Raw genomic sequence first — 111,618 nt, 5'->3', positions numbered from 1 at the left:
CTCGCGATCACGGACGACCTCTTCCCCGACGGCTCGTTCACGGTCGACGAGCTGGCTCCCGGCGACAGCGAGGCGCACGAGTTCGAGATCGTCCTGGAGGAGGGCGGCCCGGACACGGTCGTGAACACGGCGTGCGGTGCCGCGGACGTCCCCGAGGACTCCGAGGTGCCCCCGACGATCAACTGCGACCCGGCAGGGCTGGAGGTGGAGGGCGACCCGACGCACACCAAGGAGCTGGTCTCGGCAACCCCGATCGGTGACGGTCAGTGGGAGGTCGTGTACGGGATCGACGTGAGCAACACCTCGACCATGCCGACGTCCTACACCCTGGACGACGAGCTGCACTTCGCGAAGGCGGCGACCATCGTCTCGGCCGAGGTGACCTCCTCTCCGGACGGGGTGACGCCGGCCGAACCCGCCTGGGACGGTCAGAAGAACCTGACCATCGCCTCCGCGGTGCCGCTGGCCGGCAACGAGGACGACGGCTACGAGCCGCACCGGTACGAGCTGACCGTGATCGCCGATGTCCCGCTGCAGGTGCCCGGTGCGGGCACGGCGGACGACCCGACCACGTGCGGCCCGGACGGTGACGACTCCGACACGGCGTTCAACAACACGTCCGCGATGACCGACCCGGCCGGCCAGGTCGAGGACGATCAGGCGTGTGCGCCGGTCCCGTCGATCGACATCACCAAGTCGGTGGTCGGCGACCCGGTCGCGGGCAAGGGCGGGAGCTGGACGATCACGTACGAGATCAAGGCCACCAACAGCGGTGCCGCCGACGGTAAGTACACGCTCACCGACCGTCTGCGGTTCGGCGCGGGTATCGACGTCACGTCCGCGGAGGTGACGGCCACGCCCCAGGGCGTGACCGCGGCGAAGTCGTGGACCGGTCAGGGTGTCGAGGGTGACGACGCGAACGTGGTCGCCTCCGGCGTGGACCTGCGTGCGGGAGCCACCCACACGTACCGGGTCGAGGTCCGGGCCACCGTTGACGGTGACGCCGCCGACGGGTCCACGTTCACGTGCCCCCGGTCCGGTTCCGGCAAGCCGGGCGGGTTCGCGAACACTGCCGGCATCGGTCACAACGACCTGACCGACAGCGCGGACGCGTGCGCCACTCCGAAGGAGCCCGGCAAGCCCGGTGACCCCGGCACACCGAACGAGCCCGGCACACCTGGCGCACCCGGCACTCCCGGCGCGCCCGGCACACCGAGCGACCCGCCGCCCCTCGCGATGACGGGCGCCGACATCGGGTGGATCGCCGGGGGAGCAGCGCTGCTGATCCTGCTCGGTGCCGCCGCGATGATCGTCTCGCGTCACCGCCGCACCATCGGCTGATGCCGTGACACCGGAAGCCCTGCCTACCGGCAGCCAGCTCGTAGGCAGGGCTTCCACCCATCACAGCGCATGGTTGCCTCCCAGCGTGTCCATTCCGTTACCCTGGGGCTCGCCATGAACCTGACACGTGCCGCCCGTTCGCCGCTCGCCGCTCCTCTGCGCGGGCTCGCGGGTGTCCTGACGGCCATGTTCCTCGCGCTCGTGGTCCTGGGCGTGCAGACCGTCTGCGGCATCCACCTGGACGACGCCGGTCACGGCACGTCCGCGTACAGCGCGGCGGGGCAGGCCACGGCGACCGCCCCGGACCAGGTCATCGGTGCGGCTCCCGGTCACCACGGCGAGGGCCACCACGGCGAGGGCCCGAACCATTGCGCTGAGGATCGCCCGGTGACCGCGCGGTCCGATCGGACCGTGTCGCCCTCGACAGACCTGGCAACGGCTCCGGCCCTCGCCATGCAGTGGCTGGTGCCCGAGATCGCGCACCACTGTCCGAAGGAGCCGGCGGGTCTGGCCGTAGCGGACGCGCCGTCGTTGCACGCCCTCGGGATCTCCCGGACGTAGACCACCACGTCCCGTCGACACCACCCCATCCAGGTGTCGACCGGTTCAGCGCGCCCCGAACCCGGGCCGCGCGTGTGGTTCTACTCCGATCCGAAAGGTCCCAGCTTCCATGGAGCCCAGCTTCACCCTGAACCCGGCCGTGCGCGGCCGTGGTCGTCACCGGGCGGCGCGCCGCCCCGTCCTGGCCGACGTCGCCCGGACCGCCACCGAGCAGGCCGCCGCGTTCGCCGGCCGCACCGCCGTGGCGGCAGCGGCCGGATCCGGCGTCCTGTTGTCCCTGGTGGCCCCGTCCGCCCAGGCGGCACCAGCCACAGAGGTCAGCTCGTCACTGGCCGGCAAGGCCGTCAGCGGCACGCTCAACACGACGGACCTCAACGCCCTGACCACCCAGGCCAAGGAGTCGGTCGCCGCCGCACCTGTCGTGACCGTCGCCACCGACGCCACGCTGAAGATCGAGACGGCCGCCGTCTCCGTGGTCTCCGCCGAGGAGAACGAGGAGTACCAGGCAGAGCTGGCCGCCGAGGCCGAAGCAGAGGCGGAGGCCGAGGCAGCCGCCGCTGCCGAAGCCGCTGCCGCCGTGGAGATCCCGGCGTCCGCCCAGGGATCGGCCATCGTGTCCATCGGGATGCGGTACCTCGGGGTGCCGTACCTGTGGGGTGGCGAGACCCCGGCCGGGATGGACTGCTCCGGGTTCACGTCCTACGTCTTCGCGCAGGTCGGGATCAACCTTCCCCGGACCTCGTCCGAGCAGCGGTACGCGGGGACCGAGGTGCCCTGGTCCCAGGCGCGGCCCGGTGACCTGCTCTGGTCGCCCGGCCACATCGCGATCTACGCCGGTGACGGCATGCAGATCGAGGCACCGGTACCGGGCAAGTCCGTCCGGTACACCCAGGTCTGGCAGTCCAACCCGGTGGTCCTGCGCGTTGGCTGACCTACCCGGCGCGAGGGGCGGACGCCGCGCCGCCCCTCGCGCCGGCACCGGGTGGCGCGGTCCGCGACCGCGGTCTCATCCCCCTCGGCGGTGGGATAGCCTCCGTGCCGTGCGCGTGATCTCGCTTCTTCGTTCGACGGTCGCCGGGCCTCGCCGGCGCCCGGTCGGCGTGCTGGCGATCCTGACGGTGATCGTCGGCGTGGTCATCATGCACTCGATGAGCGGGTCACCGACCAGGCACTCGCACGCCGTGCCCCACGAGGGCCCCGTGGTCGTCGCGGAGCAGGTCACGGCAGCCGCCACCGCCGTCGTCGTCAGACCGGTGGCGGAGGCGCTGGGTGGCCACGGCGAACAGGGCACGGGCGACTGCGAGGGATGTTGCGGCGACGGCATCGCCACCGCGATGTGCCTCATGATCCTCGTCGCGCTCCTGGCCCTGGTCGTGCCCGCACGCCGGCTGCTGTGGCGGGCCCCGCTCGAGCTCGCGATGTCCCTGACACCGGCGCTCGTCGGCGTCCGCGTCCTCACCGCTCCTTCCTTGCACGAGCTCTGCATCTCTCGGACGTAGACCCGGGTGCGGCGCTCACCCGCGCCGATCCGACAGCCCTGCCGTGCCCAGCGCGGCCGGGCCAGTGACTGCTACCCCGAGACGAGCTAGAGGAAGACCCCATGAAGCGCACCGTTATGTCTGTCATCGTCCTGGCCGGAGCACTCGCCCTCGCGGGCTGCTCGGGCGAGGAGCCCACGCAGGACACCGCGACCGTTGCCGGCGAGCACGCGGAGCACAACGACGCGGACGTCATGTTCGCGCAGATGATGATCCCGCACCACGAGCAGGCGATCGAGATGGCCGACGTCGTCCTGGCCAAGCCCGAGGTCGACCCCCAGGTCACCGGCCTCGCCGAGCAGATCAAGGCCGCCCAGGCGCCCGAGATCGAGGAGCTCGGCCAGTGGCTGGACACCTGGGGTGCCGAGCGCACCGCTGAGCACTCGGGCCACGCCGGGATGAGCGGCATGATGTCCGAGGAGGACATGCAGGCGCTCGCCGGCGCCGCAGGTCCCGAGGCGAACCGGCTGTTCCTGGAGCAGATGATCGCGCACCACCAGGGTGCGGTCGAGATGGCGCAGACCGAGATCGAGTCCGGTCAGGACACGGCCGCGGTCGAGATGGCGCAGACGATCGTCGACACGCAGCAGGCCGAGATCGCGACGATGGAGGACCTCCTCGCCTCGATGTGACCCTCCGGTGGTGCGCCGGCACACGCCGGCGCACCACTCCTGCTGTGAAGGAGTCCGCACATGCGCCGAACCTCGCGCTCCGGCGCGGTCGTGATCCGGGCGGCCTTCGGGCTGCTCGCGGCGCTCGTGCTCGCGCTGTGGTGCGCGCCGTCCGCCACCGCACACACCCGGCTCGAGTCCTCCGCACCCGCCGCCGGGTCGACGTCGGACACTCCCGTCACCGAGGTCACGCTGCGGTTCACGCTGCCGGTGAGCCTGCTCGGCGAGGGGATCGTGATCGAGGGACCGGACGGCGCCGTCGTGGCCGACGTCGCCGGGGCAGAGGACGGCGTCGCCCTGGTGGCGACACCGTCCGAGGCGCTGACCGCCGGCGACTACACGGTCACCTGGACGGCGGCGGCCCAGGACGGCCACCCGCTGGAGGGCACCTTCGGCTTCGTCGTCGCGGGCCCGGACCCGAGCCAGCCGGCGGCCGGAGGCGCAGGAACGCCGTCGGCGGGCGCGGGCCCCGGTGCGGATCACGACATGAGCGGCATGGACCATGACATGGACCATGACATGGGCCACGAGCCGTCAGCGATGGACAGCCCAGCGACCGATGTCGCGGGGGCGGCCGCCCGGCTCGGCAGCGCGGTCACGCTCTGGAGCGGGCTGGTCGCAGCCGGTGCTCTGGCATTCACGGCCTTCGTGCTCCGCGGGCGCGACGAGGCGGACGCGCCGGTGGTGCTGCGGCTCGCTCGCTGGGCGGGCGTACTGATCCTCGGCGGACTTGTCGTCCGGGTGCTGGCCGGATCGGTGCTCGTCGCCCACGGCGACCTCGCCGCGGCTGTCTCACCGTCGGCCATCTCTGGCTCGCTCACCGGCACCACCCTCCGGGAGGTCGGCCTCCAGGCTGCCGGAGCCATCGCGCTCGCGGTGGGCGCTCGGCGGACCTTGCGCGGTTCGTGGCTCGCCGTGATCGGTGCCGTGCTGGTGGGTGCCGGGCACGTGCTCGGCGGCCACAGCAACACCGTCGAGCCACGATGGCTCGTCGTGACCGCCGACGTCGCGCACCTCGCGGCCGCGGCCACGTGGGTGGGCGGCGTCGTCTCGATGGGCCTCCTGCTGCGCGCCCGGCACCGGGACGGGCACGACCTCGACGCCGCGCTGATGGCCGCTCGCTTCTCCGTCGTGGCGGCCCTCTCCGTCACGGTGGTCGGCGTGGCCGGTGTGGTGCTGGCGGTCGGCATCATCGATCGCCCGGAGCAGCTCTGGCAGAGCACCTGGGGGCTGCTCCTGCTGGCCAAGGTCGGCGTCGTCCTGGTGGTCGGCGTGATCGGCACGTACAACCACTTCCGCGTCGTGCCGAGACTCACGGCACGACGCCGGGGGGTGGTGCGGCATGCCGGACGCTCCCGCAGGGCGGGCACCATGCTGCTGCGCAGCGCAGGACGCGAGACCACCCTGATGGTCGTGATCGTGCTGCTCACGGCCTGGCTGGTCGCCGCGTCGGTCCAGGACTGAGCCCGTCCGCCGGCGCGGTCCCGTTCCAGGCTAGGGTGACCACCACCAGGTCCCGTGCCCTCAGGAAGGGCATCGGCCGTACGACTCGCCCCGCAGAGGACCTCCGTGAACTCCACACCCGAGCCCGGCCAGCCACCGCTGGACAGCGACATCGAGAAGGCGCTCGCAGGGGGTGCCAGGCCGCCGGTCGGGCGTTACCGGCTCGACCTGGCCACAGGTGAGTGGGCGTGGTCGGACGAGGTGTACGTGATGCACGGCTTCGAGCCGGGCGACATCGTGCCGACGACGCCCCTGATGCTCGCGCACAAGCACCCTGACGACCGCGCTCGGGTCGACGGCATGCTGCGGCGAGCGGCGGAGACAGGGCAGCCGTTCAGCTCGGTGCATCGCATCGTGGACGCCGCAGGAAAGACCCGCACGCTCGCCGTGACCGGCCAGGGGCGGCGTGACCCCGTCACCGGTGAGGTGACCGAGCTGTTCGGGTACTTCATCGACGTCACCAAGGCGCAACGGGAGGCGGCGGCGCGCGAGGCGTCGGCCTCGATCCAGGCGTCGTCGGAGCGGCGGTCGGTCATCGAGCAGGCCAAGGGCGTCCTCATGGTCATCCATGGCATCGAGGAGGAGACCGCGTTCGACCAGCTGCGCGAGGCGTCCAATCAGTCGAACATCCCGCTACGGGACATCGCCTACTCCCTGGTGCAGCTGTTCTCCGGGCCGGACGTCACGGTGTTCCCCACGAGTGAAGCCATCGACCAGTTCTTGGCCGACCCGATCCGCCCGGACGACCTCTGACGCTCCGGCGGTCCGGCAGCGCCACCGAGCGGCGTGGCGACCACTCTGTTCTCGCGTCTCCGGCACGGTGACAAAGCGGACGATGCGACTGGGGAGTCATGGTGCGAGAGTGAGGGTGGGGGCAACGGAGGTGACGCACGAATGGACGTGCCGCAACTTCTGAGCCTGCTCGCGTGCTCTCTCGCGAAGGACACCGTCCGTCCGTGGGCGATGCGGCTGTGCGAGGCATGTGTCGACGCCCTCGGCGCGCAAGGCGGAGCTCTTACTGTCCTGGGCGGGCCGGGCGAGCGAGTCGCCGTCAGCACACCAGGGGCGTTCGAGGACCTCGAACCACTGCAGGAGGTCCTGGGCGAGGGGCCGGTGCCTCAGGCCATGGCCGAGGACCAGCCGGTGGTCACACGCCTCGGCACGGTGGTGGACGAGTATCCCGTCTTCTCCCAGCTGGCCGGTCCGGTCGGCGGCGAGGTGACGCTGTACGCGGTGCCGATGCGGGCGGGCGGTCACGTCGTCGGGGTGCTCAGTCTCTATGTGACGGATGATCCGCAGGCCCGCAGTGCGCAGGACCTGCGGTTCCTCGCCGACATCGTCGGGGCGTCCCTGCTCGGGGACACCGAGCTGCCTGACGGGTCGGAGCGAGCCTGGCTTCATCGGGCAGCCGGAATGGTCATCGCCCAGCTGGGGATAGGCGTCGAGGATGCGTTGGCGGTGATCCGGGCGAATGCCTTCTCGCGATCCACGAGCCTGCGGTCCGTCGCGGAGGACGTGCTCGAACGACGTCTGACGTTCTCTCTCGACGAATAGCAGCTAGCGTGACCGCTAGGACGAGATGGTGCGAGGAAGGGCGGGGGATGGGCAACAACCAGAAGAGTGGTGGTTCGCGAGGTATGGCGGCCATGTTCTGGATACTGATCTCGCTCATCGTGGTGGGCCTTGCCCTCATGATCGTCCTGCCGTTGGCCGGGCGATGAGCATGCGCAGAGCAGTTCGCGACAACGGGCTCAGCCTCGCGTTTCTCGGGATCTTTCTCCTGACGCTCGTCGGGCAGTCGTTCGCCGGGCACGCCTATGACAACGAGCAGCTGACGCAGCACGGCGAGGCGCCGGTCGGCTACCTCGACTACATCAGCTCGTCCAGCTTCCTGGTGGACGTCGCCGAGAACTGGCAGTCCGAGTTCCTGCAGTTCTTCGTGTTCATCCTCGCGACGGTCTGGCTGGTGCAGCGTGGCTCGCCGGAGTCGAAGAAGCCGGGCGACGAGGGCGTCGGCTCGGACGAGGAGCAGTACGTCGGCGAGTACGCACGACCCGACTCCCCGGCCTGGGCGCGTGTGCGCGGTGCTCGGCTCTGGCTCTACTCCAACTCTCTCCTGCTGGTCATGGGCGGGATCTTCCTGCTGTCGTGGCTGGCCCAGTCGCTCGCCGGGCACGTCGTGGCCAACGAGGAGGCCGCAAGCCACGGCGTCCCCGCGCAGACGTGGTTGGAGTACGTGGGATCGCCGGAGTTCTGGAACCGCACGCTGCAGAACTGGCAGTCCGAGTTCCTGGCCGTCGGCGCCATGGTGACGTTCTCGATCTACCTGCGTCAGCGAGGATCGAGCGAGTCCAAACCGGTGGGTACGCCGCACCGCACCACCAGCGTCGAGGCGGAATAGCCGCGTTTGACCGGTCGGCGCGGTGACAAAACAGGCAGTGCGACTGAAAAGTTGTGATGCAAGAGTGGGGGTGGGGGCAGGGGAGGTGTGGACCGATGAACCCACCGGAACTCTTGAGCAGGCTCGTACGGAATCTCGCCGAGACCGACGACGGCCGTCCGTTGCTGACGCGGCTGTGTGAGGCGTGCGTCGATACCTTTCAGGCGCAGGGTGGGGCACTGACTGTCTCGGCAGGCCGGGGAGAACAAGCCGCCGTCAGCACGCCAGGTGTGTTCGAAGACCTCGAGCCGCTCCAGGAGGTGCTGGGCGAGGGTCCGGTGCACCAGGCCATGGCCGATGACCGGGTGGTGGCCGTGCGCATCGGTTCGTTGGTGGACGAGTACCCGGTCTTCTCCCAGCTGACCGGAGCGGTCGGTGGCGAGGCGACGCTCTACGCGGTCCCGATGCGCGGGGAAGGCCGTGTCGTCGGGGCGCTCAGCATGTACGTGACCGCTGACCCGCGGGCACGTAGCTCGGAGGACCTGCAGTTCGTGGCCGACGCCGTCGGGACGATCCTGCTGGGGAACGCCGAGCTGCTCGACTGGTCCGAGAGAAGCCCGTTCCACCTGGCCACCGGGATGGTCGTCGCCCAGCTGGGGATCGGCCCCGACGATGCGTCCGCGATGATCCGTGCGCATGCCTTCTCGAGGTCGACGAGCCTGCTGTCCGCGGCTCAGGACGTGCTCGAACGTCGCGTGACGTTCTCGTACGACGACTAGGCCATGGCACGATCAGCCGGTGAGTGACAGGACGCAGGACGACGCGCATCCCCGGCTGGTGATGATCAGCGGACCGATCGCATCGGGCAAGAGCACCCTGGCCGGAGAGCTGGCCCGGCTGTTGCGCCAGGAGGGCTTCTCGGTCGCGCTCACCGACCTCGACACCGTCGCGGAGATGGCGCTGCCGACGCTGCCGAGCTGGGACTGGGCTCATGGGATCCACGCGCAGCTGGTCGGCGCCTGGCTGAGGACCGGCGTCGACATCGTGGTCGACGAGGGCACCTCGGACCCGGCCGAGGTGCAGCAGGTGCTCGACCAGGTGCCTGAGCGCATCAACGTCTTCCACGTGGTGCTGACCGCCGACTTCGATGCGTCCCTCGCTCGGGCGATGGCCGACTCCGGACGCGGGCTCAGCCAGGACCCCACCTTTCTCCGCGGTGATCACGAGGCCTACGCGCAGCGCCTGCCGCACCTGCCGAGCAGCCTTCGGCTGCACGTCGAGGGGCAGGAGCCCGCGGCGCTGGCACGCGAGGTCCTCGCCCGTCTCCTACGGTGAGGAACGCGTGGTTCCGGGAGGGCCGACCCCTGACCGACGGGGCGCGGCGCACAGGGTTTACCCGTAGCTCGTGACGGCCGAACCTGGGCCCGTGGGTTGACGACCGGCGGACGCCGGATCGCTTGGATGGCAAGCATGAGCACAACCACTGCACTCGCAGCGGCTCCGCGGGCAGAGACGCGGCAGCGCTGGCACTTCATCGACTCGCTGCGCGGGTTCGCGGTTCTCGGGATCCTGCTGGTCAACGCGATCGACATCATCAGCCCCGGGATGGACCGCCTCCTGGCGGGCGGCGCCATCGTCCCGGACCCGGTGCAGGACGCACTCTTCCTCACGGTCCAGACCCGCTTCGTGCCGATCTTCGTCTTCCTGTTCGGCATGAGCCTGTGGATGGTGCTGGACGGCGCCCGCAACCGGTCTCGGCGCCCGGGGCTGGTGCTGGTCCGCCGGCTGCTCGGGCTCGCTGCGATCGGCGGGCTCCTCATGCTGGTCTACCCCGGCAACGTGCTCCTGGAGTACGCGGTCTTCGGTCTGCTGATCCTGCCGGTCGTCTACTTCGCGCCGCGCTGGGTCGCCCTTGGAGCCGGCGTCGCGCTCACGGGCGTGGCATACGCCATGTTCGGCGGAGGACTTGCCGCCACCCCGGGCCTCGTCCTGCTCGGCGCGGGTGCTGCGGCCTTTGGCCTGCCCCGCGTCCTCGAGACGTCGCGCAAGGCGGTCGCCATCGCGTTCGCCCTCGCCGCCGTGCTGACCGTGCCTGCCCTGATCTGGCAGGTGACGACCGCTCCCGGGGACCCGCGGTTCACGAACCCGGGCGGTGTCGCGGGCCTGGTCATGGCCGTCCTGTACGTCACAGGTCTGGCGCTGCTGTGGCACACGCCCGCCCGGCGTGTGATCGCCGCGGTGTTCGAGCCGCTGGGCCGGATGGCGCTGACGAACTACGTCGGAGCGGCGATCGTGATGGCTCTGGCCGCCCAGCTCGTGGACTTCGGCCAGATGACGAGCGTGACGCCCGTCGTCGTGCTCTCGCTCGTGGTGATCGCCGTGCAGTCCGTGCTGAGCCGGCTCTGGCTCAGGTACTTCGTCTACGGTCCGGTCGAGTGGCTGTGGCGCAGCGTCACCTGGCTGCGGCCCGCGGCCCTGCGCCGGTCCTGATCACGCCCGATCACTTCGTGTCGCGGACGGCGTTCGGCCGCCGGCCACGGACGGTACCGCGGCCGGCGGCCTGTGCTCACGACCGGGGCAGCGCCGAGCGGCCCGCGTAGCGCGCCGCGTCGCCCAGCTCCTCCTCGATCCGGATCAGCTGGTTGTACTTCGCCGTGCGGTCCGAGCGTGAGAGCGAGCCGGTCTTGATCTGGCCGCAGCCGGTCGCCACCGCGAGGTCGGCGATGGTCGTGTCCTCGGTCTCGCCCGACCGGTGCGACATGACCACCGTCCAGCCTGCCTGGTGGGCGGTGGCCACCGTGGCCAGTGCCTCGGTGAGGGTCCCGATCTGGTTGACCTTGACCAGCACCGAGTTGCCGACGCCGGTGCGGATTCCCTCGCGCAGCAGCGCCTCGTTGGTGCAGAAGACGTCGTCACCCGTGAGCTGGCAGCGGTCGCCGACGCGGGCGGTCAGCTCGCGCCAGCCGTCCAGGTCGTTCTCCGCCATCGGGTCCTCGATCGAGACGACCGGGTAGGCGTCGATGAGCCCCGCCAGGTAGTCGGCGTGCTCGGAGGGTGTGCGGCGCACTCCTTCGCCCGCGTAGTCGTAGACGCCGTCGCGGAAGAACTCCGACGACGCCGGGTCCATGACCAGGCCGATGTCCGTGCCGGGGCGGTAGCCCGTGCGCTCGATGGCGGCCAGCACGAAGTCCAGCGCCTCCTCGGCGGTCCGCAGCGCGGGTGCGAACCCGCCCTCGTCGCCGACGCCCGTGGAGTGGCCGGCCGCTAGCAGGTCGCTGCGCAGGGTGTGGAAGACCTCGCTGCCCATGCGGACCGCCTCGGCGAAGGTGTCCGCTCCCAGGGGCGCGATGATGAACTCCTGGAAGTCCAGCGGGTTGTCGGCGTGCGCGCCGCCGTTGACGATGTTCATCATCGGCAGCGGCAGGAGGTTCGCGTCGGGGCCGCCGAGGTAGCGGTACAGCGGCTCGTCGGCGGCTGCGGCGGCGGCCTTGGCGGCGGCGAGCGAGACGCCGAGGATCGCGTTGGCGCCCAGCCGGGACTTCGTGGCGGTGCCGTCCAGGGCGACCAGCGCCGCGTCGAGACCCGCCTGGTCCGTCGCGTCCCGGCCGCGCACCGCTGCCGCGATCTCCCCGTTGACGTGGGTCACCGCCCGGTCGACGCCCTTGCCGTGCCAGCGCGCGGGGTCGCCGTCGCGCAGTTCCACCGCCTCCCGGGTGCCGGTGGAGGCACCCGACGGGACTGCCGCGCGCCCCAGTGATCCGTCCGCCAGGACGACGTCGACCTCGACGGTCGGATTGCCCCGGCTGTCGATGATCCGGCGGGCGATGACGCTCTCGATAGCGGTGTTGCTCGTGCCAACTGCTCGTGCGGACATGGGAGTCCTTCCCGTTGTCGTGTGCCGTGCCCCGGCTGCGACAACGCTGGCGCTGAGCCCGACAACGCCGAACCATACAGCAAGACTGTACAGATTAGGTGTGCAGATCTGCTGTGCAGATATGCTGTGCAGTTGTGCTGGGCAGCGGGGTAGAGTGTCCTGTGCCTACCTCGGAAGCCGCCGCCATCGCCGCAGAGCTGCGCACCGCGATGGGCAAGCTCACGCGGCGCGTGAAGCACGAGGACCGCATTCCGCTGGGCCAGGTGGCGGTGCTCGGTGCACTGGACCGCGACGGCGCGATGACGACCAGCGACCTCGCCGCCGACCAGCGTGTGCGCCCTCAGTCGATGGCCCGGGTGGTGGGCCTGCTCATGGACGAGAACCTCATCACGCGCCGGGCGCACCCCACGGACGGCCGGAAGTCGCTGGTCGAGCTGTCGGACGCCGGCCGCGCCGCGCTCGAGGCAGAGCGCGGGCGCAGGGCGGGGTGGCTCGCGCAGGCCATCGAGGCCGAGCTCACCGACGAGGAGCGGGCGCTGCTGGCCCGGAGTGCCGCCCTGCTGGAGCGGCTCGCCTCCCGCTAGCCCGCGCCGGCCCTACAGGCTGCACGCGACACGCCGGCGTCCCCTCGGACCACCCTGTCCCAGGTCACGGAGTCGGGCAGGCCGCTGGCTGCGGGCAACGGCATCCGGGCTCTTCGCTACGACGACCAGGACTCGAGGACCGTCGTCACGGTGGGGTCGGGCACCTACTCGTTCAGGGCGGACGCCGCCGGCGCGTCCTCGGGCCGGAAGTGACCGGCAAGGGCCCGTGCGAGGTCCGCCGGATTCTCCTCGGCGACGTGATGTCCGGAGTCGATGCCGAACCCGTCCACGTCGTCCGCCCACTCGCGCCAGATGACCAGAGGATCGCCGTACAGGTCCTCGATGTCGTCCCGGAGCGACCACAGGACGCGCAATGGTGCGATGACCCGCCGGCCGGCAGCGCGGTCCGCCTCCTCGTGCGCGCGGTCCACCGTGAGGCCGGCGCGGTAGTCCTCCAGCATCGCGCGTACCACCTCGGGGCGGGCTACCGCGTCCATCAGCTCCGCGTGGTTATCGGCTCCCATGGCGGCAGGGTCGACGTTCCTGCCGTACCACGCGACCGGATCGGCGTTGATCACGCGTTCCGGGATCTCCGGCTGCGCGAAGAAGAACCAGTGCCACCACTCCGTGGCGAACCTCGCGTCGGTGCGGCGGAGATGTTCGCTGATGGGCACGCAGTCGATCAGCGCCAGCCGCTCGACCGCCTGCGGGTGGTCGAGGGCCAGCCGCAGCGCCACGTAGCTTCCGCGGTCGTGGCCCGCCAGGCAGAACCGTTCGTGGCCCAGGTGCCGCATGACCGCGAGCATGTCGCCGGCGACCGCCCGCTTCGAGTGGGCGGTGTGCTCCGGGTCGGCCGCGGGGCCTCGCGACCGGCCGTATCCGCGCAGGTCGGGACACACCACGGAGAAGCCGGCGTCGACGAGCCGGGGAGCCACGCGGTGCCAGGTCGCCGACGTCCGCGGATGGCCGTGCAGGAGCAGGACGGGCGGACCTGACCCGGCATGCCGGACGAAGATCGACGCACCGTCTGTCTCTACCTGCTCGGTAGCGAATCCCTCGAACACACGTCGAGATTATCGAAGTGTCACGGGCAGCGGGGGACCGGTGCGCTCCAGGTGGTGTTCGAACGGTTCGAGACGTAGTAGTCGCTGACCCAGCGATCGTCGCGCAGCTTGTTCCACACCCGTGTGCTCCCGACGGTGCTGCCGACCTTCTGGCACATCACGTGGGCCAGGGCGCCGCGAGGCAGCGGGCTACCGGTGGTGGGGTACGACGTCCCCGGCCCGGTGCGGGCGTTGAGGGAGGTGGTGGTCACCTGTCCCGGGTAGATGCACCGCGGCAGCGCCCAGGTGAACCTGGTGTTCGACGGCGTCGAGACGTAGTAGTCGGTGACCCACGCACCGCTGGTCAGCCGGTTCCACACGGCGGTCGTGCCGACCTTCTGCCCGGTCGCCTGGCACACCACGGACAGCGAGGCGCCCGGCGCATAGGAGCGGACGACGGGGTAGGCGGACGACGGGCCGGTGCGGGCGTTCAGCGACGTCGTGCTCGTCACCCGGTAGGCGCGTGCGACGGTGGCGACAGGTGCCTTGATGGAGTCGGAGTCGATGTTGATGGTCACCCCGCCCCAGGTCTCGTTGTGGTCGCCGCGATACTGCTTCGCCCGCTGGTAGTCGGCCCAGTGCGAGTTCGGTGCGGTCGGCCAGCCGGTCAGTGCGGAGTTGCCGTCCCAGCGGGCCATCCATACCGCGTCGGGGCGAGCGTACGTCGTCGAGTTGTACGAGTCGGAGAGGTCGCGCAGGCCTGAGTCCTGGTGGACGTACACGCCGGCCACGTACCCCGCCGCGTGCAGCGTCTTGGTCCATGCCGAGACGTACCGGAGCACCGCGGTGCGGCACGTCGAGACCGTGCGGTCGTAGTGCTCGACGTCCGCGTACAGGCCGCTCCCCGGCAGCAGGCCCAGTGCCTTCGCCTTCGTGACCGCGTCACCGGCGTCCGAGTTGCCCCGGGCCGTGGCGGTGGCAGCGGTGTAGCGGTTCGGCTTGTCGCCGAACATGCAGGCCGGCTGGTAGCCGAAGTAGGTGGGCAGCAGCTTCCAACCCGCCACGACGGCGTCGCGCACCCACGTCGAGGTCAGGTTCGGCTGTGCGCAGCCGCGGTTGTTGCCGCCGAAATAGATGTTCACGGTGCCGTACGGCGACGTTCCTTTCCATGCCTTCAGTGCCGCGAGCGACGGCGCGGTGCAGGCGTCGAACCCGAGCCCGGCGGCACGCGTCACCGTCGAGCCTGACGGATATAGGACGGGGGTCTCGGGCTCGGCGGCCGCGGGGACCGTCAGTCCCGCGAGGAGGATCGCCAGGCTGCTGCCGAGGACGGCCGCAGCGCGGAGGATCGCGTGTCTTGCGGCCATGGCGCACCTCCTGCTGACGGACCAAGTCGTCCTGTTGAAAGTGTGCGCCTCTCAGCGTCCTGGCGGGAGGGACGAAAGCCCCGAGTTCCTGGGCAGTTTTGCCATTCACCCGCTGCGCACCCGCCGTCGGGGCGCCTGTTACCGTCGCCGCCATGGAAGATCCGGCCACGCGGGAGCACGAGGTAGTGCTCGAGACCGATCGCCTCCTCCTCCGGCCCTGGCAGGTGTCCGAGGCCGCGGTGCAGCGCGAGATGTGGACCGAGCGCGACCCGCGGGTCCCTCCGCACCGCCGGATCGATGCCGAGGGCCGCCCCACCCTGGAAGACGTCGAGGACTGGATCCGCGGCCAGCCTCGGTCCGGCTCTCTCGCCCTGCTGGCGGCGGAGCGCAAGGGGTCCGGTGACGTCGTCGGCTACTGCGGGCTGATCGCCAACACCCACGGACAGGACGACGAGCCGGAGCTGGCCTTCGAGCTGCTGCGCCGGGCCTGGGGCCAGGGGTACGCGACGGAGGCCGCGCGGGCGGTCCTCGGCTGGGCGCACGAGTCGGGCTACCGACGTCTCTGGGCGACGGTCCGTGCCTGGAACGCGGCCTCGCTCGGCGTGCTGGCGAAGCTCGGGTTCGTCGAGACCGGCCGCGTGGAACGCGACGAGGTGCACGGGAACTCGCTGTTCCTGGCGAAGCAGCTGTGACCGGTTGAGCGGATCAGCACGCGGACCCCACCGAAGGCCGCCGGGCTACCGACGGCGGCGCGGCCCGAGCCGTTCGGAGACGTCCGCGCGGGTGACGGTAAGCGTCGCGGTGTCGATCACCTTGCGGCGTGCCCAGGAGGCTTCGCGGATGTCGATGAACGCGCGGATGCACTCGGCGCAACCGTCCAGATGGAGCTCCAGGTGCTGCGCGCGGCGAGGCGGAAGGGCCCGGCCGAGGTAGTCGTGCATGGCGGCGCGGGTGGAGCGGCACTCAGGCCCGGTGACGGCGCGGACGTGGGCGACACGAGGTGCCGCGCCCGCCCGGACCTGGTCGGGCAGCGGGAAGTCCGCCATGGAACCGTTGGCCTCACCTTCGGTGTCGAAGACCGCACGCAGGTCATCGATACCCAGGTCAATGGCGATCGTCACGCGTCCAAGCCCCCTGTGCGCACGGCGTCCGGTTTTGACCGGCTGGGTCCTAGTTTTACTGTGGATGTGGATTCATCGAAATTTGGGTGTGATATGCCCTTTGTAGAGGCTGAGTCAGTCCGGTGTGAAGACGTCCTCGATGGCACAGCCGAAGGTCCGGGCGATCAGGAAGGCGAGCGGTAGCGACGGGTCGAACCGCCCCCGCTCGATGGAGATCACGGTCTGGCGCGAGACGCCGAGGGCGCTCGCCAGGTCGGCCTGTGTCCAGCTGCGCTCCAGGCGGCGGGCCGCCACGTCGTTCTTCACCGGAGCGAGCGGTGCCGGATCACGGCGTAGCGCAGGCCGGCGTCGGCCACGCCGAGCCCGATCACGGCGAGCAGAGCGGGTAGGGCGGGCACGTCGAACCTGCCGATCATGAGCACGACGGCGCCCACCACCATCGCCACCAGGACGTCGAGGAAGGCGCCCGCACCGGCCTGCTTCAGCCAGAGCGACTCGGCGCTCTCGGCGCCGTGTGCGTCGCGGGTCACCGTGTGGTCGGAGACGAAGACCCTCGCCCCGAGCGACAGGGCGGGGTAGGCCGTGCACATCGCCCCGATGCCCACCGCGAGCCAGAAGTCGCCGGGGTTGGTCGCGCCCACCAGCAGTGCGACCGCGATGGTCGCGACGGCGGCGAAGGCGCCGGCCAGGACGTAGTGGGAGATCGGTGCGCGCCGCGTACCTGGTGTCGAGCCGGTCGGGTCGACCATCGTTCGCCTCCGCTGCTTGTCAAGCGTGCTTTACTCGTGTCCGAAGTAAAGCACGCTTGACTCGGCACCACCAGTCCGAGCCGGTGAACCACCGGCGGGCCATCTCGGCCGCTGCGCTCAGTTCCGTTCGCCGGTCGTCAGGCGGCCGGTCCGGGCCGCCCGATAGGCGGGGGCCCGCAGCGCGGCGGCCCAGGGGTAGGTGGCGAGCGACCCCGGCACGTGTCGCACGGGGTCGACCCGTGGTGCGTCGCCCGCGACGGCGGACCCGCAACGGAGCGTCCCCAGCCGGCGCCATCGCTCGCCGGGGTGCGCGGACAGCAGCACCAGGTCGGTGCCGACGAGCGCCGTCGTCCCCGTGCTGCGCCGACCGTGCGGGCGTGTGCCGACGGGAGCGGCGGCGAGCAGCACGGGCCGGCCGTCGAGGTCCCGGAACGGCATGAGCGTGCCGAACCCGCCCCCGAGCGGCCGGAACCGGGGCGCCAGGAGAAAGCGGGTGACCCGACCCAGACCGGTTGCCGACAGCAGGAGGTCCTGTGGCCGGCCGTCGATGGTCCAGTGCACCGCCAGACCGAAGACGTCAGGCAGTGGAGCGGGGAGGCCCGCGGCGCGCGATACGCGCACGGTCACCTGGTGGGTCGCGGGCGCGCCGAGCGCGGCAGCGCCCGGCGCACCGCCGACGTCGAGATGCAGCGTCCCGGCGAGCACCGTGCCGGTCGGGTGGAGCGGTCGGGGGCGCCATCTGTGCACGGCCGCAACCACGGCACCGAGTGCGAGCCCGGTGGCGCGCGCGGCCCGGGGCACCTTCACGGCCCTCAGGAGCGGGTCCGCCGGACCACTGCCCGGACGCCCCGGTAGATCACCACGCCGGCCAGCACCCAGGGACCCACGACGATGATGGGGTCGAGGATCTGGTGCCGTACGTCCACCCGCCCGGCGCGGGACCGGATCGGGTGGTGGGACGCCTCGGCGAGCACCCCGGTCTCGGTCACCGGGTTGTCGGGCCGGAGGGTGGCGAAGGACGCCAGGTGACTCTCGACGGCGTCGACCCGGTCGGCAGCAATGAGCAGCAGCCAGTGCGCGGCGCGGCCCTCGCTGAACCGTCGGTAGGCGTACCTGCGGACCACGCCCGACAGTCCCTTGAGCGGCACGGACGTCCCGAAGACCGGTGTCAGGTGTGCGTGCTCGATGGAGCGCTCGCGCGGCTGGTGCTCCTGCTGCTGCTCGGGCAGGTCCCAGTGCGCGCCGGTCTCCAGCCCTCGTACCTCGCGCGGACTGGAGGGGCGATCGGCTGGGTCGAGGTCGGCGCCCCAACCGGGGATGCGTGCCCTGAGCTGCTCCGACGTCTCAGGCAGAGGCGGCTTTCCGGCGGTGTACGGCACGGTCGTCCCTCTCTCAGTCGGTACCCGGCACGACGAGCGGCTTGATGCAGCCGTCGAGCTTGGCGGAGAAGATGTGGTAACCCTCGGCGATGTGCTCCAGCGGTATCCGGTGGGTCACGATGTCGTTCGGCTTGAGGTATCCGCTGCGCATGTGCTCGAACAGCCGCGGCCACTGCCGTTTCACGGGTGCCTGGTTCATGCGCAGGGTAAGGCCCTTGTTCAGCGCGTCGCCGAACTTCACCGCGCTGAAGAGGGGCCCGTACGCGCCCATCACCGAGACCGTGCCGCCCTTGCGCACGGAGTCGATCGCCCAGTTCAGTGCGATCGGCGATCCGCCCTGGAGCTTGAGCTTGGCGCCCGTCACGTGCTGCAGCAGGTTTCCGTCCGCCTCGGCGCCGACGGCGTCGATCACGCGGTCGGCGCCGAGCCACCCCGTCGTGCGCTTCAGCTCCACCACGATGTCCTTGTGCTGCGTGAAGTTGACGGTCTCGGCATAGGCGAACGTGCGGGCCATCTCCAGCCGGTCGTCCAGGTGGTCGACGACGATGACGCGGCCGGCGCCCATCAGCCACGCCGACCGGGCGGCGAACAGTCCCACCGGGCCGGCGCCGAACACGACCACCACGTCGCCCTCGGCGATGTCGGCGAGCTGTGCACCGAAGTAGCCGGTGGCCAGCGCGTCCGTACACAGGACGGCGTCCTCCTCGTCCATCCAGTCGGGCACGATCGTGGGCCCGACGTCCGCGAAGGGCACCCGGACGTACTCGGCCTGCGCGCCGTCGTAGCCACCGGTGGTGTGTGAGTAGCCGTAGATGCCACCCACTGCCGTGGCGTTCGGGTTCACGTTGTGACAGTTGGAGTACAGCCCACGTGCACAGAAGAAGCAGGTTCCGCAGTAGATGTTGAAGGGCACCATCACCCGGTCACCGACGGCGACGTTGCGTACCGAAGGGCCGACCTCGTGCACGATGCCCACGAATTCGTGGCCGAACGTCGACCCCACGCGCGTGTCCGGCATGAGGCCGTGGTAAAGGTGCAGGTCGGACCCGCAGATCGCCGCCGTGGTGACCCGCACTATCGCGTCGTTCGGATGCTCGATACGAGGTACGTCCTTCTCCTCGACGCGGATCTTGTAGGGCCCGCGATACACCATCGCTCGCACTGTGGCCTCCCACCGTCGACAGGTCCGGACATCCAGATTCCCGCCGTCCGCGTCGAGTCGCACCAGGAGGAATTCGCGTCAGGTGCGAGTGAACCGGCTCGTGCCCAGGGTGTTCGTACCGGTAGTCACACGGATTGGAGAAACGCCATGACGCAATCCACGCACGCGACGCGTGTTCGGGCACCACACCAGTGGCTCGCCCTCACGATCGGCGTGGTCTATCTCCTGGTCGGTATCGCGGGATTCTTCGTGACCGGGTTCGACGGTTTCGCGGAGCACGACCACGACCAGACCTTGCTCGGGTTCGCCATCAACCCCCTGCACAACATCGTGCACCTCCTGATCGGGCTTCTCGGCGTCACGATGTGGTCCTCGCCGAGCCGGGCGCGGACGTTCGGCTGGCTGCTGGTGATCGGGTACGGCGCGGCGTTCGTCTACGGCCTGGTCGCGGTGAACGACCCGGACATCAACTTCCTCAACATCAACGCAGCGGACAACTGGCTGCACATCCTGAGCGTTCTCGCGGGCCTGGCCATCGCGCTGTGGCCTCGCCGGGCCGCCGGGACCACCTCACCAGGGCCGCGACAGGTCTGATCGCGTTCTGGGTGCGAGTGGGCGGTGACCGCCCTGGCGTCGCGGGGCGGCGGCGCAGTCTCGACGACTGCGCTGCCGCACCACGACGGTGGCGACTACTCCTTGTGCAGGGCGTCCTGGACAGCGCCCGCCGCCTTCTCCAGGGTCTCCGGCCGTCCGGTGGTGCCGTGCATGCGCACGTCGGGCTTGGTGGGTGGCGGGGCAGGCACGCCCGCCGGCGGCTCGGCCACGTACTCGAACTCGCCCTTGCCGTCCGGCGTGGGACCGCTCGCCCAGCTTCCCTCCGACGCGGCCTGCCCGTCCGAGAAGTTGATGTACTGGTAGGACACCGCACGGTCCTCCTTGCCCACCGGGAACGTGCTCGGCACCGGCAGATCCTCGATGCCCTCCTCGCGCAGCTCCGCTGCCGCCGCGATCCACTGGTTCTGGTGCATCGTGTCGCGCGCCAGCAGGAACGACAGGAGGTCCCGCACGCCCGCGTCGTCGGTCATGTGATAGAGCCGGGCGACCTGGAGCCGGCCCTGCATCTCGGCGTTCGCGTTCGCCGTGAAGTCCGCGAGCATGTTGCCGCTGGCGGTGACGTACCCGGCCGACCACGGGTTCCCGTTCGAGTCGACAGGACGGGCGCCCGCACCGGCCACGATGGCGTGCTGCGGGTCGGTGCCGCCGATGATCGCGGCGACGGTCGGGTCGTCCTGCATCGCTCCCTCGGTGATGCCGAGAGGCGCCTTCTCGAGCAGCTGCGCGATCATGGTCGCCAGCATCTCGACGTGGCCCATCTCCTCGGCGCCGATCCCGTAGAGCAGGTCGCGGTACTTCCCTGGCATGTGCGCGTTCCAGGACTGGAACCCGTACTGCATGGCGACGGTGATCTCGCCGTACTGGCCACCGAGCACCTCCTGCAGCTTGCGGGCGTAGACGGCGTCGGGCTTGTCTGGCTTGACCGTGTGTTGCAGCTCCTGGCGGTGGAAGAACATGGCGTTACTCCCTCAAGGCGGTCCATCAGGTGGAGCCGCCCGCGGTCGCGAGCGGCAGATCCACTGTCTGTGTGCGGTTCGACCACTCGCACACCGGGGCGGCACAGGGCCGCGCGGACGCCCGGGGATTTTTCAGATGCCGGAATCTGCGCGCGAACGGTTCCCCGTACGAGCCGATTCACCTCGGCCTGACGTGACCGATATGGCTGCTCCGTATACGGCGAAGGGCCCCGACCTCATCAGGTCGGGGCCCTTCGCGATGTCCCAGGTCCTCGGGGCTCAGCCGGCGTCGAACCGGTCCTCACCCTCCTTGTCCGGGTTGTCCTCTGGGTGCTGGCCGGTCTCCCCGTCCGAGATCTCGTCGTCCGCCGGGATGGCGCCCGTGATGCTCCGGTCCTCGGGGTCCGGCACGTCCTTCCGGTCGTCGCTCTTGCTCTTGCTCTCGCTCATTCCGGCTCCCTCCGGGGCCCGACGGCGGCCCTTCACGGCATCTCTGGACTGTGCTCCGACGCTACGGCCGCGGCGTGGGGCTCGCATCCAGACGCTGCCCTACGAGCCGCTGCGCAAGCCCCGAAGGGTGTACTCGGAGCGTCGGCTGTAGCCGTCGCGCGGCTGTTCGGCACAGGCCCGGGCGATGATGCCGCGTTCCCAGATGAGGAGCCAGACGTCCTCAGCGGTGAGATCGGCCCGGACCTTGCCGGTGGCCTGCGCGTCGGCAAGGAGCCTCCCGGCGTTCTCGTTGGCGTGCTCGCACAGGGCGTTCACCGCTCCGGAGGTCGGCATCGACCGCAGCAGGACGTCGTTCGCGGCGGGCTCGTCGTACTGGAGCAGCCAGATCTGCCGTAGGTAGTTCTCGAACCGTTCGACCGGGTCGTCGATCGCGCCGACCGCCGTGATGATGCCCTTGATGCGCTCGGCGACGAGCTCTTCCACCACCGCGTCGATGAGGCCCTGCCGGCCACCGAAACGGTGGTAGATGGTGCCCTTGCTGACGCCCGCCGCGCGCGCCACGGCGTCGAGCGGGGTGTTGAGCCCGTGCGCGCGGAACACGTCGAGGGCAGCCAGGCGGATGCCCTCGACGTTGCGCTGCGCGTCGGCGCGCAGACGCGGGGTCTCCGACGTCACCGACCGGCCCTGGCCGAGGCGGCGTCGGCGGGCGCGCCGACCGTCTCGGCCCAGCTCGTGTCCAGGGCCTGCAGGAACGCGTCGACCGGCTGAGCGCCCGAGACGGCGTACTTGCCGCCGAACACGAAGAACGGCACACCCTGTATGCCGTACTGGTGGGCCTGCTGGATGTCGGCCTCGACGGCGTCCGCGAACTCGCCGCTCGCCAGCGCGGCGAGTGCGGCGCCGCGGTCCAGGCCGACCTCGGCGGCCAGGTCTGCCAGGACCTGGTGGTCGGCAACGTTGAGCCCGTCGGTGAAGTACGCCTTGAACAGCTGCTGGACCAGCTCGTGCTGCTTGCCGTGCGCGGCCGCGAAGTGGCTGAGCTGGTGCGCGGTGCGGGTGGCCACCGCCTGGGCCTGGTCCAGTCGGTAGTCCAGGCCGATCTGGCGGGCGCGCTCGGTGACCTGGTCGTTCATCGCCTGTGCCTGCTCGCGCGGGAGACCGTGCTTGGCCGACAGCAGCTCGGTCGGGGTGACCGGGGCGTCGTCGTCGGTCAGGTGGGGCATGAGGAGGAAGCTGTGGTAGCGGATGTCGACGCCGGAGGCGTGCGGGAACTTCTCCAGGGCCTGCGCCAGGAGCGTGTCGCCCATGTAGCAGAACGGGCACATCACGTCGCTCCACACGTCGACCACCAGGCGGTCCGTGGCCTGGCCGAAGGCCTCGCCGGCCATCAGGAGCACACCCCGTCCAGGTCGCAGACGCCGAACGCCTCGCCCGTCGGCAGAAGCTCGAACGGCGACGTGGGCAGGGGCGACGCGGCGGCGTCGACGGCCTCGGTGGTCTTCTCCGCGGGGGAGCCGACCACCGGGGCCGGATCCGCGATCACATTACTTGACGTCATGGTCAAGAACCATAGGTAGAACTTGAACCATGCGTCAAGATCGCTGGCGGGCCGCTCAGTCCAGGACGGCGAAGGCCTCGACCTCGACGAGCACGTCGGGCTCGAACAGGTAGTCGACGCCGATGAGCGAGACGGGCGGCAGCGGCCGCGGGATGCCGAGCTCGTCGGACACGCTCTCGAGACCCGCCATGAAGTCGTCCATCTTCTCGGGGCTCCAGCGCGTGACGAAGAACCGGAGGCGCACGACGTCGGCAAAGGTCGCGCCGGCGCCGGCGAGGCCGCGGGCCGTGTTGCGGAGCGCCTGCGCCACCTGGCCGGTGAGGTCGTCGGGCGCTATGTGGTTCGCCTCGGCGTCGCGCGCGATCTGGCCGGCCACATGCACCTGACGGCTGCCCGTGCCGATCGAGACGTGGTGATAGGGGACTGGCTGGAACATGCCCTCGGGGGTGAGCAGCTGCACGGTCATGGAAGGTCCCTTCGTTGTCGGTCAAGCAGGTATCGCATGTCTACCTGGTGTCCGAAGGGAACTTCAACGAGACTAGGTTTCATGCCGGATACCACTCAGCCCGCCGAGCGCATCCAGATCTCCGCGCACCACCGTGAGCTGCTCGACCAGGTGCTCGACAAGTGGTCGCTGCAGGTGCTGGACGAGCTGTGCGAGCGGCCGCTGCGGTTCAACGAGCTGCGCCGGGCCATCCCGGTCGTCACCCAGAAGTCGCTGACGGCGACGCTGCGGCGCCTCGAGCGCAACGGGATGGTCGACCGGGTCATCGTGAGCTCGCGCCCGATCGCCGTCGAGTACCGCATCGCGGCGCTCGGGCGATCCATCCAGGACCTCATCGACGCGCTGTTCCACTGGAGCACCGAGAACATGTCCGACGTCGAGCGGGCGCGGGCTCGGTTCGACGCCGAGGACTGACGCAGGAGCAAGCGGCGACCGGCGCGGGCGCCGTCGGCTCAGCCGTTCCGCGCCGCGACGGCCAGCAGCTGCTCCAGCAGCGGCAGCGGTGACGCCCCGGGGGACCGGATGGCGCGCAGCTCGCGGACGAAGCGCAGGCCCTTGACGGGGACGCGGACCAGCCGCCCGGCGGTGAGGTCGTCCCGGACGGCCAGGATGCTGAGCACCGCGGGCGCCGCACCCGACGCGACAGCCGTCCGCACCGCCGCGGTGGTCGGGAGCTCGGCCAGCGGGGTGGCGATCTCGTGCCCGGCGTCGATCAGGAGCTGTTCGGCGCTGAGCCGGGTGCCTGAGCCCTTCTCCCGGGTGACGAGCGGCGTGCGGGCGAGCTCGGCGGCGGTCACGCCCCGACGCCGGGCCCAGGGATGCTGCGGCGCGACGACGGCGACGAGCTCGTCCCTCGCGACGGCGGTGGTGACCAGGCCGGGGATCTCCGTCGGCGTCTCCACGAACCCGAGCTGGTGGCTGCCATCGGTGACCAGCTCGATGGCGTGCGCGCTGTTCGTCGCGGTCACCGAGATGGCGTGCTCGGAGTTGTCCTGACCCCGGAGCGTCATGAGCCAGCGGGGGAGCAGGTACTCGGCGACCGTGAGGCTCGCGGCGATCCCAAGGGGTCGTGCGTGACCGGCGGTGCGCAGTGCGGCGACACCGGCGTCGAACCGGTCGGCCGCCTCGACCGTCTCGGCGGCCCACTGCGCCGCCATCGTGCCGTCGAGAGTGAGCGTGCTACCGCGCGGCCCGCGGACCAGCAGCGCCACCCCGAGCACGCGTTCCAGCCGGCGCATCCGGGTCGACGCCGCCTGCTGGGTGATACCCAGCGTCCTGCTCGCGGCGGTGATCGAGCCGACCTCCGCGATCGCCGAGAGAAGCCGGAGCGACGGCAGGTCCACGCCGCTCCCAGCTACAACGTGAGGTTGTGGTTCCACAATGAGATCGAGGATACCGGTCGGGTCCGCCGGTAGGGAGACTGAGGCGTATGGCCCGCTTCAGCATCGCCGCCGTGACACCGAACTGGTTCGCCTCGGTCATGGGCACCGGGATAGTCGCCAACGCCGCGGTGACACTGCCCGTCCAGATCCCAGGTCTGCGCCAGGCCGCGGTCGGCATCTGGCTGCTCGCGTCCGCGATGCTCGTCTTCTTCCTGACCGCCACGGTGCTGCACTGGCTGCGGCACCCCGCGGCCGCGCGTGCGCACCACGCCGACCCGGTGATGGCGCACTTCTACGGCGCCCCGCCGATGGCGCTCCTCACCGTGGGCGCCGGGACGCTCCTGATCGGCCGCGACGTGGTGGGCCTGCAGGCCGCGGTCACCATCGACGCGGTGCTGTGGACCGTAGGGACGGTCGCAGGCCTGGTCAGCGCCGTGGCCGTGCCGTACCTCGCCTTCACGCGGCACCGGAACGCGCCCGACGCGGCCTTCGCCGGTTGGCTCATGCCGGTGGTCCCGCCCATGGTCTCGGCAGCGACCGGCGCGCTCCTCCTGCCGCACATCGCGCCGGGGGAGGCTCGCGAGACGATGCTCCTGGCCTGCTACGCGATGTTCGGGCTGAGTCTCGTCGCGTCGCTCGTGATCCTGCCCCAGCTCTGGAGCCGGCTCATGCACCACCAGGTGGGCGCGGCCAGGATGGTCCCCACCCTGTGGATAGCGCTCGGCCCGCTCGGCCAGTCGGTCACCGCCGCCAGCCTGCTGGCGGCCAACGCGGGTGGCACGTTCGGAGCCACCTTCGAGCGCGGGCTCGTGTACTTCGCCGTCGTCTTCGGGGTCTGCGTGCTGGGCTTCGCCCTGATGTGGGCGGCGATCGCCGCCGCCGTCACAGTGCGCGCCGCCGTCCACGGGCTGCCGTTCTCGCTCACCTGGTGGTCGTTCACGTTCCCGGTCGGCACCTGCGTGACGGCGACCGCCGGGCTCGCCGCGCACACCGGGCTGACGGCGCTCGCGGTGCTCTCCGTGCTGCTCTTCGCCGGGCTGGTGGTGGCGTGGGCGGCCGTCGCCCTCCGGACCGCCTGGGACAGCCTCGGCTGGCGGCTGGTGCCGGTGCCAGTGTCGGTACCGGCTCCGGCACCGGCACCGGCCGAGGTGCTCGGCGAGCACCGCGCCCTGACCACCGTGGGCTGAGCCGACCGGCGTCCGGGATCAGCGGACCGCCGTCACCACCCCGGCCGCGGCCGCCCAGGACAGGGCGCGCAGGCCTCCGGACCGGATGTCGTCGACGTGCGCGGCGAGCTTCGCCGGGTTGTCGTGCTGGAAGCCCTGGCGCAACAGCGTCAGGCCGGGGCCGAGGCGGAGGTGCAGCCCCCAGGTCAGGTGCGCGATGGCGAAGCCGAGGGCTGCGGCATGGCGCAGGTCGGTCCCGGCGAGATCGCTGAGGGCTCGGCCGTAGGTCTCGAGGATCGCCGGCTCGTCCAGCTCGCCGGAGCCACCGAACCCGCGGTAGAGGGAGACGAAGGTGCCGAGGTCGAACCCCACCGGCCCGACGCCCACGTGCTCCCAGTCGATGAGGGCGAGGGTGCCGCGCGGGTCCAGGCCGGCGTTGCGGGGCGTGAGGTCACCGTGGACCAGGGTCTTGGGCAGCTCCGCGGCACGTGCGCCCAGCCCTTCTGCGGCGTCCAGGCAGGTGTGCAGGTCGCGGACCTGATCGGGGGTGAACAGCGTTCGAAGCCGCGGGTCGTCGGCCAGCGCCTCGAGGTTCTCGTGGCCCGACTGGATGTGATGGGTGTACGCGGCATAGCCCTCCAGCTCCAGCCAGGGGGCGTCCAGCAGGCCGGGGCGCAGCACGCCCGGGATGTACAGCAGCGCGGCGCGGCTGGCGGCGATGGTTGCGGTCTCGGGGGTCCAGCTCTGCTGCAGGACGGCGCCGATGTCACGCATCACCACCCAGGTGAAGCCGTGGTGGCTGAACACCGTCGCGGCCGGTGGCGTCGTCAGCCCGTTGGGCAGCAGGTCGGAGATGCCGCTGCCGTAGAAGTGCGCCTCGCGACGGTCCAGCAGGCTGTCGCGCGAGTCGAGCAGGGTATGGCGGCCCCAGCCCAGGATCTTGACCGCCCACAGGGACGGGCAGGTGTTCGGGGCCGCGATGCTCGCCCGCAGGACCGCCGCCTGACCGAGCCCGGTCGACTGGTCCACCACCGAGAGAACTCGCGCGCCCGCGCCCCAGGGGCCGTCGTGAGAGGCCAGCGCGGCCTCGATCGTGTCGGCATCGGGCAGGACACGCTCGGTCATCGGTTTCCTCACGGCAACGGTGCTGTGGAGTCTCGGACGAACCACATCCGACCACGGCCGGGCGAAAAATGCGCATTTCATTCTGGATGTGTCGGGATGCCGTGGCGAGATCTCGTGACCGATGTCGAGGATCCGGCGGCGGCTCCGTCCCAGGGTCAGAAGCGGCCACCGGGCCGCACTGCCACACGGGCCATACAGAGAGCGAGCAGCACCATGATCACGCGGATGGAGAACGTCGGCATCGTCGTCGAGGACCTGCAGGGCACCATCGAGTTCTTCACCCAGCTCGGGCTCGAGCTGGAGGGCCGGGCCACCGTCGACCAGGACTGGGCGGCCCGGGTCTGCGGGTTCGACGAGGTCCGGTGCGACATCGCGATGCTGCGGACCCCGGACGGGAACGGCCACGTCGAGCTGATGAGGTACCACACGCCGACGGCGATCAGCACCGGACCGGTGAACGCACCCGCGAACACGCTGGGCCTGCACCGCGTCCTGTTCGCCGTCGACGACATCGAGCGTGTCGTCGAGGGTCTCCGGTCCCGCGGGGTGGAGCTCCTCGGTGAGCTCACGCGCATCGAGGACAGCTATCTCTTCTGCTACGTCCGCGGGCCCGAGGGAATCATCGTGGCGTTCGCGGAGAAGCTCGGCTGACGGTTCGCCACCGACCGGCCACATCCAGACAACCACCCCGAGCACAACCCCGAGCACAACCCGAGGAGCGATACCGATGGAACAGACCGAGATCACCGAGATCCTGAACCAGCCGTACAGCCAGGAGCTGCTGGCCCGCGACATCACCCGCCTGGCCTACGTCGCCAAGGACGGCACACCCCGCACCATTCCCATCGCGTTCGTCTGGAACGGCTCGACGATCGTCATGTGCACCACGAGGAACGCCCCGAAGCTGGCGAGCCTGCGCGCCAACCCGATGGTCGCCCTGACCATCGACACCGAGTCGCACCCGCCCAAGATCCTGCTGGTCCGCGGGCGGGTGGAGCTGGACGACGTGGACGGCATCCCGGACGAGTACCTGACGATGAACACGAGCTACGAGATGACGGCGGAGCAGCGGGTCGAGTGGGAGAAGGAGGTCCGCTCGCTCTACGACGGGATGGTCCGGATCGTCATGACCCCGACGTGGGCGAAGCTGATCGACTTCGAGACGACCCTGCCGACCGCGGTCGAGGAGCTGGTCCGGGAGCGCGAGGAGCGTCAGCGGGCGTGACGGCCCTGAGCGTCCGGCGGAGCGCGTCAAAGGATCGCGGACGGGTCGCGCGGAGGGGTTGGATGCGCTCATGGCGGTCATCATCAGCAAGCCCGGGACCGACGAGCTGGGCGACGTCGTCGACACGCTGCGTGGGTGGCAGGACGACTCCGCGCCGGTGCAGCTGCACCCGGGGGACGTGGGCTGGTACTGGAGGTTCGGAGCCCAGCAGACCGCCGAGGCCCTGCGGACCTGGAGCCGGGACGGGCGGGTGCTCGCGATCGGGCTCCTCGACGGCGCCAGGATATTGCGGCTGACGACGGCGCCTGACGCGCCGCGCGACGAAGAGCTGGCGCGGCAGCTGGTGACGGACCTGACGCGGCCGGAGCACGGGGTGCTCCCCGAGGGAGCGGTGAACGTCGAGGCGCCGTCCGATGCCCTGGTGTACGACCTGCTGGCGGACGAGGGATGGGGCACCGACGCGCCGTTCACCCCGTTGCTGCGTGACCTCACCGATCCGGTCGAGGACGCCGGCGTGCGGGTCGAGGTGGTCGGGCCGGACCGGGTGAGCGAGCGCACGGCAGCGCAGCGCGCGTCGTTCGACGGCTCGACGTTCACCGACGAGCGATGGCACGCGATGGCGGCCGGACCTCTGTACGCCGATGCGCGATGCCTGCTCGGCTATGACGACGCGGGCGAGGCCGTGGGGGCGATCACGGTGTGGTCGGCCGGCCGGGGAAAGCCCGGGCTGATCGAGCCGTTGGGCGTGCACCCACATCAGCGCGGTCACGGCTACGGCACAGCGCTCACCGTCGCCGGGGCGGCCGCGCTGCGCGAGCTGGGTTCGTCGTGTGCCCTCGTCATCACCGAGAGCACCCGCACCGCCGCCGTCGCCACCTACATGTCGGCGGGTTTCGAACGCCTCCCCGAGCGTCTGGACCGGCGCCGGGCCGAGTGACCGTTCATGCGCTGACGTCCTGGCAAGGCCCGCCGCCACCACGAACGTGGTGACGTCGAGCGGGTCGAGGCCGCCGTCCGTGCAGGCAGCGGCATCCGGCATAGCCTGGAGCCGAACCCGACGGAAGGAAGCACCATGTCCCGCGTTCTGATCATCGGTGGCCACGGCAAGATCGCGCTGCGGCTCGCCCCCCTCCTCGTGGAGCGAGGCGACGTCGTCACGAGCGTGATCCGCAATCCCGACCACCAGGACGAGGTAGCGGCCACCGGAGCGATCCCGCTGATCGCCGACGTCGAGCACCTCGACACCGACGGGCTGACCGCACTCCTCGACGGGCAGGACGCCGTGGTCTGGTCGGCCGGCGCAGGCGGCGGGAGCCCGGAGCGCACCTACGCCGTCGACCGCGATGCCGCCGTCCGCTCGATGGACGCCGCGAAGGCGGCGGGCGTACCGCGCTACGTGATGGTGTCCTATCTCGGCGCCGGGCCTGGTCACGGGGTGCCGGAGGACAGCTCGTTCTTCGCCTACGCCGAGTCGAAGACCGCGGCCGACGAGCACCTGCGTGCCTCCGACCTCGACTACACGATCCTCCAGCCCGGCCCGCTCACGCTCGACGAGCCCACCGGACTCATCGAGGTGGCCGACCCGGGCGACGGCAGGGTCTCCCGCGCCGACGTCGCAGCGGTCGTCGCGGCGGTCCTGGTGGACAGCACCACCATGGGGCGCACCATCGCGTTCGGCAACGGCGGGACGCCGATCGCCGAGGCGGTCAGCGCCTCGGCGTAGGTTGTCAGAGGCTGCGCCTACGATCTGCAGATGCCTCAGCTGATCGTCGTAGCGCTGGTCGTCCTTGTGCTCACGGGCTGCCAGCCCGGTGCCGGTGCTGATCAAGGTGACGGGCAGGACAGCGCGTCCATGAACGTCGCCGACGTGTCCCTCCCGCCGACGGGCGGGCAGTTCGACTACCAGCTCGGAACCGCCTACGAGTTCGACGGCGGGCTCGACGTCGTGGTGCGGGACGCGACGGCCGAGCCCGCGGCGGGCGCCTACGACGTCTGCTACGTCAACGGGTTCCAGACCCAGCCCGGCGAGGCCGACCTCTGGCTCGACGGCAACGAGGACCTGCTGCTGCACGATGCGGCGGGGGAGCTCGTCGTCGACCCGGACTGGCCGGACGAGTATGTCCTGGACCCGTCGACGGAGGCGAAGCGTGACCGCATCGTCGACATCCTCGGTCCGGTGATCACGGGTTGCGCCGACGCGGGCTTCGACGCGGTGGAGATCGACAACCTCGACACCTGGACCCGGTTCACCGAACCGAGCACGGGGTTGATCGAGGAGGACGCCGCCCTCGCGCTCGCCGGCTCGTACATCGGCCTCGCGCACGAGTCGGGCCTCGCCATCGGCCAGAAGAATGCCGCCGAGGCGACGACGGCGGCTCGCGAGCTCGGGTTCGACTTCGCGGTCACCGAGGAGTGCGCGGCCTACGACGAGTGTGGCTCGTACACCGACGTCTACGGGGAGCAGGTGCTCCAGATCGAGTACACCGACAACCTTCCCGACGGGTTCGACGCCGTCTGCGCCGACCCGGACCGCGCCCCGCTGACGATCCTGCGCGACCGTGACCTGGTGGGTCCCGACGCCGCCGCCTACGCCTACGAGCAGTGCTGAACCGCTCGCCCAGCCATCCCCGCCAACAGAAAGTCGCCGCATGAAGATCGTCGACGCCAAGGTCGTCGTCACCTCGCCGGGCCGTAACTTCGTCACGCTCCAGATCACCACCGACGACGGCGTGACAGGGCTTGGCGACGCCACCCTCAACGGGCGGGAGCTGGCGGTCGTCAGCTATCTGCGCGACCACGTCGCGCCGCTGCTGATCGGGCGCGATCCCCACCGGATCGAGGACGCCTGGCAGTACCTCTACCGCGGCGCGTACTGGCGCCGGGGTCCCGTCACCATGGCGGCCATCGCCGCCGTCGACGTCGCCCTGTGGGACATCAAGGCGAAGGTCGCCGGCCTGCCGCTGTACCAGCTGCTCGGCGGCGCCAGCCGGGACCGGATCATGGCCTACGGGCACGCGAGCGGCGCGAGCCTGCCCGAGATCTTCGACTCCGTGCGGGCGATGCAGGAGCGCGGCTACCGCAGCATCCGGGTCCAGAGCGGGGTGCCGGGTCTGCAGTCGGTCTACGGGGTCCACGCGACGACGACGGCCGACGGGTCGGCCCCGGACGTGCTCGCCCGGCCCGTGGTCGAGGACTGGGACACCGCCGCGTACCTGCGGTACATCCCGCGGGTCTTCGAGGCGGTCCGCAACGAGTTCGGCCCGGACCTGCCGCTGCTGCACGACGCGCACCACCGGCTCTCGCCGGTCGAGGCGGCTCGGCTCGGCAAGGACCTGGAGCCGTTCGACCTGTTCTGGCTCGAGGACTGCACGCCCGCGGAGGACCAGGAGGCGCTGCGTCTGGTGCGGCAGCACACGACGACACCGCTGGCCATCGGCGAGGTGTTCAACACCGTCTTCGACTACCAGACGCTCGTCGACGACCGGCTCATCGACTACGTGCGCTCCGCCGTCACGCACTTCGGCGGCGTCAGCCCGCTGAAGAAGCTGTTCGACTACGCCGGCCAGCGCGGGATCAAGAGCGCGATCCACGGCCCGGAGGACATCTCGCCGGTCGGTATGGCCGCGGCGCTGCACCTCGACCTCGCGATCCACAACTTCGGCATCCAGGAGTACTCCGGTCACACCGACCTCACCAACGAGGTCTTCCGCCACGCGTACACGTTCGACGACGGCTACCTGCACCCGGGCGAGGCCTCGGGCATCGGCGTCGAGCTGGACGAGGAGCTCGCGGCCGCCCACCCGTACGAGCCGGGCTACCTCCCGGTCAACCGTCTCCAGGACGGATCCGTCCACGACTGGTGACCCGGATCACCCCATCCGAGGGGCGGTCGGCGACGAACCATGGGTACGGACGTGATCGGGGGTGGGCGTGGGGCAGACTGGGGCGGTGGCCTCACCACCAGTCCGGACCTCGTCGCGCGACGCCGTCGACGCGCTCCTCACGGCGTGCGCCGGGGGAAATCCCGCGTCGTTCACGCCCGTGTACGACGCGCTCGGGCCGGTAGCCTACGGCGCGTCGCTCGGCGTCCTGCGCGATCCCGACCACGCGGCAGAAGTGACCCAGGAGGTGATGGTGGAGGTGTGGCAGACAGCAGCACGTTTCGACGCGACCCGCGGCTCCGCCCGCACCTGGGTCGCGACGCTCGCGCGCCGTCGGGCCGTCGACCGTGTGCGGTCCGAGCAGGCACGCCGGGACCGCGACCAGCGGGACACGGACCTGGACACCGGCCGCGTGGCGCGGGACATCGTGGTCGAGGACGTCGAGCGGAACCTCGAGGGCTCCGCCGTCCGCCGCTGTATCGAAGGCCTGACCCCCACCCAGCGTGAGGCGGTGGTCGTCGCGTACTACGGCGGCCTGACCTACCGCGAGGTGGCCGAGCAGCTCGACGCCGCGCTGCCCACCGTCAAGAGCAGGATCCGCGACGGGCTCAACCGGCTCCGTGACTGCCTGGGGGTGCGACATGGCTGACGAGACGAGCACCGGCGCGCGGAGCCCGCGGTCCGACGCCTGGGACCTGCTGCCCGGCTATGCCCTCGACGCCCTCGGCGACGCGGACCGCCGCGCCGTCGAGCGCCTGCTGGAGTCGGACGCCGAAGCGCGCCGCTCGCTGGACGAGTACCGCGACGTCGTGGCGGCCTTCGCCGTCGAGACCGAACCCCCGGCCGCCCTGCGCGCGAGCGTGCTCGAGCTCGTGCAGAGCACGCCGCAGCTCCCGGTCGAGGCCGCCCCGGCACCGGAGGCGGGGGACGGCGTCGTCGTCGACCTCGCGTCCCGCCGCCGCAAGCGCTGGGGTGTCGCGGTGGCCGCCGTCGCCGCAGCGGCCGCGATCGCCGTCCCGACGACGATCGCCGTCCAGGTGACCGCCGAGCGGGACCGGCTGCGCGAGCAGTCCCAGGTGGTCGCCGAGATGCTCGCCGACCCTGACTCCGCGATCCTGCGCGGGGCCATCGAGGGTGGCGGCCAGGCCTCGGTCCTGGTGGCCGACGACGACATGTTCTTCCGGGCGGAGGACCTGCCTGACCTCGCCGCCGACCGGGCGTACCAGCTCTGGGTGGTCGCGGAGGACGGCAGCGTCTCGTCCGCGGGCGTGCTGTCGGTGCGGGACGGCGAGTCGACGTCGCTCGTCCAGGGTTCCGAGGGCGTCGGCATGGCCGTGACGGTCGAACCCGCGTCCGGCTCCGAGCAGCCGACATCCGACCCGGTGGTAGTCCTCGGCGCCTGACCGCCCACCGTCGACCGCCGAAGTAGAACCGTGGCGAGACAGAACTGCAGCGAGGTAGAACCTGAGTTGGGTTCTACCTCGCTGCAGTTCTACTTGGGCGCCAGGGTCACATCTTCGGCATGAGCACCGCGTCGACGAGGTAGACGGTCGCGTTCTGGGTCATCACGCCACCACAGATCACGTTCGCGTCGTTCACCTTGAGCTCGTCACCGCTGCCGGTCACCTCGAGCGTCTCGCCCTGGACGGTGGTCTGCTCGCCGACGACCTGGTCGGGGGTGAGCTGGCCGGGCACCACGTGGTACGTCAGGATCTGCGTCAGCAGGTCGCTGTCCTTGGACAGGGTGTCCATCGTCGCGGCGTCGATCGCCTTGAAGGCGTCGTCGACCGGCGCGAACACGGTGAACTCGTCGCCGTTCAGGGTGTCGACGAGGTTCACGTCGGGGTTCACCTCGCCGCTCACCGCGGCGACCAGCGTCTTCAGCAGCGGGTTGTTCGACGCGGCAACGGCGACCGGGTCGGTGGACATGCCGGTGACCGAGCCAGGGCCGTCCGGCACCTGCTCGGCATAGCCGGCGCAGCCGGGGCCTACGAGGTTGGCGGCCGGGTCGACCATGTCGTCGGTCATCTCGTCCGTCGGCTCCTCCTCGGGAGCCGCGGTCTCCTCGCTCGCCGTGGTCTCGCTCCCGCCGGATGCGCCGGCCTCCGAACCCGCGCAGGCCGTGAGGCCGAGCAGGGCGATAGCCGTGATGCCGACTGCTGCGTAGGACTTACGGGTACGAACGTTCATCGGTCTCTCCTCGGTGTGTCGTCGCTCTCGCGTTCTCACGGAGCGTCTTGCCCGTGGTTCGGAGCAGACCGCCAACCGGATGGGGCTGGATGCGAACGAGTTTTCCCGGCGGTCCCGAACCCCTGTCCGACCCATCCGGAACCGCCGGTGCGCCGAACCCGCCACATGGGAACCCTCATCGTCATCGGCCTCCTGGGAGGCCTCATCACCGGAATATCGCCGTGCATCCTGCCGATGCTGCCCGTGATCTTCTTCGCGGGCGGCGTGCAGGGTGCACGGACACGAGGCGCGGACGGCGCACGGCGCTCCCTGCGCCCGTACATCGTCATCGCGGGCCTGGTCCTGAGCTTCAGCGTCTTCACGCTGCTCGGCTCCCTGCTGCTCTCGGTGTTGGGACTGCCCCAGGACCTGCTGCGCTGGGCCGGCATCACCCTGCTCGTCCTGCTGGGCATCGGCATGATCGTGCCCCGGTTCGAGACGATCCTCGAACGACCCTTCCAGCGCATCGCCGTCTTCGGGGCGAAGCGTGGCGCCGCGCGGCAGGACCGGGGCGCCTTCGTCCTGGGCCTCGGCCTCGGCGTGCTCTACGTGCCCTGCGCCGGACCGGTGCTGGCCGCGATCACCGTCGCCGGGGCGACGGGCAACATCGGGGTCGAGACGGTGGCGCTCACCGTGTCGTTCGCCGTCGGCGCCGCGACCCCGCTGCTGGTCTTCGCGCTCGCGGGACGCCGGATCGCCGAGCGGGTGCAGGCCTTCCAGCGCCACACGACGGCGATCCGCACCGGCGGAGGCATCGTCGTCATCCTGCTGGCCGTCGCCCTCGCCTTCAACGTTCCTGCGGCCATCCAGCGCCTGCTCCCGGACTACACCGGCGCGCTGCAGCAGCGCATCGACTCCTCGGAGACCGTGCGCGAGGCGCTCGACCTCGGCGGCCTCGTGACCGACGAGAACCGCGAGCTGTCCAACTGCTCGAACGGAGCGCCGGTCCTGGAGGACTGCGGCACCGCGCCGGAGATCCGCGGCATCGACCAGTGGCTCAACACGCCGGACGGCACAGCGCTCCAGCTGGAGGCCCTGCGCGGGCAGGTCGTGCTGGTCGACTTCTGGACCTACTCCTGCATCAACTGCCAGCGGTCCATCCCGCACCTGAACGCCTGGTACGACAGGTACGCCGACGTCGGCGACGGCTTCGAGGTGATCGGTGTGCACACCCCCGAGTTCGCCTTCGAGCGCGAGACGCGCAACGTGATCCAGGGAGCCAAGGACCTCGACGTGACCTACCCGATCGCGCAGGACAACTCCTACGCGACCTGGACCGCCTACCGGAACCGCTACTGGCCGGCGCAGTACCTGATCGACGCGGACGGTACCGTGCGGCACATCCGGCTGGGCGAGGGCGGGTACGAAAACACGGAGAAGCTGATCCGCGAGCTCCTGACGGACGCCGACCCCGGCGTCGACCTGCCCGAACCCACGACGGTCCAGGACGCGACGCCGCTCGACGAGATCACGCCCGAGACCTACTTCTCCATCAAGCGCGTCATCAACTATGCCGGTGAGCCGCGGTACGCGGCGGGCCGCCAGGAGTTCACGCTCGCCGACGAGCAGAAACAGGACACCTTCTCGCTCGGCGGGACCTGGGAGGTCGACTTCCAGGGCGCACGTGCGCTGTCCGACGACGCACGGGTACGCCTCGCCTACCGGTCGGCCGACGTCTTCGTGGTCCTCGGCGGGGACGGGGCCGTCGAGTCGACGGTGACCACCGGCGGCCGCTCGACCACCACGAGCATCGACGTCTCGGGCAACCCGAGGCTCTACCCGGTGCTCGAGGGCGACGGGCCGACCGAGGGGCTGGTGGACCTCGAGGTGCCCGAGGGCGTGCAGGTCTACACGATGACGTTCGGCTGACGCCCGACGGCTGCAGGCGGCGTGGTCAGACGTCGTCGAGCAGCAGGACGTCCGGCGGCACCAGGGTGCGGGTCTGCAACAGCTCCGTGACGAGGTTGTGGTTCAGCATGTTGCCCACCGGCTCGCCGACCTCCTCGCGGGTCAGCCCTGGCACGCCGGCGCGCGAGAGCCGCCGTCGGACGCCGGACACGAGGTGCTCCACGCGCTTGGCGCTCCACTGCTCGTCGAGCAGCAGGGCGCCGAGGTCGGTGGCGACCTGCTGCCAGGTGCACGGCTGCGGGTAGGCCTCGTGCAGCAGGTACTTCTGCGCGAGCGAGACGAGGGCCAGTCGCTCGTCGGCGCGGAGCTTCCACGGCTTGTCGCGCAGCGTCGCCGCGTCGGGCGCCGGCCGCGGCAGGCGCCCGTCCTGGTCCGCTACGTACAGCTCGAGCAGGTGCCGGCGCCTCGCCGTGCCGTTGACGAACACCGGGGTGTACCCGGCCTCGACCGGATAGGGGTCGTCCTCGGGGAACAGCGTCATCGAACGGGGCAGCTGGAGCGCGCGGTGCCCGGTGTTGCTGAGCCACCACCGGCCGCCCCGGAACGTCACGGAACCCTGGCTGCGGCTGATCCGCAGGTCGTCCTCGCCGACGCAGACGTGCACCTCCGGGCGGTTGCGCCCGAACACCACGGTCCGCTCCTCCCGGGCACCGAGCCGGACGCCGCCCGACACGGAGAGGGCGTAGATGGTGTTCGGCTCGGACGTCGGCACGCCGAACGCCAGGCTCGCGTGGTTGGGGGAGAGCGGTTCGGTGCCCTCCATCTGCGGTATGTCCGTCAAGGCGACCTCCATGTGTTTCCCGTCGCCAGCGTGGCACGCCAACCCCGGGACCCCTCCCGACGACGGATCAGGACACGGCGGGGAGCGCCGCCGCGACCGGCTCGGCGATGTCCAGGGCGAGGGCGCAGAGCTCGTCGACCGACTCGTCCCCGCCCGCCTCGAGGTGGATGCGGACCAGCTCCGCGACGATGTCACCGTCACCGTCCCGGCTGACCGCCACCCGGTTGACGATGGAGACCAGGCACGAGTCCTCCGCCCACGAGTCGCCCTCGTTGAACGCCTCGTGCCCGCTGAGGACGAAGCGCTCGCCGGTGTCCTCCGAGAGCGGGTCGCTGTGCTGGAACAGCACCCGCAGCTCCTTGCCGTCGTCGACCTCCCACTGGCAGTCCCACTCGGCGAACCCGACGACGGGGCGGTCGGCTTCCACGCCGGGCAGGCGTTCGAGCGGCTCCCCGGCGAGCAGGTCGCACGCGCTCTGCGTGTAGAGCGAGCCCGCGGCGGGCGCCTGTGCGCGGCGAGGGATCTGACCCTCGTTGAGCAGGGTCGTCGCGTGGTCCAGGGTCGCGTCGGCGATCTCGCAGAGATTGTCGACCTCGCCCGCCCCCGCCGGCTCGTTCCACGTCTCCTGCCACACGTCCAGCGAGATGTTGTAGTCGCCGCCGGGAAGGTAGAGCTCGCGGCTGCACTCGTCGGGCAGCTCGTACTCGTCGTTCACCACGGTGATCCTGCCGACCTGCCGGTTCGGCTCGGCGGGTTCCTCGCTGTTGTGCCAGATCGTGAGGCTGACCACGATCAGTGCCCCGTCGTCCCTGGTCACGACGACGTCGCAGCTGTTGAGGTCACCGTTGTCGGTACGGATCCGGGTCTGGCCGAACGCGCCGAGCGCCTCGACGTCGAGGAGGGCGCACGGGTCCGCGGTCGCCGGGTCGCCGACGATGCCGGTGTTCTCCGCGGCCACGCTCTCGGGGTCAGGGCCGGCCGCGCCGTCACGGCTGCCCGTGCCGGCTCCCGCGACGGGCGTGTCGCCCCGGTCCACGGCGACCCAGACCGCGGTCGAGATCGCGGCGACCAGCACGACAGCGGCGGCGACCGCCGCGAGGAGCCACCGCGGGCGTCGTCGCGCTCCGCTCGTCTCCGGTCCGACGCCCGTCGTCGGGTCGCCGGCCAGGGCCGCCAGCTCCTTCCGTGCCTGCTGGAGGTGCGGCCGGTCGCCGGGCTTCCTGGCCAGCATCCGCAGCATGACGGGCGCCATCCTTCCGGCCCTCGTCGGCGGCCGCACCTCCTCGGAGACCGTCTTCCACAGCAGGGCGTGCGCGTTGTCGTCGCCGAACGGTGTGGTGCCCTCGAGCGTGTAGTACAGGGTCGCGCCGAGCGACCAGACGTCGGAGGCCTCGGTGAACCGCCCGCCCTTGGCCACCTCCGGCGCCAGGTAGCCCGGGGTCCCCGTGAGGGCGCCCGTGGCGGTGACCGTCTCGTCGTTGTGCAGCGCGCGGGAGATGCCGAAGTCGGCGAGCTTCGCGAACCCGTCGTCGGTCACCAGGACGTTCGCGGGCTTGATGTCGCGGTGCATGATCCGGTGGGCGTGGACCGCCTCCAGGCCGCCGGCGAGCTGGGCGCCGTAGCGGGCGGCCTCCTCGACGGTCACCCGCCCGACCTTGGAGAGCGGCCGGCCGGCCACGTACTCCATGACCACCCAGACCTCGCCGCCGTCGTCGACCACGTCGTGGACGGCGACCACGTGCGGGTGGTTGATCCGGGAGAGGGTCCGGGCCTCACGGCGGACCCGGTCGGCGCCGTCGTCGTCGCCCTCGTACCGCGTGCGCTTGAGCGCCACCGGCCGCTCGTGCAGCCGGAGGTCGGCGGCCCGCCATACCTCACCGTGGCCGCCCGAGCCGAGGCGTTCCTCGAGCCGGTAGCGGTCGCCGACGATCTGCCCGCTCTGCACCTGTCGTCTCTCCCCCTGAAGGACATGCCGGTCCATGTGCTGTGCGGGAAACGCTAGTGCACGGTGATCGGGGAGGACAGGGTTCGGACATGGCTCGGATCGCCCGGACGCGGCTCGGCTACGTTCCCGCGTGGACCAGGCGCACGGTCTGGAGCACGTGCACGCACAGTGCGCCGGACTCGTCGGTCACCCGGACCTCGACGAGCACCTGGCGGCCGCTCGACCTGATCGGGGAGGCGGTGGCGATGGCCTGGCCCACCACGGGGCGCAGGAAGTGGGTGGTGGAGTCCACGGTCGCGGGCAGTGCTCCGGCCTCGCCGTTGGCAGCGGCGCAGACGGCGGCGGTGCCGTCGGCCAGCCCCATCAGCGCCCCGCCGTGCAGCCCGCCCCCTACCGTCGACAGGTCGTGCGTGAACGGCAACCGCCCGACGACGGCCTCCGGCGTGATCTGGTCGAGCTCGACACCGAGCGTCTTGACGAACGGCGCCGCCGCGTAGACCTCGTCAGCGGTCAGTGGCATGGTCTCCTCCGTGGGGTTGTAGAGGGAAGTCTCTAGAGACGGGACTCTAACGGGGTGCTGGAGTACGGTCAACGCATGCCTCGCGCGACCCATGACACCTCGGCGATCCTCGACGCGGCAGGCCGGATCCTCGGTGCGGACGGGCCGGCGAACGTCACGATGGCGGCGGTCATCCGTGAGGCCGGTGTGCCGAGCGGCTCTCTCTACTACCGGTTCCCCGACCGGCCGGCGCTCCTCGCCGCCCTCTGGAGCCGTGCGATAGCGAGCTACCACGGCGACGCATACCCCCTGTTCGAAGGGGACCCGGTCGAGGCGGCCGCCGCGCTCGCCGCCTACACCGTGCGGTGGTGCGAGGCCGAGCCGGCGCATGCGCACGTGCTGCTCGCGGGCCGCTCACGATTCGACCCGGAAGCTTGGCCCGAGGCGGCTCGTGAGACCGAGGCGGCGGAGAGCGCGCGCTGGAACGAGGCGATCCGAGGCTTGACGCGGCGGGTCCGCGCCACGACGTCGGTGACGACCACCGAGCTCCTGCTCGTCGTCGTCGACCTGCCCTACGCCGCCGTGCGGCGGTATCTGAGCGGTGGCAGGCCGATCCCGCCGGATCTCGCCGACGTGGTCACGGGGATCGTCCGGACCTCGTTGAGCTGACGCCCGCCACTGACCCCCGCGCTGCGGGTCAGACGCCGGCCGGCTGGTCCAGCTCGAACGGGGCCGGATCGGTGGCGACGCCGTTGACCTGGAGCGCGACGGCGTGCGGCCCCGGGTAGTAGCGGCGGGTCGTGATCGGCCGGAACGAGTGCTCACGGCTGAGCCGCACCTGCTCGCCCGGCGCGAGGGTGCGGGTGGTCAGCTTGAAGGTCTTGGCGGTCTGGGAGCCGTTGGCCTTCTGATGGTGGACGACGTAGTCGATGGACAGCCGGGCCTCCTCGGCGCCGACGTTGCGAACCTCCGCCGTGAACCGGAGCGTGCCGCCGAACGGCACGCGGTCGCCGTCGAGCACCGGACCGTCGATCTCGAGCGCGGCGGGGGCGAACCCGAGCAGCCCGAGGGCGCCCGGATCTCCGCGCTTGACCAGCGTGCGGAGCGCATGCCGGACGAGGCCCTGGGTCGTCGCGACGGGTTCGGCGAGCCAGCGCCCGGCCGTGGTGACGACCAGCTCGGGATGGTCACGGCTGAGGTCGTTGAGGTGGTTGGCGACGGAGCGGCGCACGTAGCCGCTCTCGTCCCGGTAGAGGGCGTCGAGGACGGGGACCGTCGCCCCGGGGCGCGCCAGCAGCTCCGGCACGCGCACCGCCCAGGGCAGGTACGGTCGCGTGCCCTCGCTAGCCAGCCTGCGCACGTCGACGTCGTCCGACCGGGCCCAGTCCGCGGCGATGCCGAGGGCGCGGTCCAGGTCGTGGCGCAGGAGGGTGCGGACCGCGAACTCCGCGGTGAGGCGCCCGGTGAGCTCGGCCAGCAGAGCCATCGCGTCGTCGAAGGCGGCGTCCGTCTCCTCCTCGACGGCCCTGACCGCCACGGCGCTCGTGACGGGCCAGATCAGCCAGCCGGTGAACGGCGTCGCGCCGTCGCGCGCCGCGCGGACCGTGCGGGCGAGGTCCGCGTATCCGCCCGGTAGGTCGGCCAGCAGCGCGTCGCGCAGGACGTCGGCCCGCTCGCGGAGCGAGAGCTCACCGAGCCGGCCGACCGTCGCGGGCAGTGCGTGCAGGGCGACGCCCGGTGCCGCCGCGGCCACGGCCTCGGTGAGGGTGGTGGCCGTGCGGTCACTGATGAGCTGGTCGGCGAACGGCATGCGGATCCTTCTCGACGAGGGCGGACGGGTCAGAGGCTCAGGCCACCATGGTGACCTGAGCCTCTGACACCGGCGCTCAAGCTCTACCTTCTGTCGCCTGAGCCTGCGGTTCCGCTTCGGGCGCGTGCCTCGTTCCTCGGCCCGCACCCTCCGCTGCACCTCCGACTCAAGCTCTACCTTCTGTCGCCTGAGCCTGCGGTTCCGCTTCGGGCGCGTGCCTCGTTCCTCGGCCCGCACCCTCCGCTGCACCTCCGGCTCAAGCTCTACCTTCTGTCGCCTGAGCCTGCGGTTCCGCTCCGGGCGCGTGCCTCGTTCCTCGGCCCGCACCCTCCGCTGCACCTCCGGCTCAGGCGACGGTCGTGTCGACCGTCACCGGGATGTTGCCGCGCGTGGCGTTCGAGTACGGGCACATGGCGTGCGCGCCCTCGACCAGCTTGTCGGCGGTCTCCTGGTCCACCCCGGAGACCTCGACGTGCAGCGCGGCGCTGAGGCCGTAGCCGCCACCGTCCAGGGGAGCGATACCAACCTCGGCGATCACCGCGGAGTCGTTGATCTTCACCTTGTGCGCGGCGGCCACGGACTTCAGCGCGCTGTGGAAGCACGCCGCCCAGCCGGCGGCGAACATCTGCTCCGGGTTGGTACCCCCGCCCGGGCCGCCCATCTCGGTCGGGATGGCCAGGTTGAGGTCCAGCACGCCGTCGTCGGACACGACCTGGCCTCCGCGGCGGCCGTCGCCGGTGGACGTCGCGACCGCTGTGTAGATGCTGTCAGCCATGTTGTGCTCCTTCTCGAGGCCGGTGCGCGTGCGGCGCCAACCATGTAGACGAACTAGTACGTCTACCGTAAGGGGTGAATGTGGCTCGGCACAAGTGGCGGCCCGAACGGGTTGGGGGGAGGGACGGCGCGAGCCCGCCGCCACGTGCGGTGGCGGCGGGCTCGCGCAGGTCGGAGCGGCGTGCGGTCTACGCGGGCGAACCGGCCCGGGCGGCGTCGACCACGGCGAAGATCGCGCGCTCCAGGGCGCTGCCCACCCGGGACGGGTCGTCGAGGTAGCCGGTGAGCATGGCGCCGTCGCGCAGCATCATCAGCTCGTCGGCCGCCTGCTCGGCGTCGGGCACGCCCAGCCGACCCGCCATCGTGGCGAAGGTCTCCCGGTACCAGGCGCGGTGCTCCGCGACGGTCTTCCGGACCGGGCTGTCCGGGTCGGCGTACTCGGCAGCCGCGTTGATGAACGAGCAGCCGCGGAAACCCGGGCGGCACGACTCGGTGCCGACGGCGTGGGCGAACCGGCGGAGGACCTCGGCGTCGTCGCCGACGGACGAGCGCATGCCGTCCAGCGCCTGGCGCTCCCAGGCCGCCTGCCGTTCGAGGTAAGCCACCACCAGCGTGTCCTTGGTACGAAAGTGGCGGTAGAACGTGACCTTCGTGATCCCGGCGCGCTCGATGATCTTGTCCGCGCTCACGGCACGGATCCCCTGCGAGTAGAACAGCTCGGTCGCCGCGTCGAGGATGCGGTCCCGGGTGGTCGGGCCGCCCGATGTGGTGGTGCTCATCGCGCCATCTGCTTCCGTGTTCGATTCCGGATGATCGGAAGGAACAGTCTACGCGGACGTGTACTGACCGGTTCGTCTACCTCACCCGTTCGTGTCTGACCTGTTCACCCGGCGGTCGGCGTGCGTTGGGTTCGCCGCCACCCCGGGGTTTCCACATCCCGCCGTCGTGGGGGAGAATGTGACCCGTGGTCATCCGGAACGCCCGATTCGTCCCGCACCACCGATCTGCGTCCGCTGCGGCTCTGCTCGCGGCAGCCGCCCTCGTCCTCGCCGGCTGCTCGGTGCCGACGGCCGAGGGCGTCGACGGCAGGACGGGGGAGAACTTTCAGGTCCGTGAACCGTCCGGGCCGGCACTCGTGCTCGACTCGACCGACCCCGCAGAGCTCGCGCTCACCGCGAGCCAGGCCTTCTTCCACGCGTCTCCCGTAGCCGTGTTCGCCTCGGCCGACGACGACGACGCGCGCTCGACCGCCGCGGCCACCGGAGCCGCCGTCACTGCCCCCGTGCTCCTCACCGACGGTGGTGTCTCGGACGACAACCTCGTCACGGAGCTCGAACGGCTCGGCGCGGGCACCGTCGTCGTCATCGGTGACGAGGCCGCGGTCGCCGCTGCCGGGGAGGCCACGGGCAAGGCGGAGGTGGTCCGGTTCGACCCGGGTGCGCTGAGCGCGGCCGCCGAGGCCGCTGCCTCCGCGGGCCGTGGCGGCGGAGGCGACAAGAAGCAGAACGTGACCAAGGTCGAGATGCCCACCGCCGACCGCCTCGACGCCGGCAAGGTGGACGGGCTCCGCTCGGAGATCCCGGACGTCTCGGACCCGGAGCTGCTGCAGGAGATCCTCGTGGCGGTGGACCCGAAGCTCGGGCAGGAGGCGGCGATCGGCACGGCACTCGCCGCAGGCGCCGTCCCGGTGGTGGTCCCTGGCGGCAGTGTCGTCGCCGGGCCGGAGACCGTCGAGACCATCCGTACCCTCCAGCCGCTCGGCGTGGTCGGGATCGGCGGCGGGTTCGGCTCGGCCGACGACCTGGGCTGGCAGGTGGCCGTGGCGACGTCCGGCGCGACGCTGCCGGACGGCGCACTCCGGCTGTTCCCCGGCCGGTACATATCGACGTCGTACACCGTGCCCGCCGGGTCCACCGACCCGGCCGCCGACGTTGCCGGCGCCGTGGCCACAGCCACTGCCAACGGCGAGTTGCTGGGCGGCTCGCCGCTGGTCACCGTCACCGCGAGCCTGCGATCCGCCGCGGCGGGGGAGGACGGCGACTACGTCGACGAGCAGCCGCTGGAGCTGCTCGCACCGACGGTCGACGCGATCCGCGCGGCAGGCCAGCTCGTGCTGCTCGACGTCGCGCCCGGCAACAAGCCGCTGGCAGCGAAGCTCAAGGAGATCGAGCCGCTGCTGACCAAGCCGGGCGTCGGCCTGTCGGTGCACCCGGAGTTCCGGGAGGCCGGCAACGGCGCGGAGGCCGGCGCGGTGCCCGTCGCGGAGCTGCAGGCGGTGGTCGACCGGCTCGCCGAGATCGCGACGGCGCGCGGCCTGCCGCAGATCATGCTGGAGGTGCACCAGTCCACGGCGGCGTCCGTGGTGGACCGGGCGGCTCTGCGGGTCCCGCCGCAGGTGGCCGTGGTCTTCACCGCCGCGGGTCCGGGCGAGGGGCAGGCCACGGCGGACGGCGTGTGGGCCGATGTCTCCGGCGGCATCCCCGCCGGCACCTTCCTGGGCTGGTCCGCTCCCAGCGCGGTCCCGGCCGACCCCACCAGCATCATGCCCACCGAACCGCTCCTGGGTCTGGTCTCCGCCGGCTGAACCTGCGAAACTGCGGGCAACCATCAGAGCGAAGGGGCCCTAACAATCGTGACCACCGTGAGCAGCGGCGCGGGCATCGTCGCCGACGCCGTCATCCCAGCACCTGTCGAGCTCGAGCCGGCCGAGGGGGTGCTGGACCTCACGACGGTCACCGTCCGCGCGGCTGACGGCACTGTCGCGGGCCTCGCGGGCGAGCTTCTCGCCGCCGCGGGCGCCCTGGTGGTGCCGGACGGCGGGGTGCCGGTCACCCTCACGCCGGATCCCGCGGCGGGCCCCGCCGGCTCCGGCAACCCCGAGCGTTACACGCTGACCGTGACCACCGACGGCGTGACCGTCGCGGCGCCCGAGCGGAGCGGCCTGCTGCACGGTGTGCGCACCCTGCGGCAGCTGGTCAACGCCGGCCGCCGGGAGGCCGGCGGGCCGCTCGAGGTGGGCGCCGTCGTCGTGCGGGACGAGCCGCGGTACGCGTGGCGCGGGCTGTCGCTGGACGTGGTGCGGCACTGGTTCGGGCCGGCGGACCTGCGCGCCGTCGTGGACCTCGTCGGGTCGTACAAGATGAACCGGCTGCACCTGCACCTGACCGACGACCAGGGCTGGCGGCTGGAGATCCCGTCCCGGCCCGCGCTGACGGAGAAGTCGTCGCAGGGTGCGGTGTCGGGCGCGACGGGCGGGTTCCTCACCGCGCAGGAGTACCGCGAGCTGCAGGAGTACGCGGCCGAGCGGGAGATCGTCGTGGTGCCGGAGATCGACGTCCCCGGGCACGTCAACGCGGCGACCCACGCCTACGGCGAGCTCATGCCCTCCGGCGAGCCGACCGACACCTACGACGGGATCGAGGTCGGCTTCTCGAAGCTGCACATCGACCTGCCGGCCACCGAGCCGTTCCTGCGGGACGTGTTCACCGACGTCGCGCGGATGACGCTGGGGCCGTGGGTGCACTTCGGCGGCGACGAGGTGCTGGTGATGCAGCCGGAGGAGTTCGGCCGGTTCGTGGTGCTGTGCCAGGACGTCATCGCGGGTGCGGGCAAGACGCCCGTCGCGTGGCAGGAGGCAGCGGGCTCCGCGCACGGTGACCAGGCGGCGGTCGCGGCGCTGGCGGGTGACGCCGCGACGTCGGGCGCTGATGCCGGGGTGGCGGACGGCGAGTCGCCCGCGCTGGTCCGGCCCGGCACGGTGCTGCAGTACTGGGACACCCGGCCGGACCCCGCGCCGTTCGTGCGCGCCGCACAGGCTGGTGCGAAGTTCGTGATGTCCCCGGCCGACCGGGCCTACCTCGACATGAAGTACACGCCGGAGCATCCGCTGGGCCAGGCCTGGGCGGCGTTCGTCGAGCTGCACGACTCCTACGACTGGGATCCGGCGGCCCTGATCGACGGCCTGCCCGAGTCGGCAATCGAGGGGGTCTCGGCCGCCGTCTGGACCGAGACCCTGGTGAGCCGCGACGACCTGTTCTCGATGCTGCTGCCCCGGCTCGCGGCGGTGGCCGAGACCGCCTGGTCGCAGCCGGAGGCGAAGGACTGGGAGTCGTTCCGTGCCCGTGTAGCGGTAGAGGCGGCCACCTGGCGCCGCGAGAACGCGGCCTACCACCCAACCCCCCAGATCGACTGGTGACGCTCTACTTCGCGGGCTTGGCGGGGCGGGCCGTCAGGGCGGCCGCGTAGAGGTCCCGCTTCGGGACGCCAGCCGTCTCCGCCACCTCGGCCACCGCCGCCTTGAGGCGTTCACCCGCTGCGACCCGCTCCAGGACCTCGCCAACGATCTCCTCCGCGCTGACCTGTACCGCGGGGGCGCCGCTGACCACCACGCAGATCTCGCCGCGGAGCTGCTCCGCCGCCGCCCGCTCGGCGAGGTCCGCCAGCGGGCCGCGCAGCACCTCCTCGTAGGTCTTGGTGAGCTCACGCGCGACGGCGGCGGGCCGGGTCTCCCCGAACGCGACGGCCATGGCGGCCAGCGTCTCCGCGATCCGGTGCGGCGCCTCGAAGAACACCATGGTGCGCGGCTCGGTGGCCAGGGCGCCGAGCGTCCGGGCGCGGTCGCCGGCCTTGCGCGGCAGGAAGCCCTCGAAGGTGAAGCGGTCGGTCGGCATGCCGGAGAGCGCAAGAGCCGTCAGCACCGCGCTCGGCCCGGGGGCCGCGGTGACGCGCAGGTCGCGCTCGATGGCGCGCTCCACGATCCGGTATCCCGGGTCCGAGACGGAGGGCATCCCGGCGTCGGTCACGACCACCACGGTGCCGCCCCCTGCGACCACGTCGAGCAGCTCGTCGGCCCGTGCGGTCTCGTTGTGCTCGTGGTAGCTGGTCACCCGGCCGCGCACCTCGACCCCGAGGCGGCCGACCAGCCCGTGCAGACGGCGGGTGTCCTCCGCTGCCACGACGTCGGCCTGGGCCAGCAGGCGGATCAGCCGCGGTGAGGCGTCTTCCGTGTTGCCGATCGGCGTGGCGGCAAGGACGAGGGAGCCGGCCTCGGGCGCGGGCCCGGGAACCAGGGACGGTTCGGTCATGAACCACAGGGTCCCACGCTCTATGCTGGCCCGGTGTCTCAGCAGCCTGACGCCACAGGAGCGCATTTCGCCGCAACGGAGCAGGCTCTGCCCGGAACGTACGGCGCGCACATGCGCCGGGAAGCCGTCGCCGGCCACATGACGCGCACCGGGTCGTTCCCCGCCGTCGGACAGCGGCCCGCGGAGCCCGAACCCCCCGTGCGCGACCGACTCCTGCGCGATCTGCTGGGCGAGCGCCGCCTCGCGCTCGGGCGGAGCGCCACCGACCGGTTCTGGGGCGTGCTCGGCGCGCTCGTCGTGACGGCGATCGCCGCCGGAGCGCGGCTGTGGGAGCTCGGGCGCCCCGGCAAGCTGGTCTTCGACGAGACCTACTACGTCAAGGAGGGCTGGTCGCTGGCCAGCCTCGGCTTCGAGGCGGCGTGGCCCGACGAGCCGAACCCGGCGTTCGAGGCGGGCGACGTCAGCTCGTACAAGACCGACGAGGCCGAGTACGTGGTCCATCCACCGGTCGGCAAGTGGATGATCGCCATCGGGATGCGCCTCATGGGCGGGGCGCAGGACCCCATGCACTGGCGCATCGCCAGCGCCGTGATCGGCATCCTGGCCGTGCTGCTGATGGTGCGGATCGCCCGGCGCATGTTCTCGTCCACCCTGCTCGGTCTGGTCGCGGGCCTGCTGCTCGCGGTCGACGGCGAGGCGATAGTGCACTCGCGCACGGGCCTGCTGGACCAGTTCCTCATGTTCTGGGTCCTCGTCGCGTTCGGCTGCCTGGTGCTGGACCGGGAGTGGGCCCGACGGCGGCTCGCCGACCGCGTGGCGCACATCGTCGACGCGGGCGGGGCGATCGGCAAGTACGGTCCGCGGCTCGGCTTCCGCGGCTGGCGGTTCGCCGCCGCGGTGTCGCTGGGCCTCGCGTGCGGCGTCAAGTGGTCGGGCCTGTACTTCGTGGCGGCGTTCTGCATCCTCACCGTCGTCTGGGACATGACGGCACGCCGCGCCGCGGGCGTCGAGCGCTGGTGGGAGGACGCGCTGGTGGTCGACGCCGTCCCGGCCGCCCTGATCATGTTGCCCACCGTGGTCGCCGTCTACATCGCGTCCTGGTCCGCGTGGTTCGCCCACCCGAAGTCGTACCTGCGCAACTGGGCCGAGGTGAACGGCGTCGTGCCGCCGACCTGGTGGCCCGACTGGGGCTGGGCGCAGGGCGCCTGGGAGGCCGGGCGGTCGCTGTGGGAGTACCACCACATGATGTGGGACTTCCACACGGGCCTGGACTCGGACCACAACTACGCGTCGCACCCGCTGGGCTGGATAGTGCAGTGGCGTCCGACGTCGTTCTACTGGGACAAGTACACGCCGGGCCAGGGTCCTTGCCCCGCCGACGCCGTGAGCGACTGCGCGACCGCTGTGACGTCGCTCGGCAACCCGCTGCTGTGGTGGCTGGGCGCGGTGGCGATCCCCATCGTGCTGGTGCTCGCCATCCGGTTCCGCGACTGGCGCGGCGCCGCCGCCCTGACGGGGATCGCCGCGGGCTGGCTGCCCTGGTTCCAGTACTCGTGGCCGCTGGCCGACCGGACCATCTTCACGTTCTACACGATCGTGTTCACGCCGTTCGTGATCCTGACCCTGGTGTCTCTGCTGGCCATAGGGATCGAACGGACCTCGCGCAGGAGCGGTGACCGGCGCATAGTGTGCTGGCTCGCGGGCGTGGTGGTGCTGCTGATCGTGGGTGTGAGCGTGCTCTACTACCCGATCTGGACGGCGATGCCGGTGCCCTACGACTACTGGCAGCGGCTCATGGTGCTACCGAGCTGGATCTGACCCTTTCGCTGGTCGAGAGCGAGGTCAGACGGCGGACGAGTCGCGCAGGTCCACGCCCGCGGCCGTCAGCTCCCTCTCCGCGACCTCGCCCTGCGCCTCGGACACGGGGATCGTCAGGTCGGTCAGCACCCGGGCCGCCAGGCCCGCGCGGCGGGCGTCGAGCGCTGTGTGCTTCACGCAGTGCGACTCCACGAGACCCACGACGTCGACGGCGGTGATACCGGCGTCCTCCAGGACCGTCGCGAGGGTGCGGCCGTGCTCGTCCGCGCCCTCGAAGCCCGAGTATCCGTGCGAGTACTGGCCCTTCTTGAGCCGGACGTCCGGGTCGAGGTCGGCCAGCGCGGGATGCAGCTCGGCGTTGGGCGTTCCGGCGATGCCGTGGGGCGGCCAGGAGTCGACGAAGTCGGGAGTGTCGCTGAAGTGTTCGCCCGGGTCGATGTGCCAGTCCTGCGTGGTCACCACGGTGGCGTACCGGTCGCGGTGGGCCGCGGTGTAGGCAGCGACGCGGTGCGCTATCTCGTTCGCACCCTCGGTGGCCAGCTCGCCACCCTCGCAGAACGTGGGCTGGACGTCGACGACAACGAGGGCCCGCCGTACGGGCTCGGACTCGGTGAGGCTCATGCTCCTACTCTGCCACCGCGGCGGGATGCCGGTTTCCGACCGTCCAGCCCAACACACTGCACGCGACACACCGATGATGGGAGGCAGTGTGGAGGGGTCGCAAAAATTCCGACCGGCCGCATCCGCTGGGTGCTTGGATGAAGCATGGATTCCATCACCTCCAGACTGCGGCGCCCGGGTACTGCCATCGCTGGGTCGGCGGGTGTGGCCCTGCTGCTCCTCGGCTGCACTGGTTCGCCGGGGCTGGGCGTCGTGTCGCCGAGCCCGACCGCCTCGGTGCCCTCTGCGGCGTCGGGCTCGGCGTCTGGCGACGACCCCTGGGACGGGCAGGTGACTGCCGACGTCGAGGTGGTCATGCAGGAGCTCCCGGTCCCGTGGGGCTTGGCCCCGCTGCCGGACGACAGCTTCCTCGTCACGATGCGGGACTCCGCCATGCTCGCGAGGGTCCACCCGAGCGGTGGTGCCGACCCGAACGGTGGTGTCGAGTACCTCGCCTGGTCGAGCGGAGCGCAGGAGCTCGCCGACCAGACCGTGGCCGACGGCGAGGGCGGGCTCCTGGGCGTGACCGTGGACCCGGAGGACGCCGGTCCCGTGATCACGATCTTCCTGTACCGCACGGGGGAGACGGACAACGCCGTGCTACGGGCCGAGCTGGACCTCGACAGCGGAGTCCTGCGCGACCTCACGACCGTCCTCGACGGCATCCCCAAGGCCTCGAACCACAACGGCGGCCGAATAGCGTTCGGGCCGGACGGCTACCTGTACGTCGCGACGGGCGACGCCGGTGACCCCGCCAACGCGCAGGACCCGGAGTCGCTGGCCGGCAAGATCCTGCGCATCACGCCCGACGGTGAGCCGGCGCCCGGCAACCCGGATGCGGGCTCGCCGGTGTGGTCGATGGGCCACCGCAACGTGCAGGGCCTCGGCTGGGATCCCAGCGGGCGGATGTTCGCCGGTGAGTTCGGCCAGGACGAGCTCGACGAGCTGAACGTCATAGAACCCGGCGGCAACTACGGCTGGCCCGAGGTCGAGGGGCCGGGCGACGAGGCCGGGTTCATCGACCCGGTGGCCTGGTGGCCCACATCGGAGGCGTCGCCGTCGGGCATCGCCGTCACCGAGGAGGCCGTGTACCTGGCTTCCCTGCGGGGCGAGCGCCTGTGGCGCGTGCCGCTGCTCGGGGAGGCGTCGGCGGTGGCGGACGGCGAGAGCCCCGGGTTCGGGGAGCCGCAGGCGCTGCTGGAGGGAGAGTTCGGCCGGCTCAGGGCGGTGCACGCGGGGCCGGACGGTGAGCTCTACGTGCTGACGAACAACACCGACGGCAGGGGCGAGCCGACGACGACGGAGGACGGCCGGCTGGTCGACGACCGGATGCTGCGGGTCACGCTGACGCCGGCCGAGTGATCCAGGAACCACAGCCACCGGCGTATTCCGCTGGGCCCGTGGCCCTAGGATTGGAGAGCAGTTTTCCCGTCCTTACGAATTGGAGCATCCAGCGATGGCTCGCCACCTTGTCACCAGTGCGCTTCCGTACATCAACGGCATCAAGCACCTGGGGAACATGGTCGGGTCGATGCTCCCGGCCGACGTCTACGCGCGGTACCTGCGGCAACGCGGCCACGAGGTGCTGTACATCTGCGCCACGGACGAGCACGGCACGCCCGCGGAGCTCGCCGCCGCGAAGGCCGGCCAGCCCGTCGCCGAGTTCTGCGCCGGGGCGCACGAGACGCAGAAGGAGATCTACGACGGCTTCGGCCTGACGTTCGACTACTTCGGCCGCAGCTCGTCGCCGCAGAACGCCGAGATCACACAGCACTTCGCCCGGCGCCTGCACGAGAACGGGTTCATCGAGGAGCGCGCCATCCGGCAGGTGTACTCGCCGGTCGACGGCCGGTTCCTGCCCGACCGCTACGTCGAGGGCACGTGCCCCCACTGCGGCTACGACAAGGCGCGCGGCGACCAGTGCGAGAACTGCACGCGCGTGCTGGACCCGACCGACCTGATCAACCCCCGCTCGGCGATCAGCGGCTCCACCGATCTCGAGGTGCGCGAGACGACGCACCTGTTCCTGCTCCAGTCGAAGCTGCAGGGCGAGGTCGAGGCGTGGATCGACGAGAACAGCAAGGAGTGGCCGCTGCTCTCGACGTCGATCGCGCGCAAGTGGCTCGCCGAGGGCCTGCACGACCGCGCGATCACGCGTGACCTGGAGTGGGGCGTCCCGGTCCCGGCCGACACCTGGCCGGACCTCGCCGCCGACGGCAAGGTCTTCTACGTCTGGTTCGACGCCCCGATCGAGTACATCGGCGCCACCAAGGAGTGGGCGGACGCCGCCGCCGACGGCGAGACCCGGGACTGGAAGTCCTGGTGGTACGAGGCCGCCGACGTCCGCTACACGCAGTTCATGGCCAAGGACAACGTCCCGTTCCACACGGTGATGTTCCCGGCGACGCAGCTCGGCGTCCGCGAGCCGTGGAAGATGGTCGACTACGTCAAGGGCTTCAGCTGGCTGACGTACTACGGCGGCAAGTTCTCGACGTCGCAGCAGCGCGGTGTGTTCACCGACGCCGCCCTGGAGATCCTGCCGGCCGACTACTGGCGGTACTTCCTGATCGCGAACGCGCCGGAGTCCGACGACTCCTCGTTCACGTGGGAGCACTTCGCCGGGACGGTGAACAAGGACCTGGCTGACACGCTCGGCAACTTCGTGAACCGGGTACTGACGTTCTCCGCCAAGCGGTTCGGGAACACCGTCCCTACCGGCGGCGAGCCGGGCGAGGCCGAGGCGAAGCTCGGGGCAGAGGTCACGCGCCTCCTGACCGAGCTCGAGGAGAACATGGAGGCCCTGCAGTACCGCAAGGCCGCCAACGCCCTGCGAGCGCTCTGGTCGGCCGGCAACGCGTACCTCGTCGAGAAGGAGCCGTGGAAGCAGGTCAAGACGGATGAGGCCGCCGCCGCCGTGACCCTGCGTACCGCGATGAACCTGATCCACCTGTACGCCGTGGTCTCCGAGCCGTTCATCCCGGCGAGTGCGGCGACGCTGCGCGGGGTCTTCGATCTCGCCGACGACACCGCGACCTGGGTGACCCCCGAGGCGGCGGCCGCGCTCTCCGCTGTGCCCGCCGGCGCGAGCTTCACGGTGCCCCCGGTGCTGTTCGCCAAGATCAGCGACGAGGACCTGGAGGGCTACCGCGAGCGGTTCGGCGCGGGGACGGTGGACTGACCCGAAGATGGCGAAGCGCACGCGGGAGCGCGGATTTCCGGCAGATCCGGAGCCGCTGCCCGTACCTGTCGTGGACAACCACACCCACCTCGACCACATCGGTGCCGTCCTCGCCCAGGCAGCACCCGACGGCGAGCCGACGGACCAGGCCTGGCCGCCGACCGTTACCGACCACCTGGCCCGCGCGGCGCGTGCCGGCGTGGACCGGGTGGTCCAGGTGGGCTGCGACCTCCCCTCGGCCCGCTGGACGGTAGACCTCCTGACCTCGTTGAGTGCCAGCACTCAACAGGCCAGGGTGGTGGGCGCGCTCGCCATTCATCCGAACGAGGCGACCCTGCACGCCGGGGTGCTCGAGGTGGGGCCGGACGGGCTGGCTCCCGAGGTCGAGGAGCACCATGCGGTGAGCCTCGACGACGCGATCGCGGAGATCGCCGACCTGGCCAAGGGCGACCGCGGCATCCGGGCCATCGGCGAGACGGGCATGGACCTGTTCCGCACGGGGCCGCGTGGCGAGCAGGCTCAGCGGGCGAGCTTCCGCGCGCACATCGCCCTGGCCAAGGAGCTGGGCCTGGCACTGCAGATCCACGACCGGGACGCGCACGCCCAGGTCATCGAGGTCCTGCTGGCAGACGGCGCCCCCGAGCGCACCGTCTTCCACTGCTTCAGCGGCGACGCGGAGATGGCCCGCGTCTGCGCCGAGAACGGCTGGTACCTCTCGTTCGCCGGACCGGTCACGTTCAAGGCGAACCAGTACCTGCGGGACGCCCTGTCGGCAGCGCCGCGGGAGCTGATCCTGCTGGAGACCGACGCTCCCTACCTCACGCCGCACCCGTTCCGGGGGCAGCCGAACGCGCCCTTCGCCGCGGCCCACACGGTCCGGGCGATGGCGGCCCACCTCGAAGAGGATCTCGGTACGTTGTGCACCGACATCACCGCGAACTCGGAACGCGTCTACGGCAATTGGTGAGAATGGCGCGTTGAGGCGAAGAATTCGGCATTTCATTTCACGGCCGCACGGCTTTTCCCGGAGAGATTGTTCCGTTACGGTCTGGTGCTCGTGGTGAGGTACGCACGGCCGTGGCTCGCGAGCAGAGCGGCCCGCTGGGTGGTCCGTGGCGCCGTCGTCGGCACGCTCGCCGCTGTGACCGGTGTCTACGTCCTCAACGCGAACGTCCTGACCATCGACTACAACGGCGAGCTCCATACCGTGGGCGTCTACGGGGACACGGTCGGTGAGGCCCTCGCGTCGCAGCACATCGAGCTCGGGCGGGACGACGTCGTGCAGCCGGCGGCCACCTCCGGCGTCGCGCAGGGCGGCACCGTGGTGGTCCGGACCAGCCGCGAGGTGACCGTCGAGCTCGACGGTCAGGTCATGACGCTCCGCACCACCGCAGGGACCGTCGGCGAGCTGCTGGCGGCGCTGGGGCCGCGCGGCGACGGTGCGCTCGCCACCGCCTCCCGTACCACGCGGCTGGACCGCGACCCGGTCCGGTTCTCCACGGTCAAGCAGGTCAACATCGCCGTGGACGGCTCGGTGCTCGAGTTCCACACCACACAGTCGACGGTGCGTGGCCTGTTCAGCGAGGCGGGTATCGCGCTGGCCGACGCCGACGTCACCTCCGTACCGCTCGACGCCGCGGCGGTGGACGGGATGGTCGTCATGGTCAGCCGCGACGCCTCGTCGTCGCGCACGGTGACCGAGGTGCTCCCGTTCGAGACCGAGACGATCGAGGATCCGAGCCTTCCCGAAGGCTACGAGTCGATCCGTACAGCGGGTGTGGCCGGCGAGGTCAAGGTGACGTATGCGGTGAAGACCGTGGGCGGGGCCGTCGTCGAACGCACCGAGGTGGGGCGCAAGGTCACCCGGAAGCCGGTGAACGAGGAGGTGGTGGTGGGGACCATGGATGTAGCCACCGCCCCCGTGGACCCTGGTTCCGCCCGGGCACTGGGTCAGGCGATGGCGGCCGAGCGCGGCTGGGGCGCCGACGAGTTCTCGTGCCTGGACCAGCTCTGGGAGAAGGAGAGCGGCTGGCGCTGGAACGCCGACAACCCGAGCAGCAGCGCGTACGGCATCGCGCAGGCGAACCCGGGCTCCAAGATGGCCACGGTCGGCAGCGACTGGCTGACGAACCCGGCGACCCAGATCGAGTGGGGCCTCGGTTACATATCCGGGCGTTACGGAACACCGTGCGGCGCGTGGGCGCACTCGGTGGAGATCGGTTGGTACTGATCCACGTTCTCCCCAAACGACATTTGGGATTTCACTTGGCTTTTCGGACCATTTGCTGAACATATTGCCGCTTTCGGCTTGCATTTGGTAACGGCGGAGTTACGGTCTCAGGGACCGCCGGATCGGTCGGCCGGGCTCGTGCCTCGCGCGGGAGCTGCGTGGGAGGCGCGCCGTCCCGTCTTCCGTGCCCGGACCGCTCGAGGACTGGACTCGCGTGACATCTCCGCATCCGGCTCAGGGCAGCCCCGGACAACAGTTCACCCCTTCTGAGGCCGACGGCGACGCCGGCGTCACCGATCTGTTCGACGCGCCTTTCTCCGACTCGCCTTTCTTCGGTTCGGCGCAATTCGGTCCGGCGCCGCCGGTGGACGAGGTCTTTCCCGCGGGGATGACCGTCGCGGACATCGCGAGCACCCGCTCCGAGGTGATGGACAGTCTTCCGCCCGGCCACCCGTCCGGCCCGATGCCGGTCGTGGCGAAGGACGGGGCAACGCTCGCGACGGCTCCACCGCCCCCACCACCACCGCCCGTTCCGGGGCCGCCCCGGCGTCGCCGCGGTGTGGTGGTCCTCGTGAGCCTCGTCGCCGTCGCCCTGGTCGGTGCCGGTGGTGCCGCGGTCTACGGGGCGGCCAACAAGACCGTCACGCTCGACGTCGACGGACGGGTCACCTCTGTCGAGACCTTCGAGGGCGACGTCGCCGACCTGCTGACCGCCCAGGGTGTCGAGGTCACCGGCCGGGACGCCGTGACGCCCGGTCCCGACGCCGCGCTGCGCGACGGCGGCACGGTGGTCGTCCGCTACGGCCACAAGGTCACCCTGTGGGCCGACGGCGGACGACGGACCGCGTGGGTCACGGCGCTCGACGCCGACCAGGCGCTGACCCAGCTCTCGGAAGGGGGCGGCAAGGTGGTCCTGGTCCCGACGCGGGTCGAAGGCCGTATGACGCTCCCGATGCGGCTCGACGTCGACGGCCCCGTGCACCTGGAGATCGGCGGGGAGGTGCGGCGGGTGGCCGACGGCTCCGTGCGGCTCGACGAGCTGCTCGCGGCCCAGAACGCTGCCGTCGACACGGACGACCGGGTATCCGTCGCGCACCGGGAGGTGCGCGGACAGAGCGAGCCGGTGCTGACCGTCGTGGTCAAGGAGGTCAAGGCGACGATCGAGGAGGTCGTCAGCACGATTCCGTTCAAGACGGTGACGGCGACCGACCCGGGCCACTACGCGGACCTGGGTCCGTACCTGGCGTCCGAAGGCGCCGACGGCAAGCGGGTGACGTCCTGGGACGTCACCCGGATCGACGGCGAAGTGGTGAGCAAGGAGAAGCTGAACAGCTGGGTCGCGCGGGCACCCGTGGACAAGGTGATCGTGTACGGCACCAAGGAGCGCCCCAAGCCCAAGCCGGAACCGAAGCCCAAGTCGAAGTCGGAGTCGAAGGCCGACTCGAAGGCCGACTCGAAGGCCGACTCGAAGGCCGACTCGAAGACGGACTCGAAGACGGACTCGAAGGCGAAGCCCGGCTCGGAGTCCGAGCCGAAGCCCGAACCCGAGCAGGATCCCGAACCGAAGCCGGATTCGAAGCCTGATTCCGACTAGCGGACGGAGAGGCTGCGGAGGCCATGGGGCGACCGCCGTGTCGGTGCCTCCCGCGGCCTCCGCGCCTGTCCTGGCCTGCGGAGATCCTTCGTCCGCCCGGCCCCGGCCCTTCCCGTAGGCCCCGATCGGGGCCTTCCAAGAGTTGGACGCTTGTCCTGGACGAGTGACTGACAACACAGTTGCAACCCACGAAGATGGTTGGCCGAGCGGTAACAAATCAGTTACTTTCGGTTGTCCTCGCTGGCGCGGGGGTGTCACGTGGTGTAGACCACGGCACTCCAGCGGTGGCAGGGCGGCACTGGACGCGGAACCTCGTGGGCAGTGTGAGACCGCCGGATCGGCCGGTCGAGACCGCGACGGCTCGCAAGAGCTGCAGGGCCTGTTCGGCCGCCTCGCGGTAGGGAGTTCCGCCCCAAACGGGATCCCCGCCTCGCCGCCCGTGCCCGGGACGTCCGACGACTGGACACGAGTGAACCCCCGTTTTGAGCAGCAGAGTTCTGGCTCCATCCCCAGCATCAACTCAGAGTCCGAGGCCGTAGCACCTCAGGACACCCTCTCGAAGCACCGCCGCCGCTGGCCGCTCGTCGCAGGCCTCTCGGCCGTCGCGATCGTCGCCTCCGGTTCGGTGGCCTTCGCCGAGGTACAGAAGACCGTCACGTTGGACGTCGACGGCACCACCAAGACCATCACCACCTACGCCGGTTCCGTCGCGGGCATGCTCGAGTCGCAAGGTGTCCGCCTGGGCGAGCGCGACGTCGTCGCCCCCGGAACCGATGCCAAGCTCTCCGACGGCGACCAGGTGGTCGTCCGCTACGCGCGTCAGGTCACCATGACCGACGGCGACACGGAGCGTGACGTGTGGGTCACCGTCACCGACGCGGGAGAGGCCCTGACGACCCTCGCCGAGCGCGGCGGCGACGTCGCACTGGTGGCGTCCCGCTCCGGCGACCGCGCCTCCCTCTCGCTCCGGCTGAACGACGACGGCCCCGTGGCGGTAGTCGCCGACGGCACGACCCGAGTGGTCGAGGACCACTCGGCGAGCGTCGACGAGGTGCTCGACGGCCTCGAGGTCAAGCTCGACGGGGACGACCGCGTGAGCATCGCCCCGGTGGCCTCCCTGGCGCAGGACAAGGCCATCGCCGCCAAGGACATGAAGTCCGCCGAGGAGTCGGGCGCCGACGTCGCCATCCAGGTGGAGCGTGTCGAGAGCAAGAAGGTCACCAGGACGTCCGACCTCGACTTCGACACCAGGACCGTCCAGGACGAAGACCGCTACGTGGACGAGGGCGACCTGGTCCGGAGCGAGGGCGAGCAGGGTGTGCGCACCCAGGTCATCCTGGTGCGTACGGTCGACGGCAAGGTCGTGTACCGCAAGGAGCTCTCTGACAAGGTCACCAGGAAGCCGGTGGACCGCGTCGTCGTCGAGGGCACCAAGGAGCGTCCCGTCGTGGAGGAGGCCTCCGCCGAGGTCGACCCGCCCAGCGAGCCGAGCACCCCGGTGCCTGCGGGCTCCGCCAGGGAGATCGGCCAGCAGATGGCCGCCGCCCGTGGCTGGACCGGCGAGGAGTGGACCTGCCTCGACCTCCTGTGGGAGCGCGAGTCCGGCTGGAACCACCTGGCGGCCAACCCGTCGTCAGGCGCTTACGGCATCGCGCAGGCGCTGCCGGGCGACAAGATGGCCTCGGCGGGTGCGGACTGGGCGACCAACCCGGCCACCCAGATCGAGTGGGGCCTCGGCTACATCGCGGACCGTTACGGCACGCCGTGCGGCGCGTGGGGCCACTCGGAGTCGGTGGGTTGGTACTGATCCGGCCATAGGTCGCTCTCGTGCTGCGCGCACTCTCCGGCGGGACTTGCTTCGCTGCGTCCCACCTCCGAGTGCGCTCCGCACGAACGGCTGCCTCATGGTCGCTCTCGTGCTGCGCGCACTCTCCGGCGGGACTTGCTTCGCTGCGTCCCACCTCCGAGTGCGCTCCGCACGAACGCTCCAGATAGGCTCCCCTGCATGAACGAAACCTCAAACGCCCTGCTCGGTCCCGCGGAGATCCGCGACCTGGCAGGGCGTTTGGGCGTCCGGCCAACGAAGACGCTGGGCCAGAACTTCTTGCACGACGGTGGCACCGTCCGCAAGATCGTGCGGATCGCCGGGCTGAAGCCCGGTGAGCGCGTGGTCGAGGTCGGGCCCGGGCTGGGCTCCCTGACCCTCGGCCTGGTCGAGGCCGGAGCCTCTGTGGTGGCCATTGAGATCGACCGGCTCCTGGCCGGGCAGATCGCCGAGACCGTGCGTGCCCGGTTCCCGGACGCCGACTTCGAGGTGGTGCTCTCCGATGCGCTGGACGTCACCACCCTGCCCGGCGCCCCGCCGACGGCGCTCGTGGCGAACCTCCCGTACAACGTGGCGGTCCCCGTGCTGCTCACCATGCTGGAGCGGTTCGACTCGCTGGAGCGCGTGCTCGTGATGGTCCAGGCAGAGGTGGCCGACCGGATCGCCGCCGTGCCGGGTTCCAAGATCTACGGCATCCCGTCGGTGAAGGCCGCCTGGTACGCGTCGGCCCGCCGGGCCGGGACCATCGGGCGCAACGTCTTCTGGCCCGCCCCGAACGTCGACTCCGCGCTCGTGTATCTCGAGCGCCGGGAGCCGCCGTCGACCACCGCGCCGCGGGAGCGGGTCTTCACGGTCGTGGATGCCGCGTTCGCGCAGCGCCGCAAGACGCTGCGGGCCGCGCTGTCCGGACTGTTCGGCTCGGGCGTCGCCGCGGAGACGGCGCTCCGTGCCGCGGGTGTCGACCCGAGCGCGCGCGGGGAGACGCTGGTGGTCGAGCAGTTCGCGCGCATCGCGGAACAGCTGGGTACACATCGGTCAGCGGAGGGGGACGAGTGAGCGGGCGTCTGAGCGCGGCGCCGCCGCCGTCGGTCCGGGTCCGCGCGCCCGGGAAGGTCAACCTCGCCCTGCGCGTCGGACCGGTCGGGAGCGACGGTTACCACCCGCTCGCGACCATCTTCCAGGCGGTGACCCTGTTCGAGGAGGTCACGGCCACGCTGGCGCCGCCGGGAGCCGGCATCTCGCTGACCGTCTCCGGCCCTCAGGCGGACGACGTCCCCACCGACGAGACGAACCTCGCCTGGCGGGCGGCCGCGCTGCTTGCCGACCACACCGGTCTTGCGGCCGACGTCGCGCTGCACATCACCAAGGGTGTGCCGGTCGCAGGAGGCATGGCCGGTGGATCCGCCGACGCCGCTGCCGCGCTCCTGGCCTGCGACACGCTCTGGGAGGCCGGGGTGCCGCGCTCCGAGCTGGTGGAGATCGCCGCCGAGCTCGGCGCGGACGTGCCCTTCTCGCTCCTGGGTCACACCGCCGTCGGCACGGGGCGGGGCGACCTGCTGACACCGGCGATGACACGCGGGGAGTTCCACTGGTGCTTCGGCACGCAGCGCGTCGGCCTGTCGACGCCCAGCGTGTTCAGGCGGTTCGACGAGCTGGCCGGCCCGTCGACGCCCGCCGTCGCGCCCGCCGACGACACCGAGCTGATGCACGCGCTCCGGGCAGGGGACCCCGTGGCGCTCGGCAAGGCGCTGCACAACGACCTGCAGGCGCCGGCGCTCGATCTGCGACCCGAGCTCGCCGAGGTGCTGGACGTCGCCACCGAGTCGGGGGCGCTGGGCGTGATCGTCTCCGGATCCGGTCCGACGGTCGCCGCGCTGGGGCGTTCCCGGCAGCACGCGCTGGCGCTGGGCGCCGCGTGGACGGCGGCCGACGTCGTGGACGCGGTCTGGTGCGCGAGCGGGCCCGCCCCGGGCACGCAGATAGTCACCTCGATCGCCCGCTGACCCTGCGGGAGGGTCAGTAGGCGACCTGGGGGACAAAGACGTTCGTCAGGTCGGTGTGCGCCGCGATCCAGCGCGTGCGGCGCGCCACCGCGTTGCTCTCGGCGGTCAGCACGCACTCGACCACCCGCTCGACGGAGCCCGTCATCGCGGCCAGCGCCTGCGCGGCGTTGAAGCCCCACTCCTCCAGCAGCACCTGCGCGCCTGCGCCCTGCGTGAGCTGGAGCGGCGTGCTCGCCCGCCTGGCGAACGCGACGAGCGAGTCCTTGTGCGCTGCGGGGATGTCGCCCTCGACCATCGCGCAGGCCAGGTCGGGGAGCAGCCCTGCCGCCGCGACGACTGCCGCCGCCACCGGCCCGCTGCCGAGCACCGCGACGCGTGACGGGTCCACGCTCGCGAGGGTCCGCAGCGCCTGCACCGCACGCACGGCATCGGCGAAGACGACGCGGTTGTAGGGGTCGTCGAGGTCGTCCGGGGGCAGCTCGACCACGAGGTGCGCGAACCCGCCCGACGCGAGCCACTCCAGGTCGCGGCCCGCCGCACGGCCGGCGGGCCGCAGCTCGACCAGACCGGGCAACGTGCTACCGGCGCCGGTCGGGGTGATGAGCCGACCCGGCACGGGGTATCCCTCGAACCCGGCGAACGTCACTGCCTCGACCGTGAGGTCCCGGGCGCGGGCGGAGGCGGCCGACAGCACCGGCGCCACCTCGATGGCGCGGTGCGCGGCGAGCGTCTGCGACCAGAAGGCGTCGAAGTTCGCGGGCTCGTCGGTGGCCGGTGGCGCTGCCGGCGCCACCGCGACGAGCGGCAGGTCGTACTCGGGCACGGGGAAACCTCCGGGGATGAACGTGCGCTGCGGAGCCTACCGCCCGGGCGTAACAGGCAAATTTCCCGCCTACGCCCTGGGCGCCCGTCAGATGATCTTGCCCAGCCACGCGAGCTTGCGGGGGAACCGGTAGTCCCCGCCACCCTCGTGGTTGTTGTACGGGTAGACGTCCATCTCCTTGACCACCGGTTCCGCCTGGTCGGACGCCCAGTTGTTGAACGCCGCGTACACGGTGGACGGCGGGCAGATGGTGTCCATGAGAGCCACCGAGAACAGGCCGGCCGCGCGCGCCCGACGGGCGAACGACACCCCGTCCAGGTACGAGAAGGTGCGCCAGACCTGCGCCTCGACCTCCGGGTCGCGGTGCACGGACAGGTACTTCGTGATCTCGCCGTACGGGTAGGAGTCGGTGATCGACACGGCGCGGCGGTAGTGCGTCAGGAACGGCACGTCGGGCATCGCGGCGACGACGTCGGGCACAAGACCTGCCACCGCGAGGCTGATGCCGCCGCCCTGGCTGCCGCCGGCCACCGCCACCCGCGCCGGGTCCAGCCCGGGGATGGCGCGCACGGCGTCCACCGCGCGGGCCGCGTCCGTGAAGAGGCGACGGTAGTAGTGGTCCCGAGGGTCGAGGACACCGCGGGTCATGTACCCGGAGGCCGCCGGGCCGGAACCCACCGGGTCCGGCGTCGAGCCGCCCGCGCCGTGGCCCGAGGCCTGCCCGCGGCTGTCCATGCGCAGGTGCGCGTAGCCGGCGGCGGCCCAGTGGATCTTCTCGTGCGGCAGGCCACGCCCGCCGCCGTAGCCCTCGTACTCGACCACCACGGGCAGGTCGCCGTCCGCGTGCGCGGGGCGTGTGAGCCAGGCCTTGATGGGATGCCCGCCGAAGCCGGGGAACGTCACGTCGTCGACCACTACCTCGGTGAGCCCGACGTCGATGCGCTCCACCTCCGGCGCCTCGTCGAACGTGCGTGCCTCGGCCAGGGTCGTCGACCAGAACTCGTCGAAGTCGGCGGGCTCGTCCAGCTCGGGGAGATACCTCTCGAGATCGGACAGCGGCATGTCGAACTGGGCCACGTGGATGCTCCTCGGCGTAGTCGTCAGCAGGGCCGACGGCGGAGTCGGCGGGCACGATCGCCGTCGACGGTGGACAGCGTAACCGCGGCGTCCGACATCGAACAGATACCTGTCAGGGCCTCCCGGGCGAGACAGGACAACGGCCCGTGTCCGCCCGCCGCCCCGCGGCGAACTAGGCTGCCTGGGTGGCACATCTTCTCGGCGCGGACGGCATCGCGCTGACCATCGGTACTCGCACCCTCCTGTCCGAGGTCTCCCTCGGCCTCGACGACGGCGACCGCGTCGGCGTGGTCGGACCCAACGGCGCCGGCAAGTCGACCCTCCTGCGCATCCTCACCGGCACCTCGCAGCCCGACGCCGGACGGGTCACCAAGGTGGGCGGCACGGTCCTCGGCATGCTCGACCAGCGGGACGAGCTCGACGAGGACGCGACGATCCTCGACGTCGTGCACGGCGACGCGGAGACGCACGTCTGGGCGTCCGACGCCAGGGTCCGCCAGGTGCAGGAAGGCCTGCTCGCCGACCTCGCCTGGGACGCCCCGGTCGTCAAGCTCTCCGGCGGCCAGCGCCGCCGCGTGGCGCTCGCGGCCCTGCTCGTGCAGGACCCGGACGTGCTGCTGCTCGACGAGCCCACCAACCACCTCGACGTCGAGGGCGTCGCCTGGCTCGCCGCCCATCTCCGGGAGCGCTACGGCCGCCCCGGCGCGACCGGCGCGCTGGTGGTCGTGACGCACGACCGCTGGTTCCTCGACGAGGTCTGCACGCGCATGTGGGAGGTGCGCGGCGACGGCACCGGCGCCATCGACGGGTACGAGGGCGGCTACGCGGCCTACATCCTGGCGCGCGCCGAGCGGGCGCGACAGGCCGCTACCGCCGCCGAGAAGCGGGACAACCTGCTGCGCAAGGAGCTCGCCTGGCTGCGCCGCGGCGCCCCGGCGCGTACGTCCAAGCCGAAGTTCCGGCTCGACGCCGCCTCCGCCCTGATCGACGACGAGCCGCCGCCGCGCGACTCGATGGAGCTCACCCGGATGGCGACGCGCCGCCTGGGCAAGGACGTGCTGGACCTGGAGTCGGTCTCGCTCGAGCTCGGCGGCAAGGTCCTGTTCGACGACGTGACGTGGCGCCTCGGCCCCGGGGACCGGTACGGCGTGGTCGGCGTCAACGGTGCGGGCAAGACGACGCTGCTCGCGCTGCTCGCCGGCCGCCGTGAGCCCGGCTCGGGCCGCGTCAAGCGCGGCAAGACGATCCACGTCAAGGAGCTGACGCAGGACGTCTCCGAGCTGGACGAGCTCGGGAGGCTCACGGCGGTCGAGGTGATCGAGTCGGAGAAGGGCCGGGTCGTCGTCGACGGCAAGGAGCTCACGGCCTCGCAGCTCACCGAGAAGCTCGGCTTCACGCGCGAGCGGGCCTACACGCCGGTGAAGGACCTGTCCGGCGGCGAGCGGCGTCGGCTGCAGCTGCTGCGCCTGCTGGTGGCCGAGCCCAACGTCCTGCTGCTCGACGAGCCCACCAACGACCTCGACACCGACACGCTCGCGGCGGTCGAGGACCTGCTGGACGGCTGGCTCGGCACGCTGATCGTGGTCTCGCACGACCGGTACCTGCTGGAACGGGTGGCGGACCGGCAGGTCGCGCTGCTCGGCGACGGGACGATCCGCGACCTGCCCGGCGGGGTGGAGGAGTACCTCCGGCTCCGGGCGGCGGCCAAGGCCGCCGGTGCCTCTGCCTCGGGCACCCCGGCAGGGGGCGGCGCCGGTACGTCGGGCGGTTCGGCCGCCGGCGGGGCGACGTCGGGCACGGCTCCGGGGTCGGGCGGCGGCGCCGGGGGAGAGGCGGTCAACCAGCGCGACGTCCGTGCCGCAAAGAAAGAGGTCTCCCGAATCGAGCGCCGTCTTGCGAAGATTGCCCAGAAGGAGGCCGAGCTGCACGAAACAATCGCACAGCAGGCCACGGACTACCAGGCTGTCGCTCGGCTGGACGCGGAGCTCCGCGACCTGGTGAGCGAGCGCGACGAGCTCGAGGCGGCCTGGTTGGAAGCGGCGGAGGTGGCGGGATGACCGACAACGATCTGGCACCGCTCGACGGGGTGGACCGAGCGCTCGTGGACGCACTGCGCAAGGACGGGCGCACCACGCTCGCGGTGCTGTCCGAGATCTCGGGACTGTCCCTCTCGGCGGTGCAGGTGCGGGTGCGGAAGCTCGAGGCACGTGGCGTCATCACGGGCTATCGAGCGGTGGTGAACCCGGAGGCGGTAGGGCTGCCGCTCTCCGCGTTCGTGGAGATCACGCCCCTGGACCAGGCGCAGGAGGACGACGCGCCCGAACGCCTGCGGGGCATGCCTGGCATCGAGTCCTGCTACTCGGTGGCGGGCAACGCGAACTATCTGCTCACGGTGCGGGTGGCCTCGCCGAGGGCGCTGGAGGAGCTGCTCGGGCGCGTCCGCCGCACGGCGAAGGTCTCGACCCGCACCACAGTGGTGCTGCAGACCTACTTCGAGGGTCAGACGGCCGAACCGGTCTGACGGCCGGCGCCCGGACCGAGCCGGGCGAGGAGCCCGGCAAGCGTCTGGCGGTCCTCCGCCGTCAGGTTGCCCACCAGCTCTTCCTCGTGCGTGAGCAGATCGAGGACCGCGCGCTCCACGGGCCTGCCCGACGACGTCGCCGCGCTGGTCTCCTTCCTCGCCTCACCGGCTGCCCGCCACATCACCGGCGAGGCCCTGCACGTCAACGGCGGCGCCCACACGACGCGCTGAGCCCGTCCGGGCCGGCTCCTGTCGGCTCGCGCCGAACTGCAAGCTGCGTGTGGGCCTGGCCGTTGTCGGCCGCCGAACCGCAACGTGTCATCCCATCGAGGCGCCGATCCGAAAGCTGACGGTCGATCTAGGGTCAGATGGACGTCCATGTTTCGGTCCGACACGGACGGTGACCAGCAGGTTTCGGTTCGGCGCTGTCGGTGGTGAGTGAGTTGCGGTTCGGCGGACCGGGTATCGGCCGCCCGCGCCACGGTCGTGAGGTTTTGGTCCGGTGCGTCGCTTCCGTCTTTTAAGGGCGGATTGTTACGCTCGCGCTCGCCAATACATCGCCCGGCCCGGCGTCGGGCCGACGAAGGAGCGCCGAGGGAGATGCCCACCACCCGAACCTGGCTGCAGGCGGGCGGTGGCACCGTCGCAGCCGCCCTGATCATCGCCGCCGTGGTGCAGGCGATGAGCTCGAGCGCGATGTGGGTGTCCAACGACCCCGTCGGTGAGTGCGGCCAGACGTCCGGCGGCGCGGTGGTCGCGGCGCAGAACGTGCTGTCGGCGAGCACCGGTCTGGAGCCGGTCGACGGGGCGTGGGACGCCGAGTCGGAGGTCGCGGCCAAGGCGTTCCAGGCTTATAACGGCCTGCCGGTGAGCGGCTGCGTCGACACCAGCACGTGGCTCACCATGCGTGCGTACCTGATCTCCCTGTGCGACCCGGAGTTCGACTGCCGGGGACCCGACCACCGCGTGCGGTACGCCGCGCCGGGCGGCGCGCGGGAGGCCTTCTTCGCCGACAACGAGTGCGACTGGGGCTCCTACGTGCTGCCCGGCGTCGCCGCCAGCCCCGTGACGTCGAACAAGATCACCGCCCTCTCGCGGGACGCGGTAGTCGAGATCGAGTGCGAGAGCTGACGTGGTCACCACCATCGAGGAGCCGAGGATCCGGCCCGAGTGGCTGCTCGGCGGCGCGGTGACGCTGCTCGGCGCGATCATCATCATCGTCGTGACGCTGATCCTCGGGGCGCGGGAGGACGAGCCCGTCGTCACGCCGGTGGACGCCACGGAGCTCACCGCAGGGACCTGCGCCGAGGATCTGCGCCAGCCGCACTGGGTGCCGGAGACCGTCGAGCGCGCGAAGGCCGAGTGCCCGGCGGACATCTCGGCAGCGATCGGCCGTACGACGGCGGAGGACCACCTCGGCACGTGGATCATCTACCCGCTGGAGGGTGACGACAACGGTGAGACGTTCGACGGCGTGCCCGGCCTGTCCTGGCCCGAGGACGAGGTCCGCTCCGGCGCGTACCACCCGGCGTCGGCCATCACGTACGTGGCGTACCCGGGTTCCACCGAGCTGTCCGGCGAGCTGTCCGGCGACAACGTGACCGTCGAGTGGTCGGATCTCGCGGACTCGGGCCGGGAGGCGCGGGTGACCCGCGTGGACAACAACGGGTTCGGGCCGGTGCGGGTCGAATGGACCGACGACGCGGGCTCCTACCTGCTGCTCGGCACGATGGGCCGTACGCCGGAGGGCGGCTCGGGGCCGACCGTTGCCGAGCTGCTCAGGATCGCGGACAGCGTCGCGGCGGAGGACGGGTAACCCGACCGCGAGGTAGAGCGCTTGTCCGCAGTCTCCCGGGCGGCACCCAGGAGGCCGCGGACAAGCGCTCTGCTTCGCGGTCCGGCTACGGAGTCAGAGCGTCTCGGCGAGGACCTCGTCCAACGCCTTGACGCCGGCCTCCAGCGCCTCGGTGGAGACCGTCAGCGCCGGGCGGAACCGGACCGACCGCTCGCCGCAGCCAAGGAGCAGGACGCTCCGCTCGGTGAGCGCGCCCAGGACCCGGTCGCGGACCTCGCGGGAGGGCAGCGTCAGCGCGCACATCAGGCCCTTGCCGCGGACGTCGGTCACGCCGTCGTGCCGGGTGGCCAGCTCGGTGAGCGCGTCGTGCAGGCGCTTGCCCATCGTGCGGGCCCGGTCGACCAGGCCCTCGGCCTCGTACGTCTCCAGGATGCGGCGTGAGCGCACCATGTCGGTGAGGTTGCCGCCCCAGGTGGAGTTGATGCGCGACGAGACGGCGAACGCGTTGTCCGGGATCTCGTCGACGCGGCCGCCGGCCATGATGCCGCAGACCTGGGTCTTCTTGCCGAACGCGACGACGTCGGGGGTGATGCCGAGCTGCTGGTACGCCCAGGTCGTCCCGGTGATCCCTGCGCCGGTCTGGACCTCGTCCACGATGAACAGCGCGTCGAACTCGCGGCACAGGTCCTGCATGCCCGTCAGGAACGAGGTGCGGAAGTGGTGGTCGCCGCCCTCGCCCTGGATGGGCTCCATGATGAACGCCGCGATGTCGTGCGGGTTGGCCTCGAACGCCGCACGAGCGGCCCCGAGCGCCGCCGCCTCTGCCGCGTCCATGTCCTTGCCCTCGGCGATGTACGGCGAGGGGATGCGCGGCCAGTCGAACTTCGGGAACCGGGCCACCTTGCCCGGCTCCGTGTTCGTCAGCGACATCGTGTACCCCGAGCGGCCGTGGAACGCGTGCTCCAGGTGCATGATCTGGGTGCCGAGCTCGGGGGAGCGGCCGTTCGCCTCGTTGAAGCGGGACTTCCAGTCGAACGCGACCTTGAGCGCGTTCTCGACGGCGAGCGCGCCGCCGTCGATGAAGAACAGGTGCGGCAGCGCGGGGTCGCCGAGGACGCGCGCGAAGGTGTCCGCGAAGCGTGCCATCTCGACCGTGTAGATGTCGGAGTTGGACGGCTTGTTGATCGCCGCGGTGGCGAGCTCCTCGCGGAACGCCGCGTCGTCGGCAAGGGCGGGGTGGTTCATGCCGAGGGGCGAGGAGGCGAAGAAAGTGAACAGGTCGAGCCACTCGCGACCGTCACGCGCGTCGACAAGCGTGGAGCCGTGCGACCGGGTGAGGTCGAGGACGAGGTCGAACCCGTCGACCAGGAGGTGCTCGCGAAGGGTGGGGAGCACTGCGGTGGGCTCAAGATGTGTCGTCATGCTGGAAAGGTAGGCAATGATCCTGCCAAGTTTCAATGCCTATGGAAATGTTCCTGTCAGGCCCGTCTGTGCCTGGGGCGTCGCGTCGCCAGCAGCTCGGCCGTCCCGAGCGCGAGCGTGGACCCCAGCAACACCAGGAGCGCCGCGTTCCAGCCGCCTGACGCCGCGTGCACGGCGCCGATGACGGCGGGAGCGGTAGCGGCCACGGCGTAGCCGATCGCCTGCACGGCCGCCACCGTCCGCCGGGTCTGCGCCACGGTGCGGCACCGCTGCGCGACGAGGGTGAAGATCACCACGAAGTTCCCGCCCTGGGCGATCCCTGCGAGGCTCACCCACAGCAGCCACCACTGCGGCGCCAGCAGGAGGCCCACCGGGAGCGAGACCCACAGCAGGCCCATCGTCACCGCGGCACCCCGCATCGGCACCCGGGCCGCCAGCGCGAGCGGGACCAGCACACTGCCCGCTATGGCGAGACCCTGGAAGGGCGCGGCCGCGTTGCCCGCCGTGGTCACGGACAGGTCCAGCAGGTCGCGCAGCAGCTCCGGGAGCCAGCCGGTGACCGCGAAGTACGAGAACGACTGCCCGGCGAACGCGACGGCCAGCGCCCAGGTGATCGGACGGCGCACCACGCCGCCCCAGGTCTCGTCGGGCCGTTCGGTCGGCGGCGGGGCGGGCGTCCCGGTGGGGCCGTCGACCAGCCTGTCGGCGGGCGTCTCGCCGGGGGCGCCGCCGTCGTCCCCTGACGTGTCTGGCGTACGGGTCGCACGGGTGACGTGCGGGTCCGTCATCGTGCGGGTGGTGACGAGCCAGACGACCAGCGCCGCCGCCGCGACGAGCGACCAGGAGGCGATGGCGCCCCGCCAGCCGACGAGGGCCGCGAACGGCGCGGTGAGCGACGTCGCGAAGACGCTGCCGAGGTTCATCGTCGACGAGTACAGGCCGGTCGCCAGCGCCGTCCTGGTCGGGAAGTCCCGCGCGATGATGACCGGCACCACCACGTTGCCCACCGTGATCGCGCAGCCAAGGAGCACCGTGCCGGCGAAGGCCGCCACAACGCCCGGTGTGCCCGTGCCCGCCGACCGGATCAGCGTCCCGGCGATCACGCCCACCAGGGCCACCGTGACCGCCGAGTACGGCCCGGCGCGGGCAATCAGGGTCGACGCCGCCGGCGCCACGACGCTGAAGCACAGCGCGGGGATCCCCACGAGCAGTCCGGCAAGGGTCTGGTCGAGGCCCAGTCCTGCCGCGACGTCGGCCATGACCGGCGGGAGGGATGTGATGGGGGTGCGCAGGTTCAGGGCGAAGACGAGGACCGCGACCAGCAGCGCGGAGCCGCCTGCCGCTGTGCGGATGTTGCTCATGATGCTGTCATTGTGCGCGACGGGGTCTGTTGGTGCGTCGGGCGTCCGGCGTATCCGCACATGGTGTGCAGATCGTCATAACGGTTTCCCAGGAGGGAATGCGGCTTTCCCGTTAGATTGGGCGACCGGTCAGCAGGTCCGGGACAACAGGGGTGTCGAATGAAGCAGCGACAGGTCTTCCGAGGTGTGGGAGCACTCGTCGGCGTACTCATGCTCTCGGGGTGCGCGTTCGATCTGGGGAAGCTCGACTACACCGAGCCGGAGTTCGTCGGCTCGTACGTGGGCGACGGCGCCACGACCGTCGTCGCGCTCGGTGAGGACCGCACCTTCACCGCCGTCGGGGTCCCGGACGAGGTGCTGGCCGCCGCTGCGGGTGGCAAGGTCGACGAGCTCCCCGCCGAGATCGAGGGCACCTGGAAGTACGACTCGAAGAGCTCGGCCGACCACGTCGAGCTCACGGTCACCGACGCCGACGGCATGCCGGCGAAGCTGGGTGAGCTGCCCCTGTACGTCGCGGACGCCGACGACCTGTTCTTCCTGCCCGACCAGCTCGGGCGCGAGAAGATCGTGGTCCGCCGGGACCGCTGAGCCCGGACCGTCCGTCACCACCTCCGGCGTACGGTCGCCTTGCCGCCGGTCACGAGGCTCGCGGCGGGGACGTCGTCGGCCACCACGGCGCCCGCGGCCACCACGGCGTCCCTGCCGATGCTGACGCCGGGCAGGATCGTGGCGCCTGCGCCGATCCAGACGTTCTCCGCCACGTCGATGGGCGCGCCGCTCAGCCAGGTTCGGCGGTCCGCCGGATCGACCGGATGGCCCATGGTGATGAACGTGGCCTTCGGCCCGACCATCACGCGCTCGCCGAGCCGGATGCCCGCGTAGTCCAGGAACGTGCAGTTCTGGTTGATGAACACGCGCTCGCCGAGGTCCAGGTTCAGGCCGTGGTCCGTGTAGAACGGCGGATAGATCGTGGCCCTCGCTGGCAGCGGTCTGCCGAGGATCTGCTCGAACAGCTCCGCCTTGCCCGCCTCGTCGTCGAAGGGCAGGACGTTCAGGCGGGAGGTGAGCTCGGTAGCCCGGCGGACCCGCTCGGCCATCGCCTGGAACTCGGGGCTGTGGATGCGCATGAGGTGGTCGTCGGTCATGGGCCGATCCTGCTACAAGTGCTCGCTGTTACAGGTGCTCGTGGCTACAGGTGCGCGTGGCTACACGTGCCCGGCCATCTCAGTCGTCGAACTGAGCGGTCACCGTGCGCAGCAGGTCCGCGAGCTGCGGGCGCTCCGCGGGCGACAGGGCGGTCAGCACCTTGGCCTCGATGTCCAGGAGGTCGCTCATCGCCGCGTCGACCCGCGCCAGCCCTTCGTCGGTGAGCTCGACCAGCACCCCGCGGCGGTCGTCGGGGGAGCGGTGCCGCTGCACGAACCCGCGCGACTCCAGGCGGTCTATCCGGTTGGTCATGGTGCCGCTGGTGACGAGGGTCTGGGTGACGAGCGTGCCGGGCGACAGCCGGAAGGGCTCACCGGCGCGGCGGAGTGCGGAGAGCACGTCGAACTCCCACGTCTCCAGGCTGTGCCGGGCGAAGGCGGTGCGGCGTGCGAGATCGAGGTGCCGCGCGAGGCGGGACACGCGGCTGAACACCGTGAGGGGTTCGAGCTCCAGGTCCGGGCGCACATGGCGCCACGCGGCGACGATGCGGTCGACCTCGTCGGCGGGACCTGTGTGCTCCATGGCGAGAGGCTACCGGATATCTCGACATCAAGAATCTCGACAGGGTGTCCGTGCTGCGTCGCTCTTGGTCAGGGGGTGTACGACGACCGTAGGCTCAGGCCTCGTGGGAACAGACATCAGGGTGCACCAGGTCTACGCCGGTCGAGTGCTGCAGGGTCCGGGCGCGCGGTCCCTCGTGCCGGACGAGCTGGAGCGGCTCGGGTCGGAGCGGGTGCTGCTGGTGACGGCGCCGTCGTCGGCCGAGGTGGGCCAGGACCTGGCCGTTGCCCTCGGGGAGCGGCATGTCGCGACCTTCGCGCGCCCGGTCCAGCACACGCCCGTCGAGGTGACCGCCGAGGCACTCGTCCTGGCCGGGGAAGCGCGCGCCGACGCGATAGTCGCCATCGGCGGCGGATCGGCCATCGGGCTGTCGAAGGCGCTGGCCATCCGGACGGGTATGCCCCAGGTGGCGGTACCGACGACGTATGCGGGTTCGGAGGCCACGCCGGTCCTCGGCGAGACGGAGAACGGCGTCAAGACGACGCGGCGAGACCCTGCCTTCGCGCCGGGCACCGTCGTGTACGACCCGGAGCTGACGCTGTCCCTGCCCCGCGGGCTGACGCTGACCTCGGCCCTCAACGCGCTCGCGCACGCCGTCGAGGCGCTGTGGGACACCGGTGCGAGCGCGGCGACCCGCGCGTACGGGGTCGAGGCTGCCGACGGCGTCCTCACGGCGCTCCCCACGGTCCTGGACCGCCCGTCCGACGTCGTCGCCCGCGGCCGGCTCCAGGAAGCCGCCTGGCTCGCGGGCGCCTGCCTGGCGCAGGCCCGGATGGGCCTGCACCACCAGCTCGCGCACGCGCTCGGCGGGACCTTCGGCCTGCCCCACGCGGAGCTGCACGCGCTGCTCCTCGCGCACGTCATGCGGTTCAACCTGACCGCTGCGCCCGACGCCGCCGCACGCCTGGCACGTGTCGCGGACGGCGACCCGGCGCTCGCGATCGCCACCCTGGCAGCCAGGCACGACGGTCCGACGTCGCTCGGCGCGCTCGGCGTGCCGCGCGCCGCCCTGCGCGAGGTGGCCGAACGGGTGGCGGCCGACCCGTATCCGAACCCCCGGCCGGTGACCGCCGATGCCGTGGAGGAGCTGCTGCTCGCCGCCTGGTGAGCTCCTTGGTGAACTGAGCGCTAAGCGGCCGACTTCCGCGCGAGGAGATGCGCCTGCGGGAAGCCGCGCGTCGGATCCTCGGCCGGCGCGATCACCAGGCGCGCCACCTCGTCCGCGCCGGACTCCGCCAGCAGCTCCATCACGTGGTCGGGCGAGTACCGCCACGCGGGCGACACCTTGTGGTCGAAGTGCTCGGCGGTGCCGCCGGCGTCGCCGAGCGCCTGGAACGCGACCAGGAGATGGCCGCGGGGCGCCACGACCCGGCTGAGCTCGGCGAGCGTCGCCGGCAGAGCGTCGGGCGGCGTGTGGATGATCGAGTAGTTAGCGAGCACCCCGGCGAGCGTCCCGGAGGCGATCTCGAGCGAGCCCATGTCGCCGACATCGAAGCGGACACCTGGGTTGGCCGCGCGTGCCGTCGCCACGAGCTGCGGCGAGAGGTCGACGCCGAACGCGTCGACGCCCCGGTCGCGCAGGTACGCGGTGATGTGCCCGGGCCCGCAGCCGACGTCGGCCACAGGGCCCCCGCCCGCCCGCCGGACCAGGTCCGCGAACGCCTGGATCAGCACGTGGTTCAGCGGGTAGGCGGCGAACGCTTCACCGATGTACGCCGTATAGGCGTCCGCCATGCCGTCGTAGTCGGTTCGAACGGTCGCGAGATGTTCGGAAGACGTCACGCCCCGCAGCGTAGACGCGGGGTCCGGGCGAGAGCGTGGGCGACGACGGCGTCGGCGTCGAACCGAAGGTTGATGGGACCAGCGGTCGCCGAACCGAAGGTTGCCCGTCGACACGGTCGCCGAACCGAAGGTCGCGCGTGCTGCGGTCGCCGAACCGAAGGTTGCGCGTCAACGCGGCCGTCGAACCGAAGGCTGTGGGTCTACTTGGGGCCCGATGGACTCACAACGTTCGGTTCGAGGGCCGTGTCGACGTGAAGCTTTCGGTTCGGCGCCGTCCTGCGCTGTGGTGGGCGCGGAACTTGCGGTTCGGCGAGGTGGCGGGATGGGCCACTGGGCTGCGGTTCCCGTCCCCGCCCGAGCATCTACCGACTCCCGGCCCCGCCCGAGCATCCGCCGTCGGCCGACAATCGCTGGCTCGCGCTCAGGAGTATGTCCACTTTGCGGCGAAGCATGGTCCGATTCCTGATCCACTATCACAGGGTGAAACCGGGCGCCTATTAGGGGTGAATATCCCTTTCCCATTGCAGAGTCCGTGTCGTGTGCTTAATGTATGGAACGCGAACACTGTTCCGCTCGCAGGTGATCATCCTGTGATTTCCCGTTTTTTGGAAGGAATAGCCCCATGACCGTTGTTGACATCCTGTCCGAGCTCCTGCACAACCTTGGCTACAGCGTCGCGCAGATTCTCTGCCTGATCGGTCTCTGACCTGCAAGTACGTCGTCAGCGGCTTTCTGCGGCGGCATAAGTAGCATCCCCAGCTGAACGAACACCCCTCGCGAGTTCTCGCGAGGGGTGTTCGTTATATAAATGCAGCACGCACACTTTTTGCCTCAGGGAAAATACGGGTGCGCCAGCGCAACCCCGTGCCCGAATGGTGGCAGTTCGGGGGAATTTTCGGCGCACGTCAGCGCCTCAGCGCGAGTGCCGAGTCAGCTCCGGCTTCTTTTCCATGTTGTGCAGGCCGTTCCACGCCAGGTTGACGAGGTGGGCCGCCACCTCGGTCTTCTTGGGGCTGCGGGCGTCCAGCCAGTACTGGCCGGTGAGCGCGATCATGCCGACGAGCATCTGCGCGTAGAGCGGGGCGGTCCTCGTCTCGAGGCCCGCGGCCCGGAACTGCGGTTCGAGGATCGACTCGACCTGGGTGGCGACGTCGCCGATCAGGCTCGAGAACGTCCCGGTCGCCTGTGCGACGGGGGAGTCGCGCACGAGGATGCGGAAACCGTCCTCGGACGACTCGATGTAGTCCAGCAGGGCGAGCGCCGTCCGCTCCAGCAGGACCTTTGGATGACCGCCCGAGCCGAGCGCACCCGTCAGTGCGGTGGTGAGCGCCTGGACCTCCCGGTCCACCACGACCGCGTAGATGCCTTCCTTGCCGCCGAAGTGCTCGTACACGACGGGCTTGGAGACCTCGGCGCGCGCCGCGATCTCCTCCACGCTCGTGCCTTCGAAGCCTTTTCCGGCGAACAGTCCGCGGCTGACCGCGAGCAGCTGCTCGCGGCGCTGACTGGCCGTCATACGAGGTCGGTGGGTACGTCGGTTGTCGGCGGCCATGGTGCTCATTGTGCCCGAGCGACAGTTCCGGACGTGTCCGGAACGTGCCGGACGGGCCGGTGTGGTCGAACGCGGATGTGGCTGACGACTCGCCGGATACGGGCGGGGGCATGGCTCTGGACCTGGCAGACTGTTCACGGACGTGCGACGGTGGCACACGCCCGCTTCGGGTCACGACGGAGCCGCGCGCGCCCGGTCCGCCTTGGTGTAATCGGCAGCACAGAGGTTTTTGGTGCCTTTAGTCCAGGTTCGAATCCTGGGGGCGGAGCCATCCGGATCTGACGAACCCACCGATCGGAGCACTCGTGACCGAGACACCTCAGCCGGCAGCAGTCATCGTTCTTGCCGCCGGCCAGGGCACCCGCATGAAGTCAGCGTTGCCGAAGATCCTGCACCCGCTCGGCGGCAAGCCGATGGTCGGGCACGCGCTGACTGCCGCTCGTGAGCTCGAGCCCTTGCAGGTCGCCGTGGTGGTCCGGCACGAGCGCGAGCTGGTCGCCGAGGCGATCGGTCAGCTAGATCCCGAGGCGATCCTCGTGGACCAGGACGACATCCCCGGCACGGGCCGAGCGGTGCAGTGCGCCCTCGCGGCGCTCGACGCCAAGGCGCAGGCCGCGGCGGCGGCCGCTGGCATCGCCGACGGCGAGATCGTGGGCGACGGCGTCGAGGGCGCCGTCGTGGTGGTGGCGGGCGACGTACCCCTGCTCGACGGCGCCACGCTCGGCCAGCTCCTGTCGGCGCACCACGCCGACGGCAACGTGGTCACCGTCCTGACCACCGAGGTCGCCGACGCCACCGGCTACGGACGGATCGTCCGGGAGGCGGACACGGGCGACGTCCTCCAGATCGTGGAGCACAAGGACGCGAGCGCCGACCAGCTCGAGATCCGCGAGATCAACTCGTCGGTCTACGTGTTCGACGCCGCCACGCTGCGCAAGGGCCTCGGCGGCCTCGACAGCCGGAACGCGCAGGGCGAGGTCTACCTGACCGACGTCATCGCGTTCGCCCGTACCGAGGGTCTTCACGTGCGGGCGCTGCTCGCCGACGACCCGATGCTGGTCGAGGGCGTCAACGACCGGGTGGCCCTCTCGGTTCTCGCCCGCGAGATGAACCGCCGCATCGTCGAGGAGTGGCAGCGCGCCGGCGTCACGGTCCAGGACCCGGCCACCACGTGGATCGACGTCGACGTCGAGCTCGCGCCCGACGTCACGCTTCTGCCGAACACGCAGCTCAAGGGCGCGACGGTGGTCGCGACCGGCGCCACGATCGGCCCCGACACCACGCTGACCGACGTCGAGGTGGGGGTCGGCGCGACGATCGTCCGCACGCACGGTTCGCTCGCCGTCATCGGCGAGGGCGCGTCCGTCGGCCCGTTCGCCTACCTGCGTCCCGGCACCAGCCTGGGCCGGAAGGGCAAGATCGGCACCTTCGTCGAGACCAAGAACGCCCAGATCGGCGAGGGCAGCAAGGTCCCGCACCTCTCCTACGTGGGCGACGCGACCATCGGCGAGCACTCCAACATCGGTGCGGCCTCGGTGACCGTGAACTACGACGGTGTGCACAAGCACCGCACGGTGATCGGCTCGCACGCCCGCACGGGCGCGGACAACATGTTCGTCGCGCCCGTCACGGTGGGCGACGGCGCCTACACCGCCGCCGGCTCCGTGATCCGCCGGGACGTGCCCGCCGGCGCGCTCGGCGTCACCGCAGGGCAGCAGCGGAACATCGAGGGCTGGGTCGCCCGTCGTCGGCCGGGGACGGCCGCCGCGGACGCCGCGGCGAACGCCCACGGTGGGGCGTCCGGTCTCGGTGATCAGGCACAGCGCCAGCTTGCCCAGCAGAATGCCACCGGGGCGCCCGCCGCCCCGCAGGCCGCGGCCGCCCAGGCCGAGCCGGCCGATCTGGCCCCCGTCCCCGGGGCCGACAAGGAAGGAAAGTCCCACTGATGTCCAGCACCATCGCTCCCGGTCCGAACCGCCATCCGCTCGTCCTCGCAGCGGGACGGGCACACCCTGAGCTGGCGAAGAACGTCGCGAAGGAGCTGGGCATCGATCTGCTCGGCGTCTCCGCGTACGACTTCGCGAACAGCGAGACCTATGTGCGGTTCAGCGAGTCGGTGCGTGGCATGGACCTGTTCCTGCTCCAGTCGCACACGATGCCGGTGAACCAGTGGATCATGGAGCAGCTGCTCATGGTCGACGCCGCCAAGCGGGCCTCGGCGCACTCGGTCACCGTCGTCGCGCCGTTCTTCGGCTACGCGCGCCAGGACAAGAAGAGCCGTGGCCGCGAGCCGATCTCGGCCCGGCTCATCGCCGACCTCTTCAAGACGGCCGGTGCCGACCGCCTGATGAGCGTGGACCTGCACACCGCGCAGATCCAGGGCTTCTTCGACGGCCCCGTGGACCACCTGTGGGCCATGCCGATCCTCGTCGACTACGTGCGCACCCGCGTGGACGTCGAGAACGTCACGGTCGTCTCGCCGGACGCCGGACGCATCCGCGTCGCCGAGATCTGGGCCTCCAAGCTGGGTGGTGGCCCGCTGGCGTTCGTGCACAAGACGCGCGACGTCACGCGCCCCAACCAGTCCGTCGCCAACCGCGTCGTCGGTGACGTGCAGGGCCGCGACTGCGTGCTGGTGGACGACCTCATCGACACCGGCGGCACGATCGCCGAGGCCGTCAAGGTCATCATGGCCGCCGGCGCCAAGTCCGTGACCGTCGCGGCGACGCACGGCGTGCTGTCCGGCCCGGCTGCGCAGCGGCTCACGGAGTGTGGCGCGCGCGAGGTCGTCGTGACCGACACCCTGCCGATCGAGGACGACCGCCGGTTCCCCAACCTCAAGGTGCTCTCGATCGCGCCGCTGCTCGCGTCGGCGATCAACGAGGTCCACTCCGACGGCTCGGTGACGTCGCTCTTCGACGGCAACTCCTGATCCTTCGAGGTTGATCCTTCGAGGTCAGCCCGGGTGTCCGTCCGGGTGCCCGTCTGGGTATACGGTCTGACCCTTGACTCGGACGCGGTCAGCGGAGGACCGTGTCTTGACATCGATCTGGGAGGGTCAGTGACCGTCACCGTCGTGGTGCCCACGTTCAACGAGGGGCCCAACGTCCGGGTGCTCACCGAGCGGCTGTGCGCCGCCTTCGGTGTGCTGCCCGACGACGGTCGGCCCTCGGGTGCCCTCCACGGGCCCGAGGGTGGCCCGGCGCCGATAGGGGTGCCGGACCTGGCGGAGATCCTCTTCGTCGACGACTCCACCGACAACACCCCTGAGCTGATCCGTGAGGTCGCGGCCACCGCACCGGTCCCGGTGCGCCTGCTGCACCGGGAAAAGGCGGAGGGCGGGCTCAGCGGCGCCGTCGTGGCCGGGCTGCGGACCGTCACCACCGAGTGGGCGGTCGTGATGGACGGCGACCTGCAGCACCCTCCGGAGCTCGTGCCCGCGCTCGTCACGCGCGGCCGCGAGGCGGGGCTCGACATCGTCGTCGCCTCCCGCTACACCGGCGACGGCGACGCAGGGGGCCTGGACGGCTGGTGGCGCCACGGTGTCTCGATCGCCTCGGCGCTCCTGGCGCGTTCGATGTTCCCGGTGCGGCTGCGCAACGTGACCGACCCGCTCACGGGCTTCTTCGCCACCCGGGTGGACCGGCTGGACCTCGACTCCCTGCACCCGCGAGGCTTCAAGATCCTGCTCGAGCTCCTCGCCCGCAACACGCTGGCCGTGGGGGAGGAGCCGTTCGTGTTCGGCGAGCGGTACGCCGGGCACTCCAAGGCCACCTTCAAGACCGGCTTGCGCTACCTGGAGCAGCTCGCCGCCCTGCGGTTCGGGCGGATGTCGCGGTTCGCGATCATCGGCGGCTTCGGGGCCGTCCTGAACATCCTCATCCTGTGGGCCCTCACTGGGCTGGGCGTGCACTACGTGGCGGGTGCGGTGATCTCCGCCGTCGTCACGATCCTGACGAACTTCCTGCTGCAGGAGCGGTTCGTGTTCCGCGACCTGCGGAACGAGGGCCGCGGTGTCTGGTCGCGGTTCGCGCACTCGTTCGCGTTCAACGGCACCGAGGCGGCGATCCGCCTGCCCGTGCTGTGGTGGCTCGTCGAGTTCACGGGCATGTGGCCGGTGCTCGTGCAGGCGGTGACCCTCGTCGTGGCGTTCCTGCTGCGCTTCGTGTTCCACGTCCAGGTCGTCTACAAGCCGCGGCGCACGCAGCCGCCGATCGGCGTCACACCGCCTCTCGGTGCGGACCGCGCCGACGAGCGGGTACAGTAGTCAGGTTGCCTCGGCGAGGGACGCTTGACGGCCGCGGCGGGACTCGATCCCGCCAGCACCAGGCCGGCGTCCGTGATCGACTGGGCGGCCGTCGGCGGCCCCTGGAGTTCCCTCCAGCACTCCGTCCCACGGCCCCGCTCCGCGCCCGTCACGTGTCCCGCGCCGACGCAGCCGCCGACAGAGTTGCACACACAGACCTTTCAGGAGTGAATTCCCATGGCCGAGATCAAGCTCGCCGCTGAGGCCCGTACCGAGTTCGGCAAGGGCGCTGCCCGCCGCATCCGCCGGGACAACAAGATCCCCGCCGTCCTCTACGGGCACGGTGGCGACCCGGTGCACGTGACCCTGCCGGGCCACGAGTCCATGCTGGCGCTGCGCCAGACCAACGTGCTGCTCAACATCGACGTGGACGGCAAGGGCCAGCTGGCCGTCGCCAAGGACGTCCAGCGCGACCCGGTCCGCAACACCATCGAGCACATCGACCTGCAGGTCGTGCGCGCCGGCGAGAAGATCACCGTCGACATCTCCGTCAACATCGTCGGCGAGTCGGCCCCGGGCACCATCCACCTCGTCGAGGAGCAGACGCTCTCGGTCGAGGCCGAGGCCACGCACCTGCCCGAGTCCGTCGAGGTCTCCATCGAGGGCCTCGAGGCCGGCGCGCAGATCCACGCCGAGGACGTCGCCCTCCCGGAGGGCTCGATCCTGCTCACCGACCCCAAGGCCGTCGTCGTGCTCGTCACCGAGCCGCGTGGCGAGGCCGGCGACGAGGACGCCGACTCCGCCGAGTCGCCCGCCGAGGCCTCCTCGGAGGGCTGAGTCTCCCGCAGCACCCAGAGCGACCCGGCATGAGCCGGACCGCACCGGGCCGAGGCAGAACCTCCTTCGCGCGCGCACGAGCAGCTTCGTGCGCAGCGCGGGTTCTGCCTCGGCCCGATCTGTTTCCGCTGGTACCCGCTGCGGAATGAGATTCTCTTTCGGGAAGGCCCCAGGAGCGGCTCTCGGGAGGGTCTCCGCCGTCGTGAAAGGAACGTGACATGAGTGACCGGCCCTGGCTCGTCGTCGGGCTCGGCAATCCTGGCCCCAAGTACGCCGGCAACCGGCACAACGTGGGCCAGATGGTGCTGGACCTGCTCGCGGAGCGCACAGGCGCGCGCTTCTCGAAGCACGCGCGGGCGCAGGCGGTCGTCGCCGAGGCGCGGCTCGGCGTGCGTCCCGGGGGAGCCCCCGGGCCCCGCGTGATCCTCGCGAAGCCGACCACCTACATGAACACGTCGGGTGGGCCGGTCAGCGCGCTCGCCAAGTACTACGACGTCGACCCCGAGCAGGTGGTCATGGTGCACGACGAGGTGGACATCCCCTTCGACACGATCAAGCTCAAGATCGGCGGGGGCGAGGGCGGCCACAACGGCCTGCGCGACACCACCAAGGCCCTCGGGACCAAGGACTACCACCGCGTGCGGGTCGGCGTCGGCCGGCCGCCGGGCCGGATGGACACGGCGGACCACGTGCTCAAGGACTTCTCCGCCACGGAGAAGAAGGACCTGCCGATCCTGGTGGACGACGCCGCCGACGCCGTCGAGCTGCTGGTCACCGAGGGTCTGCTCGCCGCCCAGGGGAAGTTCCACCCGGCCAGGGCATGACGCTCGCGGTGGCCAGGGGGGTCGAGACCCAGTTCTCGACCCGCCCGGCCACCGGAGCCGCTCAACCGGCGGCGCGCATCAGTGCGCCTCCGCCCCCGCCCAGGTCGTCAGGTAGCTCTCCGGGCCGCGCGCGAGATCGTCGATGATCTCCAGCCCGCCCACGAGCCGCAGGTCCTCGACGTAGTCGGGCACCAGCCCGTAGTGCGCGACGCCGTCGACGTTGATGTCCCACGTGCGCTCGCCGGTCGTCTGCCGGTCGAGCAGTGTCCCGCCGTCGAACGACCGGAACGGGTAGGTGACGGGGTTGGCTGCGTCGCCCCTGGGCGGCGGGGTGCCGCCGAACCCGTTCATGTCGAACCCGAAGCCGATGCCCGCGCCGTACCGGTCGCGGACGGGCGCGGTGCGCTCGTACTCCTCGACGAACTCGTGGGCTGCGTGGCCGTAGATGGTGGCGAACCCGCCGAGGGCGTAGAGCCGGTCGAGGTACCGCTCGTCCATCCAGGAGTGGGTCGACAGGACGCCGGGGTAGTCGACCTCCTCGAGGATGTCGAGCGTCTGGTCGGCGGCCTTCGCGCTCATGTGGTCGATCTCGACCATCATGTTGCGCTCGACCATGCCGCGGACGGCGTAGGCGCCCAGCCCGCTCAGGCCCTTCGTGTTGCAGAGCGTCCCCGGCGGGTACAGGGGGAGGACGGGCGGCAGGTCGTCCTCCAGCGCGGGCGGGAGCTCGCCGTTGCCCGGGTTGTGGTCGTGCGGCTGGTCGGCGGGGCACGAGCGCGCGTCCCACCAGGTTCCGGTCGAGAGGAACTGGCCGGCGTTGATGATCGTGCCCATGGACCCCTCGTCGAAGCGGACGCCGCACAGCGCGTTGTCGAACTTGTGGCACAGGTACATCGAGCGCACACCCAGGTCGTAGAGCTCGTCGAGGCCTGCGTCGATGTCGGCCCGCGAGCAGTTCGGGATGCGCAGGGTCTGCTTGCAGCCGAACGGCTCCGACGTCTCGACGCCGAGCACGACGGCGAGCTTGCCCTCCTCGATCACCTGGCGGGCCTGCTCGCTGGTGGTCACTACCCGGAACCAGCCCTTGCCCGCCCCGCCGTACTGCGCGTCGACGTAGGCCTGCAGGTCGTAGGTGTCCTGCGCCTGGAGCCGGATCGCCGTCATCTCGTCGCAGCTCTGGTACGTGCCCGGGTTGATGGAGCACAGCAGGCCGTTGGTGACCAGGTCGTTGACCATGATGCGTTGCCCGCCGCGCCAGGCCCGCTCCACCCAGCGGTAGTACATCTGCTGGTGGGTGAGGGAGTCGTGCGCGGGCCAGTCGGCGAAGGTGGGCCAGCCCGTGGTGTCGTGCGTGCCGATGGGGGAGCCGTTCCGGGTCAGGTTCTCCAGCAGGGCGCCGAGCCCGTGCGGCTCGTGCGACGGACAGTCCCGCAGGGCCGTCGCGATCCCCTGCTCCGAGAAGACCTTGCCGCAGACGGCGGAGCCGCCCATGCCGTCCTGCATGAACAGGTGGGTGTGCGCGTCGATGAGGCCGTAAACGGTCCCGTCGGGCCGGGTGCCGGTGAACGGCGTGCCGGTGACGTTGACCTCCGACTCCGGGCTGGGCAGCGTGGGTTCGGCGAGCGCTGTCGCGGCTTGTTCCTTCGTGGCCCGTTCGGGTGCTGCCTGGGCCGGTGCCAGCAGCGCCGTCGCGCTGAGGCAGGCCGCGGTGACCGCGGCTGCGAGAACCGCCGTTCGTCTGATGCGTCGCACAAGACCTCCCGCTGGCCGGGGCGAGGCCAGGGCTCCGCCGGGTCGCGACGGCGCCGTTGCCGCTGCTGAGTTCGACACAATAACAGGACTTGACACATACGGGGTAGATCTTGGCAAAAAGGAACAAGCCACTTCTTGCCGAGGTTCAGCGGGCGGCGCCGGTCAGCCGCCGGGGCGGCGCGAAGAGCCAGCGCGCCCCGATCCGGGGCGCCAAGGCACCGAGCCCCAGTCCGACGGCGATCGCCGCGGCCCAGAGCGCCACCGGCAGCCACTGCGACTGCGGGGCGGGGATCCAGATGGCGTTGCGGTACAGCAGGCACAGCAGCCCGAGCACCACCGACGTGTGCGTGACGAACACCGGCAGCGTCCGCGCTCCGATCCACTGCAACCCGAGTGACCTGGGTAGATACCGGGTGCCGGGCACGCGGGAGGCGAGCACGCTCACAGCCACACCCGCCGGAACGCCCGCGATGTTCGCCAGCAGGTAGAGGCCGGGCACGTCGGCGACGCCCAGCTCCCGCACGGCCACCTGGATCCCGAGCCAGGCGGCGACGGCGCCAACGGCCCACAGCCAGGTGACCCGCTGGGCGAACCGTTCGAGCAGCGACCGCAGGTGCAGTCCACCCAGGAAGAAGAGCAGGAACTGTGCGGTACCCCGCCAGGCGATGCTCTCCGGTTCCCAGCCCGCCAGCGCCCACCCGCTCACGCACGCGGCCAGCACGAGCTGCACGGGTGCGGGCACCCGGCGCAGCGCTCGCGCGATCACGAAGAACGCCGCGAGCGTCCAGAGGAACCAGAGCTCGGAGCGGGGGACCAGGAGCGACCAGGCCAGGTGGCCCCACAGGGTGCCCCAGTCGGCGTCGGCCACCTGGTAGTAGCCGGTGAGCAGGCGGACCGCCAGCGAGATCGGCTCCCACAGCACGAACACCCAGGCGAAGAACAGCAGCTTGCCGCGCGCCAGGCGGGACCACGGCACCGCCGTCCACTTCGCGGCGAACATGCCGGCCACCGCGAAGAAGAGGGGCATGCGCAGGCTGCGCAGCGTCTCGTTCACCTCGCGCAGCACGCTCACCTCGTACCCCGTCGACCACGTCCAGTTGGTCGCGTGGTAGAGCACCACGAGACCGATGGCGAGGCCGCGGGCGGCGTCGGGCCAGGCGAGACGGGCGGGGGTGCGCGGGCCGACGGCGGGGTCGTGCCCCGGCACGTCCGCGTGCCCCGGGGGTCCGTAAGGGGTGAACATCGCGGGTCATCGTACGTGGAGTGCTCCGCTCAAGGGCAGTGGCGTCAAGGGCGGTGGCACGGCGTGCACCGTGGGAGGCACTGTCAGTGTCCGGGAGTAGCCTGGGATCAGCCCCTCACGCCGTCGACCGCACCCGGTCGTGCTCGTGATGGGCCCGTCGTCGTGCGCCCTCGAAGGACAGAACCCATGAACCTCACCGGCCTGCTTCCCACTCTTCTGCGTGATCCCGGCGCCGCCGCTGCCGTGGAGCACGTACGCGCCCGCGGCTTCGCGGACGTGGTGGGTCCGGCGGGCGTGCGCCCGCCCCTGCTCGTCGCCGCGTCCGGGCGGCGCCCGCTCGTTGTGGTCACCGCGACGGGCCGCGAGGCCGACGACCTGGCCGCGAGCCTGCGCAGCTATCTCCCGGAGAACGAGGCCGACGACGTCGCGGTGCTGCCCGCCTGGGAGACGCTGCCGCACGAGCGGCTCAGCCCGCGTGCGGACACCGTCGCCAAGCGCCTCGCCGTGTTCCGCCGCCTGGCGCACCCGGCCGAGGGGCACGGGCAGGCGGGCGCGATCCGGATCCTGGTGATGCCGGTCCGCGCGCTGCTGCAGCCCGTCGTCGAGGGCCTCGGTGAGCTCGAGCCGGTGCAGCTGGACATCGGTGCCACGGCCGACCTGACCGACGTCGCCGAGCGGCTCACCGCAGCCGCCTACACCCGTGTCGACATGGTGGAGCGGCGCGGCGAGTACGCGGTGCGCGGCGGCATCCTCGACATCTTCCCGCCCACGGAGGACCACCCGCTGCGGTGCGAGTTCTGGGGCGACGAGGTCACGGAGATCCGCTGGTTCGCCGTGGCCGACCAGCGCAGCCTGGAGATCGCGGAGCGCGGGCTCTGGGCGCCGCCCTGCCGCGAGATCCTGCTGGACGACGCCGTCCGGGCGCGTGCCGCCGAGCTCGTCGAGACCCTGCCTGGCGCGGTCGAGATGCTCGACAAGCTGGCCGCCGGTGTCGCGGTCGAGGGTATGGAGTCGCTGGCGCCTGTGCTGGTGGACCACATGATCTCCGTCCTGGAGCTCGTGCCCGACGACGCGCTGCTCGTGGTCAACGAGCCCGAGCGCGTGCGCCGCAGGGCCCACGACCTCGTGGCGACCACCGAGGAGTTCCTCGCCGCGGCCTGGACCGGGGCGGTGGCCGGCGGTGCTGCGCCCATCGACCTGTCCGCCGCGTCCTTCGCGACGTTCGCCGAGGTGCGCGAGGTGGCGGCCCGGCGGGGGCTGGGCTGGTGGACGCTGTCGTCGTTCACGCAGGACACGGAGCTGGAGACGGTCGGTGACGACGACCAGCCTGGCGGCACCGGGGAGAACGTGTTCACCGTCAGCGCCCGGGACGTCGAGTCCTACCGCGGGGACCTCGCACGCGCCCTCGACGACGTGCACGGCCTGCAGGTCGCGAGCTGGCGGCTCGTGCTGACCACCGAGGGGCACGGCCCGGCGAAGCGCATGACCGAGCAGCTGTCGGCGGCCGGCACCGCGGCCCGGCTGGCGATCTCGCTCGAGGACGAGCCCGAGCCGGGGGTCGTGCACGTGGTCGCTGGCGGCGTCGGCAAGGGCTTCGTCGCGCCCGACCTGAAGCTCGCCGTCTTCTCCGAGCAGGACCTGACCGGGCGGGCGGGCTCCGGCACGCGCGACATGCGCAAGATGCCCAGCCGACGGCGCAACGTGGTGGACCCCCTCCAGCTCAAGGCCGGCGACTTCGTCGTGCACGAGCAGCACGGCGTCGGCCGGTTCGTCGAGATGGCGCAGCGCACCATGGGCACCGGCGGCAACCGCGCCACGCGCGAGTACCTCGTGATCGAGTACGCGAGCAGCAAGCGCGGCCAGCCGGGTGACCGGCTGTTCGTGCCCACCGACCAGCTCGACCAGGTCACCAAGTACACCGGCGGTGAGTCGCCGTCGCTGTCCAAGATGGGCGGCGCGGACTGGAAGAACACCAAGGCCAAGGCGCGCAAGCACGTCAAGGAGATCGCGAGCGAGCTGATCCGGCTCTACAGCGCCCGGATGGCGACGCAGGGCCACGCCTACGGTCCCGACACCCCGTGGCAGCGTGAGCTCGAGGACGCCTTCGCCTACGTCGAGACCCCGGACCAGCTCGCCACGATCGACGAGGTCAAGGCCGACATGGAGAAGTCCGTGCCGATGGACCGCCTGGTCTGCGGCGACGTCGGGTACGGCAAGACGGAGATCGCCATCCGGGCCGCGTTCAAGGCGGTGCAGGACGGCAAGCAGGTCGCCATCCTGGTCCCCACGACGCTCCTGGTGCAGCAGCACTTCGAGACGTTCTCCGAGCGGTACACCGGGTTCCCCGTCAACGTGCGGGCGCTGAGCCGCTTCCAGTCCGCCAAGGAGTCCGAGGAGACGCTCGCCGGCCTCAAGGAGGGCACCGTCGACGTCGTCATCGGCACGCACCGCCTCATCACCGGGTCCGTCCAGTTCAAGGACCTGGGCCTGGTGGTCATCGACGAGGAGCAGCGCTTCGGCGTCGAGCACAAGGAGACGCTCAAGCAGCTGCGCACCAACGTGGACGTGCTGGCCATGTCCGCGACACCGATCCCGCGCACGCTCGAGATGGCGGTGACCGGCATCCGCGAGATGTCGACGCTGGCCACGCCCCCGGAGGAGCGGCACCCGGTGCTCACCTACGTGGGCGCCTTCGAGGAGAAGCAGATCGCCGCCGCGCTGCGGCGCGAGCTGCTGCGCGAGGGCCAGGTCTTCTACGTGCACAACAAGGTGGAGACCATCCAGCGCACCGCCTCCCGGCTCAACGAGCTGGTGCCGGAGGCCCGTATCGGCGTGGCCCACGGCAAGATGGGCGAGCACGAGCTCGACCGGGTCATCCGCGCCTTCTGGGAGAAGGAGCTCGACGTCCTGGTGTGCACGACGATCATCGAGACCGGCCTGGACATCTCCAACGCCAACACCCTGATCCTCGAGCGCTCCGACATGCTGGGCCTGTCCCAGCTGCACCAGCTCAGGGGCCGGGTGGGCCGTGGGCGGGAGCGCGCCTACGCGTACTTCCTCTACCCGCCGGAGAAGCCGCTGACCGAGACGGCGCACGACCGGCTCGCGACCATGGCCGCCCACACCGACCTCGGCGCGGGCATGCAGATCGCCATGAAGGACCTCGAGATCCGCGGGGCGGGCAACCTGCTCGGCGGCGAGCAGTCCGGCCACATCGCAGGGGTCGGGTTCGACCTCTACGTGCGCATGGTGGGCGAGGCCGTCTCCGCGTTCCGCGGCGACGCCGAGGAGGAGGCGCCCGAGGTCACCATCGAGCTGCCCGTGGACGCGCACCTGCCCGAGTCCTACATCGCCACGGAACGGCTGCGGCTGGAGGCGTACAAGAAGATCGCCACCGCGCACGACGCCGCGGCCCTCGACGAGGTGCGCGCCGAGCTCACCGACCGGTACGGTGCGCTGCCCGACGTCGCGGACGCGCTGTTCGACGTCGCGGGCTTCCGCAACCACGCACGTCAGGCGGGGCTCACGGACATCACCGCACAGGGCAAGTTCGTCCGGTTCGCGCCGGTGAGCCTGCCCGAGTCGGCGCAGCTGCGCCTCAAGCGGCTCTACCCCGGGACCGTGCTCAAGCCCGCCATCCGGGCGATCCTCGTACCGTTCCCGACCACCGCGCGGATCGGCGGACGGCCGCTGCGTGGCACCGAGGTGCTGGAGTGGGCCAGGGGCCTCATCGATGCCGTGATTCTGGCGGACGTCGGGGCGGCGGCTAAGGTCGGCACCAGCGCCTGAGCCCTGGTGTCGCGGCATATGGGCGTAGGTGAAACTCGGATTCACGGCAACTGGCCGGGAACGTATAGGCTCCACCCGCGTAACTCGCTCATCATGTCTTTTTTGTGTGGAGGACCCCGCATGGCTCTCGGACACCGCACGCGTGCGGTCATCGGCTCGATCGCGGCAGCAGCCGCGTTCGGAGCGCTGCTGACCGGTTGCTCGGCCAGCTCGGACGAGACGGCAGGAGCCGCGGAGCAGGTCGAGGTGGATCCGGAGCTGCGCGCGCTGCTGCCCGGTGAGCTGCTGGCCGAGTCCACGCGCATCACCGTCGGTACGGAGTCGGGCTACCCGCCCTTCGAGTACACGAACGAGGCAGGGCGCATCGTCGGGTTCGAGATCGACCTGTTCGACGCCGCCTCGGACCGGCTGGGCCTGAAGTACACGTTCCACGACATGCCGTGGGACTCGCTCGTCGACGAGTTGTACGCGAGCAACGTCGACGTCGTCGCCGCGGCGATGTCGGATACGCCCGAGCGCCAGGTCGACTCCGACTTCGTCAACTACTACAACGACAGCGACGCGATCATGGTCCCGGCCGGGAACCCCGGCAAGATCAAGACACTCGCGGACCTGTGCGGCCGCAGGGTCGCCGTTCTCGGTGGCACGGCGGTCGAGGACTACACGTCGCAGCAGACTGCACTGATCGCCCTCAACGACAACGAGTGCAAGACCAAGCCGGTCACGATCATTCCGTTCGGCACGGACGCCGATGCACTCGCTCAGGTCCAGGCGGGCAAGGCGGACGCCGAGCTGACGCAGTGGTCCACCGGCGTGTACAACGCGAAGCAGATCGGCTCCGGTGACGTCTTCGAGGTCGCGAACACCGAGATCCTCAACCCGACGCCCCTGGGCTTCCGGTTCCTGAAGGGCGACGTCGAGCTGGTCCGCGCCTACCAGGCGGCGGTGCAGAGCATCATCGACGACGGCACGTACGCCAAGATCCTCGCGAAGCACGACCTCTCGGTCGGCGCGCTGGAGACGGCCACCGTCAACAACCAGGCGGCGTCGCAGTGACGCATCGCTGAACGTCGCGCGAGACGGGCCGTCCCACACCGTGGGGCGGCCCGTCGTGCTTTGTCGGGACCGTCCCGACGCTGCTCAACGGCGTCCGCTGCGGCGTTCGCCACGTCATCCCCAGGAATAGTGGTCACCCTAGTGACCATTACGTCGCTCGTCGGTTAGCCTGGTAACCGAAAGGAGCAGTCATGGCCAGAACTTCCCTCCGGACCCGGCGCGATCTCGCCTCACTCGGCGACCACGTCCGGGCCTGGCGCAAGATCCACGGCCTCACGGCCCAGCTCGTCGCCGATCGTGCAGGTATCACGCGCACCACGCTCCGCGCGCTCGAGACGGGCACCGGAACGGTGAGCCTGGAGAACACGTTCGCGGTGCTCCGCGTGCTCGGGGTGGCCGACGCCGTCGTCGGCGCGACCGACCCGCTGACCACCGAGATGGGCAGGTTCCACGCAGAACGGGCCCTGCCACAGCGGGTAAGAGTTCCAAGCTGAGAAGGTGAGCCGCATTGTCGATACATGTCGAGGTCGAGCTGCCGGGCGGCGGACAGACCCGTGCCGGTGACCTCGACATGCACCTCAACCGGGGCGGCGCCCTGGTCGGCTGCACGTTCCGCTACGACGACGCCTACCTGCGTGACGCGCGGGCGTACGCCCTGTGCCCGGAGCTGCCGCTGACGCCGGGGAACATCCCGTCCGGCAGCGACCGGCCCCTGTTCGGCGTCCTCGCGGACTGCCAGCCGGACCAGTGGGGCCGCACCCTGCTGTTCAACGCGGAGCGGCGCGCCGCTCGCGCGGAGGGCCGCGGGTTCATGACCCTCACCGAGGTGGACTTCCTGCTCGGCGTGCAGGACGAGACCCGCCTGGGGGCGCTGCGCTTCTCGCTGGACGACGGCAAGACGTTCATGGGCCCCCCGCGGGCGGAGGTACCCGACCTGGTCGACCTGCCGTCGCTGACGGCCGCGGCGGACGCCGTCGCGCAGCACCGGGAGACCGACCACGACGTGCGGCTCCTGGTCGCGGCCGGGACCTCGATGGGCGGGGCGCGACCCAAGGTGACGGTGAAGGACAGCGCCGGTGACCTGTGGATGGCCAAGCTTCCGGAGAGCGGCGACCGGTGGGACGTGCAGGCCTGGGAGTACCTGACGCTGCGGCTGGCCTCGGACGCGGGCATCGAGGTCCCGGTGGCGCGGCTGCACCGCATCGGCCCGGCGCGGTCCATCCTGCTGACCCGCCGGTTCGACCGGCGGCCGGACGGCGGACGCATCGGCTTCCTGTCCGCCGACAGCCTCACGCAGAAGGCGTTCTTCGAGGTCATCGACTATCGGACGCTCGCAGAGACGCTCGCGGACCACTCGGGCAGGCCGGCCACGGACGGCCACGACCTGTTCCGCCGGGTGGCCTTCACGCTGCTCGTGCGCAACGTGGACGACCACATGAAGAACCATGGCTTCCTGCGCCGCTCCGACGGCTGGTCGCTCTCCCCGCTCTTCGACGTGAACCCGAACCCGTTCGCCGTCGCGGAGTCGACGCCGCTGCGGCCCGGTGACACGCGCATCGACCGGGATGTGCGGGTGCTGCTGGCCACTGCGGACTCGTACGGCCTGCGGCAGGAGGATGCCCGGCGGGTGCTGGCCGAGGTGGCGGGCGCGACGTCCGGCTGGTCGCGCGTGGCGCGCGACATGTCGCTGCCGTCCGAGGAGATCGCGCTGATGGCGGAGGCGTTCGAGAACCCGAACCGGGACGAGGCGCTGGCGGCCTGACCTGCGGGCATGCCTGAGCGGGGCAGCGCGGCGTTACGCTCCAGAGGTGACTGGTAATACTCGGCCCATCGAGGCCTCCATCCGCACGGACTTCCGCGACGAGATGGACTACGGCTCCTACCTGGGGCTCGACGCGCTCCTTTCGGCACAGCACCCGATGAGCGACCCTCCGCACCACGACGAGCTGCTGTTCATCATCCAGCACCAGACCACCGAGCTGTGGCTCAAGCTGGTGGTGCACGAGCTGCGCGCCGTCCGCGGATTTCTCGACAGCGACGACCTGTCACGGGCGCTCAAGGGCCTGGCCCGCGTGAAGCACATCCAGCGCACCATCACGGAGCAGTGGTCGGTGCTTGCCACCCTCACACCCAGCGAGTACGCCGAGTTCCGGGGGTCGCTGGGGCAGTCGTCGGGCTTCCAGTCGCACCAGTACCGCGCCGTGGAGTTCCTGCTGGGCAACAAGAACGCCGGGATGCTGCAGGTGTTCCGCGACAAGCCCGAGGTGCACGCGCTGCTGGCGCAGCTCCTGGCCGAGCCCACCGTGTACGACGCGTTCCTGCGGCTGCTGGCCCGGCGCGGGCATCCGGTCCCGGCCGAGATCCTGGACCGCGACGTCACCCAGGCGTGGGTCGAGCACCCGGAGCTGATCAAGGTCTTCAAGACGATCTACGAGGACCCGCACGGCAACTGGGAGCTGTACGAGGCGTGCGAGGACCTGGTCGACATCGAGGACGCGTTCCAGCTGTGGCGGTTCCGCCACCTGCGCACCGTGCAGCGGACCATCGGCTTCAAGACCGGCACCGGTGGGTCCAGCGGCGTCGGCTTCCTCAAGCGGGCCCTGGACCTGACGTTCTTCCCCGAGCTCATCTCGGTGCGTACCGAGATCGAGGGCCCGCTCGGTGGGTGACGGCGTCATCGGGAGCGTTCCCGACAGCGTGCCGGAGGTGACGCTCCCCGGCGTCGTCGACCGCCATGTGCACCTGGGCCTGGTCGATCGCGCGCTCCTCGCGGACGGCCGGGTCACCGAGGTGCACGACCTGGGCTGGGACCCGCGTGAGGTGGCCGCCTGGGCGGCCGACCCGCCGTCGGGCACCCGGGTGCGGTACGCCGGGCCGTTCCACACCGCGCCCCGCGGGTATCCCACCGGGCGGTCGTGGGCCCCGGACGCCGCGGTCCGGCACGTCGCGACGCCGCGCGAGGCCGCCGAGGCGGTGGCCGACGTCGTCGCCGCGGGCGGGTTCGCGGTCAAGGTGGCGCTGCACGCGGGTATGCCGCTGCTGCCCGACGACGTCCTGGCGGCGCTGGTCTCGGCGGCGCGGTCGGCGGGGGTGCCGGTGCTCGTGCACGCGGAGGGTGACGGCCAGGCTCAGCGCGCGATCGACGTCGGCGCGGACACACTGGTGCACGTGCCGTGGACCGAGGTGCTGCCTGACGAGGTGATCACGCGTGCGGCCCGCATGACCTGGATCTCGACCCTGGGGATCCACGACGCGCCGGGCAACTCGGCCGGCCTGGAGCGTGCGCTCGACAACGCGCGACGCTTCGTGGCGGCGGGCGGGAGGCTTGTCTATGGCACCGACATGGGCAACGGCCCGACGCCGGTCGGTGTCAACGAGCGCGAGATCGAGTTCCTCGGCGAGGCGGGCCTGGAGGGGGAGGCGCTGCGCCGGGCGGTCCTTGGACCGCCGTCGGCCCCCGCGCTGGCAGCACCCCTCCCGCTCCCGGAGACGGCAACGGACCTGATCGCCTGGCTCCGCGCCTCCCGCCGCCTCCCCCGTTCGCCGAGGTAGAGCGTGCGTCCGCGACACACGCTCTACCTCGGGGAAGGGGTTAGTTGCGGGTGATCGTGAACGTCGACGTCGGGTTCTCGATGTCGCGGAAGTTGTTCGAGAACGTCAGGCCGTTGAACGTCGCCGACCCGACGGCCGGGCCCTGCCCCTGTTCCGGCATCGGGTTGGCCCAGATGCCGTAGCCCGATCTCGCGTCGTACTGGTCACCGCTGCGCTGGGCACCGGTGATCGACACGTCGGTGAACACCGTGTCCCGGATCGGGTTGACCGGCTGCCCGCCGATGTACTGGGTCTGGAACATGATCCCGGAGTACGTCGGGTCCACGATGTCGAGGTCGTTGACCCGGATGGCGGTGAACGTCTTCGACGCCGAGAACAGCCACACCGCCGGGAACACCTGGGCGCCCCAGAAGTGCCCGCCGGAGCGCACCACGGAGATGCCCTCGAAGGTGGTCGGCGCGGGGCCGAACCCCTCCATCGGGTACCCGAAGTCCAGCGAGCTGATGGTCACGCCGGAGTAGACGAGCGTGTCCGCGATGTAGATGTTGCGGAACGTGTTGTCCTGCCCGCCGTAGACCGCGAGGCCCGCGGCGCGCCAGGTGTTGGTGGACGTCAGGTTCTCGAACACGTTGCCCCGCTGGCCGCTGCCACCGGCGTCGGTGGCGGCGAACAGCGCGAACGAGTCGTCGCCGGTGCCGCGTGCCTGGTTGTTGTGCACGTGGTTGTTCGCGCTGCCGTTGGTCATGTTCAGGGCGTCCGCGAACGTGTTCCGGATCCGGGAGTCCTTGATCTCCGAGCCGTCCATGTTGGCCGCCCAGAACATGCAGATCATGTGCTCGACCCAGATGTTGTCGATGGTCATGTCGGACACGTTCGCGAAGTCGAACACCTTGCCCGGGCCGTCGATCCGCGAGGTGTAGTTGCCAAAGTAGGCGAAGTCGCGGAACGTCGAGCCGTTCGCCGTGCCCTCGGCCCGGAACCCGATGTCCGTGTTCTCCTGCGTGGCCGGCGCGTGGAAGCGCGTGAACCACGGCCCGGCGCCCACGATGTCGACCGCCTTGCCGTAGACCTGGAACTTGCTGGCGGTCTGGTAGTCACCGGCGGGGAGGTAGACGCCGGCCAGGTTGCCGGTGGTGTCCATCCGGAACCGGTCCAGCGCGTTCTGCACGTCCTGGTGCGTGAAGCCCGTGGGCTGGATGTACCGGGCGGGGTCCGGGTTGGCCTGCGCCGTCACCTGCTCCAGGTCGACGAAGTCGACGGTGTACGTGCTGGTGTTGCTCGCGGTCTTCTGCAGGCGGATGGTGTGCCCGGCCTGGACGGTGGTGCCGAGCAGGGCGTTCGCCTCGTCGTAGATGTGCCGCGGCGCGCCCTGGCCGGGCTGGTTGCCCGGACTGGCCTCGTTGCCGTAGAGCCACGCGTACCGCGAGGTCAGGTCGATGTTCTTGAGGAACTGACCGTCCACGTACACAGCGAGCGTGGAGTTGGTGCCACCGCCGCCCGCGGCATCGGGCATGGAGAACCGCACCACCAGGGAGTTGGTGGGCGCGCGCGTGGTCCACTGGACGTAGGAGCCGGTCTGGCCGAGGGTGACGGCCCTGCGGCCGGACGCCTCGCCCGCGAGGTCGCCGACCACTCGGTTCGGCCCGACGGCGACCGCGCCGCCGCCGGTCACGCCGTCCTCCGCCTCGTAGGTGTCGAACGGCATGTTGGCACCGCGGCCGATGAACAACGACTGCGTCGCAGAGTTGTTCGCGCGACGCGCCTCGACCTCGGTCGCGTCGGGGGCAGCGGTGATCGTGACGTCGTAGGAGCCGTTGGCGGCCGGCCAGGTGCCAAGGTTCACGCTCTGGCTGGTGGCGCCGGCGGCGATGGCGCCGGAGATCGAACCCGTGAGGGTGCGCACCGTCGCTCCCGACGAGTTCTTCACGACGACGGTGAGGCCGTGCGCCCCGGAGGAGGTGGCGACCGTGCCGCGGTTCGCGACCGTCGCCGAGAAGGTGACGGTCTCGCCCGCCGCCGGGGTGCTCGGCGTCCACGACACGGTCGGGACCAGGTCGGAGCTGGCGATCTGGGCGACCACCAGCGGATCCGGGCCGACGTACTCGTTGTCGCTCTCGGACTGCTCCGGAACGGTGTTCGACGGGTCGGCCACGGCACCGATCTCGTAGGAGCCGGCGGGCAGCGCCCCGACGTTCGCGCTGACTGTTGCCGTGGCGCCGGCGGCGAGCGCGCCGACGGGGACGGTTGCCTCCGTCTCGCCGTCGACGGTGAGCGCGACGTTCGTCGCCGGCGACCCCAGCGTCCCGATGTTCCGCACGGTGGCGGACAGCGTGATGTTGCTGGACTCGGTCGGCGTCGCCGGGTTCGCCGAGACGCCCGTGACCGTGAGGTTCGGGCCGGCTGCCGGTACGCCGAACACCTGGACCTCGGCCACCTGACCGTTACCCGAACCGGTGTTGCCCGTGAACCGCAGACGCACCTCGCGCGCGGTACCCGTGACCGGGACGGTCACCGTGTTGCCCGTTGCGGGGGAGAAGGCTCGTGCGGCGGACGGCGCGAGCGTGGCCCACGCGTCACCGGACCCGGTGCGGCCCTGCACCTCGAAGGTCTGGGTCCGTGGTCCCCAGGCCGTGGCCGGCGGCAGCTTCACGACGACGTCGCTCAGTGTGGCCGCGGACTCCAGCGTCACCGCGAGCGTGCTCGGGTACTGGCCGCCCGCACCCTCCCAGTAGGTCGACGTGTTGCCGTCGTTGGCGTTGCTCGCCACGTAGTTCCACTCCGTGGACGACGCCGTGATGGGGCGGCCCGGAGCGAGGTCGGTGCCCTCTACCGGCTCCTCCGGGTCGGGAGCGTCCCGCGTGCCGCGCACCTCGAGCTCGGAGAGCTGGCCCGCGGACCAGCCGGTGTTCGCCGTGATCGCGATGCGCACGTAGCGCGCCGCCGTGTTCGGCACGTCGATGGTCACGGTGTTGCCCGAGGCCGGGTCGAAGCGCCGCTGGGCGCTCGCGGCGAGCGTGGTGAAGGACGCGCCGTCGGCGCCGGCCTGCACCGTCAGGGTCTGGGTCCGTGCCTCCCAGCCGGTGGGGAGCTTGAGGACCACCTCTTCGACGGTCGCGCCCGTACCCAGGTCCACCTGCGCCCACTGCGGGAGGGCGCCGTTCGTCGACTCCCAGTAGGTCGCCTGGTTGCCGTCGGTCAGGTTGCCGGCAAGGTAGGGCGCGTTGTTGCTGCTCGCGGCTGCGGGCGCGCCCGCGGAGAGCACTACGGGAGCGGCGGCTGCCGTCACCGGTGCGAGGCCCGCAGCGGTGAGGGCCGCGGCAGTGAGCACTGCCAGGAGCGCGGGAGCTCGTCCCGGTCTGGGCCCGAGGCCCGTTGCGTGGCGTGGCGTGGCGTTGCGGAACATCGTCGTCCCCGATCTCCCGTCGGCGTTGACGGGGTTCGTCGTCGGATAGATCATCGGTACTTGCCGTGTCACTGTTGATAAACGCGCAGTGCCTTGTAGAGTTTTTGCGCTGGAGCGGTACGGACTTTACTGACGGTGCGGTTGGGCCGTCAAGGGTCCGACGCCGCTGCCTGGATCGGCCGAGCCGGTGCAGGACGTACGCTCGGGCCGAAGCCGATCGACCTGGAGCCTTCGTGACCGTCCCCGCCGCATCCGCCGCAATGCCCGTGAACCTGCCCGCCGCGCTGCGCGAACGCGCCGCCGCACTCGACGCGGGCGACGCAGTCGCCCGCTACCGCGACCTCTTCGCCCCGAGCGAGGGCCTGATCGCCTACCTGGACGGCAACTCGCTGGGCCGGCCGCTGACCGCCACGCGCGCGCGGCTCGCCTCCTTCGTCGACGGGCCGTGGGCGGCGCGTCTGATCCGGTCCTGGGACGAGGGCTGGATGGACGCGCCGACCGAGCTCGGCGACACCCTCGGCCGCGTGGTGCTGGGTGCGGCGCCGGGGCAGACCGTCGTCGCCGACTCCACGACGGTGCTGCTCTACAAGCTCGCCCGCGCCGCGGTCGACGCGCGCCCCGGGCGCCGCGTCATCGTCGCCGACACCGAGAACTTCCCCACCGACCGGTTCGTGCTGCAGGGCATCGCCGCCGAGCGCGGCCTGGAGCTGCGCTGGATCACGCCGGACGCCGAGGCGGGCGTGACAGCTCAGGACGTGGCTGCCGCCGTCGGGCCGGACACCGCCCTGGTCCTGCTCAGCCACGTCGCCTACAAGTCTGGGTACGTCGCGGACCTCCCGGCGATCACACGGATCGTGCATGACGCCGGGGCGCTCGTCCTGTGGGACCTGTGCCACTCCGCGGGCTCGGTCCCGCTGGACCTGGACGCCGACGGCGTGGACATCGCCGTCGGCTGCACCTACAAGTACCTGAACGGCGGGCCGGGGTCGCCCGCGTTCGCCTACCTGGCCGCCGGCCTGCAGGACGAGGTGCGGCAGCCGGTCCAGGGCTGGATGGGGGCCGCCGACCCGTTCGCGATGGGTCCGGAGTACGAGCCCGCGACCGGGATCCGCCAGCTCATCAGCGGCACGCCGCCGGTGATCGGGATGCTGCCCATGCGCGACATGCTGGCGCTCGTCGAGGAGGCAGGCATGCCGGCGGTGCGCGAGAAGTCCCTGGCGCTGACCGGGTTCGCGATGGAGATCGCGGACGAGTACCTGGCCGGCGTGCGGGTGGCCTCGCCGCGCGACCCGGAACGCCGGGGGAGTCACATCATGCTCGACCACCCGGACTTCAAGCGCGTCGTCGCGGAGGCGTGGGCGCGCGGCGTCGTTCCGGACTTCCGCCCGCCGCAGGGCCTGCGCGTGGGCCTCTCCCCGCTGAGCACGAGCTTCACGGAGGTCGCTGAAGGCCTGTGGGTCATCCGGAACATCCTCAACGGGGGCGCGTAGGCAGCAGCGCCAGCGCCAGGGCGCCCACGGACTTGAGGGTCTCCTCGGCCGCCTGTTCGTCGTAGCCCCGGGTGCACACCGAGATCACCAAGGCGTCCGGACCCGGCTCGCCGACGAACGCGACGTCGTGCCGGATGCCGTCCACCCAGCCGGACTTCGAGCCGAACGGGACGCCGTGCGGTACGGCAGCGGTGAGCTGGCGGTCGGTCTGGCGGCCGAGCATCGCGCACATCCACGCGGTCCGTTCCGGACTCGCCAGCCTGCCCGTGACCAGGGCGGACATGAGGAGGCACAGGTCGGCCGCCGTCGTGCGGTGCGAGGCGCCCGCCTGTTCCGCTGCCAGGTCGGAGTACTTGCGGCCGAAGACCGAGTCGGCGGCGCCGGCGTCGGCGAGGGCCTTGTTCACGGCGGGCAGACCCACCCGCTCGGTCACGATGTTGGTCGCCTCGTTGGACGAGACCACGATCATGCGTTCGACGACGTCGCCCAGCGGCATCGGGGTGCCGTCCGGCGGCAGGCCGCTGTCGACGTCGTCGGGCTCGATCGTGTACTCGCCCGCGCCGGGCACCTGCGAGGTGAACGTGCGGGTGGCGGTGCAGGTCTCGGCCAGGCTCGCCGTCCCCGCGTCGAGCGCGCGGGCCGCCGCCACCAGCACTGCTAGCTTCACCGTCGAGGCGGCGTAGAAGTCCAGCCGGTCCTGGCGCGCGGCCAGCACCTCGCCCGACGCGCGGGCGATCCGGTAGGCCACCACCGGCACCCCGTCGCTGTGCGTCCCTTTCGACACCATCCGGTTCGGTCCCCTCGTCGATCCTCGTCCTGCACTGCTTCGTCCTGCGCTGCTCTGCCCTGGTTCTACCGCGCGGTCCGGTGGACGACGTCGGTCCACGCCCGGATCAGCGCACGCGACTGCGCCTCGTTCTCCGCCGCGTGGACCATCGCCGCCGCGGCCAGCGCCGCTCGGTCGATGCCCTGCTCCGAGAGCGCGGCCTCGTCCCAGGTCGCCACACGCTCGGGCCGTGCCTCGGGGTGGAACTGCAGTCCCCAGGCCCGTTCGCCCACGCGGAAGGCCTGGATCGGGCACTCCCCGCTGGAGACCAGGAGCGTCGCCGACGGCGGCAGGGCGGTCACCGAGTCCTCGTGGTTCTCGATCATCCACAGCGGCTCGTCGGGGATGCCCGGCAGATTGCCGAAGAGCGGGTCGTCGGCAGCTGCGGGCAGCACCGTCAGCGCGCACATCCCGCGCTCCGTCTCGCCGGACTGCGCGGTCACGCCGCCTCCCGTGACGTGCGCCAGCAGCTGGCCGCCGAGGCAGAGGCCGAGCAGCGGCAACCCCAGGTCCAGCGCCTCCGTGGTCAGCCGTCGTTCGCGGGCCAGGAACGGGTGGTGCAGGTCGTCGTCCGGCATGAAGCCGCCGCCCAGCAGGATCAGACCACCGAATCCGTCGAGATTCTCGGGAAGCTCGGCGCCGGGAGTCAGGACGGGTTCGAGGCCGGCTTCGGGAAGCGACTGTTCGAGCCGGCCCATCAGGCTGGTGGGCGAGTTCAGGACGACCAGGACACGCGTCATGCTTCGACCATAGGTGCCACCAGCTCTCGCGCGAAGTGACAGGCCGCCACGTGGGAACCGCCGGTGGGGCCCGAGCCGTCGCGGACGACGAGGGCGGGCCGCTCGGTCTCGCACACCGCCGGGATCAGCCGCAGGCCGGTCTCGGAGCGATCGGCCGACGGCGCCGTGCGCGCCTCGGGCAGCGTGGGCGCCAGCCAGCACCGCGTGTGGAACGGACAGCCGGACGGCGGGTTCACGGGGGAAGGCGGGTCGCCCTCGAGGACTATGGCGCCGCCGCCGACCTCGACCTGCGAAGGTTCGATCGACGGAGTGGGCGCGACCAGCCGGATCGACGGGTCCGGCACGGGGACCGCCGACAGCAGGGCCTGGGTGTACGGGTGCTGCGCGCCGTCGTACACCTCGGCCTCCGGACCCTGCTCGACGATGCGCCCCAGGTACATCACCGCGACGTCGTGGGCGATGTGCCGCACCACGCCGAGGTCGTGCGCCACGAACAGGTACGACAGGCCGAGCTCCGCCTGGAGGTCCTCCAGCAGGTTGATGACCTGGCCCTGCACCGACACGTCGAGCGCCGAGACCGGCTCGTCGCACACCAGGATCTTGGGCCGCAGCGCGAGCGCGCGGGCGATCCCGACCCGCTGCCGCTGGCCGCCGGAGAACTGGTGCGGGTACCGGGACGCGTGGTCGGGGTCCAGGCCGACGAGCTCCAGCAGCTCGCCCACCGCGGCCCGCCGCCCGCCCGGCGGGTCGATGCCGTGGATCGCGAACGGCTCGCCCACGATCTCGGCCACCGACATCCGCGGGTTGAGCGACGTGTACGGGTCCTGGAACACCATCTGCACGTCGCGGCGCAGCTGCTTGCGACCCGCGCGGGACAGGCCCACGACGTCCTCGCCGTCGACGAGGACCTGGCCGCTGGTCGGCGCCTCGATGCCGACGAGCACACGTGCGAGCGTCGACTTGCCCGAGCCCGACTCGCCCACCAAACCGAGGGTCCTGCCGCGCTCCAGCGTGAGGGAGACGCCGTCGACCGCCTTGACGGCACTCACGGAACGGCGCAGCAGCCCGTTGCGCACCGGATAGTGCTTGACGAGATCACGCACCTCGAGCACGGGCTCAGTCATCACTGCCTCCTTCGACGGCGGACGGCGCGGGCCGGGTCTCGACGGGCTCGACCGCCGAGGTGTCGGGCCGCGGTTCCCGGCCCGCCATGATGTCCGGGGCGAAGTGGCACGCGGATGCCCGGCCCGGGGCGGGGACGACCAGCGGTGGCACGTCCGTGCGGCAGATGTCCCGCGCCGCGTCGCAGCGCGGGTGGAACGGGCAGCCCGGCGGTCTGGCCGCGGGGCTGGGCGGGCGCCCGGGGATCACGGAGAGCCGGCCCGTGCCGGAAGCCGACGGGATCGAGCGCAGCAACGCCCGCGTGTACGGGTGGGCAGGCGCCGTGTAGGCGGGCACGACCGGTGCCTGTTCGACGGCGCGGCCCGCGTACATGACGGTGACGTCGTCGGCGACGCCTGCCACGACGCCGAGGTCGTGCGTGATCAGCACGAGGCCCATCTGCCGCTCCGCCTGGATCTCCGCGAGCAGCCGCAGCACCTGCGCCTGGACGGTGACGTCGAGGGCGGTGGTGGGCTCGTCGGCGATGAGCACGTCGGGGTCAAGGGCCAGCGCCGACGCGATCATGACGCGCTGCCGCATGCCGCCGGAGAACTCGTGCGGGTACTCCTTGACCCGTGCCTTCGCGTTCGGCACCTTGACCAGGTCGAGCAGCTCGACGGCCCGCTTGCGGGCGTCGCCCCGGGACATCCCGCGCCGCGCCCGCAGGGCCTCGGTGAGCTGGTAGCCCACGGTGTGCACGGGGTTCAGCGCGGCGAGCGCGTCCTGGAACACCATCGCCACCCGGTCGCCGCAGCGAGCGCGGTGCTCCTTGCGGCTCAGGGCGAGGAGGTCGACGCCGTCGAGGCGGGCCGTGCCCCCGGTCACGGTGGCCGTGTCCGGCAGGAGACCCATCACGGCCAGCGACGACACCGACTTGCCGGAGCCGGACTCGCCCACGATGGCGAGGGTGCGGCCGGCCTCGACCCGATAGGACAACCCGTCGACGGCCCGCACCGGACCCGAGGGGGTGCGGAACTCGACGCTGAGGTCGGTGACCTCCAGCAGCGGCGCGGCCGCTACCCCCTCTTCGTGGCTCATGGCCTGCTCCTCGACTGCGTTCCGCGCGCGGCTCATGCGCTCAACCTCGGGTCGAGGGCGTCGCGCAGGGCGTCGCCGAGCACAACGAGGGCCAGGACGGTGGCGACCAGGCAGATCAGTGGGGCGAGCAGCACGTGCGGCGCGCCGCCGAGCACCCACTGCGAGCCCTGCTCGATCTGGATGCCCCAGCTCGTCGCTGGTGGGCGCACCCCGATCCCGAGGAACGACAGCACCGCCTCGGCGCTGATCACGCCGGCCACCGAGGTCGGCAGCAGTGCGGTCACCGTGCCTATCGCGTTCGGCAGCACGTGCCGGACCATGATCCGCAGGTCGGAGGCACCGAGCGAACGCGCTGCGGTGACGTAGTCCAGGTGCTTGGCCTCCAGGGTGGCGGCCCGGACGTACCGGGCGTACGGCATCCAGCCGAACAGGATGAGCACGACGGCGGGCAGCAGGATCACGTTGAACGTCCCCGCGCCCAGGTCGACGCCCTTGAACAGTGACAGCACAAGCAGCGCCGCGAGCAGCAGGGGGATCACGAGGAAGACCTCGACGGTGCGCGACACCAGGTAGTCGACCCAGCCGAGGTAGTACCCGGCGAGCAGGCCGAGCGTGACGCCGATGACCAGCGAGACGCCGACCACGACGATCGCGAGCAGCAGCGACGGGCGCACCCCGTGCACCATCGTGGCCAGCACGTCGCACCCGAGCGCGTCGGTGCCCAGCGGATGCTCACCACCCCAGCCCTGGGGCGCCGTCCGCGCCTCCCGGATGGGGCACGCCCGCGGGCTGGTGTCCGTGAAGAGGCGCGGGAAGGCTGCCATCACCGCGAAGAACACGAGGACGGCGGCCGCGGCGATCGTGTCGGGCCTGCGCCGGAGCGTGCGCCAGGCGTCGGCCAGGGGGCTCGACGACGCACCGGCTCCCCGTGGCGCCGTCGGGATGGGGGCAGCGGCAGCGGCGTCACTCATAGCGGATCCTCGGGTCGAGCAGGGCGTAGGCGATGTCGACGACGATCATCACCACGACGGTCACGGCAGCCAGCAGGGTGACGATGCCGAGCACGAGCCCGACGTCGTCGTCGCGCACGGCGCCCCACAGGACGCCGCCCATCCCGTAGATGTTCATCAGGCCCTCGGTGATCACAGCGCCGCCAAGGGCCTCCGTGAAGGTCAGGCCGATGGCGGTCACCACGGGGACCGACGAGTTGCGCACGACGTGGTGCACGACGACGTGCCGCTCGCCCAGGCCCTTCGACCGCGCCGTCCGCACGTGGTCGCCCTGGTAGGACTCGAGCTGGCCGGCGCGGACCAGGCGGATGAACGCGGCGGAGCCGGCCAGGCCGAGCAGGATGCCGGGCACGAGCACCGTGGCCCACGGGTGTTCGGGGTCGAACGACGGCTTGAACCAGTACGGGGGCCAGCTGTCCTCGCCGAACGTCTCCTCCGCCCACCTGCTCAGGGGGACGGCGACGACATAGCGGTAGACGATCAGCAGCACGAAGACGGGGAACGCGTCGATGAGCACCGACGTGAGGCGGATGCCGTGGTCTCCCGGCGAGCCGCGCCAGCGGGCGGCGACGGAGCCGAGCACCATGCCGAGCGCCAGCCAGGTGACCAGGACTATGCAGAACAGGCGCAGCGTGTTCGGGGCCGCGGTGGCGACGATGTCCGAGACCTCACGCCCGCGCAGGTTGGTGCCGAAGTCGCCCTGGGCGTACTGGCCGAGCCGTTCGACGAACGGGCCGAGGCACGGGTTGCCCACCTGGTCGAAGCAGGGGTCGTCGAGGTTGAAGCGCTGCTCGACGACGGCGATCTGCGCCGGGGACGCGACCTTGTCCCCGAAGAACGCCTGCGCCGGGTTGCCGTTGAGCTGGATGGCGACCGTCGTGAGCAGGTGGAGCAGGAGCATCACGAGCAGCAGCGTGCCGACGGCCTGCACCACGCGTCTGAGGATGTAGCGGCCCATGGGTTCCTTCGGTCGTTCATGACCGCGAGGTAGTGCCGTGGTGCGACGGTGGCACTACCTCGCGGCGATCACGTGCGGGTGGTCAGCTTGCCGAGACCTCGATGTCACGCAGGATCGGGGCACCCGAGAACGGGTTGAGCACGACGTTGTCGAGCCGCTCGCTGTAGTACGTGGCGCTGAAGCTCCAACGGAACGGGATGGTCGGGAACTCCTCGGCCAGGATGCCCTCCGCCTCCTGGTAGAGCGCGACGGACTCGTCCAGCGACGGCGCCGCCGCTGCCTCGTCCAGCTTGTCCTCGAACTCCTTGCTGTACCAGCCCCAGTGACCCGCGCCGGGCTCGCCCGACGCGTAGAAGCTGAGGTAGTTCTCGTTCAGCGGGTAGTCCGGGAACCAGTTGTTCCGGAACATGCCGTCGTAGCCCTGCTCCGCCCGGGTCGTGAAGTAGTCCGGGTCGATGTTGAGCTCGTAGGGGATGCCGAGCACCTCCTCGATCGAGTTGCCGATCGCGGTGAAGTACTCCACCTCCGCGTCGTCGTCGCCCAGGCTGATCTGAAGCTTCTCGCCCTCGGGCCAGCCGCCCGCCTTCTCCAGCGCCGCCTTGGCGGCCTCCGGGTCGAAGACGCACCACTCGCAGGTGCCCGCCTCGCCGCCGGGCACGCCGCCGGGGACCACCCAGGAGTCGGCAGGGGTGGCCTGACCGCTGCCCAGCGAGGAGATGATGCCCTCGCGGTCGATCGCCATCGAGATCGCCTTGCGGAACTCCTTGTCCTTCCACGGACCGTCGGTGTAGCCCGAGAAACCGAGGAAGGTCAGCGCGGCGCCGGGGCGCTCCACGTAGCGTTCGGCGAGCTCGGGGTCGTTCTTGGCCGCCTCGACCTCAGCGGTCGGCGGGAACGAGAGGTCGAGGTCGCCGGTCTTGAAGTCGGCCCACCCCGAGGTCTCGCCCGTCGCGTACTCGGTCCAGTGGATCGAGTCGTAGTCGGGGGTCTCGTCGAGCGGGTAGTCGGCCCACTTCTCAGCGGTGAGCTCCTGGCCCTGCGCCCACTCGGTGACCTGGAAAGGGCCGTTGCCGATCGGTTCGAGGGCGCACTTCTCGACGTCGTCAAGGCACTCCTGGGCGACGGGGAAGAAGCCGGTGTAGCCGAGCATCGTCGAGAAGCCGGCGAACGGAGAGTTGAGCGTGACCTCGAGGGTCAGGTCGTCGACGACCTTCAGCCCGGACAGCTCGTCCTTCGCGCCCTCCTTGACGATCTCGTCGTTCTCGTCGGTCTCCGGCTGCATCTCGTCATAGCCCTCGATGATGCTGAAGAAGTAGCCGGAGTACAGGCCGTTGTCGCCGTCGGCGGTGTAGTTCCAGGCACGGGCGAACGCGTCGGCGTCGACGGGCTCACCGTTCTGGAACGTGAGGTCCGGCTTGATCTTGATCGTCCAGACGGTGTTGTCGTCGTTCGGCTCGATCGACTCGGCCACGTAGTTGTACGGCTCTGTGGTCTCCGGGTCGTACCGGACCAGTCCGTCGTAGACGACGTCGAGGACGCTGATGTTGTCGTAGGCGCCGGCGTCACCGGGGAACAGCGTCTCCATGTCCTGGCTGATCCAGGTCTCCAGCGTGACCGGGCCCGCGTCGTCGTCGTCCGCGGTCTGGCTCGGGCTGCATCCGGCGACCGTCAACGCGACGGTGGCGAACGTGGCGACCGCGGCGAGCCGCGCACTGCTTCCTGCTCGTCCTTGCCTCACTTCTTGCCTCCCCATGTCAGCTCCCCGGTATCAGGGCGGGGAGGTTTGGACCATATCGCCGCGGGAGGCTGGCCGCTTGGAAATTCGTGTAAACCGTCTGTAACGATTCGTCAGGACCCTTTCGTGCGGCTGGCCGGACGAACCGGTGCTGTCGAGCGGTAGAGCCCGGAGTTGTTTCCGTCTCGAGGTCTAGAGGCGAAAACAACTCCGGGCACGGCTCAGCGCCGGATCGTCACTGCATCGCTCGTCGCGGACGCCGTGGTGCCGTCCTCGGTGCGCGCCGTCACCACCACGGACAGCTCGTGTCCCACGTCGTGCGGCTTCACCTTGTACGTCTGCCCGGAGCCCGACGACCTGCTTCCGCCGCGGACGGGCTCGCCGTCGCGCAGCCACTGGTAGGTGAACGTCGCCTCCTGCGACCACGTGCCGGGGTCGGCGGTGAGGATCTTCCCCTTGGCCGGCTTGCCCTTGACCACGGGCGGCGTGAGGCTGACCAGCCCGGGGTCCGCCACGAGCTGTCCCACGCCCCAGCGGGCGGTGGACTGGTAGCCGGCCCCGGTCGGGTCGGCCCAGTTGCGGACGGCGGTCCGCGCGCCGTCGGCCGCGTCGTTGACCTGGAAGTCCAGGCCGTGGAACGTGCCCGGCCCGCCGTAGGACAGCAGGTCGATCGCCGCCTCGACCCGGTACCCGCTGTCGGTCAGCGTGGTGGCGCTCGTCAGGCGGGCGCGCTGCGCCGCCTCGTCACCCGTCCCGAACGACACCGCGTTCTGCGCCGAGACGCGGATCTGCGTGTCGTCGGCCCGGTACCCGCCGTTCTTCGCGTTGCCGCCGTCCACGTAGATCTCCACGGAGTCCTGGATCCACGGGTCGGAGCCGGAGACGTCGACCACCGGGTCGGCGACGTCGGCCAGCACGTACAGCGTGTTCTCGCGCCACAGCGTGCGGACGGTCGCGACCGCCCCGCCCGAACCCTCGACCTCCTTGGTCGTGGTGACCGTGCCCGCGGTGGCCCACACGTCGTCGAGCTCGCCGTCGATCTCCGGAGCCGTCGCCGCCTCCGCGACCTCCAGGTACGACAGCTCCTCGAGCAGCGTCAGGGTGCCCAGCGCACCCGGCGTGTTCCACGTCGTGGTCTCGTCGCCGCTGGTCACGCGGGCGTCGAACGCCGCGGTGGTGCCCTCCTCGAAGGCCGCGGGCAGGTGCACGACGACGTCGTAGCCGCCCTCCCGTTCGGTCGCCACCGCGTCGGCACCCACTGCCCCGCCGGTCACGGACCCGTCCCGGGCGATCACGTACTCCGCGTCGCCGAGCGCCAGCGTGACCGCGTCGCCGGCCGCAGCGCCGGCGTCGTCCACCGAGACGAACGCCGTCAGGTGGTCGGCCGCCCAGCGCAGCTGGAAGGCGGCCTCGCCGCCGTCCGGCGCGTCGAACGTGTGGAGTGGCAGCCGGTCCCACACCGGGGACGCGGTCGCCGAGGCGTCCAGCGGCACGTCACCCGCGAACACGTTCGCCGTGCGCAGCCGGGCCGGCAGCTCGGCGCCCACCGCGCCGTAGTAGGCGGGCTTGGCCTGGTACCTGTCGTCGAAGATCAGCGGCGCGCCGCTGTCGACCCGCCACGACCGGCCGTCGGTCAGGCCCCACGCCGTCACGCAGAACAGGTCGTCCGCGTGCGCGCGGAACGCCTCGAACGCGTCCCGGAAGTAGTACCCCTGGTCGATCAGCCTGGCCTGGCTCACCGGGGTTCCCGTCGTGACGTCGAACTCCGTGACCGCCTGCGTCACCGGCAGGTCCTCGAACCGGGCCAGAGCACCCTCCAGTGCGCTGACCGGCAGGGCAAGGGATACGTGGAACTGGTGCCCCACGCCGTCCACCGGCACCCCGCGCGCCAGCAGCCGCTCCACCAGGGCGAGGTAGCGGTCCTGCTTGCCGCCCTGCTCGGTGTTGTAGTCGTTGATGAAGAGGGTCACCGGCCGCGCTGTGCCCTCGGCCGCGTACGTCTCGTTGAACGCCTCGTCCGCGTACCGGAACGCGAGGTCGATGAACTCCTCGCCCAGCACCCGGAACCACTCGCTGCGGCGCAGCCCGTCCGGGTTCTCCGCACCGTCGGACACGACCTCGTTGACCACGTCGAACGCGGCCAGCGGGTTGGTGTCCGAGCCGAAGAGCCCGTAGTCGGTGCTGAGATCCTCCGCGACGTCGAAGATGTGGGTGCGCAGGCGCTCGCGGAGGACCGCCTGGCCTTCCGCGGTGGCAGGGAGCGGCTCACCGGCGTCGTCCTGGAAGAACCACTCGGGGGTCTGGCCGTGCCACACCAGCACGTGGCCGTAGACCCGCAGGTCGTTCGCCTGGGCGAAGTCCATGAGCGCCGTCGCCTCGGGGTGACGGCGGAACGTGCGCTCGTCGTCGTACCAGGCTTCTGGCTTCATGTGGTTCTCAGGAGTGATCTGACCGAAGTGGCGGTTCAACAGCTGGGCGGCCGCGCCCGACGTCTCGCGGCTGTCGATGGCGACGCCCATCGGGAAGTCGACGGTCTCCTTGATGCCGGTCAGGTCCTCGATCAGCGGCGGCTCCGGGACGGACACCACGATGTCGTCGATCAACCAGTCGCTCGTGTTGCCGCCGTTGTAGGCGGTCTCGAAGTAGAGCAGGGCGTCGTCGTGGTCCGGCACCGTGAAGGTGGCGGTCACCTGGGTCCAGCCGGTGCTCGTGATGCCGCTGAACTGGCCGAGCGTCGAGAAGGTCTGGGCGCCGTCCGTGGTGGTCGCCAGGCTCAGCCAGACGTCGCCGGGCGTCTGGCCCTCGGCGAAGCGGACCCAGGCCGAGGCGTCGTAGGTGACGCCCGCCCGGAGCACGCCGGTGACGTCCCGGGCGATCCCGTCGCCCGTGGCGTCCCGGCCGGTCAGTGCGGCGGACCAGGTGGAGTCGTGGGCGTCCGAATCGGTGACCGCGAGCGTGAAGTCCGAGGTCTCGGTGCCCTCGCGCGGCACCCAGCCGCCGAGCGTGCCGTCCTCGAAGTCGGTGCTGATCACCGGGCCCGACGCCGGGGGAGTGCCCTGCGGGAACGTGAAGCTCCAGCCGTCGGCCAGCCGTTCGGTGACGACGGTCCGGACCGCGGCGAGCGTGCCCGACCGGTCGCCGCCGCCGTCGTGCGCCAGGACCAGCTCGCCCGCGACCATCGCGGCGCGCAGGTTGGCGGTGAGGGTCTCGACGTCCTGGGTCTCCCAGTCGGCGATCGTGTTCCGCACGGCGAGCGGCTGCATGCCCAGCTCGACGGCGACGCCGGGCGTCACGCCCCACGACCCGTTCGGCGCGCGCCAGAACGGGATCTTCTGGTTCGGGTTGCCGAGCGCGTCGCGGATGATCCCCATGTTCGCCACGAGGTCCGCGCGTACCTGCTCCTCGGTCCAGGAGCCCATGTCGGCGTAGCCCGTCGAGTGGTTGCACAGCACGTGGCCGTCGGCGACGATCCGGCGCAGGATCGCGGCCCCGCCGTCCGCCTCGATGTTCTGGCCGATGACACAGAACACCGCCTTGATCTCGTGCTCCGCGAGGAAGTCGAGCAGGGCCGGGGTGGTGCCGGGGTTCGGGCCGTCGTCGAAGGTCAGGGCGGACACGTTGCCGCTGCCCTCCGCCGCGTACGCGGGGGTCGGGACGGGGTTGACCGCCCCGCCGGGGACGACGTCGCCCGGTGGGACGGTGTCGGAGGTGGTCACCATGATGTCGTCCACGAGGATCGTGTAGGGAGCGGCTTGGTCGGTGCTGCCGAGGTAGGCCTGCAGCTCGGCCGGGTCGCCGTCGGCCGTGTACGTGCCGGTGACGGTGGTCCAGTCCGTGCTGATCGTCGTGTTGCCGATCCAGCTGTAGGACGGCTTCATGACGAACCGGACGTCGGCGCTGGTGGGGCCGGTGGGCTCGGCGGGTTCGGCCACGCGGGCGCGCATGCTGAACGTGTAGGTGACGCCGGCGTGGAAGATGCCGGTGGGGGACTGGATGCCCTCGTAGTCCGCGGCCCGGGTGATGGCGAGCACGCTGCCCGCACCGTCGGGGTCCGCGACGATCTCGAGGCCCGCGCCGCCGCTGGGGGTCCAGGTGCCGGTGGTGCCGTCCTCGAAGTCGACGGTGGTGACGACGGTGTCGGCTGCGGCGGTCGTGGCGGTCATCGTGCTGCCTGCAGTGGCGGCCGGTGCGGTGACCAGTGCTCCGGACAGTGCGATGGCGGCGAGGCCGGTGCTGGTTCCGGCTCGCGTTAAACGATTTCTGAGTGACGAGCGAGGTCCGCCCGCCGAGCCAGGTCTGCGGGTCGGTCGGGGGCTCTGGGTGAAACGATTTCGAAGAGGCATTCGGCGCTCCCTTGCGCGTGTCTTCAGGTGCGGGGCGAACGCCGGAGCGACGGTGCTGCGGCGGACGTAAGGGCAGAGTAGCCAGCGGGAGCGGTGGCGTCGAGAGGCTGGGTCACGTGCTGTTCTCGGGCCCGGCCGTGCGCGCCCGCGCCGGCCCAGCGATCTGGCCCGGAAATCGCACGTTCCGGGGCCGGATCGCTGGGCTGCGGCGGAGCGCGGAAGCCCCGGCGGGCTACGCCGCCGGGAGTTCCTTCAGGGCTCCCTTCGCGATGCGCAGCCGTCGCGGTGTGCGGCTTGCGACCACCGAGTCGTGCGTGACCAGCACGATCGTCAGCCCCTGGTCCTTCCACAGCCCCTCGATGAGGTCCACGATCTCGTCGCGGGTCTCCTCGTCGAGGTTGCCCGTTGGCTCGTCGGCCAGCAGCACCTTCGGGTTCTTCACCAGCGCCCGCGCGATCGCGACGCGCTGCTGCTGGCCGCCCGAGAGCTCACCCGGCAGGTGGTCGCCGCGGTCGCCGAGGCCGACCGACTCCAGGGCGGCCAGGGCGCGCGCCGTCCGGCTCTGCCGCGCGACCTTCGACGGCACGAGCGCCGTCTCCACGTTCTCCAGCGCGGTGAGCGTCGGGATGAGGTTGAAGTTCTGGAACACGAAGCCGATGGTCTCGGCCCGCGCCGCCGTGAGCTGTGCGTCGCTCATGCCGGCGAGGTCCTTGCCGTCCAGCTTGACCGTGCCCGACGTCGGCCGGTCCAGCCCGCCCAGCATCTGCAGCAGGGTGGACTTGCCGCCGCCCGTCGGGCCCTGGACGGCCACGAGCTCGCCGTCGCCGATGGTCACGGACACGTTCTTGAGCGCGCGCACCTGGCGCTTGCCCTGGCGGTACGTCTTGGTCAAATCGTCGATCTGGTACATGGACTGCCCTTCTGAACGCTGGGGAGAGTGGCTGGCTATGCGAGGGACCGGAGGGCCTCGGCGGGGCGCAGCTTCGCCGCGCGCTGACCGCCCACGACGCCCGCGAGCAGCCCGCCCAGCACCGCGAGCCCGACCGCGGCCAGAACTATCCACAGGCTCACGGGCGCCTGGAGCACGATGTCGACGGCGCTGGCCCCGGCTCCGGCGAAGGCGTCGGACCGTTCACCGAACGCGCCGCCCCCATCACCGTCGGGCGCGGTGCCGCCCTGGACGGCGCCGCCCGCGGGCATCAGCCCGCCCATGGTGAGGCCGCCCGACGCCCCGCTGAGCGTGATGCCCGCGAGGTTGACCGCCCACACGGCCAGCGCGCCGAGCGCGAGGCCCACAGCGCCGCCGATGAGGCCCTGCACCACTGATTCGCCGGCGACCTGGCCCACCACACGGTTCCGGCTCCAGCCGATCGCCTTGAGGGTGCCCAGCTCGCGCGTCCGGCGGTTCACGCCCGAGACGGTGAACAGGATCGCGAGGCCGAAGGCCGCCGCGAGCACGATGACGCTGAGCCAGGTGCCGAGCGTGCCGATCAGGTTGGACGCCGTCGAGAGGGATCCGGTCACGCCCTCCGCGAGGTCGGACTGGGTGCTCACCGACGCGTCGGGCAGCTCGCTCTCGATGGCGGCGGCGACGGCATCCACGTTCTCGGCCGAGTCGACCTGCACGTAGATGTCCGTGACCTGGTCGGCGAGGTCCGCGAGGGTCTGGGCCGTGGCGAGCGGGAGGTAGGCGTCGGACGCCGTAGCGACGCCGTCACCCGTCGTGGACGAGACGGTGCCCACGATCTCCAGGTCCTTGCCGCCCGCCGTGATCGTGTCGCCGACGGCGAGCTCCTGCTGCTCGGCATACGTGGCGTCCAGGACGGCCACGTTCTTGTCGCCCGCCTCCAGCGTCCGACCGTCGGCCACCTCTGCGGTGGTCAGGGGGCCGACGGCGGTGGCGTCGGGGTCCACGCCCGTGACCGTGAACTGGTCGATCTCGAACGACGAGCCGCCCGCCGAGCCCTCGCCGCTCCCGTCCGGGCCCATCTGCATCGTGACCGGGCCGTCGGCCTCGGGGTCCGGCAGCTCGCCGGAGAAGGACATGTTCTGCAGGTTGAGCGTCGCGGCGACACCGGACACGTGGTCCAGGCCGGCGACGGTCTCCAGGGCGGCGGCGTCGAACGACGTCGAACCCATGGCGGTGCTGAGGCGGTCCTCCGAGAGGTCGCGCGTGCCGTCCTCGTTCGCCTTGCCCTCTCCTTCCTTGAAGTCGAACCGGCCCGGGGCGGCGCCGGCCGCGACCGGGCCGTCGCTCGGCTGGTCGACGGTGATGTCGGTCCCGACGCCGTAGACGGACTCGAGCACCTCGGACTGGGCGTTCCTGACGCCTGTCGATACCGCGTTGACGACGATGACGAGCGCGATCGCTACTGCGAGTCCGATCGCCACCACGACGGTCTGCTTGCGTCGGTTGCGCAGCTCTCTGCGCAGATAGGTGAAGAACATGGGCTCCTGCCTGGGGTCGGGAGGGGACGTGCGGAAAAGTTGGTGTCCGCGCGGACCGTCTCGCGGGCTGTAGCGCTGCGCTCCGTGGTAGGGGGCGAGCGGGCGGAGCGGTTCGCGCCGCAGGACGGTCTGCGCCGGACGTCCGGAACGCTAGGCGGGCTCGCTGTGGTGGCCCTGTCGCGGACCTGTGGTGACCCTGTGAACCGCGGGCACCCCGCGCGGTGGCCGGTCCCGCTGGCCGGGCGCGGGCGAGCCGTGGACGGTTCCGCGCGGCGCCGCCGGACGTCCTACGCTGAGGTCGTAACCATCGAGCAACATCCTTAGAAGGAGATTCCGTGGCTAGCATCGAAGCCGTTGGAGCACGCGAGATCCTCGACTCGCGCGGCAACCCCACCGTGGAGGTGGAGCTCGTCCTGGACGACGGCACCTTCGCCCGTGCGGCGGTCCCGTCCGGCGCATCGACCGGCGCGTTCGAGGCCGTCGAGCTGCGTGACGGCGACAAGGGCCGTTACCTGGGCAAGGGCGTCGAGAAGGCCGTCGCGGCCGTCAACGACGTGATCGCCCCCGAGCTCATCGGGTACGACGCCGACGAG

105 protein-coding genes and 1 tRNA gene (1 of these 106 only partly in view) are annotated in these 111,618 nt (G+C 71.1%); 59 read left to right on the top strand and 47 right to left on the bottom strand.

Annotation, left to right across the window (positions count from 1 at the left end; genetic code table 11):
* The 12 genes from AB0I32_RS13245 to AB0I32_RS13190 form a co-directional block, all read left to right on the top strand.
* Positions 1 to 1,341, top strand: a 1,341-nt coding sequence (locus AB0I32_RS13245; RefSeq protein ID WP_357506585.1) for a collagen-like protein, incomplete at its 5' end; no start/stop codon positions are given.
* Between the two features lie 114 nt (positions 1,342 to 1,455).
* Positions 1,456 to 1,902, top strand: a complete 447-nt coding sequence (locus AB0I32_RS13240) for a hypothetical protein (protein WP_357506583.1) — start codon at positions 1,456 to 1,458, stop codon at positions 1,900 to 1,902.
* A gap of 109 nt (positions 1,903 to 2,011) precedes the next feature.
* Entirely contained in the window at positions 2,012 to 2,833 is an 822-nt protein-coding gene (locus AB0I32_RS13235; protein ID WP_357506581.1) for a C40 family peptidase, read from the top strand.
* Between the two features lie 109 nt (positions 2,834 to 2,942).
* Positions 2,943 to 3,401, top strand: a complete 459-nt coding sequence (locus AB0I32_RS13230; protein WP_357506579.1) for a hypothetical protein — start codon at positions 2,943 to 2,945, stop codon at positions 3,399 to 3,401.
* Positions 3,402 to 3,502: 101 nt separating this feature from the next.
* A complete protein-coding gene (locus AB0I32_RS13225; RefSeq protein WP_357506577.1) occupies positions 3,503 to 4,072 on the top strand; it encodes a DUF305 domain-containing protein in 570 nt (189 codons plus the stop codon).
* Positions 4,073 to 4,132: 60 nt separating this feature from the next.
* Entirely contained in the window at positions 4,133 to 5,575 is a 1,443-nt protein-coding gene (locus tag AB0I32_RS13220; protein ID WP_357506575.1) for a copper resistance protein CopC, read from the top strand.
* A gap of 105 nt (positions 5,576 to 5,680) precedes the next feature.
* A complete protein-coding gene (locus tag AB0I32_RS13215; protein WP_357506573.1) occupies positions 5,681 to 6,367 on the top strand; it encodes a PAS and ANTAR domain-containing protein in 687 nt (228 codons plus the stop codon).
* 147 nt (positions 6,368 to 6,514) lie between these two features.
* Positions 6,515 to 7,168, top strand: a complete 654-nt coding sequence (locus AB0I32_RS13210) for a GAF and ANTAR domain-containing protein (protein WP_357506571.1) — start codon at positions 6,515 to 6,517, stop codon at positions 7,166 to 7,168.
* Positions 7,169 to 7,337: 169 nt separating this feature from the next.
* Positions 7,338 to 8,015 carry a DUF6766 family protein gene (locus tag AB0I32_RS13205; RefSeq protein ID WP_357506569.1) on the top strand — a complete coding sequence of 226 codons (678 nt, stop codon included), beginning with the start codon at positions 7,338 to 7,340 and terminating at the stop codon, positions 8,013 to 8,015.
* A 56-nt stretch (positions 8,016 to 8,071) separates the two neighbouring features.
* On the top strand, positions 8,072 to 8,773 hold the full coding sequence (locus tag AB0I32_RS13200; protein ID WP_357506567.1) for a GAF and ANTAR domain-containing protein: 702 nt from the start codon (positions 8,072 to 8,074) through the stop codon (positions 8,771 to 8,773).
* Between the two features lie 19 nt (positions 8,774 to 8,792).
* Entirely contained in the window at positions 8,793 to 9,329 is a 537-nt protein-coding gene (locus AB0I32_RS13195; RefSeq protein ID WP_357506565.1) for an AAA family ATPase, read from the top strand.
* Positions 9,330 to 9,464: 135 nt separating this feature from the next.
* Positions 9,465 to 10,484, top strand: coding sequence for a DUF418 domain-containing protein (locus AB0I32_RS13190; protein ID WP_357506563.1), 1,020 nt, complete (start codon positions 9,465 to 9,467; stop codon positions 10,482 to 10,484).
* Between the two features lie 76 nt (positions 10,485 to 10,560).
* On the opposite strand, the gene eno (AB0I32_RS13185) is transcribed toward AB0I32_RS13190, so the two are convergent.
* Entirely contained in the window at positions 10,561 to 11,868 is a 1,308-nt protein-coding gene (gene eno / locus AB0I32_RS13185; protein ID WP_357506561.1) for a phosphopyruvate hydratase, read from the bottom strand.
* Positions 11,869 to 12,029: 161 nt separating this feature from the next.
* On the opposite strand from eno (AB0I32_RS13185), the gene AB0I32_RS13180 reads away from it, so the two are divergent.
* Entirely contained in the window at positions 12,030 to 12,452 is a 423-nt protein-coding gene (locus tag AB0I32_RS13180; RefSeq protein ID WP_357506559.1) for a MarR family transcriptional regulator, read from the top strand.
* 164 nt (positions 12,453 to 12,616) lie between these two features.
* On the opposite strand, the gene AB0I32_RS13175 is transcribed toward AB0I32_RS13180, so the two are convergent.
* Positions 12,617 to 13,516, bottom strand: a complete 900-nt coding sequence (locus AB0I32_RS13175; RefSeq protein WP_357506557.1) for an alpha/beta hydrolase — start codon at positions 13,514 to 13,516, stop codon at positions 12,617 to 12,619.
* A gap of 20 nt (positions 13,517 to 13,536) precedes the next feature.
* Entirely contained in the window at positions 13,537 to 14,862 is a 1,326-nt protein-coding gene (locus AB0I32_RS13170) for a glycoside hydrolase domain-containing protein (RefSeq protein ID WP_357506555.1), read from the bottom strand.
* A gap of 152 nt (positions 14,863 to 15,014) precedes the next feature.
* Between AB0I32_RS13170 and AB0I32_RS13165 the strand changes: the two genes are divergently transcribed.
* Complete coding sequence (locus AB0I32_RS13165) at positions 15,015 to 15,554, top strand: GNAT family N-acetyltransferase (RefSeq protein WP_357506553.1); 540 nt, start codon at positions 15,015 to 15,017, stop codon at positions 15,552 to 15,554.
* A gap of 45 nt (positions 15,555 to 15,599) precedes the next feature.
* Here AB0I32_RS13165 and AB0I32_RS13160 read toward each other — a convergent pair whose 3' ends face one another.
* The 6 genes from AB0I32_RS13160 to AB0I32_RS13135 all read right to left on the bottom strand — a co-directional run bounded on the left by AB0I32_RS13160 (position 15,600) and on the right by AB0I32_RS13135 (position 19,273).
* Entirely contained in the window at positions 15,600 to 15,983 is a 384-nt protein-coding gene (locus AB0I32_RS13160) for a zf-HC2 domain-containing protein (RefSeq protein WP_357506551.1), read from the bottom strand.
* Positions 15,984 to 16,097: 114 nt separating this feature from the next.
* Complete coding sequence (locus tag AB0I32_RS13155) at positions 16,098 to 16,289, bottom strand: helix-turn-helix transcriptional regulator (RefSeq protein ID WP_357506549.1); 192 nt, start codon at positions 16,287 to 16,289, stop codon at positions 16,098 to 16,100.
* Positions 16,286 to 16,732, bottom strand: coding sequence for a hypothetical protein (locus AB0I32_RS13150; RefSeq protein ID WP_357506547.1), 447 nt, complete (start codon positions 16,730 to 16,732; stop codon positions 16,286 to 16,288). Before AB0I32_RS13150 ends, AB0I32_RS13155 begins: the two co-directional genes overlap by 4 nt.
* A 117-nt stretch (positions 16,733 to 16,849) precedes the next feature.
* Positions 16,850 to 17,479: a hypothetical protein gene (locus AB0I32_RS13145; protein ID WP_357506545.1), complete on the bottom strand. Its 630-nt coding sequence runs from the start codon at positions 17,477 to 17,479 to the stop codon at positions 16,850 to 16,852.
* 65 nt (positions 17,480 to 17,544) lie between these two features.
* On the bottom strand, positions 17,545 to 18,111 hold the full coding sequence (locus tag AB0I32_RS13140; RefSeq protein ID WP_357506543.1) for a hypothetical protein: 567 nt from the start codon (positions 18,109 to 18,111) through the stop codon (positions 17,545 to 17,547).
* Positions 18,112 to 18,124: 13 nt separating this feature from the next.
* Positions 18,125 to 19,273 (bottom strand): zinc-dependent alcohol dehydrogenase, encoded by a 1,149-nt coding sequence (locus AB0I32_RS13135; protein WP_357506541.1) that lies wholly within the window; start codon positions 19,271 to 19,273, stop codon positions 18,125 to 18,127.
* Between the two features lie 147 nt (positions 19,274 to 19,420).
* On the opposite strand from AB0I32_RS13135, the gene AB0I32_RS13130 reads away from it, so the two are divergent.
* Positions 19,421 to 19,867: a DUF4383 domain-containing protein gene (locus AB0I32_RS13130; protein WP_357506539.1), complete on the top strand. Its 447-nt coding sequence runs from the start codon at positions 19,421 to 19,423 to the stop codon at positions 19,865 to 19,867.
* Positions 19,868 to 19,962: 95 nt separating this feature from the next.
* Here the strand turns inward: AB0I32_RS13130 and AB0I32_RS13125 are convergent, their stop codons facing one another.
* The 6 genes from AB0I32_RS13125 to AB0I32_RS13100 all read right to left on the bottom strand — a co-directional run bounded on the left by AB0I32_RS13125 (position 19,963) and on the right by AB0I32_RS13100 (position 23,318).
* A complete protein-coding gene (locus tag AB0I32_RS13125; protein WP_357506538.1) occupies positions 19,963 to 20,844 on the bottom strand; it encodes a manganese catalase family protein in 882 nt (293 codons plus the stop codon).
* A gap of 279 nt (positions 20,845 to 21,123) precedes the next feature.
* The gene (locus tag AB0I32_RS13120) at positions 21,124 to 21,294 is read right to left on the bottom strand and encodes a hypothetical protein (protein ID WP_357506536.1); all 171 of its coding nucleotides are present in this window, start codon (positions 21,292 to 21,294) and stop codon (positions 21,124 to 21,126) included.
* 99 nt (positions 21,295 to 21,393) lie between these two features.
* The gene (locus tag AB0I32_RS13115; protein WP_357506534.1) at positions 21,394 to 21,969 is read right to left on the bottom strand and encodes a TetR/AcrR family transcriptional regulator; all 576 of its coding nucleotides are present in this window, start codon (positions 21,967 to 21,969) and stop codon (positions 21,394 to 21,396) included.
* Entirely contained in the window at positions 21,966 to 22,682 is a 717-nt protein-coding gene (locus AB0I32_RS13110) for a DsbA family oxidoreductase (RefSeq protein ID WP_357506532.1), read from the bottom strand. Before AB0I32_RS13110 ends, AB0I32_RS13115 begins: the two co-directional genes overlap by 4 nt.
* Positions 22,682 to 22,852, bottom strand: a complete 171-nt coding sequence (locus AB0I32_RS13105; protein WP_357506530.1) for a hypothetical protein — start codon at positions 22,850 to 22,852, stop codon at positions 22,682 to 22,684. Before AB0I32_RS13105 ends, AB0I32_RS13110 begins: the two co-directional genes overlap by 1 nt.
* Before the next feature lie 55 nt (positions 22,853 to 22,907).
* Positions 22,908 to 23,318 (bottom strand): Rid family hydrolase, encoded by a 411-nt coding sequence (locus tag AB0I32_RS13100; RefSeq protein ID WP_357506528.1) that lies wholly within the window; start codon positions 23,316 to 23,318, stop codon positions 22,908 to 22,910.
* An 81-nt stretch (positions 23,319 to 23,399) separates the two neighbouring features.
* Here AB0I32_RS13100 and AB0I32_RS13095 point away from each other — a divergent pair, with 81 nt between their 5' ends.
* Entirely contained in the window at positions 23,400 to 23,771 is a 372-nt protein-coding gene (locus tag AB0I32_RS13095) for a helix-turn-helix domain-containing protein (RefSeq protein WP_357506526.1), read from the top strand.
* 38 nt (positions 23,772 to 23,809) lie between these two features.
* Here AB0I32_RS13095 and AB0I32_RS13090 read toward each other — a convergent pair whose 3' ends face one another.
* The gene (locus tag AB0I32_RS13090) at positions 23,810 to 24,700 is read right to left on the bottom strand and encodes a LysR family transcriptional regulator (RefSeq protein WP_357506525.1); all 891 of its coding nucleotides are present in this window, start codon (positions 24,698 to 24,700) and stop codon (positions 23,810 to 23,812) included.
* Positions 24,701 to 24,786: 86 nt separating this feature from the next.
* On the opposite strand from AB0I32_RS13090, the gene AB0I32_RS13085 reads away from it, so the two are divergent.
* Positions 24,787 to 25,926, top strand: coding sequence for a TDT family transporter (locus AB0I32_RS13085; protein ID WP_357506523.1), 1,140 nt, complete (start codon positions 24,787 to 24,789; stop codon positions 25,924 to 25,926).
* 18 nt (positions 25,927 to 25,944) lie between these two features.
* Here the strand turns inward: AB0I32_RS13085 and AB0I32_RS13080 are convergent, their stop codons facing one another.
* Complete coding sequence (locus AB0I32_RS13080) at positions 25,945 to 27,030, bottom strand: phosphotransferase (protein WP_357506521.1); 1,086 nt, start codon at positions 27,028 to 27,030, stop codon at positions 25,945 to 25,947.
* Between the two features lie 213 nt (positions 27,031 to 27,243).
* Here AB0I32_RS13080 and AB0I32_RS13075 point away from each other — a divergent pair, with 213 nt between their 5' ends.
* From AB0I32_RS13075 to AB0I32_RS13040, 8 genes are all read left to right on the top strand, one after another.
* Complete coding sequence (locus AB0I32_RS13075; protein WP_357506519.1) at positions 27,244 to 27,681, top strand: VOC family protein; 438 nt, start codon at positions 27,244 to 27,246, stop codon at positions 27,679 to 27,681.
* A 76-nt stretch (positions 27,682 to 27,757) separates the two neighbouring features.
* Positions 27,758 to 28,255 (top strand): pyridoxamine 5'-phosphate oxidase family protein, encoded by a 498-nt coding sequence (locus tag AB0I32_RS13070; protein ID WP_357506517.1) that lies wholly within the window; start codon positions 27,758 to 27,760, stop codon positions 28,253 to 28,255.
* 70 nt (positions 28,256 to 28,325) lie between these two features.
* On the top strand, positions 28,326 to 29,192 hold the full coding sequence (locus AB0I32_RS13065) for a GNAT family N-acetyltransferase (RefSeq protein WP_357506515.1): 867 nt from the start codon (positions 28,326 to 28,328) through the stop codon (positions 29,190 to 29,192).
* Positions 29,193 to 29,327: 135 nt separating this feature from the next.
* Positions 29,328 to 29,978, top strand: a complete 651-nt coding sequence (locus tag AB0I32_RS13060; protein ID WP_357506513.1) for an SDR family oxidoreductase — start codon at positions 29,328 to 29,330, stop codon at positions 29,976 to 29,978.
* 30 nt (positions 29,979 to 30,008) lie between these two features.
* On the top strand, positions 30,009 to 30,863 hold the full coding sequence (locus AB0I32_RS13055) for an endo alpha-1,4 polygalactosaminidase (protein WP_357506511.1): 855 nt from the start codon (positions 30,009 to 30,011) through the stop codon (positions 30,861 to 30,863).
* A 40-nt stretch (positions 30,864 to 30,903) separates the two neighbouring features.
* A complete protein-coding gene (gene manD, locus AB0I32_RS13050) occupies positions 30,904 to 32,118 on the top strand; it encodes a D-mannonate dehydratase ManD (RefSeq protein WP_357506509.1) in 1,215 nt (404 codons plus the stop codon).
* Positions 32,119 to 32,203: 85 nt separating this feature from the next.
* Positions 32,204 to 32,785: an ECF RNA polymerase sigma factor SigK gene (gene sigK, locus AB0I32_RS13045; protein WP_357506507.1), complete on the top strand. Its 582-nt coding sequence runs from the start codon at positions 32,204 to 32,206 to the stop codon at positions 32,783 to 32,785.
* Positions 32,778 to 33,539 carry an anti-sigma factor gene (locus tag AB0I32_RS13040; RefSeq protein WP_357506505.1) on the top strand — a complete coding sequence of 254 codons (762 nt, stop codon included), beginning with the start codon at positions 32,778 to 32,780 and terminating at the stop codon, positions 33,537 to 33,539. Before sigK ends, AB0I32_RS13040 begins: the two co-directional genes overlap by 8 nt.
* A gap of 106 nt (positions 33,540 to 33,645) precedes the next feature.
* Here AB0I32_RS13040 and AB0I32_RS13035 read toward each other — a convergent pair whose 3' ends face one another.
* Positions 33,646 to 34,326, bottom strand: coding sequence for a fasciclin domain-containing protein (locus tag AB0I32_RS13035; protein WP_357506503.1), 681 nt, complete (start codon positions 34,324 to 34,326; stop codon positions 33,646 to 33,648).
* A gap of 165 nt (positions 34,327 to 34,491) precedes the next feature.
* On the opposite strand from AB0I32_RS13035, the gene AB0I32_RS13030 reads away from it, so the two are divergent.
* Positions 34,492 to 36,234, top strand: a complete 1,743-nt coding sequence (locus AB0I32_RS13030; RefSeq protein ID WP_357506501.1) for a cytochrome c biogenesis protein CcdA — start codon at positions 34,492 to 34,494, stop codon at positions 36,232 to 36,234.
* 25 nt (positions 36,235 to 36,259) lie between these two features.
* Here the strand turns inward: AB0I32_RS13030 and AB0I32_RS13025 are convergent, their stop codons facing one another.
* From AB0I32_RS13025 to AB0I32_RS13015, 3 genes are all read right to left on the bottom strand, one after another.
* Positions 36,260 to 37,054 carry a hypothetical protein gene (locus AB0I32_RS13025; protein ID WP_357506499.1) on the bottom strand — a complete coding sequence of 265 codons (795 nt, stop codon included), beginning with the start codon at positions 37,052 to 37,054 and terminating at the stop codon, positions 36,260 to 36,262.
* A gap of 67 nt (positions 37,055 to 37,121) precedes the next feature.
* Positions 37,122 to 38,999 carry a serine/threonine-protein kinase gene (locus tag AB0I32_RS13020; RefSeq protein WP_357506497.1) on the bottom strand — a complete coding sequence of 626 codons (1,878 nt, stop codon included), beginning with the start codon at positions 38,997 to 38,999 and terminating at the stop codon, positions 37,122 to 37,124.
* A gap of 118 nt (positions 39,000 to 39,117) precedes the next feature.
* Positions 39,118 to 39,519 carry a PaaI family thioesterase gene (locus tag AB0I32_RS13015; protein WP_357506495.1) on the bottom strand — a complete coding sequence of 134 codons (402 nt, stop codon included), beginning with the start codon at positions 39,517 to 39,519 and terminating at the stop codon, positions 39,118 to 39,120.
* Positions 39,520 to 39,594: 75 nt separating this feature from the next.
* Here AB0I32_RS13015 and AB0I32_RS13010 point away from each other — a divergent pair, with 75 nt between their 5' ends.
* Positions 39,595 to 40,167 (top strand): TetR/AcrR family transcriptional regulator, encoded by a 573-nt coding sequence (locus AB0I32_RS13010; protein ID WP_357506493.1) that lies wholly within the window; start codon positions 39,595 to 39,597, stop codon positions 40,165 to 40,167.
* 28 nt (positions 40,168 to 40,195) lie between these two features.
* Here the strand turns inward: AB0I32_RS13010 and AB0I32_RS13005 are convergent, their stop codons facing one another.
* From AB0I32_RS13005 to AB0I32_RS12995, 3 genes are all read right to left on the bottom strand, one after another.
* Positions 40,196 to 41,308 (bottom strand): DNA alkylation repair protein, encoded by a 1,113-nt coding sequence (locus AB0I32_RS13005; RefSeq protein WP_357506491.1) that lies wholly within the window; start codon positions 41,306 to 41,308, stop codon positions 40,196 to 40,198.
* A 346-nt stretch (positions 41,309 to 41,654) separates the two neighbouring features.
* The gene (locus AB0I32_RS13000) at positions 41,655 to 42,083 is read right to left on the bottom strand and encodes an organic hydroperoxide resistance protein (protein WP_357506489.1); all 429 of its coding nucleotides are present in this window, start codon (positions 42,081 to 42,083) and stop codon (positions 41,655 to 41,657) included.
* A gap of 187 nt (positions 42,084 to 42,270) precedes the next feature.
* Positions 42,271 to 42,861 carry a TetR/AcrR family transcriptional regulator gene (locus AB0I32_RS12995; RefSeq protein ID WP_357506487.1) on the bottom strand — a complete coding sequence of 197 codons (591 nt, stop codon included), beginning with the start codon at positions 42,859 to 42,861 and terminating at the stop codon, positions 42,271 to 42,273.
* Positions 42,862 to 43,046: 185 nt separating this feature from the next.
* Here AB0I32_RS12995 and AB0I32_RS12990 point away from each other — a divergent pair, with 185 nt between their 5' ends.
* Both AB0I32_RS12990 and AB0I32_RS12985 read left to right on the top strand, forming a co-directional pair.
* A complete protein-coding gene (locus AB0I32_RS12990) occupies positions 43,047 to 44,666 on the top strand; it encodes a hypothetical protein (RefSeq protein WP_357506485.1) in 1,620 nt (539 codons plus the stop codon).
* Between the two features lie 48 nt (positions 44,667 to 44,714).
* The gene (locus AB0I32_RS12985) at positions 44,715 to 46,277 is read left to right on the top strand and encodes a family 20 glycosylhydrolase (RefSeq protein ID WP_357506483.1); all 1,563 of its coding nucleotides are present in this window, start codon (positions 44,715 to 44,717) and stop codon (positions 46,275 to 46,277) included.
* Positions 46,278 to 46,281: 4 nt separating this feature from the next.
* Here AB0I32_RS12985 and rsmI read toward each other — a convergent pair whose 3' ends face one another.
* The gene (gene rsmI, locus AB0I32_RS12980; protein ID WP_357506481.1) at positions 46,282 to 47,166 is read right to left on the bottom strand and encodes a 16S rRNA (cytidine(1402)-2'-O)-methyltransferase; all 885 of its coding nucleotides are present in this window, start codon (positions 47,164 to 47,166) and stop codon (positions 46,282 to 46,284) included.
* Positions 47,167 to 47,199: 33 nt separating this feature from the next.
* On the opposite strand from rsmI, the gene AB0I32_RS12975 reads away from it, so the two are divergent.
* On the top strand, positions 47,200 to 48,984 hold the full coding sequence (locus AB0I32_RS12975) for a phospholipid carrier-dependent glycosyltransferase (RefSeq protein WP_357506479.1): 1,785 nt from the start codon (positions 47,200 to 47,202) through the stop codon (positions 48,982 to 48,984).
* Between the two features lie 24 nt (positions 48,985 to 49,008).
* On the opposite strand, the gene AB0I32_RS12970 is transcribed toward AB0I32_RS12975, so the two are convergent.
* A complete protein-coding gene (locus AB0I32_RS12970; protein WP_357506477.1) occupies positions 49,009 to 49,605 on the bottom strand; it encodes an isochorismatase family protein in 597 nt (198 codons plus the stop codon).
* 144 nt (positions 49,606 to 49,749) lie between these two features.
* Between AB0I32_RS12970 and AB0I32_RS12965 the strand changes: the two genes are divergently transcribed.
* The 8 genes from AB0I32_RS12965 (at position 49,750) to AB0I32_RS12930 (ending at position 60,474) form a co-directional block, all read left to right on the top strand.
* On the top strand, positions 49,750 to 51,006 hold the full coding sequence (locus AB0I32_RS12965) for a PQQ-dependent sugar dehydrogenase (protein ID WP_357506475.1): 1,257 nt from the start codon (positions 49,750 to 49,752) through the stop codon (positions 51,004 to 51,006).
* A gap of 94 nt (positions 51,007 to 51,100) precedes the next feature.
* The gene (gene metG, locus AB0I32_RS12960) at positions 51,101 to 52,822 is read left to right on the top strand and encodes a methionine--tRNA ligase (protein WP_357506473.1); all 1,722 of its coding nucleotides are present in this window, start codon (positions 51,101 to 51,103) and stop codon (positions 52,820 to 52,822) included.
* Positions 52,823 to 52,829: 7 nt separating this feature from the next.
* Positions 52,830 to 53,789, top strand: coding sequence for a TatD family hydrolase (locus tag AB0I32_RS12955; protein ID WP_357506471.1), 960 nt, complete (start codon positions 52,830 to 52,832; stop codon positions 53,787 to 53,789).
* Between the two features lie 93 nt (positions 53,790 to 53,882).
* Positions 53,883 to 55,052 (top strand): ubiquitin-like domain-containing protein, encoded by a 1,170-nt coding sequence (locus AB0I32_RS12950; protein ID WP_357506469.1) that lies wholly within the window; start codon positions 53,883 to 53,885, stop codon positions 55,050 to 55,052.
* A 214-nt stretch (positions 55,053 to 55,266) separates the two neighbouring features.
* The gene (locus tag AB0I32_RS12945) at positions 55,267 to 56,646 is read left to right on the top strand and encodes a ubiquitin-like domain-containing protein (RefSeq protein ID WP_357506467.1); all 1,380 of its coding nucleotides are present in this window, start codon (positions 55,267 to 55,269) and stop codon (positions 56,644 to 56,646) included.
* A 469-nt stretch (positions 56,647 to 57,115) separates the two neighbouring features.
* Complete coding sequence (locus tag AB0I32_RS12940; protein ID WP_357506465.1) at positions 57,116 to 58,453, top strand: ubiquitin-like domain-containing protein; 1,338 nt, start codon at positions 57,116 to 57,118, stop codon at positions 58,451 to 58,453.
* A 198-nt stretch (positions 58,454 to 58,651) separates the two neighbouring features.
* Entirely contained in the window at positions 58,652 to 59,527 is an 876-nt protein-coding gene (gene rsmA / locus AB0I32_RS12935) for a 16S rRNA (adenine(1518)-N(6)/adenine(1519)-N(6))-dimethyltransferase RsmA (RefSeq protein ID WP_357506463.1), read from the top strand.
* Positions 59,524 to 60,474 (top strand): 4-(cytidine 5'-diphospho)-2-C-methyl-D-erythritol kinase, encoded by a 951-nt coding sequence (locus AB0I32_RS12930; RefSeq protein WP_357506461.1) that lies wholly within the window; start codon positions 59,524 to 59,526, stop codon positions 60,472 to 60,474. The genes rsmA and AB0I32_RS12930 overlap by 4 nt, the downstream gene beginning before the upstream one ends.
* A 13-nt stretch (positions 60,475 to 60,487) precedes the next feature.
* Here the strand turns inward: AB0I32_RS12930 and AB0I32_RS12925 are convergent, their stop codons facing one another.
* Both AB0I32_RS12925 and AB0I32_RS12920 read right to left on the bottom strand, forming a co-directional pair.
* A complete protein-coding gene (locus AB0I32_RS12925; protein ID WP_357506459.1) occupies positions 60,488 to 61,297 on the bottom strand; it encodes an acetylxylan esterase in 810 nt (269 codons plus the stop codon).
* Between the two features lie 87 nt (positions 61,298 to 61,384).
* On the bottom strand, positions 61,385 to 62,374 hold the full coding sequence (locus tag AB0I32_RS12920) for an acetylxylan esterase (RefSeq protein ID WP_357506457.1): 990 nt from the start codon (positions 62,372 to 62,374) through the stop codon (positions 61,385 to 61,387).
* A gap of 185 nt (positions 62,375 to 62,559) precedes the next feature.
* Here AB0I32_RS12920 and AB0I32_RS12915 point away from each other — a divergent pair, with 185 nt between their 5' ends.
* From AB0I32_RS12915 to AB0I32_RS12895, 5 genes are all read left to right on the top strand, one after another.
* A complete protein-coding gene (locus AB0I32_RS12915) occupies positions 62,560 to 64,431 on the top strand; it encodes an ABC-F family ATP-binding cassette domain-containing protein (protein ID WP_357506455.1) in 1,872 nt (623 codons plus the stop codon).
* Positions 64,428 to 64,895, top strand: a complete 468-nt coding sequence (locus AB0I32_RS12910) for an Lrp/AsnC family transcriptional regulator (protein WP_357506453.1) — start codon at positions 64,428 to 64,430, stop codon at positions 64,893 to 64,895. Before AB0I32_RS12915 ends, AB0I32_RS12910 begins: the two co-directional genes overlap by 4 nt.
* Before the next feature lie 90 nt (positions 64,896 to 64,985).
* A complete protein-coding gene (locus AB0I32_RS12905; RefSeq protein ID WP_357506451.1) occupies positions 64,986 to 65,126 on the top strand; it encodes an SDR family oxidoreductase in 141 nt (46 codons plus the stop codon).
* Positions 65,127 to 65,495: 369 nt separating this feature from the next.
* A complete protein-coding gene (locus AB0I32_RS12900; protein ID WP_357506449.1) occupies positions 65,496 to 66,026 on the top strand; it encodes a peptidoglycan-binding domain-containing protein in 531 nt (176 codons plus the stop codon).
* A 1-nt stretch (position 66,027) separates the two neighbouring features.
* Entirely contained in the window at positions 66,028 to 66,711 is a 684-nt protein-coding gene (locus tag AB0I32_RS12895) for a hypothetical protein (RefSeq protein WP_357506447.1), read from the top strand.
* Between the two features lie 93 nt (positions 66,712 to 66,804).
* Here the strand turns inward: AB0I32_RS12895 and lat are convergent, their stop codons facing one another.
* A complete protein-coding gene (lat, locus tag AB0I32_RS12890; RefSeq protein ID WP_357506445.1) occupies positions 66,805 to 68,112 on the bottom strand; it encodes an L-lysine 6-transaminase in 1,308 nt (435 codons plus the stop codon).
* 56 nt (positions 68,113 to 68,168) lie between these two features.
* Positions 68,169 to 69,473: an MFS transporter gene (locus AB0I32_RS12885; protein ID WP_357506443.1), complete on the bottom strand. Its 1,305-nt coding sequence runs from the start codon at positions 69,471 to 69,473 to the stop codon at positions 68,169 to 68,171.
* Positions 69,474 to 69,632: 159 nt separating this feature from the next.
* Between AB0I32_RS12885 and AB0I32_RS12880 the strand changes: the two genes are divergently transcribed.
* Positions 69,633 to 70,061: a hypothetical protein gene (locus AB0I32_RS12880; RefSeq protein WP_357506441.1), complete on the top strand. Its 429-nt coding sequence runs from the start codon at positions 69,633 to 69,635 to the stop codon at positions 70,059 to 70,061.
* A gap of 14 nt (positions 70,062 to 70,075) precedes the next feature.
* Here the strand turns inward: AB0I32_RS12880 and AB0I32_RS12875 are convergent, their stop codons facing one another.
* On the bottom strand, positions 70,076 to 70,618 hold the full coding sequence (locus AB0I32_RS12875; RefSeq protein ID WP_357506439.1) for a DapH/DapD/GlmU-related protein: 543 nt from the start codon (positions 70,616 to 70,618) through the stop codon (positions 70,076 to 70,078).
* Between the two features lie 79 nt (positions 70,619 to 70,697).
* Positions 70,698 to 71,201: a MarR family transcriptional regulator gene (locus tag AB0I32_RS12870; RefSeq protein WP_116676863.1), complete on the bottom strand. Its 504-nt coding sequence runs from the start codon at positions 71,199 to 71,201 to the stop codon at positions 70,698 to 70,700.
* 103 nt (positions 71,202 to 71,304) lie between these two features.
* Here AB0I32_RS12870 and AB0I32_RS12865 point away from each other — a divergent pair, with 103 nt between their 5' ends.
* Positions 71,305 to 72,348, top strand: a complete 1,044-nt coding sequence (locus AB0I32_RS12865) for a maleylacetate reductase (protein WP_357506437.1) — start codon at positions 71,305 to 71,307, stop codon at positions 72,346 to 72,348.
* A gap of 20 nt (positions 72,349 to 72,368) precedes the next feature.
* Here the strand turns inward: AB0I32_RS12865 and AB0I32_RS12860 are convergent, their stop codons facing one another.
* On the bottom strand, positions 72,369 to 73,022 hold the full coding sequence (locus AB0I32_RS12860; RefSeq protein ID WP_357506435.1) for a class I SAM-dependent methyltransferase: 654 nt from the start codon (positions 73,020 to 73,022) through the stop codon (positions 72,369 to 72,371).
* 913 nt (positions 73,023 to 73,935) lie between these two features.
* On the bottom strand, positions 73,936 to 74,538 hold the full coding sequence (locus AB0I32_RS12855; RefSeq protein WP_357454106.1) for a TetR/AcrR family transcriptional regulator: 603 nt from the start codon (positions 74,536 to 74,538) through the stop codon (positions 73,936 to 73,938).
* 232 nt (positions 74,539 to 74,770) lie between these two features.
* Between AB0I32_RS12855 and AB0I32_RS12850 the strand changes: the two genes are divergently transcribed.
* The 6 genes from AB0I32_RS12850 (at position 74,771) to pth (ending at position 80,481) form a co-directional block, all read left to right on the top strand.
* Positions 74,771 to 74,845: transfer RNA gene (locus AB0I32_RS12850), tRNA-Gln, on the top strand.
* A 34-nt stretch (positions 74,846 to 74,879) separates the two neighbouring features.
* On the top strand, positions 74,880 to 76,520 hold the full coding sequence (gene glmU, locus AB0I32_RS12845; RefSeq protein WP_357506433.1) for a bifunctional UDP-N-acetylglucosamine diphosphorylase/glucosamine-1-phosphate N-acetyltransferase GlmU: 1,641 nt from the start codon (positions 74,880 to 74,882) through the stop codon (positions 76,518 to 76,520).
* Positions 76,520 to 77,506 carry a ribose-phosphate diphosphokinase gene (locus AB0I32_RS12840; protein WP_116676857.1) on the top strand — a complete coding sequence of 329 codons (987 nt, stop codon included), beginning with the start codon at positions 76,520 to 76,522 and terminating at the stop codon, positions 77,504 to 77,506. The genes glmU and AB0I32_RS12840 overlap by 1 nt, the downstream gene beginning before the upstream one ends.
* Positions 77,507 to 77,635: 129 nt before the next feature.
* Positions 77,636 to 78,841 carry a glycosyltransferase gene (locus AB0I32_RS12835; protein ID WP_357506431.1) on the top strand — a complete coding sequence of 402 codons (1,206 nt, stop codon included), beginning with the start codon at positions 77,636 to 77,638 and terminating at the stop codon, positions 78,839 to 78,841.
* A 216-nt stretch (positions 78,842 to 79,057) separates the two neighbouring features.
* Positions 79,058 to 79,657, top strand: coding sequence for a 50S ribosomal protein L25/general stress protein Ctc (locus tag AB0I32_RS12830; RefSeq protein WP_357506429.1), 600 nt, complete (start codon positions 79,058 to 79,060; stop codon positions 79,655 to 79,657).
* Between the two features lie 218 nt (positions 79,658 to 79,875).
* Positions 79,876 to 80,481 carry an aminoacyl-tRNA hydrolase gene (pth, locus tag AB0I32_RS12825; RefSeq protein ID WP_357506427.1) on the top strand — a complete coding sequence of 202 codons (606 nt, stop codon included), beginning with the start codon at positions 79,876 to 79,878 and terminating at the stop codon, positions 80,479 to 80,481.
* Between the two features lie 78 nt (positions 80,482 to 80,559).
* Here pth and AB0I32_RS12820 read toward each other — a convergent pair whose 3' ends face one another.
* Positions 80,560 to 82,233 (bottom strand): Coagulation factor 5/8 type domain-containing protein, encoded by a 1,674-nt coding sequence (locus AB0I32_RS12820; protein WP_357506425.1) that lies wholly within the window; start codon positions 82,231 to 82,233, stop codon positions 80,560 to 80,562.
* Between the two features lie 145 nt (positions 82,234 to 82,378).
* Positions 82,379 to 83,476 (bottom strand): acyltransferase family protein, encoded by a 1,098-nt coding sequence (locus tag AB0I32_RS12815; protein WP_357506423.1) that lies wholly within the window; start codon positions 83,474 to 83,476, stop codon positions 82,379 to 82,381.
* Between the two features lie 186 nt (positions 83,477 to 83,662).
* Here AB0I32_RS12815 and mfd point away from each other — a divergent pair, with 186 nt between their 5' ends.
* The 6 genes from mfd to AB0I32_RS12785 all read left to right on the top strand — a co-directional run bounded on the left by mfd (position 83,663) and on the right by AB0I32_RS12785 (position 91,873).
* On the top strand, positions 83,663 to 87,265 hold the full coding sequence (gene mfd / locus AB0I32_RS12810) for a transcription-repair coupling factor (protein WP_357506421.1): 3,603 nt from the start codon (positions 83,663 to 83,665) through the stop codon (positions 87,263 to 87,265).
* 120 nt (positions 87,266 to 87,385) lie between these two features.
* Positions 87,386 to 88,321, top strand: a complete 936-nt coding sequence (locus AB0I32_RS12805) for an ABC transporter substrate-binding protein (RefSeq protein ID WP_357506419.1) — start codon at positions 87,386 to 87,388, stop codon at positions 88,319 to 88,321.
* Positions 88,322 to 88,512: 191 nt separating this feature from the next.
* Entirely contained in the window at positions 88,513 to 88,815 is a 303-nt protein-coding gene (locus AB0I32_RS12800; protein WP_116676849.1) for a helix-turn-helix transcriptional regulator, read from the top strand.
* Positions 88,816 to 88,829: 14 nt separating this feature from the next.
* Positions 88,830 to 90,083, top strand: a complete 1,254-nt coding sequence (locus AB0I32_RS12795) for a type II toxin-antitoxin system HipA family toxin (protein ID WP_357506417.1) — start codon at positions 88,830 to 88,832, stop codon at positions 90,081 to 90,083.
* A gap of 46 nt (positions 90,084 to 90,129) precedes the next feature.
* On the top strand, positions 90,130 to 90,990 hold the full coding sequence (kynA, locus tag AB0I32_RS12790) for a tryptophan 2,3-dioxygenase (protein WP_357506415.1): 861 nt from the start codon (positions 90,130 to 90,132) through the stop codon (positions 90,988 to 90,990).
* The gene (locus AB0I32_RS12785) at positions 90,983 to 91,873 is read left to right on the top strand and encodes a hydrolase (RefSeq protein WP_357506413.1); all 891 of its coding nucleotides are present in this window, start codon (positions 90,983 to 90,985) and stop codon (positions 91,871 to 91,873) included. Before kynA ends, AB0I32_RS12785 begins: the two co-directional genes overlap by 8 nt.
* A 40-nt stretch (positions 91,874 to 91,913) precedes the next feature.
* On the opposite strand, the gene AB0I32_RS12780 is transcribed toward AB0I32_RS12785, so the two are convergent.
* Positions 91,914 to 95,330, bottom strand: coding sequence for a discoidin domain-containing protein (locus AB0I32_RS12780; RefSeq protein ID WP_357506411.1), 3,417 nt, complete (start codon positions 95,328 to 95,330; stop codon positions 91,914 to 91,916).
* 206 nt (positions 95,331 to 95,536) lie between these two features.
* On the opposite strand from AB0I32_RS12780, the gene AB0I32_RS12775 reads away from it, so the two are divergent.
* Positions 95,537 to 96,766 carry an aminotransferase class V-fold PLP-dependent enzyme gene (locus AB0I32_RS12775; RefSeq protein WP_357506593.1) on the top strand — a complete coding sequence of 410 codons (1,230 nt, stop codon included), beginning with the start codon at positions 95,537 to 95,539 and terminating at the stop codon, positions 96,764 to 96,766.
* On the opposite strand, the gene AB0I32_RS12770 is transcribed toward AB0I32_RS12775, so the two are convergent.
* The 10 genes from AB0I32_RS12770 to AB0I32_RS12725 form a co-directional block, all read right to left on the bottom strand.
* Complete coding sequence (locus AB0I32_RS12770) at positions 96,750 to 97,553, bottom strand: serine hydrolase (RefSeq protein WP_357506409.1); 804 nt, start codon at positions 97,551 to 97,553, stop codon at positions 96,750 to 96,752. The genes AB0I32_RS12775 and AB0I32_RS12770 overlap by 17 nt on opposite strands.
* A 65-nt stretch (positions 97,554 to 97,618) precedes the next feature.
* Entirely contained in the window at positions 97,619 to 98,332 is a 714-nt protein-coding gene (locus AB0I32_RS12765; RefSeq protein WP_357506407.1) for a type 1 glutamine amidotransferase, read from the bottom strand.
* A complete protein-coding gene (locus AB0I32_RS12760; protein ID WP_357506405.1) occupies positions 98,329 to 99,456 on the bottom strand; it encodes an oligopeptide/dipeptide ABC transporter ATP-binding protein in 1,128 nt (375 codons plus the stop codon). The genes AB0I32_RS12765 and AB0I32_RS12760 overlap by 4 nt, the downstream gene beginning before the upstream one ends.
* Positions 99,449 to 100,531 carry an ABC transporter ATP-binding protein gene (locus tag AB0I32_RS12755; protein ID WP_357506403.1) on the bottom strand — a complete coding sequence of 361 codons (1,083 nt, stop codon included), beginning with the start codon at positions 100,529 to 100,531 and terminating at the stop codon, positions 99,449 to 99,451. The genes AB0I32_RS12760 and AB0I32_RS12755 overlap by 8 nt, the downstream gene beginning before the upstream one ends.
* A gap of 32 nt (positions 100,532 to 100,563) precedes the next feature.
* Complete coding sequence (locus AB0I32_RS12750) at positions 100,564 to 101,502, bottom strand: ABC transporter permease (protein ID WP_357506401.1); 939 nt, start codon at positions 101,500 to 101,502, stop codon at positions 100,564 to 100,566.
* Entirely contained in the window at positions 101,495 to 102,499 is a 1,005-nt protein-coding gene (locus tag AB0I32_RS12745; protein WP_357506399.1) for an ABC transporter permease, read from the bottom strand. Before AB0I32_RS12745 ends, AB0I32_RS12750 begins: the two co-directional genes overlap by 8 nt.
* 82 nt (positions 102,500 to 102,581) lie before the next feature.
* Positions 102,582 to 104,237 carry an ABC transporter substrate-binding protein gene (locus AB0I32_RS12740; protein WP_357506397.1) on the bottom strand — a complete coding sequence of 552 codons (1,656 nt, stop codon included), beginning with the start codon at positions 104,235 to 104,237 and terminating at the stop codon, positions 102,582 to 102,584.
* A gap of 218 nt (positions 104,238 to 104,455) precedes the next feature.
* Entirely contained in the window at positions 104,456 to 108,397 is a 3,942-nt protein-coding gene (locus AB0I32_RS12735; RefSeq protein ID WP_357506394.1) for an endo-1,4-beta-xylanase, read from the bottom strand.
* Positions 108,398 to 108,809: 412 nt separating this feature from the next.
* Positions 108,810 to 109,487, bottom strand: coding sequence for an ABC transporter ATP-binding protein (locus AB0I32_RS12730; protein ID WP_357506392.1), 678 nt, complete (start codon positions 109,485 to 109,487; stop codon positions 108,810 to 108,812).
* Positions 109,488 to 109,522: 35 nt separating this feature from the next.
* Positions 109,523 to 111,025: an ABC transporter permease gene (locus tag AB0I32_RS12725; RefSeq protein WP_357506390.1), complete on the bottom strand. Its 1,503-nt coding sequence runs from the start codon at positions 111,023 to 111,025 to the stop codon at positions 109,523 to 109,525.
* Positions 111,026 to 111,360: 335 nt separating this feature from the next.
* Here AB0I32_RS12725 and eno (AB0I32_RS12720) point away from each other — a divergent pair, with 335 nt between their 5' ends.
* A protein-coding gene (gene eno / locus AB0I32_RS12720; protein WP_357506388.1) for a phosphopyruvate hydratase crosses the window boundary here: on the top strand, positions 111,361 to 111,618 show its 5' end (the start). It continues 1,023 nt past the right edge of the window; only the first 258 of its 1,281 coding nucleotides appear in the window; its start codon is at positions 111,361 to 111,363; the stop codon falls past the right edge of the window.

The organism is Promicromonospora sp. NPDC050249 (genome assembly GCF_040656015.1).
In the GTDB taxonomy this organism is placed as follows: domain Bacteria; phylum Actinomycetota; class Actinomycetes; order Actinomycetales; family Cellulomonadaceae; genus Promicromonospora.
Note: the sequence above shows the minus strand (reverse complement) of the source record. Positions and strands in the feature narration are given on the sequence as shown.

Bases quoted from the DNA above. Each gene is read 5' to 3' on its own strand.
- AB0I32_RS13150 (WP_357506547.1), bottom strand. From the start codon at position 16,732: ATGGTCGACCCGACCGGCTCGACACCAGGTACGCGGCGCGCACCGATC.
- AB0I32_RS12800 (WP_116676849.1), top strand. From the start codon at position 88,513: ATGGCCAGAACTTCCCTCCGGACCCGGCGCGATCTCGCCTCACTCGGC.
- AB0I32_RS13125 (WP_357506538.1), bottom strand. From the start codon at position 20,844: ATGTTCTTCCACCGCCAGGAGCTGCAACACACGGTCAAGCCAGACAAG.
- AB0I32_RS13005 (WP_357506491.1), bottom strand. From the start codon at position 41,308: ATGCCGTTCGCCGACCAGCTCATCAGTGACCGCACGGCCACCACCCTC.
- AB0I32_RS13100 (WP_357506528.1), bottom strand. From the start codon at position 23,318: ATGACCGTGCAGCTGCTCACCCCCGAGGGCATGTTCCAGCCAGTCCCC.
- AB0I32_RS13110 (WP_357506532.1), bottom strand. From the start codon at position 22,682: ATGGCCGGCGAGGCCTTCGGCCAGGCCACGGACCGCCTGGTGGTCGAC.
- AB0I32_RS13220 (WP_357506575.1), top strand. From the start codon at position 4,133: ATGCGCCGAACCTCGCGCTCCGGCGCGGTCGTGATCCGGGCGGCCTTC.
- AB0I32_RS13130 (WP_357506539.1), top strand. From the start codon at position 19,421: ATGACGCAATCCACGCACGCGACGCGTGTTCGGGCACCACACCAGTGG.
- AB0I32_RS13065 (WP_357506515.1), top strand. From the start codon at position 28,326: ATGGCGGTCATCATCAGCAAGCCCGGGACCGACGAGCTGGGCGACGTC.
- AB0I32_RS13235 (WP_357506581.1), top strand. From the start codon at position 2,012: ATGGAGCCCAGCTTCACCCTGAACCCGGCCGTGCGCGGCCGTGGTCGT.
- AB0I32_RS12870 (WP_116676863.1), bottom strand. From the start codon at position 71,201: ATGGAGCACACAGGTCCCGCCGACGAGGTCGACCGCATCGTCGCCGCG.
- manD (WP_357506509.1), top strand. From the start codon at position 30,904: ATGAAGATCGTCGACGCCAAGGTCGTCGTCACCTCGCCGGGCCGTAAC.
- AB0I32_RS13060 (WP_357506513.1), top strand. From the start codon at position 29,328: ATGTCCCGCGTTCTGATCATCGGTGGCCACGGCAAGATCGCGCTGCGG.
- AB0I32_RS13080 (WP_357506521.1), bottom strand. From the start codon at position 27,030: ATGACCGAGCGTGTCCTGCCCGATGCCGACACGATCGAGGCCGCGCTG.
- AB0I32_RS12725 (WP_357506390.1), bottom strand. From the start codon at position 111,025: ATGTTCTTCACCTATCTGCGCAGAGAGCTGCGCAACCGACGCAAGCAG.
- pth (WP_357506427.1), top strand. From the start codon at position 79,876: ATGAGTGACCGGCCCTGGCTCGTCGTCGGGCTCGGCAATCCTGGCCCC.
- AB0I32_RS12770 (WP_357506409.1), bottom strand. From the start codon at position 97,553: ATGGTGTCGAAAGGGACGCACAGCGACGGGGTGCCGGTGGTGGCCTAC.
- AB0I32_RS12765 (WP_357506407.1), bottom strand. From the start codon at position 98,332: ATGACGCGTGTCCTGGTCGTCCTGAACTCGCCCACCAGCCTGATGGGC.
- AB0I32_RS13010 (WP_357506493.1), top strand. From the start codon at position 39,595: ATGCCTCGCGCGACCCATGACACCTCGGCGATCCTCGACGCGGCAGGC.
- AB0I32_RS13200 (WP_357506567.1), top strand. From the start codon at position 8,072: ATGCAAGAGTGGGGGTGGGGGCAGGGGAGGTGTGGACCGATGAACCCA.
- metG (WP_357506473.1), top strand. From the start codon at position 51,101: ATGGCTCGCCACCTTGTCACCAGTGCGCTTCCGTACATCAACGGCATC.
- AB0I32_RS12900 (WP_357506449.1), top strand. From the start codon at position 65,496: ATGCCCACCACCCGAACCTGGCTGCAGGCGGGCGGTGGCACCGTCGCA.
- AB0I32_RS12735 (WP_357506394.1), bottom strand. From the start codon at position 108,397: ATGACCGCCACGACCGCCGCAGCCGACACCGTCGTCACCACCGTCGAC.
- AB0I32_RS12730 (WP_357506392.1), bottom strand. From the start codon at position 109,487: ATGTACCAGATCGACGATTTGACCAAGACGTACCGCCAGGGCAAGCGC.
- AB0I32_RS13075 (WP_357506519.1), top strand. From the start codon at position 27,244: ATGATCACGCGGATGGAGAACGTCGGCATCGTCGTCGAGGACCTGCAG.
- lat (WP_357506445.1), bottom strand. From the start codon at position 68,112: ATGACGACACATCTTGAGCCCACCGCAGTGCTCCCCACCCTTCGCGAG.
- AB0I32_RS12965 (WP_357506475.1), top strand. From the start codon at position 49,750: ATGGATTCCATCACCTCCAGACTGCGGCGCCCGGGTACTGCCATCGCT.
- AB0I32_RS13105 (WP_357506530.1), bottom strand. From the start codon at position 22,852: ATGACGTCAAGTAATGTGATCGCGGATCCGGCCCCGGTGGTCGGCTCC.
- AB0I32_RS12955 (WP_357506471.1), top strand. From the start codon at position 52,830: ATGGCGAAGCGCACGCGGGAGCGCGGATTTCCGGCAGATCCGGAGCCG.
- AB0I32_RS13240 (WP_357506583.1), top strand. From the start codon at position 1,456: ATGAACCTGACACGTGCCGCCCGTTCGCCGCTCGCCGCTCCTCTGCGC.
- AB0I32_RS13035 (WP_357506503.1), bottom strand. From the start codon at position 34,326: ATGAACGTTCGTACCCGTAAGTCCTACGCAGCAGTCGGCATCACGGCT.
- AB0I32_RS12805 (WP_357506419.1), top strand. From the start codon at position 87,386: ATGGCTCTCGGACACCGCACGCGTGCGGTCATCGGCTCGATCGCGGCA.
- AB0I32_RS13190 (WP_357506563.1), top strand. From the start codon at position 9,465: ATGAGCACAACCACTGCACTCGCAGCGGCTCCGCGGGCAGAGACGCGG.
- AB0I32_RS13040 (WP_357506505.1), top strand. From the start codon at position 32,778: ATGGCTGACGAGACGAGCACCGGCGCGCGGAGCCCGCGGTCCGACGCC.
- AB0I32_RS12880 (WP_357506441.1), top strand. From the start codon at position 69,633: ATGAAGCAGCGACAGGTCTTCCGAGGTGTGGGAGCACTCGTCGGCGTA.
- rsmI (WP_357506481.1), bottom strand. From the start codon at position 47,166: ATGACCGAACCGTCCCTGGTTCCCGGGCCCGCGCCCGAGGCCGGCTCC.
- AB0I32_RS13030 (WP_357506501.1), top strand. From the start codon at position 34,492: ATGGGAACCCTCATCGTCATCGGCCTCCTGGGAGGCCTCATCACCGGA.
- rsmA (WP_357506463.1), top strand. From the start codon at position 58,652: ATGAACGAAACCTCAAACGCCCTGCTCGGTCCCGCGGAGATCCGCGAC.
- AB0I32_RS12760 (WP_357506405.1), bottom strand. From the start codon at position 99,456: ATGACTGAGCCCGTGCTCGAGGTGCGTGATCTCGTCAAGCACTATCCG.
- AB0I32_RS12840 (WP_116676857.1), top strand. From the start codon at position 76,520: ATGTCCAGCACCATCGCTCCCGGTCCGAACCGCCATCCGCTCGTCCTC.
- AB0I32_RS13070 (WP_357506517.1), top strand. From the start codon at position 27,758: ATGGAACAGACCGAGATCACCGAGATCCTGAACCAGCCGTACAGCCAG.
- AB0I32_RS12910 (WP_357506453.1), top strand. From the start codon at position 64,428: ATGACCGACAACGATCTGGCACCGCTCGACGGGGTGGACCGAGCGCTC.
- AB0I32_RS12755 (WP_357506403.1), bottom strand. From the start codon at position 100,531: ATGAGCCACGAAGAGGGGGTAGCGGCCGCGCCGCTGCTGGAGGTCACC.
- AB0I32_RS13225 (WP_357506577.1), top strand. From the start codon at position 3,503: ATGAAGCGCACCGTTATGTCTGTCATCGTCCTGGCCGGAGCACTCGCC.
- AB0I32_RS13015 (WP_357506495.1), bottom strand. From the start codon at position 39,519: ATGCCACTGACCGCTGACGAGGTCTACGCGGCGGCGCCGTTCGTCAAG.
- AB0I32_RS12815 (WP_357506423.1), bottom strand. From the start codon at position 83,476: ATGTTCACCCCTTACGGACCCCCGGGGCACGCGGACGTGCCGGGGCAC.
- AB0I32_RS12830 (WP_357506429.1), top strand. From the start codon at position 79,058: ATGGCCGAGATCAAGCTCGCCGCTGAGGCCCGTACCGAGTTCGGCAAG.
- AB0I32_RS12745 (WP_357506399.1), bottom strand. From the start codon at position 102,499: ATGGGCCGCTACATCCTCAGACGCGTGGTGCAGGCCGTCGGCACGCTG.
- AB0I32_RS12855 (WP_357454106.1), bottom strand. From the start codon at position 74,538: ATGACGGCCAGTCAGCGCCGCGAGCAGCTGCTCGCGGTCAGCCGCGGA.
- AB0I32_RS12995 (WP_357506487.1), bottom strand. From the start codon at position 42,861: ATGAGCACCACCACATCGGGCGGCCCGACCACCCGGGACCGCATCCTC.
- AB0I32_RS12775 (WP_357506593.1), top strand. From the start codon at position 95,537: ATGCCCGTGAACCTGCCCGCCGCGCTGCGCGAACGCGCCGCCGCACTC.
- AB0I32_RS13170 (WP_357506555.1), bottom strand. From the start codon at position 14,862: ATGGCCGCAAGACACGCGATCCTCCGCGCTGCGGCCGTCCTCGGCAGC.
- AB0I32_RS13165 (WP_357506553.1), top strand. From the start codon at position 15,015: ATGGAAGATCCGGCCACGCGGGAGCACGAGGTAGTGCTCGAGACCGAT.
- AB0I32_RS12750 (WP_357506401.1), bottom strand. From the start codon at position 101,502: ATGAGTGACGCCGCTGCCGCTGCCCCCATCCCGACGGCGCCACGGGGA.
- eno (WP_357506561.1), bottom strand. From the start codon at position 11,868: ATGTCCGCACGAGCAGTTGGCACGAGCAACACCGCTATCGAGAGCGTC.
- AB0I32_RS12875 (WP_357506439.1), bottom strand. From the start codon at position 70,618: ATGACCGACGACCACCTCATGCGCATCCACAGCCCCGAGTTCCAGGCG.
- mfd (WP_357506421.1), top strand. From the start codon at position 83,663: ATGAACCTCACCGGCCTGCTTCCCACTCTTCTGCGTGATCCCGGCGCC.
- AB0I32_RS13055 (WP_357506511.1), top strand. From the start codon at position 30,009: ATGCCTCAGCTGATCGTCGTAGCGCTGGTCGTCCTTGTGCTCACGGGC.
- AB0I32_RS12885 (WP_357506443.1), bottom strand. From the start codon at position 69,473: ATGAGCAACATCCGCACAGCGGCAGGCGGCTCCGCGCTGCTGGTCGCG.
- AB0I32_RS12780 (WP_357506411.1), bottom strand. From the start codon at position 95,330: ATGATCTATCCGACGACGAACCCCGTCAACGCCGACGGGAGATCGGGG.
- AB0I32_RS13085 (WP_357506523.1), top strand. From the start codon at position 24,787: ATGGCCCGCTTCAGCATCGCCGCCGTGACACCGAACTGGTTCGCCTCG.
- AB0I32_RS13120 (WP_357506536.1), bottom strand. From the start codon at position 21,294: ATGAGCGAGAGCAAGAGCAAGAGCGACGACCGGAAGGACGTGCCGGAC.
- AB0I32_RS13000 (WP_357506489.1), bottom strand. From the start codon at position 42,083: ATGGCTGACAGCATCTACACAGCGGTCGCGACGTCCACCGGCGACGGC.
- AB0I32_RS13095 (WP_357506526.1), top strand. From the start codon at position 23,400: ATGCCGGATACCACTCAGCCCGCCGAGCGCATCCAGATCTCCGCGCAC.
- AB0I32_RS12970 (WP_357506477.1), bottom strand. From the start codon at position 49,605: ATGAGCCTCACCGAGTCCGAGCCCGTACGGCGGGCCCTCGTTGTCGTC.
- AB0I32_RS13205 (WP_357506569.1), top strand. From the start codon at position 7,338: ATGCGCAGAGCAGTTCGCGACAACGGGCTCAGCCTCGCGTTTCTCGGG.